93 protein-coding genes, 9 tRNA genes and 5 pseudogenes (1 of these 107 running past the window's edge) are annotated in these 114,602 nt (G+C 72.5%); 39 read left to right on the top strand and 68 right to left on the bottom strand.

Translation table 11 applies throughout. The features are described from left to right. A pseudogene (locus C4U44_RS10400) lies at positions 1-458 on the top strand (NAD(P)-dependent oxidoreductase); its annotated part reaches 76 nt to the left of the window's first position; the annotation flags it as partial. Positions 459-735: 277 nt separating this feature from the next. On the opposite strand, the gene C4U44_RS10395 reads toward C4U44_RS10400, so the two are convergent. The 5 genes from C4U44_RS10395 to C4U44_RS10375 form a co-directional block, all read right to left on the bottom strand. Beyond that, positions 736-808, bottom strand: a tRNA-Lys gene (locus C4U44_RS10395). Between the two features lie 91 nt (positions 809-899). Next, a complete protein-coding gene (locus C4U44_RS10390; protein WP_160145008.1) occupies positions 900-2,264 on the bottom strand; it encodes an MFS transporter in 1,365 nt (454 codons plus the stop codon). 180 nt (positions 2,265-2,444) lie between these two features. Next, positions 2,445-4,658, bottom strand: coding sequence for a DEAD/DEAH box helicase (locus C4U44_RS10385; RefSeq protein WP_103885412.1), 2,214 nt, complete (start codon positions 4,656-4,658; stop codon positions 2,445-2,447). Positions 4,659-4,841: 183 nt separating this feature from the next. Next, positions 4,842-5,534 carry a hypothetical protein gene (locus C4U44_RS41085; RefSeq protein ID WP_146088232.1) on the bottom strand — a complete coding sequence of 231 codons (693 nt, stop codon included), beginning with the start codon at positions 5,532-5,534 and terminating at the stop codon, positions 4,842-4,844. A 208-nt stretch (positions 5,535-5,742) separates the two neighbouring features. Further along, positions 5,743-6,093, bottom strand: coding sequence for a metallopeptidase family protein (locus C4U44_RS10375; RefSeq protein WP_103885410.1), 351 nt, complete (start codon positions 6,091-6,093; stop codon positions 5,743-5,745). Positions 6,094-6,261: 168 nt separating this feature from the next. Here C4U44_RS10375 and C4U44_RS10370 point away from each other — a divergent pair. Both C4U44_RS10370 and C4U44_RS43580 read left to right on the top strand, forming a co-directional pair. Further along, a tRNA-Glu gene (locus C4U44_RS10370) sits at positions 6,262-6,337 on the top strand. A gap of 90 nt (positions 6,338-6,427) precedes the next feature. After that, positions 6,428-6,844 (top strand): annotated as a pseudogene (locus C4U44_RS43580) (DUF2332 family protein); the annotation flags it as partial. Between the two features lie 93 nt (positions 6,845-6,937). On the opposite strand, the gene C4U44_RS10360 reads toward C4U44_RS43580, so the two are convergent. Further along, positions 6,938-8,422, bottom strand: coding sequence for an FG-GAP and VCBS repeat-containing protein (locus C4U44_RS10360; protein WP_103885409.1), 1,485 nt, complete (start codon positions 8,420-8,422; stop codon positions 6,938-6,940). 248 nt (positions 8,423-8,670) lie between these two features. Here C4U44_RS10360 and C4U44_RS10355 point away from each other — a divergent pair, with 248 nt between their 5' ends. Beyond that, positions 8,671-10,155, top strand: coding sequence for a glutamate synthase subunit beta (locus C4U44_RS10355; protein ID WP_103885408.1), 1,485 nt, complete (start codon positions 8,671-8,673; stop codon positions 10,153-10,155). A gap of 110 nt (positions 10,156-10,265) precedes the next feature. Here the strand turns inward: C4U44_RS10355 and C4U44_RS10350 are convergent, their stop codons facing one another. From C4U44_RS10350 to C4U44_RS10340, 3 genes are all read right to left on the bottom strand, one after another. Next, a complete protein-coding gene (locus tag C4U44_RS10350) occupies positions 10,266-10,589 on the bottom strand; it encodes a hypothetical protein (protein WP_146088231.1) in 324 nt (107 codons plus the stop codon). 254 nt (positions 10,590-10,843) lie between these two features. After that, positions 10,844-11,908 carry a dipeptidase gene (locus C4U44_RS10345; protein WP_103885406.1) on the bottom strand — a complete coding sequence of 355 codons (1,065 nt, stop codon included), beginning with the start codon at positions 11,906-11,908 and terminating at the stop codon, positions 10,844-10,846. Beyond that, positions 11,905-13,320 (bottom strand): amidohydrolase family protein, encoded by a 1,416-nt coding sequence (locus C4U44_RS10340; protein WP_103885405.1) that lies wholly within the window; start codon positions 13,318-13,320, stop codon positions 11,905-11,907. Before C4U44_RS10340 ends, C4U44_RS10345 begins: the two co-directional genes overlap by 4 nt. Positions 13,321-13,537: 217 nt before the next feature. Here C4U44_RS10340 and C4U44_RS10335 point away from each other — a divergent pair, with 217 nt between their 5' ends. Then, a complete protein-coding gene (locus C4U44_RS10335) occupies positions 13,538-14,293 on the top strand; it encodes an IclR family transcriptional regulator (RefSeq protein WP_235031966.1) in 756 nt (251 codons plus the stop codon). Then, positions 14,290-15,294 (top strand): hypothetical protein, encoded by a 1,005-nt coding sequence (locus tag C4U44_RS10330; protein WP_103885404.1) that lies wholly within the window; start codon positions 14,290-14,292, stop codon positions 15,292-15,294. Before C4U44_RS10335 ends, C4U44_RS10330 begins: the two co-directional genes overlap by 4 nt. Here the strand turns inward: C4U44_RS10330 and qcrB are convergent. Then, positions 15,291-16,895 carry a cytochrome bc1 complex cytochrome b subunit gene (gene qcrB, locus C4U44_RS10325; protein ID WP_103885795.1) on the bottom strand — a complete coding sequence of 535 codons (1,605 nt, stop codon included), beginning with the start codon at positions 16,893-16,895 and terminating at the stop codon, positions 15,291-15,293. The genes C4U44_RS10330 and qcrB overlap by 4 nt on opposite strands. A 311-nt stretch (positions 16,896-17,206) precedes the next feature. Here qcrB and C4U44_RS10320 point away from each other — a divergent pair, with 311 nt between their 5' ends. Further along, positions 17,207-18,541 (top strand): NAD(P)/FAD-dependent oxidoreductase, encoded by a 1,335-nt coding sequence (locus tag C4U44_RS10320; RefSeq protein WP_103885403.1) that lies wholly within the window; start codon positions 17,207-17,209, stop codon positions 18,539-18,541. A 14-nt stretch (positions 18,542-18,555) separates the two neighbouring features. Here C4U44_RS10320 and C4U44_RS10315 read toward each other — a convergent pair whose 3' ends face one another. Then, positions 18,556-19,473, bottom strand: a complete 918-nt coding sequence (locus C4U44_RS10315) for a helix-turn-helix transcriptional regulator (RefSeq protein ID WP_103885402.1) — start codon at positions 19,471-19,473, stop codon at positions 18,556-18,558. A 176-nt stretch (positions 19,474-19,649) separates the two neighbouring features. Here C4U44_RS10315 and C4U44_RS10310 point away from each other — a divergent pair, with 176 nt between their 5' ends. Further along, positions 19,650-20,597, top strand: a complete 948-nt coding sequence (locus C4U44_RS10310) for an alpha/beta hydrolase (RefSeq protein WP_103885401.1) — start codon at positions 19,650-19,652, stop codon at positions 20,595-20,597. Between the two features lie 75 nt (positions 20,598-20,672). Here C4U44_RS10310 and C4U44_RS10305 read toward each other — a convergent pair whose 3' ends face one another. Further along, positions 20,673-21,377 carry a G1 family glutamic endopeptidase gene (locus tag C4U44_RS10305; protein ID WP_200823205.1) on the bottom strand — a complete coding sequence of 235 codons (705 nt, stop codon included), beginning with the start codon at positions 21,375-21,377 and terminating at the stop codon, positions 20,673-20,675. 354 nt (positions 21,378-21,731) lie between these two features. Continuing rightward, entirely contained in the window at positions 21,732-22,514 is a 783-nt protein-coding gene (locus tag C4U44_RS10295; protein ID WP_103885399.1) for an AraC family transcriptional regulator, read from the bottom strand. Between the two features lie 54 nt (positions 22,515-22,568). Here C4U44_RS10295 and C4U44_RS10290 point away from each other — a divergent pair, with 54 nt between their 5' ends. Beyond that, complete coding sequence (locus C4U44_RS10290; RefSeq protein WP_200823204.1) at positions 22,569-24,017, top strand: MFS transporter; 1,449 nt, start codon at positions 22,569-22,571, stop codon at positions 24,015-24,017. A 43-nt stretch (positions 24,018-24,060) separates the two neighbouring features. On the opposite strand, the gene C4U44_RS10285 is transcribed toward C4U44_RS10290, so the two are convergent. From C4U44_RS10285 to C4U44_RS10215, 15 genes are all read right to left on the bottom strand, one after another. Then, positions 24,061-24,522: a hypothetical protein gene (locus C4U44_RS10285; protein WP_103885398.1), complete on the bottom strand. Its 462-nt coding sequence runs from the start codon at positions 24,520-24,522 to the stop codon at positions 24,061-24,063. Next, complete coding sequence (locus C4U44_RS10280) at positions 24,506-24,790, bottom strand: hypothetical protein (protein WP_103885397.1); 285 nt, start codon at positions 24,788-24,790, stop codon at positions 24,506-24,508. Before C4U44_RS10280 ends, C4U44_RS10285 begins: the two co-directional genes overlap by 17 nt. A gap of 4 nt (positions 24,791-24,794) precedes the next feature. Next, on the bottom strand, positions 24,795-26,216 hold the full coding sequence (locus tag C4U44_RS10275) for a C2 family cysteine protease (RefSeq protein ID WP_103885396.1): 1,422 nt from the start codon (positions 26,214-26,216) through the stop codon (positions 24,795-24,797). Next, a complete protein-coding gene (locus tag C4U44_RS10270; RefSeq protein WP_103885395.1) occupies positions 26,213-26,545 on the bottom strand; it encodes a hypothetical protein in 333 nt (110 codons plus the stop codon). Before C4U44_RS10270 ends, C4U44_RS10275 begins: the two co-directional genes overlap by 4 nt. Positions 26,546-26,726: 181 nt before the next feature. Beyond that, positions 26,727-27,023, bottom strand: a complete 297-nt coding sequence (locus tag C4U44_RS10265) for a DUF6191 domain-containing protein (protein ID WP_103885394.1) — start codon at positions 27,021-27,023, stop codon at positions 26,727-26,729. A gap of 188 nt (positions 27,024-27,211) precedes the next feature. Next, positions 27,212-27,571, bottom strand: coding sequence for a peptidase inhibitor family I36 protein (locus C4U44_RS10260; RefSeq protein WP_103885393.1), 360 nt, complete (start codon positions 27,569-27,571; stop codon positions 27,212-27,214). Positions 27,572-27,793: 222 nt separating this feature from the next. Next, entirely contained in the window at positions 27,794-28,810 is a 1,017-nt protein-coding gene (locus C4U44_RS10255; RefSeq protein WP_103885392.1) for a DUF5954 family protein, read from the bottom strand. A gap of 100 nt (positions 28,811-28,910) precedes the next feature. After that, the gene (locus C4U44_RS10250) at positions 28,911-29,606 is read right to left on the bottom strand and encodes an HAD-IA family hydrolase (RefSeq protein ID WP_103885391.1); all 696 of its coding nucleotides are present in this window, start codon (positions 29,604-29,606) and stop codon (positions 28,911-28,913) included. A 110-nt stretch (positions 29,607-29,716) separates the two neighbouring features. Further along, entirely contained in the window at positions 29,717-31,702 is a 1,986-nt protein-coding gene (gene acs / locus C4U44_RS10245) for an acetate--CoA ligase (protein WP_103885390.1), read from the bottom strand. After that, entirely contained in the window at positions 31,699-32,376 is a 678-nt protein-coding gene (locus C4U44_RS10240) for an acetate uptake transporter (protein WP_103885389.1), read from the bottom strand. The genes acs and C4U44_RS10240 overlap by 4 nt, the downstream gene beginning before the upstream one ends. Positions 32,377-32,681: 305 nt before the next feature. Beyond that, a complete protein-coding gene (locus C4U44_RS10235) occupies positions 32,682-34,559 on the bottom strand; it encodes a sodium/solute symporter (RefSeq protein WP_103885388.1) in 1,878 nt (625 codons plus the stop codon). Then, the gene (locus C4U44_RS41895; RefSeq protein ID WP_200823203.1) at positions 34,556-35,128 is read right to left on the bottom strand and encodes a hypothetical protein; all 573 of its coding nucleotides are present in this window, start codon (positions 35,126-35,128) and stop codon (positions 34,556-34,558) included. The genes C4U44_RS10235 and C4U44_RS41895 overlap by 4 nt, the downstream gene beginning before the upstream one ends. After that, on the bottom strand, positions 35,092-35,943 hold the full coding sequence (locus tag C4U44_RS10225; RefSeq protein WP_103885387.1) for a LytR/AlgR family response regulator transcription factor: 852 nt from the start codon (positions 35,941-35,943) through the stop codon (positions 35,092-35,094). The genes C4U44_RS41895 and C4U44_RS10225 overlap by 37 nt, the downstream gene beginning before the upstream one ends. Then, positions 35,940-37,130: a sensor histidine kinase gene (locus tag C4U44_RS10220; protein WP_200823202.1), complete on the bottom strand. Its 1,191-nt coding sequence runs from the start codon at positions 37,128-37,130 to the stop codon at positions 35,940-35,942. The genes C4U44_RS10225 and C4U44_RS10220 overlap by 4 nt, the downstream gene beginning before the upstream one ends. 124 nt (positions 37,131-37,254) lie before the next feature. Then, positions 37,255-39,591: an FUSC family protein gene (locus C4U44_RS10215; protein ID WP_103885385.1), complete on the bottom strand. Its 2,337-nt coding sequence runs from the start codon at positions 39,589-39,591 to the stop codon at positions 37,255-37,257. A gap of 246 nt (positions 39,592-39,837) precedes the next feature. Between C4U44_RS10215 and C4U44_RS10210 the strand changes: the two genes are divergently transcribed. Continuing rightward, positions 39,838-40,320, top strand: a complete 483-nt coding sequence (locus tag C4U44_RS10210) for a MarR family winged helix-turn-helix transcriptional regulator (RefSeq protein ID WP_103885384.1) — start codon at positions 39,838-39,840, stop codon at positions 40,318-40,320. Between the two features lie 100 nt (positions 40,321-40,420). Here the strand turns inward: C4U44_RS10210 and C4U44_RS10205 are convergent, their stop codons facing one another. The 6 genes from C4U44_RS10205 to C4U44_RS10180 form a co-directional block, all read right to left on the bottom strand. Beyond that, a complete protein-coding gene (locus C4U44_RS10205; protein WP_103885383.1) occupies positions 40,421-41,344 on the bottom strand; it encodes a hypothetical protein in 924 nt (307 codons plus the stop codon). Between the two features lie 162 nt (positions 41,345-41,506). Then, the gene (locus C4U44_RS10200; RefSeq protein WP_103885382.1) at positions 41,507-41,950 is read right to left on the bottom strand and encodes a hypothetical protein; all 444 of its coding nucleotides are present in this window, start codon (positions 41,948-41,950) and stop codon (positions 41,507-41,509) included. Between the two features lie 2 nt (positions 41,951-41,952). After that, positions 41,953-42,663, bottom strand: coding sequence for a vWA domain-containing protein (locus C4U44_RS10195; RefSeq protein WP_103885381.1), 711 nt, complete (start codon positions 42,661-42,663; stop codon positions 41,953-41,955). Then, entirely contained in the window at positions 42,660-43,862 is a 1,203-nt protein-coding gene (locus C4U44_RS10190; protein WP_235031965.1) for a protein kinase domain-containing protein, read from the bottom strand. The genes C4U44_RS10195 and C4U44_RS10190 overlap by 4 nt, the downstream gene beginning before the upstream one ends. After that, positions 43,859-44,986 carry a serine/threonine protein phosphatase gene (locus C4U44_RS10185; RefSeq protein ID WP_235031964.1) on the bottom strand — a complete coding sequence of 376 codons (1,128 nt, stop codon included), beginning with the start codon at positions 44,984-44,986 and terminating at the stop codon, positions 43,859-43,861. The genes C4U44_RS10190 and C4U44_RS10185 overlap by 4 nt, the downstream gene beginning before the upstream one ends. Next, entirely contained in the window at positions 44,983-45,633 is a 651-nt protein-coding gene (locus C4U44_RS10180) for a hypothetical protein (RefSeq protein ID WP_103885380.1), read from the bottom strand. The genes C4U44_RS10185 and C4U44_RS10180 overlap by 4 nt, the downstream gene beginning before the upstream one ends. A 292-nt stretch (positions 45,634-45,925) precedes the next feature. On the opposite strand from C4U44_RS10180, the gene C4U44_RS10175 reads away from it, so the two are divergent. The 3 genes from C4U44_RS10175 (at position 45,926) to C4U44_RS10165 (ending at position 50,935) form a co-directional block, all read left to right on the top strand. Beyond that, positions 45,926-47,977, top strand: a complete 2,052-nt coding sequence (locus C4U44_RS10175; RefSeq protein WP_235031963.1) for a serine/threonine-protein kinase — start codon at positions 45,926-45,928, stop codon at positions 47,975-47,977. 169 nt (positions 47,978-48,146) lie between these two features. Further along, positions 48,147-48,941 carry an FHA domain-containing protein gene (locus C4U44_RS10170; protein ID WP_103885378.1) on the top strand — a complete coding sequence of 265 codons (795 nt, stop codon included), beginning with the start codon at positions 48,147-48,149 and terminating at the stop codon, positions 48,939-48,941. 245 nt (positions 48,942-49,186) lie between these two features. After that, the gene (locus tag C4U44_RS10165; protein WP_103885377.1) at positions 49,187-50,935 is read left to right on the top strand and encodes a TIGR03767 family metallophosphoesterase; all 1,749 of its coding nucleotides are present in this window, start codon (positions 49,187-49,189) and stop codon (positions 50,933-50,935) included. Positions 50,936-50,968: 33 nt separating this feature from the next. On the opposite strand, the gene C4U44_RS10160 is transcribed toward C4U44_RS10165, so the two are convergent. Both C4U44_RS10160 and C4U44_RS10155 read right to left on the bottom strand, forming a co-directional pair. Beyond that, positions 50,969-51,484 carry a hypothetical protein gene (locus tag C4U44_RS10160; protein WP_103885376.1) on the bottom strand — a complete coding sequence of 172 codons (516 nt, stop codon included), beginning with the start codon at positions 51,482-51,484 and terminating at the stop codon, positions 50,969-50,971. 135 nt (positions 51,485-51,619) lie between these two features. After that, positions 51,620-52,462: a PhzF family phenazine biosynthesis protein gene (locus C4U44_RS10155; RefSeq protein ID WP_103885375.1), complete on the bottom strand. Its 843-nt coding sequence runs from the start codon at positions 52,460-52,462 to the stop codon at positions 51,620-51,622. 344 nt (positions 52,463-52,806) lie between these two features. Between C4U44_RS10155 and C4U44_RS10150 the strand changes: the two genes are divergently transcribed. The 4 genes from C4U44_RS10150 to C4U44_RS10135 all read left to right on the top strand — a co-directional run bounded on the left by C4U44_RS10150 (position 52,807) and on the right by C4U44_RS10135 (position 57,167). After that, positions 52,807-52,881, top strand: a tRNA-Asp gene (locus tag C4U44_RS10150). 4 nt (positions 52,882-52,885) lie between these two features. After that, positions 52,886-52,959, top strand: a tRNA-Phe gene (locus C4U44_RS10145). Between the two features lie 115 nt (positions 52,960-53,074). Then, the gene (hrpA, locus tag C4U44_RS10140) at positions 53,075-57,046 is read left to right on the top strand and encodes an ATP-dependent RNA helicase HrpA (protein WP_103885374.1); all 3,972 of its coding nucleotides are present in this window, start codon (positions 53,075-53,077) and stop codon (positions 57,044-57,046) included. 46 nt (positions 57,047-57,092) lie between these two features. Further along, positions 57,093-57,167 (top strand) — tRNA-Asp (locus tag C4U44_RS10135). 573 nt (positions 57,168-57,740) lie between these two features. Here the strand turns inward: C4U44_RS10135 and bldC are convergent. Both bldC and C4U44_RS10125 read right to left on the bottom strand, forming a co-directional pair. After that, positions 57,741-57,947 carry a developmental transcriptional regulator BldC gene (bldC, locus tag C4U44_RS10130; RefSeq protein ID WP_003949541.1) on the bottom strand — a complete coding sequence of 69 codons (207 nt, stop codon included), beginning with the start codon at positions 57,945-57,947 and terminating at the stop codon, positions 57,741-57,743. Between the two features lie 533 nt (positions 57,948-58,480). Continuing rightward, a complete protein-coding gene (locus C4U44_RS10125; protein ID WP_103885373.1) occupies positions 58,481-59,326 on the bottom strand; it encodes a hypothetical protein in 846 nt (281 codons plus the stop codon). A 188-nt stretch (positions 59,327-59,514) separates the two neighbouring features. On the opposite strand from C4U44_RS10125, the pseudogene C4U44_RS10120 reads away from it, so the two are divergent. Together C4U44_RS10120 and C4U44_RS10115 are read left to right on the top strand one after the other, a co-directional pair. After that, positions 59,515-60,670, top strand: a pseudogene (locus C4U44_RS10120) (Leu/Phe/Val dehydrogenase). Positions 60,671-60,964: 294 nt separating this feature from the next. Further along, complete coding sequence (locus C4U44_RS10115; RefSeq protein WP_103885372.1) at positions 60,965-61,234, top strand: DUF3073 domain-containing protein; 270 nt, start codon at positions 60,965-60,967, stop codon at positions 61,232-61,234. A gap of 88 nt (positions 61,235-61,322) precedes the next feature. Here the strand turns inward: C4U44_RS10115 and purM are convergent, their stop codons facing one another. The 9 genes from purM to purS all read right to left on the bottom strand — a co-directional run bounded on the left by purM (position 61,323) and on the right by purS (position 70,590). Further along, entirely contained in the window at positions 61,323-62,396 is a 1,074-nt protein-coding gene (gene purM, locus C4U44_RS10110) for a phosphoribosylformylglycinamidine cyclo-ligase (protein ID WP_103885371.1), read from the bottom strand. A gap of 126 nt (positions 62,397-62,522) precedes the next feature. Then, on the bottom strand, positions 62,523-64,040 hold the full coding sequence (purF, locus tag C4U44_RS10105) for an amidophosphoribosyltransferase (protein ID WP_103885370.1): 1,518 nt from the start codon (positions 64,038-64,040) through the stop codon (positions 62,523-62,525). A 197-nt stretch (positions 64,041-64,237) separates the two neighbouring features. Then, a complete protein-coding gene (locus C4U44_RS10100; protein WP_103885369.1) occupies positions 64,238-65,050 on the bottom strand; it encodes a sterol carrier family protein in 813 nt (270 codons plus the stop codon). Between the two features lie 147 nt (positions 65,051-65,197). Then, the gene (locus tag C4U44_RS10095; RefSeq protein ID WP_103885368.1) at positions 65,198-65,401 is read right to left on the bottom strand and encodes a DUF4177 domain-containing protein; all 204 of its coding nucleotides are present in this window, start codon (positions 65,399-65,401) and stop codon (positions 65,198-65,200) included. Positions 65,402-65,525: 124 nt separating this feature from the next. After that, entirely contained in the window at positions 65,526-66,212 is a 687-nt protein-coding gene (locus C4U44_RS10090) for an IMP cyclohydrolase (RefSeq protein ID WP_235031962.1), read from the bottom strand. A 61-nt stretch (positions 66,213-66,273) separates the two neighbouring features. Further along, positions 66,274-67,311, bottom strand: coding sequence for a hypothetical protein (locus C4U44_RS10085; protein WP_200823201.1), 1,038 nt, complete (start codon positions 67,309-67,311; stop codon positions 66,274-66,276). Between the two features lie 86 nt (positions 67,312-67,397). Further along, complete coding sequence (gene purL / locus C4U44_RS10080) at positions 67,398-69,647, bottom strand: phosphoribosylformylglycinamidine synthase subunit PurL (protein WP_103885367.1); 2,250 nt, start codon at positions 69,645-69,647, stop codon at positions 67,398-67,400. Beyond that, entirely contained in the window at positions 69,644-70,348 is a 705-nt protein-coding gene (gene purQ / locus C4U44_RS10075) for a phosphoribosylformylglycinamidine synthase subunit PurQ (protein ID WP_103885366.1), read from the bottom strand. Before purQ ends, purL begins: the two co-directional genes overlap by 4 nt. Then, positions 70,345-70,590 (bottom strand): phosphoribosylformylglycinamidine synthase subunit PurS, encoded by a 246-nt coding sequence (gene purS, locus C4U44_RS10070; RefSeq protein ID WP_103885365.1) that lies wholly within the window; start codon positions 70,588-70,590, stop codon positions 70,345-70,347. Before purS ends, purQ begins: the two co-directional genes overlap by 4 nt. A 331-nt stretch (positions 70,591-70,921) precedes the next feature. Between purS and C4U44_RS10065 the strand changes: the two genes are divergently transcribed. The 4 genes from C4U44_RS10065 (at position 70,922) to C4U44_RS10050 (ending at position 71,905) form a co-directional block, all read left to right on the top strand. Next, a complete protein-coding gene (locus tag C4U44_RS10065) occupies positions 70,922-71,239 on the top strand; it encodes a histone-like nucleoid-structuring protein Lsr2 (protein WP_103885364.1) in 318 nt (105 codons plus the stop codon). A gap of 207 nt (positions 71,240-71,446) precedes the next feature. Then, a tRNA-Gly gene (locus C4U44_RS10060) sits at positions 71,447-71,518 on the top strand. A gap of 65 nt (positions 71,519-71,583) precedes the next feature. Continuing rightward, positions 71,584-71,659, top strand: a tRNA-Gly gene (locus tag C4U44_RS10055). Between the two features lie 170 nt (positions 71,660-71,829). Continuing rightward, positions 71,830-71,905 (top strand) — tRNA-Gly (locus tag C4U44_RS10050). A 60-nt stretch (positions 71,906-71,965) separates the two neighbouring features. On the opposite strand, the gene C4U44_RS10045 is transcribed toward C4U44_RS10050, so the two are convergent. From C4U44_RS10045 to purD, 4 genes are all read right to left on the bottom strand, one after another. Then, positions 71,966-72,889, bottom strand: a complete 924-nt coding sequence (locus C4U44_RS10045; protein ID WP_103885363.1) for a phosphoribosylaminoimidazolesuccinocarboxamide synthase — start codon at positions 72,887-72,889, stop codon at positions 71,966-71,968. Between the two features lie 83 nt (positions 72,890-72,972). Beyond that, positions 72,973-74,478: a N,N-dimethylformamidase beta subunit family domain-containing protein gene (locus C4U44_RS10040; protein ID WP_103885788.1), complete on the bottom strand. Its 1,506-nt coding sequence runs from the start codon at positions 74,476-74,478 to the stop codon at positions 72,973-72,975. 188 nt (positions 74,479-74,666) lie between these two features. Then, positions 74,667-76,304 carry a M48 family metalloprotease gene (locus tag C4U44_RS10035; RefSeq protein WP_103885362.1) on the bottom strand — a complete coding sequence of 546 codons (1,638 nt, stop codon included), beginning with the start codon at positions 76,302-76,304 and terminating at the stop codon, positions 74,667-74,669. A gap of 340 nt (positions 76,305-76,644) precedes the next feature. Then, positions 76,645-77,904, bottom strand: a complete 1,260-nt coding sequence (gene purD, locus C4U44_RS10030; protein WP_103885361.1) for a phosphoribosylamine--glycine ligase — start codon at positions 77,902-77,904, stop codon at positions 76,645-76,647. 215 nt (positions 77,905-78,119) lie between these two features. On the opposite strand from purD, the gene C4U44_RS10025 reads away from it, so the two are divergent. Continuing rightward, positions 78,120-78,869 (top strand): SLATT domain-containing protein, encoded by a 750-nt coding sequence (locus tag C4U44_RS10025; protein WP_103885360.1) that lies wholly within the window; start codon positions 78,120-78,122, stop codon positions 78,867-78,869. 512 nt (positions 78,870-79,381) lie between these two features. Here C4U44_RS10025 and C4U44_RS10020 read toward each other — a convergent pair. Continuing rightward, a complete protein-coding gene (locus tag C4U44_RS10020; RefSeq protein WP_103885359.1) occupies positions 79,382-80,029 on the bottom strand; it encodes a hypothetical protein in 648 nt (215 codons plus the stop codon). A 55-nt stretch (positions 80,030-80,084) separates the two neighbouring features. After that, a complete protein-coding gene (locus tag C4U44_RS10015) occupies positions 80,085-80,771 on the bottom strand; it encodes a GntR family transcriptional regulator (RefSeq protein ID WP_103885358.1) in 687 nt (228 codons plus the stop codon). Positions 80,772-80,952: 181 nt separating this feature from the next. On the opposite strand from C4U44_RS10015, the gene C4U44_RS10010 reads away from it, so the two are divergent. Continuing rightward, entirely contained in the window at positions 80,953-82,809 is a 1,857-nt protein-coding gene (locus C4U44_RS10010; RefSeq protein ID WP_103885357.1) for a serine/threonine-protein kinase, read from the top strand. A gap of 134 nt (positions 82,810-82,943) precedes the next feature. Here C4U44_RS10010 and C4U44_RS10005 read toward each other — a convergent pair whose 3' ends face one another. Continuing rightward, the gene (locus C4U44_RS10005) at positions 82,944-84,227 is read right to left on the bottom strand and encodes an adenylosuccinate synthase (RefSeq protein ID WP_103885356.1); all 1,284 of its coding nucleotides are present in this window, start codon (positions 84,225-84,227) and stop codon (positions 82,944-82,946) included. A 134-nt stretch (positions 84,228-84,361) separates the two neighbouring features. Here C4U44_RS10005 and C4U44_RS10000 point away from each other — a divergent pair, with 134 nt between their 5' ends. Next, positions 84,362-85,189 (top strand): acylglycerol kinase family protein, encoded by an 828-nt coding sequence (locus C4U44_RS10000; RefSeq protein WP_235031961.1) that lies wholly within the window; start codon positions 84,362-84,364, stop codon positions 85,187-85,189. 69 nt (positions 85,190-85,258) lie between these two features. Continuing rightward, on the top strand, positions 85,259-85,651 hold the full coding sequence (locus tag C4U44_RS09995) for a hypothetical protein (RefSeq protein ID WP_146088229.1): 393 nt from the start codon (positions 85,259-85,261) through the stop codon (positions 85,649-85,651). A 35-nt stretch (positions 85,652-85,686) separates the two neighbouring features. Here C4U44_RS09995 and C4U44_RS09990 read toward each other — a convergent pair whose 3' ends face one another. The 6 genes from C4U44_RS09990 to C4U44_RS40995 form a co-directional block, all read right to left on the bottom strand. Continuing rightward, positions 85,687-86,925, bottom strand: coding sequence for a cytochrome P450 (locus C4U44_RS09990; RefSeq protein ID WP_235032010.1), 1,239 nt, complete (start codon positions 86,923-86,925; stop codon positions 85,687-85,689). Positions 86,926-87,056: 131 nt separating this feature from the next. Beyond that, the gene (locus tag C4U44_RS09985; protein ID WP_103885353.1) at positions 87,057-87,911 is read right to left on the bottom strand and encodes an MBL fold metallo-hydrolase; all 855 of its coding nucleotides are present in this window, start codon (positions 87,909-87,911) and stop codon (positions 87,057-87,059) included. Further along, a complete protein-coding gene (locus C4U44_RS09980; RefSeq protein WP_200823200.1) occupies positions 87,908-88,777 on the bottom strand; it encodes an NUDIX hydrolase in 870 nt (289 codons plus the stop codon). Before C4U44_RS09980 ends, C4U44_RS09985 begins: the two co-directional genes overlap by 4 nt. Positions 88,778-88,880: 103 nt before the next feature. After that, entirely contained in the window at positions 88,881-89,264 is a 384-nt protein-coding gene (locus C4U44_RS09975; protein WP_103885351.1) for a DUF952 domain-containing protein, read from the bottom strand. A 27-nt stretch (positions 89,265-89,291) separates the two neighbouring features. Beyond that, complete coding sequence (locus tag C4U44_RS09970; RefSeq protein ID WP_103885350.1) at positions 89,292-89,759, bottom strand: RidA family protein; 468 nt, start codon at positions 89,757-89,759, stop codon at positions 89,292-89,294. Next, complete coding sequence (locus C4U44_RS40995) at positions 89,756-89,914, bottom strand: DUF4177 domain-containing protein (RefSeq protein WP_107503983.1); 159 nt, start codon at positions 89,912-89,914, stop codon at positions 89,756-89,758. The genes C4U44_RS09970 and C4U44_RS40995 overlap by 4 nt, the downstream gene beginning before the upstream one ends. Before the next feature lie 91 nt (positions 89,915-90,005). Here C4U44_RS40995 and C4U44_RS09965 point away from each other — a divergent pair. Further along, positions 90,006-91,037: pseudogene (locus tag C4U44_RS09965) on the top strand (ArsA-related P-loop ATPase); the annotation flags it as partial. 220 nt (positions 91,038-91,257) lie between these two features. After that, positions 91,258-92,526 carry an ArsA family ATPase gene (locus C4U44_RS09960; protein ID WP_103885349.1) on the top strand — a complete coding sequence of 423 codons (1,269 nt, stop codon included), beginning with the start codon at positions 91,258-91,260 and terminating at the stop codon, positions 92,524-92,526. Between the two features lie 54 nt (positions 92,527-92,580). Here C4U44_RS09960 and C4U44_RS09955 read toward each other — a convergent pair whose 3' ends face one another. Next, the gene (locus C4U44_RS09955; RefSeq protein ID WP_103885348.1) at positions 92,581-92,913 is read right to left on the bottom strand and encodes a WhiB family transcriptional regulator; all 333 of its coding nucleotides are present in this window, start codon (positions 92,911-92,913) and stop codon (positions 92,581-92,583) included. Between the two features lie 600 nt (positions 92,914-93,513). On the opposite strand from C4U44_RS09955, the gene C4U44_RS09950 reads away from it, so the two are divergent. Continuing rightward, positions 93,514-95,862 (top strand): transglycosylase domain-containing protein, encoded by a 2,349-nt coding sequence (locus C4U44_RS09950; RefSeq protein ID WP_103885347.1) that lies wholly within the window; start codon positions 93,514-93,516, stop codon positions 95,860-95,862. A gap of 238 nt (positions 95,863-96,100) precedes the next feature. Here C4U44_RS09950 and C4U44_RS09945 read toward each other — a convergent pair whose 3' ends face one another. Next, the gene (locus C4U44_RS09945) at positions 96,101-96,559 is read right to left on the bottom strand and encodes a GatB/YqeY domain-containing protein (RefSeq protein WP_103885346.1); all 459 of its coding nucleotides are present in this window, start codon (positions 96,557-96,559) and stop codon (positions 96,101-96,103) included. A 123-nt stretch (positions 96,560-96,682) separates the two neighbouring features. Between C4U44_RS09945 and C4U44_RS09940 the strand changes: the two genes are divergently transcribed. The 3 genes from C4U44_RS09940 to C4U44_RS09930 all read left to right on the top strand — a co-directional run bounded on the left by C4U44_RS09940 (position 96,683) and on the right by C4U44_RS09930 (position 98,663). Beyond that, positions 96,683-97,606 (top strand): metallophosphoesterase, encoded by a 924-nt coding sequence (locus C4U44_RS09940; RefSeq protein WP_103885345.1) that lies wholly within the window; start codon positions 96,683-96,685, stop codon positions 97,604-97,606. A 73-nt stretch (positions 97,607-97,679) separates the two neighbouring features. Further along, positions 97,680-97,753, top strand: a tRNA-Pro gene (locus C4U44_RS09935). 193 nt (positions 97,754-97,946) lie between these two features. Continuing rightward, on the top strand, positions 97,947-98,663 hold the full coding sequence (locus C4U44_RS09930) for a hypothetical protein (RefSeq protein WP_146088228.1): 717 nt from the start codon (positions 97,947-97,949) through the stop codon (positions 98,661-98,663). 236 nt (positions 98,664-98,899) lie between these two features. Here the strand turns inward: C4U44_RS09930 and C4U44_RS43215 are convergent, their stop codons facing one another. Both C4U44_RS43215 and C4U44_RS09920 read right to left on the bottom strand, forming a co-directional pair. After that, positions 98,900-102,382, bottom strand: a complete 3,483-nt coding sequence (locus tag C4U44_RS43215; protein WP_146088227.1) for an NB-ARC domain-containing protein — start codon at positions 102,380-102,382, stop codon at positions 98,900-98,902. Between the two features lie 60 nt (positions 102,383-102,442). Continuing rightward, a complete protein-coding gene (locus tag C4U44_RS09920) occupies positions 102,443-103,078 on the bottom strand; it encodes a DUF262 domain-containing protein (RefSeq protein WP_103885342.1) in 636 nt (211 codons plus the stop codon). Between the two features lie 260 nt (positions 103,079-103,338). Here C4U44_RS09920 and C4U44_RS09915 point away from each other — a divergent pair, with 260 nt between their 5' ends. Next, positions 103,339-103,746, top strand: a complete 408-nt coding sequence (locus C4U44_RS09915; RefSeq protein ID WP_146088226.1) for a helix-turn-helix domain-containing protein — start codon at positions 103,339-103,341, stop codon at positions 103,744-103,746. Positions 103,747-103,759: 13 nt separating this feature from the next. Here the strand turns inward: C4U44_RS09915 and C4U44_RS09910 are convergent, their stop codons facing one another. After that, positions 103,760-107,035, bottom strand: a complete 3,276-nt coding sequence (locus C4U44_RS09910; protein ID WP_235031960.1) for a type ISP restriction/modification enzyme — start codon at positions 107,033-107,035, stop codon at positions 103,760-103,762. A gap of 192 nt (positions 107,036-107,227) precedes the next feature. On the opposite strand from C4U44_RS09910, the gene C4U44_RS09905 reads away from it, so the two are divergent. Together C4U44_RS09905 and C4U44_RS09900 are read left to right on the top strand one after the other, a co-directional pair. Further along, positions 107,228-107,710, top strand: coding sequence for a hypothetical protein (locus C4U44_RS09905; RefSeq protein WP_103885339.1), 483 nt, complete (start codon positions 107,228-107,230; stop codon positions 107,708-107,710). Between the two features lie 118 nt (positions 107,711-107,828). Beyond that, complete coding sequence (locus C4U44_RS09900) at positions 107,829-109,652, top strand: hypothetical protein (protein ID WP_235031959.1); 1,824 nt, start codon at positions 107,829-107,831, stop codon at positions 109,650-109,652. Positions 109,653-109,826: 174 nt separating this feature from the next. Here the strand turns inward: C4U44_RS09900 and C4U44_RS09895 are convergent, their stop codons facing one another. Next, on the bottom strand, positions 109,827-110,609 hold the full coding sequence (locus tag C4U44_RS09895) for a DUF6928 family protein (protein ID WP_235031958.1): 783 nt from the start codon (positions 110,607-110,609) through the stop codon (positions 109,827-109,829). Positions 110,610-110,709: 100 nt separating this feature from the next. Between C4U44_RS09895 and C4U44_RS09890 the strand changes: the two genes are divergently transcribed. After that, a complete protein-coding gene (locus C4U44_RS09890; RefSeq protein ID WP_103885337.1) occupies positions 110,710-111,252 on the top strand; it encodes an SMI1/KNR4 family protein in 543 nt (180 codons plus the stop codon). A 45-nt stretch (positions 111,253-111,297) separates the two neighbouring features. Here the strand turns inward: C4U44_RS09890 and C4U44_RS09885 are convergent, their stop codons facing one another. Both C4U44_RS09885 and C4U44_RS09880 read right to left on the bottom strand, forming a co-directional pair. After that, positions 111,298-111,735 (bottom strand): protein-tyrosine phosphatase family protein, encoded by a 438-nt coding sequence (locus tag C4U44_RS09885; RefSeq protein ID WP_322973581.1) that lies wholly within the window; start codon positions 111,733-111,735, stop codon positions 111,298-111,300. 558 nt (positions 111,736-112,293) lie between these two features. Further along, positions 112,294-112,884, bottom strand: coding sequence for a TetR/AcrR family transcriptional regulator (locus C4U44_RS09880; protein ID WP_103885786.1), 591 nt, complete (start codon positions 112,882-112,884; stop codon positions 112,294-112,296). 96 nt (positions 112,885-112,980) lie between these two features. Here C4U44_RS09880 and C4U44_RS09875 point away from each other — a divergent pair, with 96 nt between their 5' ends. Both C4U44_RS09875 and C4U44_RS09870 read left to right on the top strand, forming a co-directional pair. Continuing rightward, positions 112,981-113,706, top strand: a complete 726-nt coding sequence (locus C4U44_RS09875; protein ID WP_103885335.1) for an SDR family oxidoreductase — start codon at positions 112,981-112,983, stop codon at positions 113,704-113,706. 554 nt (positions 113,707-114,260) lie between these two features. Continuing rightward, a pseudogene (locus C4U44_RS09870) lies at positions 114,261-114,602 on the top strand (peptidoglycan recognition protein family protein); the annotation flags it as partial.

Below are 114,602 nucleotides of genomic sequence, written 5' to 3'. Positions count from 1 at the left end.
CGCTCAAGGACCCCGAGGACTTCCTCGTCGGCCAGTCCGTCGTGTTCTCCACCGAGGCCCTCATGCGCGGCCGCGGCGACATCATGCACGGCCGGCCCGCGCTCGTCATCGGGTTCGGGAAGCTCGGCTCCTCCATCGCCCGCCTGCTGCACGCCAAGGGGGTGCAGGTCACCGTGTACGACATCGACCCGATCCGCCGCACCCAAGCGCTCAGCCAGGGATTCACCGTCGCCCGCGATCGCGACGCCGCCCTCCACAACGCGGGCTTGGTGCTGTGCGCGACCGGCTCCGTCTCCCTGCGCAGCGAGGACTTCTCCGCGCTCCGTAACGGGGCCTACGTCGCCACCGTTACCAGCAGCGAGGACGAACTCGACCTCGCCGGGCTACCCGAGGTCTACAACCGCACCCGCGACAGAGACCACGTCACGCGGTACCAAACCACGGGCCACTACTTCTACTGCGGGCACTGGGTGCAGCGCTCCGGCATCCCCTCGCGGCCCGCCACTTCGGCATGCACGCCGGGGTGCTTGCAGCTCGCGCAGAACATGTGGTGCTCCTCACGTCATCGAGGGACGAACCCCCTCAACTGCTAGGTGGGCTCGCGGGCGATCCGACAGGAATTCGCGCACATGATCGTCTACCTCTCGGGCCGGCTATGGGCCAGCAAGCGATCCCTACGCCCCCGAAAACGCGAAGAACCCCGGTCGACTTGTTGTCTGACCAGGGCTTCAGCGGTAGGCCGTGTGGGACTCGAACCCACAACCAATGGATTAAAAGTCCACTGCTCTGCCAATTGAGCTAACGGCCCGCACCGACAGCATAACGGTGCGGTCGGGCGGGGTCTGCCGGGTTACCCCCAGGCGGCGGGACCGGGTTGCCCCCGGGTGGGACTGGGCGGGTCATCCCTGGGCGGGAGGCGCGGGGCGGAGGGTGCGGAGGGCGAGGAGGCCCGCGGCAACCATCAGGAGGGCGGCCACGCCGAAGACCGTGTCGATGGGCCCCAGGTGGACCCCGAGCACGCTCGCGTGAAAATGCAGGAGAACCGTGCTGGTGAGGACCGTGGCGAGCGCCATCGACAGGACGGAGGCGAGCTGGATGGCCGGGTTGATGAGAGCGATCACCCGGCCGAGGAGTTCCCGCGGGGTCGAGTCCATGATGAGCGGCCCCAGCACGGCGTTGATCGCGCTGATCGGCAGGCCGGCGAGGAAGAGGAGCGGCACCGCCCACGCGAGGGAGGACACGCGGGAGTAGGCGAGCATGAGGACGCCGGCGACGACGAGTCCGAGCCAGAAGACGTTGCGGACGCCGATCCGGCGCGCGACGGGGCCGTTGAGGAGCGCGCCGAGCACCGAGCCGAGGCCGAAAGCGGCACCGAGGAAGCCGAGCCACTTCGCCTGGGCGTGCAGGTTGTCGGAGACGAAGAAGACGTCGAGCACGTTCAGCGCGCCGACGCCGACCATGGCCACGGCGGTGGCCGAGCAGACCGCGACCAGTACCCGGCTGCCCGCGAAGGCCCGCACCCCCTCCCGGAAGTCGGTCATGACGCCCTGGAAGAGGGCGGCGGTACGGCGGTCGGCCACCTCCGGATCGAGGTCCCCCGCCCCCTGGACCCTGCGCACCGCGAGGAACGACACCGCGAACGACCCCGCGTTGGCGACCAGCGCCCACCGCACGCCCACCGTGTAGAGCAACGGCGCGGCCAGCGGCGGACCGATGACCGCCGCGAGGCTGCTGCTCGCCTGGGTGAGGCTCGACGCCTGCGCCCGGTCGGCGGGCGGCACGGTCCGGGCGATGAGCGCGAACCTGGCCGGGGAGAAGAACTGCGCTGCCGCCGCGTTGAGGGCCACCACCGTGTAGACGAAGGCGAGTTGGACCGCACGTGGCAGGGCGTCACCGGAGAGCGGAACGGTGAGCAGGGTCAGCGTGAGGACGGTACGGATCAGGTCGGTGCTGAGCATGGTGCGCCGGTGGTTCCAGCGGTCGGCGAACACGCCCGCGATCGGCCCCAGCAGGAGGACCGGCAGCATGGCCGCGATCAGGACGGCGCCGACCGCCACCGGAGCCCAACTCGCGCCCCTGGCGATGACGGTGCCGACCCACAGCACCACCGTGATGTCGAAGATGTTGTCCCCGAGCACCGACACGGCCTGCCCGAACCACAGCGCCCGCCAGTCGCGGTTCCGCCGCAGCCCGGTACCCGCCCCCGGCTGCTCCGGCCCCGCCCGCTCCGCCCCGGCCTCCGACTCCGAGGCCCGCAAAGGCACTTGCTCCGGCTCCTGTCCAGGCTGCCCCGCGCCGTCCCCCACCGCGTCCATTCGCAGCATTGTTCGGCCGACCGCAGGCCCTGTCCAGCCTCCCCGGCCCCCGCAACGCGGAACGGGCCCGGCCCCCGCGTGTGTACGCGGGGGCCGGGCCCGTACGAACGTCCCTACGGGAAGCGGCTGTCAGCCGTTCCGCTTCCAGCGCGGCTTGCGGTCGCCGTGCGACGTCGGCGCGCTGTCGCGGCTGTAGGACGACGACGGGCGGCTGTCGCGGTCGCCGCCGAAGGACGGACGGCGGTCGCGGTCACCGTAGGACGGACGGGAGTCACGACGGTCGCGGTTGAACGGCCGGTCGTCGCGCCGCTCGTAGGACGGCCGCCGGTCGTCGCGGTTGTACGCCGGGCGGGAGTCGCGACGGTCCCGGTCACCGTAGGACGGGCGGGAGTCACGACGGTCGTCACGGTTGTACGCCGGGCGGGAGTCGCGACGGTCCCGGTCACCGTACGAGGGGCGGGAGTCACGACGGTCGTCACGGTTGTACGCCGGACGCGCGTCACGACGGTCCCGGTCACCGTAGGACGGACGGGAGTCACGACGGTCGTCACGGTTGTAGGCCGGGCGGGAGTCGCGACGGTCGCCACCGCGGTCGTCACGGCGGTTCCGGTCACGGTCGCGGTCGCCGTACGAGGGACGCGCGTCACGACGGTCGTCACGACGGTCGTCGCGGCGCTCGAAGTTGCCGCGCTCGTCGCGCCGTTGGTAGGAGGACCGCTCCTCGCGGGGCTCGGGCACGGCGGCAGCCGCGGCCGCCGCGGCAGCGGCCTCGGCGGCGAGCTCGGCGGCCTTCGCGGCCACCGCCTCCTCCGGGTCCTCGCCGCGCTCGCGGGCGGAACGGGCGGTGAGCCGGTCCGCCTCCTCGCGCAGCTCGTTGGCACGCCGCTGCACCCGCTCCAACTGCTTGGTCAGCTCGGCGACTTCGCGCTCCGCCTGGGTGGCCGCGTTCTGCACCGCGTCCGCCTGCACATCGGTGAGCGAGCGGGCGCCGGTGATCCGGGCCACGTCGTCGTCGAACACGCCCGCGCCGCCGATGACATGGCGGGAGGCGTCGACGCCGGCGTCCTCCATCAGCCGGAAGATCTGCTTGCGCTGGTGCGGCAGGGCCAGCGAGACCACCGTGCCGGACTCGCCCGCGCGGGCGGTGCGGCCCGAACGGTGCAGGTAGTCCTTGTGGTCGCCGGCCGGGTCGACGTTCAGCACCAGGTCGATGCCGTCGACGTGGATGCCGCGAGCGGCGACGTCGGTGGCGACCAGCACGTTGACGTGCCCGCCCTTGAAGTCCTCCAGGGTGCGGGTACGCGCGCCCTGGGTCATGCCGCCGTGCAGCGCGTCGGCGCGGACGCCGGACTCGATCAGCTGCTCGGCGACGCGGTCGGCGCCCATCTGGGTGCGGACGAAGATGATGGTGCGGCCCTTGCGTGCGGCGATCGCCGCGGTGACCGGGGCCTTGTCCTTCGGCTTCACGACGAGCACGTGGTGGCTCATGGTGGTCACCGCGCCCTGGGCCGCGTCCACTTCGTGGGTGACCGGCTCGACCAGGTAGCGGCGCACGAGGGAGTCGATCTCGTTCTCCAGGGTGGCGGAGAACAGCAGCCGCTGGCCGCCGGCCGGGATCAGGTCCAGGATCTCGGTGACCTCGGGCAGGAAGCCCATGTCGGCCATCTGGTCGGCCTCGTCCAGGACCGCGATCTGCACCTGGTCGAGCGAGGCGGCGCCCCGGTTGATCAGGTCGCGCAGCCGGCCGGGGGTGGCGACCAGGACGTCCACGCCGCGTTCGAGGGCGTAGATCTGGTTCTGCATCGAGGTGCCGCCGCAGACGACCTTCATCTTCAGGCCGAGCACGTCGCCGTACGGCTGGAGGGCGTCGGCGACCTGCATCGCCAGCTCGCGGGTGGGGGTGAGGATCACGCCGCGCGGGCGCTTGCGCTCGGTGTGGCCACCGGAGAGCAGGGTGAGCAGCGGCAGACCGAAGGAGAGGGTCTTGCCCGAGCCGGTGCGGCCGCGCCCGAGGATGTCCCGGCCGGCCAACGCGTCCGGGATGGTCGCGGCCTGGATCGGGAAGGGGGTGACGACCTGGTTCTGGTTGAGCTTGCGGACGATGGCCTCGGGGAGGCCGAGGTCCGAGAAGGTGACGGTGGGCTCGGCGGGCTCGGTGGAGTCCGCGGCCTCGTCGGAGTCGGTGGGCTCGGTGGCCGCGTCGTCGTACGCGGGGGTGGCCGCGTCGTCCACGGCGACCGCGTCGTCGGCGCCCAGGAGGGCGTCCACGGTCACGGGGCCGGACTCGACGGCGTCGGCGTCGTTCTCGGGCATGGCGGAACGGTCGGCACTGACATTGGACATGCTGAAGCTAAACCTCTCGGAGACTTACGGCACGCGCCAGCTCCGCAGGTTGCTTACAACCGCCTCGATGCGGTCAGCCACAGGAGAAAAGGAACGCGCCACGGGGGCGCGTTTCGGATCAGGCGCCAGACAGGTGGGATCAAACGATCTACCAGCATACGCATCCGCTGCCGCTTTAGCGAATCACCTGCGTAGAGCGTGTGCGCGCCGGCTTCGCGCGGCGTGCCCGCTCCCGTCGGACCCGCCCGCGCCGCCCGCCCCGCCGGCCCCCGCGGAGTCGCCTCCCGTGCCGGTGGCCGGGTCGGACGCCGAGCCGGAGGGGGCCGCCGACGTGCTCGGCGAGGCGGAGTCGGACGGCTGGCCGGAGGGCGCGTCGCTGGTCGGAGCCGCGGTCGGCGAGCCCTGGGCGGTGGGGCGCGGCTTGCCCGTGGCCGGTGTGCCGCCGGTCACATGGGACGCCCCGTCCGAGGGGGTCGTACTGCCGCCGGGCGAGGTGGAGCCCTTGCCGCCGGAGTGCGGCGCCTTCCCGTCGGAGGCGCGGCCGTGCTCGGGTGCGTACGTTCCGGCGCCGGGCCGGGCATCCGTGCCGCCGGCGGCGCTGGCCGGGGCCCGGCTCGGGCCCTTCGAGTCGGGCGTGCCGCTGCCCGCGCTGACGCACGCCGCCACGGCCGCGGCCACCACCGCGACCATCGCGGCGGCGCGCACGCCCGAGCGGAGGGCCGCGCCGGGCTGGCGGGGGGTGCCTGCGGCGCGCGCGGCCTGGTCGGCGGGGGTGGCAGGAGCGGCCGGAGCGGCGGAGCCGGAGGTCAGCGGCGGGTCGACGGGCGCGGCCGGAGCGGGGGGCGGGGCCGTGGGGGTGGCAGGGGCTGGCAGCACGTCGGCACCTCGGGAGGGGGTCGGAGCGGGGCGCGCGCACGTCGTGCGCCGGCGCCGGCAGCCCTCCGCCGCGCGCGCCCGGGAGTCGCCCTGACCAACGCCGGGGCGGCCCGGCAGGACACGCCCACCCGCCCGTACGGCCGCTCCGCGGGTGTGTCCGGCCCCGCCTCGCGCCGTGCCCCGGCCCACCCGCGCGCGTGCCCCGCGGTCAGCCGTAGCCCAGGGCGTGCAGCCGCTCGTCGTCGATCCCGAAATGGTGGGCGATCTCGTGGACGACGGTCACCTCCGTCTCGGCGACGACGTCCTCGCGGGTGTCGCACATCCGCAGGGTCGGGCCGCGGTAGATCGTGATCCGGTCCGGCAGCACACCCGCGTACCACTCGCCGCGCTCGGTCAGCGGGGTCCCCTCGTAGAGCCCGAGCAGTTCGGGGCTGCCGGCTTCGGGCTCGTCCTCCACGAAGACGGCCACGTTGTCCATCAAACGGGTCAGCTCGGGAGGAACCCGGTCCAGCGCCTCGCCGACCAGTTCCTCGAAGTCCTCCCGGCTCATCTCCAGCACGCCCTCATTCTTTCCCGCCCCACCCCCGCGCGTCCCCTCCAACCCGCCCCGATCCCCGGCAAGCTCGCCCACGCCGCCCCGCGAAACCGTTTTGCCGTTCGCCCGACCCATCCCATATGCTTCCCGGGTCCCCGAAGTGCGCCGCGAGGCCACCACGGCAGGCCCTCAGCCCTCATCGTCTAGTGGCCCAGGACGCCGCCCTTTCAAGGCGGTAGCACGGGTTCGAATCCCGTTGGGGGCACCACCGGCATCCGCGCGACGACCGTCGGAAACCGGATCACCGGATCCTGCCGGCGGATACGACGCGGGTCCGGCGCCGGCGAGGGGGCACGCTGTGGCCGTGGCCCGGGACCAGTGGGCCGAGGAAATCGCCACCTTGCAGGCCGCGATCGCGCTCTCGCTCGCCGCGGGACCGCCGCACGTGGTCACGGGCGACGCAACCACGGACACCGCCCGGATCCTCGGCGAACTGCCGGGCGGCGAGCCGGTGGTCGTGTTCACCGCCTCGCTGCTCAGCCACCTCACCGGCCCGGCGCGTCACGCCTTCACCGCCCGACTCGAAGAGGCCGCCCGCCGGCGCCCGGTGGCGTGGGTCTTCGCGGAGGCCCCCGGCCTGCTGGCGACCACCGCACTCGACCTCCCCGCGCTGCGCGGCCCCCTCGCCCAGCGCAACTCCCGTTACCTGGTGGGAGCCGCCCTCCGCGATGCCGGCCGGCACCACGACCAGGTGCTCGGCCCGGCCGACCCGTATCTGCGCTGGTTCGCCCCGGCCCGTGACGCCGCGGACGACCTGGGGTGGGTCCCGACGGACCGACGAGGGGACGGAGACCGCGTCACCCCGCTCCTACTCGGCGTTCGGGCTGGTGAAGCTCGTGCCGAATCCCCACTGCCCTGCGTCGAGGGAGGGCACGCCGGCCGTCGCACCGCCGAGGTTGAGCGAGCCGCTGATCGCCGGGGAGGTGGAGGTGCCGCGGGCGATCCAGATGCAGCCGCTGGCGTCCTCCCCGGGGATGCCGACGAACGCGTCCGCCTTGCCGTCCTTGTTGACGTCCGCCAGGTGCACTGCGGCACCGAAGAAGTCGTCGGTCTCGGCGGCGCCCGGCACGCCCGTGACGTTCTGCTGGTACCCGACGGACCCGGCGCCGGTCAGCCCCGCGGCGGAACCGAGCAGCAAGGTGGCCTGCCCGGCATTCCTGATGCTGCCGACCGCCTCACCGGGCGAGCCGACCAGCACGTCGTCGTAGCCGTCACCGTTGGTGTCGCCGACGCTCAGCCCGTAGCCGAACCCGTCGCCCTGCTCACCGGCTCCCGGAACACCCGCGGTGTCCTGGTCGTAGACGTGCGGCGCCTGATCGGGGGCGATGCCGTTCGGGCCGCCGTACAGGACCTCGATCTCGCCGCCGAGGTGCGGGCCCGAGGGATCGGCGGGCTCCGAGAAGTCGGAGATCCCGGTCACCAGGTCGCCGTAGCCGTCGCCGTTCACGTCACCGACCTGGCCAAGGAATCCGTGGGCGAGGGTGAACCGGACCGCCCGGTTGGCGTTCCCCGACAGCCCGTTGTCGAGGTACACCGGTCCCCGGATGTTGCCGTCCTCAGGGCCGGACAGCCAGAAGAGCTCCGCCTTGCCGTCGCCGTTGACATCGCCCATCACCACGCCACGCGACATGCCGGTGGAGAACTGGCTCCGGACGGCTGCGGCCTTCCCGTCGCGGCCGAACGGACCGGTGTAGACGGCACCCTCGCAGTTCGAACCGACCGCGAGGTCCGGGTGGCCGTCGCCGTTGATGTCACCCACCGCCAGCGACCCGCCGAAGCCGCAGTCGTTGTCTCCCGCCACGCTGTAGCCCGACGGCACCGAGATGGTCGCGCCGCCCTTGAGGCCCGACGGCCCACCCCAGACGACGGTGACAGTGCCCCGGCCGGCCTCGGCGCCGACGGCCTCGTCCGGGATGCCGACGATCAGGTCCGCGTAGCCGTCCCCGTCGAGGTCCCCGGTCGCGACGGTCCGGCCGAACCTGTCCCAGGGCTCGGGGTCGCCCGGGATACCCGCGGTCGCCTGCGTGATGACGGTCCGCTGGGACGACGCGGTCACGCCGGTCGCCGAGCCGTAGAGCACGACGACGCCGCCCGCGCTCTCCACCTGGCCGTTCGCCGCGCTGGGCGCGCCCACCGCGACATCGCGGTACCCGTCGCCGTTGAAGTCGTCCTGTACGGCAGCGGTGTTGGCGCCTTTGTACGGGACGGCCGAGTCGGCCGACGCCGAGGCGGGCACCGCCAGCGCGGCGGCAAGCACGCCGAGTACCGCCGCGGCCGTGAATGATCTGTGCACGAGTTCTCCCGATCCCCCCCGGAGCAGCCCCACCGCTCCTGAAGATCAGATCCTAGATCCGCCTGCCGACAGCCCGGCCCCCGGCCTCGAACACCGCGCCCACCCCCAGCACCCCCGCCACCGCATCGCCGACCGTCTGACGTCCCCGAGGGGGCAAATCATCGGCGACGGGCAAAAACAACAGCAAAACGGTCCTAAACTAGTGGGAACGGTCCATGACTCCGCGAGTGGGCGACGGAGGCGTCGCAATGACCGATATCCGCGGCTTCATGAAGTACCCCCGCCGGGCGGTTCCGGCGCGGCCCGTCGAGGAGCGGCTGGGCGACTGGGACGAGGTGTACGCCGGCCAGGCGCTGCTCCCGGTCGTGTCGGAGCAGGCCACGCGCTGCATGGACTGCGGCATCCCGTTCTGCCACAGCGGCTGCCCGCTCGGGAACCTCATTCCGGAGTGGAACACCTACGCCGAGCACGGCGACTGGCGAGCCGCCTCCGAGCGGCTGCACGCGACGAACAACTTCCCCGAGTTCACCGGGCGGCTGTGCCCGGCGCCGTGCGAGGACGCCTGCGTGCTGGCGATCAACACCGATCCGGTGACGATCAAGAACGTCGAGCAGGCGATCGCCGACCAGAGCTGGGAGCGGGGGTACACCCGGCCGCAGCCCCCGGAGCGGCTCAGCGAGAAGAGCGTCGCCGTCGTCGGCTCCGGGCCGGCCGGTCTGGCGGCCGCGCAGCAACTCACCCGCAGCGGCCACACCGTCGTCGTCTACGAGCGCGCCGACCGGGTGGGCGGGCTGCTCCGCTACGGCATCCCGGCGTTCAAGATGGAGAAGCGGTACCTGGACCGCCGGACCGAGCAGATGCGCGCGGAGGGGACCACCTTCCGTACCGGCGTGGACGTGGGCGGTGAACTCGACGCCGCGGAACTCATGACGCGGCACGACGTGCTGGTCGTCGCCGTCGGCGCCCGGGAGCAGCGCGAGCTGCCCGTTCCCGGCCGGAACCTGCTCGGCATCCACCAGGCCATGGAGTACCTGACCTTCGCCAACCGGACCGTGCAGGGCGACTACGCCGTCTCGCCGATCACCGCCGAGGGCAAGCACGTGGTGATCGTCGGCGGCGGGGACACCGGTTCGGACTGCCTGGGTACGGTGCTGCGCCAGGGCGCCGCCTCCGTACTGCAGCTGGACATCAACCCGGAGCCCGAGCAGGGCCGGCCGGCCGGCGAGCCCTGGCCGACCTACCCGAAGGTCTACCGGATCTCGCACGCCCACGAGGAGGCCCGCGGCCGGGCGGGCACGGACCCGAGGGTCTTCTCCGCCGCCACCCTGCGCTTCGAGGGGAGCGCGACCGGCCGGGTGCGCGCCCTGCACCTGACGGAGGTGGAGCCCCGGGAGCGGCGGCCGCGGCCGGGCACCGAGCGGGTGATCCCGGCGGAGCTGGTGCTGCTCGCCCTGGGGTTCTCCGGCCCGGAGCGCGGCACCGGCCTGACGGAGCAGCTCGGGCTGGCGTGGGACGGCCGCGGCAATTTCGCCCGGGACGCGGGTTTCGCGGCGGAGACCGCGCACGGGACGGACGGGATCTTCATCGCGGGCGACGCGGGGCGTGGCCAGTCCCTCGTGGTGTGGGCCATCGCGGAGGGGCGCTCGGCCGCGGCCGCCGCCGACCGCTACCTGACCGGCTCCACGGCCCTCCCGGCCCCCATCACTCCCGACGACGGACCGCTCACCGTGTGACACCGCTGGAGAGTCGCCGGGTGAGGGCCACCATGCCCGACCGCCTGTTCGGCGGACGGACCGGCGGCTGCGGCATCGCCAGGGCTCCGAGGCACCCGGATCAGGGAATCTCAGGGGGTGATGCAGACCACGAAGGCGTTGACGGTCCGCGTCACGCTGTCCGTGTTCTTCACGCCGATGTTCCAGTTGTCAGGGCCTCCGTAGGAACCGGTGAAGAACGGATCGCCGCCGTTCTGGCTGCCGCCGCCGATGGCTCCTCCGCCGCCGGTGCTCACCATCCCTGCCGGACAGGACACGCTCGCCGTCGCGTACTGGCCCGGCCCGACCGGGATGTCGGTGCCCCAGTAGCGCCCGACGGACGCTCGCGCCGCCCGGGCCGACCGCTGCTTTCCGCTGCCATCGTCCTGCGCGGCGGCGAGAGTGGCCCCGCTCACGGCAAGGGCCGTCGCGGTCACCAGGACGGAAATTCCCCAACGCTTCATCTCGACCTCGCGTGTTCCGGTAAACGTCGTGTCCGCCGTATTCCCTGGTCATCGGCAAGGTCTCGCGGTGTCACCGGGCCGGCCCAAGCAGAACCGATTCGCCGTCGAGCGAAGGAGTGAGGCGGGCGCGGGGAGAGCCGGAACAGCCCGGCTGACCGTGGTGCGCATCAGGGGGGCCTCCCCGGCCCGGCCCGCGGGGCGGGAGCTCAGTTCCCCCAGATCCGCTCGGCGTACCGGACGAAGTTCCCGCCCATCACCCGGGCGATGCGCTCCTCGGACCAGCCGCGCCGCTCCAGCAGCCGGATGAGCGTGCGGAACTGGTCGACGCCGCGCAGGTCCACCACGAAGGGGAAGGTGTCGGCGCGCTCGCCGGCGGCGCCGACCCCGGCCCGCCGCCGCTCCGCCACGTGCTCGGCCAGCGCGGACCGGTACACGTCCAGGTCGTCGATGGCGGTGACCGGGCCGTCGGTGCCGATGCCGACCGCGTCCTCGCCGCACACGTTCACCGCGTGCACCAGGTGCTCCACCACGTCGTCGGCGGTGGGGTGGCCGGAGGCGGTGAGGAACGGCATGAAGTAGATCCCGACGAAGCCGCCCCGCTCGGCGACCAGGCGCAGTTCCTCGTCGGTCTTGTTGCGCGGCAGGTCGCACAGCGCCCGGCATCCCGTGTGGTTGATCGAGACGGGTGCGGTGGCCGAACGGGCCGCCTCCAGGCAGGTGTTCTCGCCGCTGTGCGAGAGGTCGACCATCAAGTGGTGCTCGCCCAGGCGCTCGACGAGCTCGCGCCCGAAGGGGGTGAGCCCGCGGTTCCCGGCGGCCATGGAGCCGTCGCCGATGTGGTTGGCCTGGTTGTAGGTGAGTTGTACGACGCGGACGCCGAGCCGGGCGAACTCCCCCACCCGGTCGAGGTCCTGGCCGACGGCCACGGCGTTCTGGAACCCGTAGACCACACCGATCCGGCCCTCTTCGCGGGCGCGGAGGATGTCCCCGGCGGTGCGGACCTGGCGCAGGTCCGCCCGGTGTTCCTGGAGGATGCGGTCCCAGACCCCGATCTCGGCGAGGGTGTGCGGGTAGGGCTCCATGTCGCCGAGGGTGTAGCCGAGGGTGATGGTGACGGCGGTCAGCCCGGAAGCGCGGGCGTCGGCGATGGTGCGCGCGTCGACCCGGATGTCGCTGCTGCTCTGGACCAGCGAACCGGCCGTCTCGGAGGAGGCGTTGGGGTTCTGCAGCTCGCCGAGGGCGTTGACGATCAGCGGGGTGGGCGTGCTCACTTCGGGTCCTCCGTCTTCGGGTCCTCCGTCTTCGGAGCCTCCACCGTCCCGGCGATCGCCGTCGCGGTGTCCGCCGTACCTGCCCGGCCGCTGGTGGCGCCGGACCGCTCGAAGTCCGAACGGTTGTGTCTGCACCCGCGCTTGACGACCGTACGAACGCTGCGCAGTGCCGCTGCCAGGTCGGCCGCCGGGTCGGCGTCGAGCACGACCAGGTCGGCGAGCTTCCCCTCCTCCACGGTGCCGCGCTCGTCCGCCCCGCCCAGGCTGCGCGCGCCGATCAGGGTGGCGCTGCGGAGGACCTGCAACGGCGTCATGCCGCAGCGTTCGTGCAGGTACACCAACTCGTCATGCAGGGGCGGCCAGTCGAGGGTGAGGTCCGGGTCGCTGTCGGTGCCGGTGGAGATCTCCACCCCGGCACGGTGCGCCTGGGCGGTGAGCGCGGCGGAGACGGTGTCCTGGGCGAGGGCGCGTTGCCGCGCGTCCTCGGCGTCCCCGCCGGCGGCGGCGATCCGGCCCCACATCGAGGCGGTGGCGTCCAGGATGGTGCCGCGCTCGCGCATCGCCCCGAACAGGGCCTCGATCGCGGGGTCGTCACCGCCGGCGAACCGGGCCTCGTCGAGCGGGGGCTTGGTCCTGTAGCGGACCAGCGGGCCCTCGGTGGCCTCGTGGACGAGCAACGTGACGTGCGAGACGCTGTCGGCACCGGCGGCGACCACCTCTCCCGGGCGGGCCGGGAAGACGGTGGCGTGCGCCCAGACCAGCAGGCCCTGCCGGTGCGCCTCCGCGGCGATGGCGGCGACGCGGTCGGCCGGCAGGTCGGCGTAGATCTTGACGGCGGTGGCGGAGGTGCCGCGGGCCATGGCGACGGCGAGCGGGAGGTCGGTGCCCTCGTCCACCGCCTGCATCCAGGGGTTCCTCCCCGGTACCGCGCCCTGGGAGACCTGCCACGTCCGCGGGTCGTCGAAGAAGGTCGGACCGGCCATCAGCGCGGCGTAGTACAGGTCGGGCGCGGCGATCTCGCCGACCCGCGCGGCGCGTGCGAGGTCGCCGACCTGGCGCAGGTCGTCGGCCATGTCGCGGGCGGTGGTGACGCCGCCGAACAAGTCGCGGCGCAACACGGCCTCGGCGACCGGGCGGTTGGGCGGGGTCGCCAGGTGCTGGTGCGAGTCGATCAGCCCGGGGATGAGGAACGCGCCGGCGAGGTCCACGAGTTCGGCGCCCGCGTAGTCGGCGGGGTCGACCTCGGCGTCGGCGGCGACCTCGACGATCCGCTCGCCGTCGACGACGACCGTGGTCCCGGGTCGGCCCGGGGCGCCGGTGCCGTCGATGACGGTCGCGCCGCGGTAGAGGACCACGGCGCCGGCGGGTGCCGGGGCGAACGGCGTCGGGGCCGGGACGGGCTCGTCACTCATGGGTGGGTTCTCCCTCCAGACCCGGGCTGTTACATTGCTTGCAACAGGGAGTCCGCTGTACGGAACAGCGCTCACCCTACCCGCCCCCGGAGCGGGCCGGGTAGGCCCGACCTCGCGCCCCGCGCCCTGACCGGACGGACCGGACCCGACCCCGACCCCGCGCATACGCACCCGCACCCGCACCCGAGAACCGCGCGACAACGAGAGGACCCGCTCCATGCCCGCGTCCGGCAACTCCGCCGTGGACAAGGCCCTGGACCTGGTGGAGGCCGTCGCCCGGTCCGACCGGCCGCTGCGGCTCAGCGAGGTCGCCGATCCCCTGGGCCTGCAACGGCCGACCGCCCACCGGGTGCTGGCCGACCTGGTCCGGCGCGGCTGGATCATGCGCATCGGCGACCGCTACCTGCCGGGCACCGTCGTGCTCCAACTCTCCCGGGCCACCGCGGCGCACTCCCTGGTCGGCATCGCCCGCCCGGTGCTGGAACGCCTGTCCGCGGCCACGTCGATGATGGTCAATCTCCAGGTCCCCGAGGAGGACCGGTCCCGCGTGGTCGACGTGGTCCGGCCCGAACGGCTGGAGATGATCAGCGACCTCCGCGACGGGCTGCTGCCGGTGCACCGCTTCGCCGGTCCGCTGGCCCTGGTCGCCGCGATGGACGAGCGGGCCCGCGCCCCCTACCTGGCGGCGGCGGTCGCCGCGGGCCATCCCCTGGAGGGCCCCGACGGACTCCTCGCCGACCTGGACCGCGCGGCCCGCACCGGCTGGGGCGTCCAGATCGGCCGTACCCAGCGGATGGTGGCCTCCCTCAGCCGCGCCGTCCACGCACCGGACGGCCGGCCGCCCTGCGCGCTGACCCTGGTCGGCCCGGCACCCGAGTTCGAGGAGCCGAACCTGCTCCGGCTGCAGGGCGAACTGCGTTCGGCCAGCGACGAGTTGGCCGCCGCCCTGGGCATGCCGGGCGGTGCGCGGTGACCGCGCGGGGGCCCGCCCACGCGCCGGCCGTCCTCGACCACGACGCCACGGTGGCCGCGCTCGACCCGCTGCGGCTGCTCGACGCGGTCGGCACCGCGCTGACGGCCGTCGCCGCCGGGACCGTCTCCGCGCCGCCACGCATCGCCGCCTTCGGGCCGTACGGCCTGCTCGGGACGATGCCCGCCTACGTGCCCGGCCTCGGCCTGGCCGCCAAACTGGTCAGCGTCTTCGACGATCCGGCCCGCCCGGGGCGCACCGCGCACCAGGGCGTCGTCGCCCTGTTCGACGAGACGGACGGGCGGCTGCTCACCCTGGTCGACGCCGAGCCGCTGACCGCCCTGCGGACCGCCGCGACCGCGACCGCCGCCCTGCTGGCGCTGGCCCGCCCGGACACCGCCCGCATCACGGTGATCGGCACCGGCGCCCAGGCCGACGCCCAACTCACGCTGCTGTCAGCCGTCTTCGGCGCACCCGAGGACGGTCTCCCGGGGCGCCGGCGCCCCTGGGCCGCCGGCGCGACCCCGTCCGTCACGCTCGCCGGCCGCGACCCGGACCGTACCCGCGAGCTGGCCGGGCGGCACGGGGTCGCCGCCGCGGCCTCCGTCGAGTCGGCGGTCCGCGCGGCCGACGCCGTGCTGTGCTGCACCGCGGCGCGCGCACCCGTACTCGACCGCGCGTGGCTGCGTCCGGGCGCCCACGTCGGGTCCGTCGGCGGCTCGGGCGGGTGGGAGGTCGACGCGGCCACCGTCCGCGACGCGCGGCTCTTCGCCGAGTGGGACGGCGCCGTCACCTCACCCCCGCCGGCCGGCGCCCACGAACTGCAGGGCGCCGACCCCGCCCGGCTCACCCTCGTCGGTTCCGTGCTGGCCGGCACCCGGCCGGGTCGCCGGGACCCCGCCGAGCTGACCCTGTTCAAGTCCACCGGCCACGCCGCCCTCGACGTCGCCGCGGCCCGCGTGGCCCACGCCGCCCACCAGGAACAACTCGGCGCCACCCCCTAGCCGCGGTCCTGCTGCTCCTCCCCCTCCTCCGGACTCTCCCTCCGTACCGGGTGGTGCGCCCGGTACTCCTCCGGCGTCGCCTTCGCGATGCGGCTGCCCTCCCCGTACATCGCCCGCGACAGCCTCACCTGCAGGCGTACGAGGCGGGACGGGCGGGGGGCGGACGGCTCCTCCTCGCCGGGGGCGGCCTGCGGGATGCTCAGGGGCGGGGGCTGGTCGTGGGCGGTCAGCTTGTGCAGCCGCTCCTGCGACAGCAGGGAGTGCATCTCCAGGTACTCGCCGCTCGGCAGGCGCCTGATGATGCCGGTCTCCCTGCCGTGGAGCACCGCGTTGCGGTCCCGCCGCTGGAGGCCGAGGGCGACCCTCTTGGCGAGCAGGAAGACCGCCGGTGGCAGGACGAGGATGCCCACCCGGACCGCCCAGGTGACCGCGTTGACCGAGAGGTGGAAGTGCGTGGCGATGACGTCGTTCCCGCCGGCCGTGAGGAGCAGCAGGTAGAGGGTGATCCACGCCGCTCCGAGCCCGGTCCGCACCGGCTGGTTGCGCGGCCGGTCGAGGAGGTGCTGCTCGGAGCGGTCGGCGCTGATCCACGACTCGAACAGCGGGTACCCGCCGATGATCGCCAGCACGCCGCCGAACACCACCAGCGGCACGAGCACGCCGAGCACCAGCGTGTGCCCCCACAGCCGGATCTCCCAGCCCGGCATGATGCGCGTCAGGCCGTCCGCGAACCCCATGTACCAGTCGGGCTGCGACCCGGCGGATCCCTGGTCGGGGCGGAACGGGCCGTACGCCCAGATCGGGTTGATCTGGGTGAGCGCGGCGACCAGCGCGATCACGCCGGAGACGAGGAAGAAGAAACCCCCGGACTTCGCCGCGCGCAGCCACAGGAACGGCAGGCCGACGGTGTTCCCGGCCGTCCGCCCGGGCCCGGCGTACTGCGTGTGCCGGTGCTGGAAGAGCAGCAGGAGGTGCACCGTCACCAGCGCCGCCATCAGCCCCGGGATCACCAGCACGTGCAGGGAGTTGAAGCGCGGCACGTAGGCGGTGCCGGGGAACTCCCCGCCGAACAGGAACATCGAGAGGTACGTGCCGATCAGCGGGGTCGACAGCAGCCCTCCCTCGACGACGTGGGTCCCGGTTCCGGACAGCAGGTCGTCCGGGAGGTCGTACCCGGTCAGCCCTTCGAAGAGGGTCAGCGGGAGGAGCGCGAACCCCACCAGCCAGATGATCTCGCGGGGATTGCGGAACGATCCGCCGAAGAAGTGCCGCATCATGTGGACGAGGATCCCGGCGACCAGGATCAGGGCCGCCCAGTGGTGCATCTGCCGGATCAGCAGACCGCCGCGCACGTCGAAGCTGATGTGCAGCGCCGACTGGTACGCCTCGGACATCCGGATGCCCTGCAGCGGGACGTAGCTCCCGTGGTAGACGACCGTGTGCATCGACGGCTGGAAGAAGAACGTGAGGTAGACGCCGGTCACCACGAGCAGCACGAAGCTGTAGAGGCAGATCTCCCCGAGCATGAACGACCAGTGGTCCGGGAACGTCCTGCGCATCGTGCCCCTGAACCGCTGGTACATGCCGGTCCGGGAGTTCATCCAGTCGGCGATCCGCTCGCCCGCGACGGGAGCGGGCGCGGCAGCGGGAGCGGGCGGCTTCACGGCAGGGTGCGCGGCGGGATCGGGCACGGTCGGCTCCCGATGGATCAATCGGCGACGGACGCGGCGGCCCGAGGGTTCCGCGACGGCGGGCGGCCGTTCATTATGTCCGTTTTGCCGCCGGGCCGGGCTCAGGGGCGGCGGCGCCACGCCGACCTCGTCCCCCGTCTTCCGCCCCGGCCCGTTTTCTCCCGCACATTTCCGGGCACGTGCGACATAAGGGCACCTGGGGGACAAGGAAGGGAGCATCCATGTCCCGATCCCGTGTTCTCGTCGTCGGCGCCGGATTCGCCGGGTACGACGCGGCCAGGGCGCTGCTGCGCCACCGCGGTCTCCGCGAGGAGATCGAGGTCGTGCTGATCAACCCCACGGACTACTTCCTCTACCTGCCGCTGCTGCCGCAGGTGTCGTCCGGCGTGCTGGAGCCCCGCCGCGTCACGGTGTCGCTCCCGGGCACGCTGCGGCGGGCCCGGCTGGTGCTCGGCGAGGTCGACCGGGTGGACCTGGACCGGCGCGAGGTGTCGTACGTCGGGCCGGAGGGCGACCGGGGCAGCATGTCCTACGACCGGCTGGTGCTCACCGTGGGGAGCGTCAACCGGCTGCTGCCCATCCCGGGCATCACCGAGCACGCGCACGGCTACCGGGGCATGCCGGAGGCCCTCTACCTGCGCGACCACATCACCCGCCAGATAGAACTGGCCGGCGGCACCGACGACCCCGAGGAGTGCGCGGACCGCTGCACCTTCGTGGTGGTCGGCGCGGGCTACACCGGCACCGAGGTGGCCGCCCAGGGCAAGCTCTACACCGACGCGATGGTCCGCCGGCACCGGGTGCTGCGCTACCGGGACCCGCCGCGCTGGCTGCTGCTCGACATCGCCGACCGGGTGCTGCCGGAACTCGACCCGCGGCTGTCGCGGACCGCCGACCGGGTGCTGCGCCGCCGCGGCGTGGAGGTGCGCACCGGGCAGACGGTGAAGGAGGCCACCGCACGCGGGGTGCTGCTCAGTACCGGGGAGACCGTCGCGACCCGCAGCCTCATCTGGTGCGTCGGGGTGCGCCCCGACCCGCTGGTCGACGACGTCGGGCTGTCCACCGTGAAGGGCCGGCTGGTGGTCGGCCCGGACCTGCGGGTCCCCGGCCACCCGGAGGTGTACGCCGCGGGCGACGCCGCGGCCGTGCCGGACGCGACCCGGCCCGGGTCGTACACGCCGATGACCGCCCAGCACGCCGGACGCCAGGGCAAGGTGCTCGCCCGCAACATCGCGGCCTCCTACGGGCACGGCGAGGCGCGCGCCTACCGGCACCACGACCTCGGCTTCGTCGTCGACCTCGGGGGCGTCCAAGCCGCGGCCAACCCGCTCGGCGTCCCGCTGTCCGGCATCGCGGCCGGCGCCGTGACCCGCGGCTACCACCTGTGGGCCATGCCGGGGAACCGGGTCAGGGTGGCCGCGGACTGGCTGCTCGACGCGATCCTGCCCCGGCAGGCGGTGCAGCTCGGCCTGGTGCGGTCCGCCTCGGTCCCGCTGGGCAGCGACACACCGGAACTGCCGCATCTGCAGACGGCAGGACACCACCCCGCGCGGTAGGGCGCCGGCAGCGGCTACGGCATCCCATTGCGGGCGCCGCCCGGGTGGCCGGCGCCTTCGCCGTCCCGGCCGGTGCCGCGGGCGTCGGACCACTGGAGGAGGAAGCGCAGCGCCTCGGCGGAGGGGGAGTCGGGCTCCGCGGTGTAGGCGACCAGGAGCTGGTCGGGGTGGGTGTCGACGGAGAACTGCTGCACGTCGAGGGTGAGGGTGCCGACGACCGGATGCCGGTAGGTCTTGGTCAGCTGCCGCGGTCCGCGCACCTGGTGGCCCGCCCACCAGGTGCGGAAGTCCTGGTCGCGGAGGCTGAGTTCGCCGACCAGCGCGGCCAGTGCCGGATCGTGGGGCGTGCGGCCGGCCTCCATGCGCAGGACCGCGACGCACTCGCGGGCGGCGCGCGGCCAGTCCGCGTACAGGGCCCGGAAGGACTCGTCGAGGAAGGTCAGCCGGATCAGGTTGCGCTCGGCCGGGGGCAGGGCGCCGAAGTCGGTCAGCAGGGCGGCGGCCGCACGGTTCCAGGCGAGGACGTCCATGCCCCGGTGCAGCACCATGGCCGGGACGTCCGGCATGGTCGACAGCAGCCGGCGCAGCCGGGTGGCGACCTCGGACCGGCCCGGTCCGCGCGCGGGCGCGGCCGGGGAGACGTCGGCGAGCGTGTAGAGGTACGCGCGCTCGTCGGCCGCGAGTCGGAGCGCGTCGGCGAGCGCGTCCAGGACGGGGCGGGAGACCCGGCGGGTGCGCCCCTGCTCCAGCCGGACCACGTAGTCGATGCTGACGTGGGCGAGCTGGGCCAGTTCCTCCCTGCGCAGCCCGGGCACCCGTCGCGGCCGGCCGTCGTCGGGCAGACCCGCCTGCCGGGGGTCGAGCGCGGCGCGGCGCGAGCGCAGGAACGCGCCCAGCTCGCTGCTGTGGGACGGGGTGCCGGAAGGTGCCATGCCTCCAGTGTCCGCGAGGCCGGCGCGGGGTGCCTGGTACGGGAATGCATAGGCAGGACCGTCCCTGGCACCCCCCGCCCGGCGGCGCGACGGTGAAGGGGTGGCCGGCGAACCGGCGGCCACCGGCGGCGGCCTTCCGGGCCTGCGCCGACGCAGCACGACAGGAGCGCCCACTCATGCGGACCGACGTCACCTTCCCCAGTGCCGGCCTGAACCTCGCCGGCCACCTCTACGCCCCCGAGGGCGGCGGCGCCGGACCGCACCCCGCGATCGTCGTGGGCCACCCCGGCACCGGCGTGAAGGAGCAGGCCGCCGGTCTGTACGCGCGGCGGCTCGCCGAGCAGGGGTTCCTCGCTCTCGCCTTCGACGCCGCCTACCAGGGCGAGAGCGAGGGCGCGCCGCGCGGCCTGGAGGACCCCGCCCAGCGGGTGGAGGACCTGAAGGCCGCCGTGTCCTACCTCACCACCCGCGACGACGTGGACCCGGTCCGTGTCGGGATGCTGGGCATCTGCGCCTCCGGCGGGTACGCGCTCGCCGCCGCCTCGACCGACCACCGCGTGAAGGCCGTCGGCACCGTCAGTGCCGTCGACATCGCCCGCCAGTTCCGGCTGGGCGCCGACGGGACCCAGGACCCCGCCGTCCTCGGGGCGATGCTCGACCAGGCCGCGGCGGCACGCACCGCCGAGGCCGGCGGCGAGGGCACCGGCCGCTTCCCGCTCTTCCCCGGGACCGAGGAGGAGGCGCGCCAGGGCGGCCCGCACGTCCACGAGGGCTGGGAGTACTACTGCACCTCCCGCGCCCGGCACCCGCGCTCGGCCCGGACCCTGACCTGGTCCAGCGTCGACCGCATCGCCGCGTTCGACGCCTTCCACGCCGTCGGCCTGCTCGCCCCGCGCCCGCTGCTCATGATCGCCGGCCGTGAGGCGGTGACGTCGTGGATGAGCGTGGAGGCGCTGGGCAGGGCGGGCGGCCCGAAGGAACTGCACTGGATCGAGGGGGCCTCGCACGTCGACCTCTACGACAAGGACGCGTACGTCACGCCCGCGGTCGCACGGCTGACCGGCTTCTTCGGGGAGCACCTGGCGGTCGCCGCCGGGAGCCCGTCCCGCCCCACGGCCGCCTGACGGTGGCCGTTCCGGAACGGCCGCGGGGCCGGACGCGCGCGAACGCGTCCGGCCCCGGCGGCATGTGACGGACGGTCAGCCCGGGATGATGTCGAACGCGCCGTTGCTGAGCGCGGTCTCGGTGTACTGGCCGCTGTCGATGGCCTGCGGGCCGTAGGTGTCGAAGACCTGGCCGTCGACGGTGATGCCGCTGAAGTGCTGGTCGTTGAAGGACGGGTAGCTGCCCGTCGGCGACTCGATCACGGCCTCGGCGCTGGCGTCCTCGCCGTTCAGCGACTTCGTCGCGGTCTGCGTCCAGCCCTTGGTGGTGTCGGACAGCTTGAGGGTGTACGAGCTGCCGCTGCCGACCACGCTGGCGGTGAAGGTGTCGCCCGCGGCCACGGAGTTGTTGAAGTACACCGGCGCGGCCGGGTACATCTCGTACCAACCGGAGTACTCCGGGCGGCCGCTGGAGCAGTCCACCTGGACGCCCGTCTGCTCGACCGTCTGCGAGCCGTAGCCGTCGATGCCGATCCACGGCGCGTAGAGGTCGTTCGAGGAGTTGCAGGTCACGGTGGGCATGGTCCACGAGCCGGAGATGCTCGTGAAGGAGCCCTGGGCTATGTAGCCGCCCCAGTTGCTGTCTCCGGAGAAGCCGTGCATCGGCTGGGCGTAGTGGGCGGCGCCGAACTCGATGCCCGGGGCGGCGGCTCCGGCGGGTCCGGCCAGGCAGGCGCAGGACAGCGCGAGCAGCGTGGCGGCGGCGGCCCGCGTCGGGGCGGCGGTGCGGAAGGTGTGCATCCGGTGAACTCCAATGGTGTGGGAGTTGCGAGGGTGGTGGGGGGACTCGGCCTGCCGTTCGTGACCCACGTGGTGGGTGGGGAGGCTGGGCCGACCAGGCCGGTGCACCGATGCTGTCGTCCGCCGACGGGGACGGGGAAGGCGCACGCTGCTACCGGTTGGCGCAATGGCGTGAACATGACAACAAGCACCACTCAGCGTGGTGGCAGTTCGTCAACGGCGGGACCGGGATGGCGCGGTCGGCGGGCGCGGCAGGAAGCCGCTGGTGGGAGCGGGTCGGAGGCGTGGCCGGGGGCGAACGCGGGGCCGGACCGGGCGCGGGACCCGGGGCCGTGAACGGCCGTCCGGATCAGCTCAGTTGCGGCGCTGGTCCGTCGTGTCCGGCGCGGGCAGGCTCGCCGCGGCCCGGTAGGCACCGGGGGTCTGGCCCATCGTGCGCGCGAACGTGTCGATGAACGCGCTCGTCGTGGCCCAGCCGCAGCGGCGCGCCGTGGCGGTCACCGACGCACCCTCGGCCAGCTGGATCATCGCGTGGAAGACGCGGGTGTTGGTGCGCCACTGCGGGTAGGTCATGCCGAACTCGGCCCGGAAGAGCCGGGTCAGGGTCCGCTCGCCGACGCCGACCCGGCGGGCCAGCGAGGTCATGGTGCGGGGGACCCCCAGGTCGTCCAGGACCAGCCGGCAGGCGTGGGCGAGCCGGGGGTCGCGCGCGGTGGGCAGCGTGAGCGGCTGGGTGTGCGCCCGCCGCAGCCGGTCCCCCAGCACCGCCCGCAGCCGCCCCGACTCGTCGGCCGGGAGGTCGGGTCCGGTGCAGGCGATGAGGAGTTCGCGAAGCAGGCCGTCGACGGCCAGGATCGCCGGCGAGCCGGTCGGCAGCGGTGCGTCGTCCACCGGGAAGCCGACGGTGTGCACCGAACTGTGGCCGTAGACGCGGTGCTCGTGCCAGATGTGCGCGGGCGTCCACACGGCGCGGTCCCCGGAGGCGACCCAGGCGCCGCCCTCGGTCTGGACCGCCAGGACGCCGGTGCTGGCGTAGATGAGCTGGTGGTAGTCGTGCCGGTGGCGGTCGATGACCTCGCCCGGGGCATGGTCATGGGCGTTGGTGGGAGGAAGCGGGTGGCGGCTGTTATGCGACACAACTAGGCAGAATATGGGAAGTATGACAGCGGGTGGGCGTGACAGCGTGACGTCATGGACACAGCGCACCTGGACTCGGGACACGGCGACGGCGAAGCCGCGGACGGCCGAGCCCTGAACGGGGTGGCCGGAGAGACCCTCGCCGGGCCGGCCCTCGCCGCAGGCGCCGACCCGGGGATCGGCGCCGGCACCGCCCCTGTGCTGGGAGAAACCGCCGCGCCCGGGGAGCCCGCCGTCCGGCCGAAGGCCCCCGGCAGGGGCATCGGGGACCGTCTGCGCCGCGCCGCCGTCGACACCCGCCCGCTCGCCGTTCCCGCCTTCCGGCGCGTCCTCGTCGGCCAGGGGGCCTCGCTCGTCGGCACGATGGTCACCGAGGTCGCCATCCCGGTACAGGTCTACGCCCTGTCGCACTCGTCGCTGTACGTGGGCCTGGCCGGGCTCACCGGCTTCGTGCCGATCGTCGTGTTCGGCCTGTACGGCGGCGCCGTCGCGGACGCGGTCGACCGCCGCCTGCTGTCCCTGTGGTCGTCACTGGTGACGTGGGCGGTGACGCTCGCGCTGCTCGTCCAGACGCTCCTCGGCCTCGGCTCGGTGGCCCTGATCCTCGTCCTCGTCGCCGTCCAGGGCGCCGGCTCCGCCATATCGTCCTCGACCCGCGGCGCCATCGTCCCCCGCATCGTGCCGCCCGACCTGGTGCCCGCCGCCAACACGCTGAACTTCACGGTCGGGAACGTCGCCCAGGTGCTCGGCCCGCTCGCGGCCGGCGTCCTCGTCGCGCTCCCGCACGGCTTCGACTACGCCTACGGCCTGGACGCCGTCCTGTTCAGCATGTCGCTGTACGCGACGGTCCGGCTGCCGTCGATCAAACCGGCCGGCGCCCTGGCCCGGTCGGGGGTGCTCGCGGTCATCGACGGACTGCGCTTCATCAGCGGCAACCCGGTGCTGCTGATGTCGTTCGGGGCGGACATCGCCGCCATGGTGTTCGCCATGCCCAGCGCCCTCTTCCCGCAGGCGGCCTCGGCCCGCTTCCACGGCGGCATCGGGCTGCTGTACGCGTCGGTGGCCATCGGGTCCGTCCTGGCCGGCCTGTGCAGCGGGTGGATCGGACGCGTCCGGCGGCAGGGCGTGGCCCTCACCCTGGCGGTGGTCGGCTGGGCGACGGCGATCGCGCTGGCCGGGTTCGCCCGCACCCTGTGGCTCGCCGTCCTCCTCCTCGTCCTCGCCGGCGCCGCCGACCTGGTCAGCGCGGTCTACCGGCAGACGATCCTGCAGACCTACGCACCGGACGAGATGCGCGGCCGGATGCAGGGCGTCTTCACCGTGGTGGTGTCCGGCGGGCCCCGGCTCGGCGACCTGCGGGCCGGCGCCATGGCTGCCACCACCACGCTCACCTTCGCCTGGTCGGGCAGCGCGTTCCTCTGCATCGTGCTCGTGGTCGTCGCGGCCCTGGCGGTACGGCCGTTCTGGCAGTACGACGCGCATCAGGCGGAGCCGGCGGAGTGAGCGGGCGGGCCGCCCCGGTGCCGCCCGCCCCGCCGGAGCTCCGTCAGGAAGCCACCGGGTCCACCTGGATGTCGATCGCGTTGTGGTCCGGGTCGGACATCTGCCAGATCCGGAGCACCCTCACCCTGACGCCGAGCGCCGTGACGGTCTGCCCGGGCCGGACGACCTGGACCTTCGCCGGGGCGGAGGTGTCGCGGTCGTCACGGATCATGAGGATCGCCCGCTGCGGCGTGGGCTTGCTGCCGGTGTTCTGGACGCCGAGGGCCACGCTGGTGCCGTCGGCCCGCCGGGCGTAGCCGGTGGGGCGGGACGGGTTGCCGTCCGGGACCACCCGCAGCCGCTGGATGTCGGCGGCGTGCGCGCCGAGCGGGGGCGGGGTGCCGCCGCCCGCGTCACCGTCGCCTGGCCGGGAGTGGACGACGACCGCGACGACGACCGCGACGACGCACACCGCGACCAGGCCGGCGACGGCCGCGATCAGCCCGCGCCTACTCGGCCGACGCATCGTCCTCCCCTCCCGGCCAGGCGACGGTGAAGGAGACATGGCCGTCCCGGGTGCCGGGGACGACCTCGACCAGGGTCAGGACGTGCCGTCCGACGGCGACCTCGTCGCCGGCGCGGACGTCGACGACGTCGCCCGCCCGCGCGCCCTCGTCGATCAGGTTGAGGCGCGCCCAGGGGTCGTCGGGGTCGGCGCTGGTCTGCACGATGCCGACGGTGAGGTCACCCCGCCGGAACTGGGCCCGGCGGCCGAGGCGGTAGACGTGGGGCATCGGGTCACACTCCTGACGGCGTGAACGAGACTTCGTCCAGGTTCGCGCGGTACTGGTCCTCGGTCAGTGTTACCTCCTGGGGCATCACGTTGGTGCCTTCGTACTGGCCCGAGCCCCATGGGTTGAGGATCGTGATGGTCGGCGGGTGGGCGTTCATGTCGACCCGCTCCACGGAGTACTCGTGGCCGGAGACCAGCCGGCCGTCGTGCACGTCACCGTCGCCGTTGGTGCCGATGGTCACGGCCTCACCCTTGCCGATCCGGTCGCTGATGTCGGCGAAGGACACGTCGCCGGGGCTGTGCCGTGTCGCGGACTGGCCGGTCAGATCGGACATCCCGACGTCGCCCCAGCCGCCGTCGATCCTGCCGTAGCCGCCGGAGTACTGGGCGAACGCCTTCTCGTAGATCGCCACCCACGTGGCGCCGCTCCGGGTGTCGGCGTAGACGGGGTGGCCGTTCGAGTCGACCGGGAGCTGGTTGTCGACGGTGACCTGGACCGGCGTCGGCGGCATGCCCGGCAGCAGGCCCTTCCGGTAGAAGGTGACGGTGCAGGTCCCGTTCGGGTTCTGCTTGATGTGCTCCTGCGGCCAGTTCGGGTCGCGCTCGGTGATCGCGGCCAGGGAGGACAGGAACCAGCAGTCGCCGTCCTGCCCCTGGCGGAGGTCGTTCATCAGGTCGGGTCCGGTCGTTCCGAACAGCGGCCCGTCCACCGGCTGGTAGTGCGCGCCGTCGACGGTGGTGTCCGGCTGCCACTTCAGGTTGCCGAGCTCCGGCCGGATCCGGGCCAGCGTGGCCGGGCCGCACTCCGACTGGAGCATGTTCTGCCAGCGGGCCTTGACGGCGGCGTCGGAGTCGCCGGCGCCCCACCACGAAGAGCCCTCGCCCAGCTGGTCGTTGAGCTTCTTCAGCCGGCTGCCGGACATCCGCGACATCACAGCGTCCAGCTCGGCCGGCGACAGCTTGGCGAAGTCGTCGAGGACCTCCTTGGCGCCCTGGGCCGAGTTGGACCACAGGAATCCGCCGGAGTCGCCGATGTGGTCGTCGAAGTACGCGAGCGCGTCCTTGATCTTCTTCTCGTCCAGGGGCGGCTCGTCGTCGAAGTACAGGCCCGGGTCGACGGTGTAGCCCTGCTTCTCCAGGGCCTGTACCGAGTCCAGTTGGGCGCAGCGGCGGCCGATCGACGCCGAGGTGTCGTCGAGTTCGCCCTGCAAGGAGCCCGGCAGCCCCGTGGAGAACATCGGGAGCACCTGGCCGACCAGCGGTTCCAGCAGCGGGCTGGTGGTGGCCGGCTTGCCGTCCATCAGCCCCTGCACTTCCAGCAGCAGGCCGGCGACGTCGCCGTGCACGGTGCGGGCGGTGGGGCTGACGCTCTTCATGTGCGCGGCCATCGCGCGTATGCGGGCGGTGTCGAAGCCGTGGAAGCTCATCCGTGGCCGCCGGCGGTCTTCTTGGCGCCGGCCTTCGCGGCCTCGTCCTCCAGCCGCCCCGCCTCCGTCTGCCAGCGGGCCGCGTCCCTGAGCAGGTCGTCGGCCATCGTGTGCAGGCTGGACCGGCGCTCGGCGAGCGTCTTGGTGGTGGTCTGGGCGTAAGGCCCGGCCCAGATCGGCGGGTTGGCGGCGGCCTGGGTCACCGTCGTGTCGAGCAGCGACCCGAGTGCCTTGGCCATCGTCTGCGCCCGCCGCGCGCAGTCCCTGAGGTCGTCGGCGCGCGCCTTCTTCTGCGCGGGCGTCTCCGCCTGCGCGTCCCCGTTGCCCATGCGTCCCCGTTCGTACGGCAAAGGTGATGTCGGGGTGGGACCTTACGGGATCGTGTGCATGTCGGGAACGGGTGTCGCCCGCCGCGGGACCCTCTTCACCTCTTCGTCGCGAGCTGCCCGCGGGGAGCCGGCGCCGGAGTGGCGGGTGTGACGAAAGACACGGGCGGGGGCCCGCGCCGGCTCAGGCGGCGGGGTGGGATCCGCTCTCCGCGGGGCCGTCGGGATCGGCGGGAACGTCGGGATCGGCGGAGCCGGCAGGCGCGTCCGGCGGATCGGGCTCGCCGGGCTCGTCCGGGGGATCGGTGTCCGCGACGGGGCGGCGCGGCGGGCGGACGGTGACCGTGCCGGAGGCGAGGTCTATCGGGCCCCGGGCGGGGTCGCTGCTGCCCTCGTCCTCGCGGGTGAGCTCCAGGCGGTTGCGCTCGTCCTCGGTGTGATTGCGGCCCGGAGCGAACAACTCGTCGAAGAGGTTGAACATCGCGGCCTCCCGAGCGCATCGGCGTCAAGCCAAGGCTACGCCGTGGTCCGCGAAGACGGCGGGGTGACGAACATCGCAGGTGGGAGGGCCCGGGCGGAGCCCGTCCCGGCGCTTCCGGCGCGGAGCGCGGTGTGCGCGGGACCCCGGCGCCCGCCCGGGGACCCGCGCACCGGCGGTCGGCCGGTCGCTCAGCAGGAGCCGGGGCCCACACCGTCGATCCGGCCGCCGAAGTCCTCCAGGTAGGTCGCCCGCCAGTCACCGTTGAGCACCTGGCGCCTCTGGACCGGGTCCCAGTTGATGAAGCAGGCGTTCACGCCGGACACGAAGGACCCGACGTGGTCGTGGAACTGCGGCGGCATGTCGCGGTAGCCGCTGGCCGCGCTCCACTCCCAGGTGGCCCCGGAGAAGCCGTCCTCGCTCCAGAAGCAGACCGAGCCCCCGTTGCAGGGCGGCGGGGTCACCGCCGAGGCCGACTGCGCGGGCACCGCGGAGAGCAGTGCTGCGCCCATGACGAGCGCGAGCAGGCCGGCGCGCTTGCGGATCTGCATGAGGGGTCCTCCACGGGGATCGTCGTGACCGGTAGGTCGCGCCGCCACGGCGTCGTGCCGGCGGCGGCGCTGGTTTCCATGATCACGAACCCGGCGCCGGGGTTGGGGACCTCTGCACCGTTTTCACCCGATGAGCGCAGCAACTTCCGCCCGAGGCGTCGGGCGGCTTGTGTGAGGGGGCGTCAACTTCACCGTGCGCGAGGCGCCTTGGCGGGTCGGCGGTCAGCCGTCGCCGTAACTGATGTTGCCGTACTCGTCCATCGTCGGCCGGATCTTCGACGGGCCGTACGGGTCGACGTCGGAGGGGCGCGGCGGCTCCGGGCCGTCCCGGCCGATCCGGACCATGCGGCCGATCCGGGCGATGCAGAAGCGCCGGTCGCGGACGGCCATCTCGTTGGCGCGGCCGGCCGCGCGGAACCGGGCGGCGGCCCGGTCGTAGTCCGCCTTCTCCTGGGTCGTCAACTGGTGCACGCGCGGCCACACTTCGGTGAGAGCGGTGACCAGGGTGCGGCGGGCCGCGTGCGGGGTGGCCATGATGGTGGAGAACGGCTCCCAGCCGTCCTCGGTGCGCTCCACCACGCGGAAGGCGGCCGGCAGCACGACGGTGCCGGGGTGGGTCTCCAGCGCGCGGCGCGAGTCGGCCCGCACGGCCGCCGGATAGCGCTCGCTGCGGTAGCGCAGCTCGCGCAGCGCCAGCCGCTCGGAGCCGGCCGCCACCCCGGTGACCGCGGAGTGGTCGATCACGAAGCCCTCGTCCACCTCGGGATCGGCCGACGAGCGGCACCAGTCGGGCACCACGGCGTCCCGGTCTGCGGGCCGGGGCGGCTCCAGGCCGTTCTCGTTGGTGTAGACGTACTCCTCGGCACGCACCACCCGGTAGCGCACCCCGTCCACGGTCAGCCCGTTGACCGTGTCGTGCTCCAACCGGTCGACGGCGTCGAGCAGTTCTCGGCGCAGCACCCGGTCATCGGTGTCGTCCTTGGCCTTCAGCCACAGATAGGAGTTGAGCGCGTCGCGGGCGGCCTGCGGGAACCCCTCCACGGCCGGCGCCACCATCCGCCAGCCGGCCTCCCCCTTGGGGCGCGCCGCCAGGCCGAACACCGGGCCGCGGATGATGTAGTGCGCGTAGCGGCGGGCGGCGTCGACGGCGTCGGCCTCCTCGGCGGCGGCGACCGGGTGGTCGACGGGCTGCACCCGCATGACCAGACCGTCCGGCTCGACCTGCTCATCGCTACTCATATGAACATTGTGCTCACACAGGGTGCATGATTGTCAGCCGCTTTCACCGACAACTTCGCTTACACCAACACACCTACACAATAGGCAGGTTGGCGTTGCATCAGGCATGTGCCGGGGAGTCGTGCGGGTGTTCGCCGGAGCCGTTCCTCCCCGCCAGGGCCGCGCGCAACCCCCCCGCGTGCGTGTAGTGCAGGCCGGTGAGCCCCGCCGCGCGGGCGGCGGCGACATGACCGGCGGTGTCGTCGACGAACAGGCAGCGGGCGGGGTCGGCGCCGACCAGCGCGGCAGCGGCGGCGAAGACCCGGGGGTCGGGCTTGGCGAGGCCGAACCGGGAGGTGTTGAGCACCGCGTCGAAGGCGCCGGCGACCCCGATGGCCGCCATGTACGACTCGAGCCGGGTGGTCGCGTTGGAGACCAGCACGACCGGCGCGTGGCGGCGTACGTCCGCGAGCAGGGCCAGCACCTCCGGGTCGAGGCGTCCGGTGCGGGCGGTCCACTCGGCGACCAGCCCGGCGGCGGCCTCGGCGGAGCCGCAGACCGCGGCCAGGTCCGCGGCGGTGCGGGCCCGCCACTCCTCGTCGGTGATCGCGCCGGTGACCGCGAGGTCCAGCAGCTCGGGCCGGAACGCGGCGGCGGCCAGGGTCCCTTCGGGCAGGCCGCGGGCGAGGTCGAGCGAGGACATGGAGTCGGGGGGCCACAGATGGACGACGCCGTCGAAGTCGCAGAGCACCGCGTCGTACCCGAACGGCGGTGCGCCGGGCCCCGGTTCGCCTGCCGCGGCCCGCTCTTCACCCATGGCGCCACCGTACCGCCGACGGCGCGCGGGCGGAACGCGGCGGCGGCGCGGTACGCCCCGGCAGGGCCGTACCGCGCCGCGGTGCGCCGGTGCGACCGGCTCGCGCCGCACTACTCCTCGTCGCCACCGCCCGAGGCGCCGCTGGGCAGGCCCTCCCGGATCGCGTCCATCACGGTGGAGTCGGTGAGCGTCGTGACGTCGCCCAGCGCGCGGTTCTCCGCGATGTCCCGCAGCAGGCGGCGCATGATCTTGCCCGAGCGGGTCTTGGGCAGTTCGGCCACCACCAGGAGCTGCCGGGGCCGGGCGATCGGCCCGATCTCCTTGGCCACGTGCGACCGCAACTCCTTGGCCAGATCGTCCCCTTGGGCCGTCGCGGCGGCCCGCTCGCCCGCACCGCGCAGGATCACGAACGCCACGATGCCCTGCCCGGTGGTCGGATCGGCGGCGCCGACGACGGCCGCCTCGGCGACGTACGGGTGCGAGACGAGCGCGGACTCCACCTCCGTGGTGGAGATCCGGTGCCCGGAGACGTTCATGACGTCGTCCACCCGGCCCAGCAGCCAGATGTCGCCGTCCTCGTCCTTCTTCGCGCCGTCGCCCGCGAAGTAGTACCCGGGGAAGCGGGACCAGTACGTGTCGATGTACCGCTGCTCGTCGCCCCAGATGGTGCGCAGCATCGACGGCCAGGGCTGGGTCAGCACCAGGTAGCCGCCCGAGCCGTTGGGCACCGGGTTCCCGGCGTCGTCGACGACCTCCGCGGAGATCCCGGGCAGCGGCCGCAGCGCCGAGCCGGGCTTGCAGGTGCTCACCCCCGGCAGCGGGCTGATCATCTGCGCGCCGGTCTCCGTCTGCCACCAGGTGTCCACCACGGGGCACCGGTCGCCGCCGATGGCCTGCCGGTACCACACCCACGCCTCGGGGTTGATCGGCTCGCCGACCGAGCCGAGCAGCCGCAGCGAGGACAGGTCGAAGCGTTCCGGGATCTCCTCGCCCCACTTCATGAAGGTGCGGATCGCGGTGGGCGCGCAGTACAGGATCGTCACGCCGTACTTCTGCACGATCTCCCACCAGCGGCCCTGGTGCGGGGTGTCCGGGGTGCCCTCGTACAGCACCGAGGTCACGCCGTTGGCGAGCGGGCCGTAGACGATGTAGGAGTGTCCGGTGACCCAGCCGATGTCGGCGGCGGTCCAGTACACGTCCCGGTCGGGCTTGACATCGAAGACCGCCCAGTGCGACCAGGCGGCCTGGGTGAGGTAGCCGCCGGTGGTGTGCAGGATGCCCTTGGGGCGGGCCGTGGTGCCCGAGGTGTACATGATGTACAGGGGGTGCTCGGCGTCGAACGCCTCCGGCTCGTGCTCGGCGTACTGCGCGGCGACCAGTTCGTGCCACCACACGTCGCGGCCCTCGGTCCAGGCGACGTCCTGCCCGGTCCTGCGCACCACGAGCACGCTGCGGACGTCCGGGCACTGCGCGACGGCCTCGTCCACCGCGGGCTTGAGCGCCGAGGCCGCGCCCTTGCGGTAGCCGCCGTCCGCGGTGATCACCACGTGGGCGTCGCAGTCGAGGATCCGGCCGCGCAGCGCGTCGGCGGAGAAGCCGCCGAAGACCACGGTGTGCGGCGCGCCGATCCGGGCGCAGGCGAGCATCGCCACGACCGTCTCCGGGATCATCGGCATGTAGATCGCGATCCGGTCGCCGGCCTGGACACCCAGCGCCAGAAGGGCGTTGGCGGCCCGGCTGACCTCGTCCTTCAGGTCCGCGTAGGTCAGGGTGCGGGTGTCGCCCGGTTCACCCTCCCAATGGAAGGCGACCCGCTCGCCGTTGCCCGCCTCGACGTGCCGGTCCACGCAGTTGTAGGCCGCGTTGAGCCGGCCGCCGACGAACCAGCGGGCGAACGGCGGGTCGCTCCAGTCGCGCACCTGCGTCCACGGCGCGGCCCAGTCCAGCCGGTCGGCCGCCGCGGCCCAGAACGCCTCGCCGTCGGCGGCGGCCCGCTCGTAGGCCTCGGCCGTGACGTTGGCCTCGGCCGCGAGGGCCGCCGGCGGGGGAAACCGGCGGCCCTCGGACAGGAGGTTGGAGAGTGTCTCCCCACTCATGCGTGCGGCTCCTCGACCGGTCCGCCGCGCTGGCCGAGGGCGGCGCCGGTGAGCGGGCCGAGCGGGATCACCGGGCGCTTCCAGGTCGAGTTGGTGACGACCGCGAACGACGCGTACCAGGCGAGCACCGCGGTGACCAGGCCGATCCAGCCGCCGACCTTGGTGACGCCGACCGAGGTCGCGAACTCCCCGATGGCCAGCACGACGAAGGTCGCGGACAGTGCGGTGAACACCGCGAGCAGCGCCTTGTTGGTGCGCAGCGCGGCGACCGTCATGTAGACCGTGAAGATCGCCCAGACCAGCAGGTACAGCCCGGTGGCCTGGTTCGCGGTGTCCGGCGGCAGGGTGCCGACGACGAACTTCACGTAGGCCGCGTACGACAGCCAGAACGCGCCGTAGGACGCGAAGGCGGTCGCGCCGAAGGTGTTGCCCTTCCTGAACTCCCACATTCCAGCAAGGAGTTGGATCAGGCCGCCGTAGAACAGCGCCAGCGGCAGCACCACCGTGAGGAGGTTCTGGTCGATCAGGTGGGCGTTGAAGGAGCTGAGGACGAACGTGGTCGACGCGAATCCGGCCAGGCCGAGCGGTCCCGGGTCGGCGATCGTGTCCGGGGCCGCGGGGGCGGCCTCGGGCGCGGGCGCGGCGGGGGCCGAGGTGGGGGCGGGGATGCTCATCTGCGGGGTTCCTCCTCTTTGAGGAAGGCAGCGGGAGACGGCAGCGCGGCGCCGGGCGGCAGTGCGCGGCCAGGGGACGTTTCCGGCCCCCGGTCCACGCTAGGGCGGCACCCGCCGGCCGGCCCCGCGGCCGGCCTCGCCATTCGCCCAGCGGTCCCCGCCACTCGGTGGACGGTCCCCCGGGCGCGGTGAGCGGACGAGCGGTCGGCCGGATCCAGGGGGGAACGGGAGTGAGCCGCGGCGAATCGGGGCGAGTTGCGGCGAGCCGCTCAGCCGGTGCCCGGGTGGTCGCGGCGGGTGGACGCTCAGCCGGGCGGCGCGCCCGCGTCCGGCGCGGGGACGTCGGCGCGGCTGCCCGCCGGGGGCCCCTGCTGGGGCGGTACGGCCGGCGGGCCCTCCGCCCCGGTGACCTCCTCCGGCAGGTGCATCCGCAGCATGACCCGGTCGACGGCGGCGGGCGAGAGCCGGCCGCGGGTGAACAGCGATCCGGCCACCATGACCGCGAAGGCGACCGGGACCGTCCACGCGGCCGGCTCCTCCAGCAGCGCGGCCGCCCAGCCGTGGCCGGGGCCGCGCACGCTGGTGACCACGACGGCCACCGCGGCCAGTCCGCCGCCCGCCACCAGCCCGGCCAGCGCGCCGCGGTCGGTCAGCCCGCGCCACCAGATCCCGAGCACCAGCAGCGGGCAGAAGGACGACGCGGCGACCGCGAAGGCCAGCCCGATCGCGTCGGCGACCGGCAGCCCGGTGGTCATGGTCGCCATCACCAGCGGCGGCACGCCTGCTACCAGCGACGCCCACCGGAAGCCGCGGGCCGACCCGCGCAGCAGGTCCTGGGAGACGACCGCGGCGACCGAGACGGTGAGCCCCGATGCCGTGGACACGAACGCGGCGAAGGCGCCTGCGGTGGCCAGCGCGGCCAGCAGCCGCCCGGCCTCGCCGCCCTGCACGATCTGCGGCAGCACCAGGACGGCGGTGTCCGTCTGCCCGGTGAGCAGGAGTTGGGGCGCGAAGACCCGGCCGAGCGCCCCGTACACCGGCGGCAGCAGGTAGAAGACGCTCAGCAGCACCAGGACCAGCAGGGTGGTCCGGCGCGCGGCCCGCCCGTCGGGGTTGGTGTAGAAGCGGACGAGGACGTGCGGCAGTCCCATGGTGCCGAGGAACGTGGCGAGCAGGATCGAGTAGACGGCGTAGAGCGGGTGCGCGCGGCCGCCCGCGCCGGACAGCGGGCGGGCCCAGTCGGCGCCGGTCGCGGGTTTCAGGCCGACCTGGTGCGGCACCGGCACCCCGCCGGGAAAGGTGAGCCGGGCCCCGGCGGCGGCGGAGTGCTCGCCGACCGCCAGCCGCACCGGCGACGTGCCCTCCCCCGCGCCGGTGTTGCGGTGAGCGGCCTTGCCCGCACCGCCGTCGCTCCCGATCCCGGCCGCCGTGCCGTAGGTCCTGCCGTCCAGGCCGCCGCTGACCGCGACCGTCACCGGTGCGCGGACGTCGAAGCGGACCGGGTCCTGGATGCGGACCACCGTGGTGTGCCGGAAGTGCGGCACGTCGGGGCCGGTCAGCGCCGGCGACCCGGCGGTCCGCCAGGCCATCACCAGGAACAGCGCGGGGACCGCGATCGCGATCAGCTTCAGCCAGAAGTGCAGGCCCTGCACGAGGGTGACGCTCCGCATGCCGCCCGCGGCGGACACCACGACCACCGCGCCCGCGACCACCACCGCGCCGGCCCACCTGGGCGTCCCCGTCACCGTCTGGAGGGTCAACCCCGCGCCCTGGAGCTGCGGTACCAGGTAGAGCCAGGCGATCACCGCGACCAGCACGCTCGCCACCCGGCGCACCGCGGTGGAGCCGAGCCGCTCCTCGGCGAAGTCCGGCAGCGTGTACGCGCCCGAGCGCCGCAGCGGGGCGGCCACCAGCAGCAGGAGGACCAGGTACCCGGCCGCATAACCGACCGGGTAGGCCAGCATGTCCACGCCGTACGCCATCACCAGGCCCGCGACGCCGAGGAAGGACGCCGCCGACAGGTACTCCCCGCTGATCGCCGAGGCGTTCCACAGCGGCGACACCTCGCGGGAGGCCACGTAGAAGTCGGAGGTGGCCCGCGACAGCCGCAGCCCGTAGACGCCGACGGCGACCGTCGCCACGAGGACGGCGGCGAGCGCGACGAGGCCGAGCGTGGGGTTCACCGGTCGTCCGGTCCGGGGGCGGCGGACCGGAGTTCGGCCGCGGTACCGGATGCGGATGCGGGATCGGGTGCGGGTTCAGCTGCGGGGTGGGGCGCCGCCTCTCCGGAGGCCGGCGTGGGGTCCGGGTCGGGCGCCGACGGGTCCGGGCCGTTGAGCAGTTCGGTGAAGTCCCGCTCCACGCGCTCCGCGTGCCGCACGTGGAACCAGGCCATCCCGACCAGCACCGGGTACGCCACCACCCCCAGCAGCAGCCAGGCCAGCCGGAAGCCGAACACCTCGGCCGTCCGCAGCCCGGGGATCAGCGCGAGCGCGGCCGGCACCCCGCCCAGCACCACACCGAGGACCGCCAGCACCCCGAGGGCGAGCCGGAGTTGGTCGCGCACGAGGGAGCGTACGTAGACCTGGCCGAGCCGCGGCTGCGCGTGCAGGTCGGCCGGCCGGGTGCGCGCCGACCAGCCGCCGGCCCGGTGCCTGCGCGGGCCGGACACCGCGGTCCTGCGCGGCGGTGGCGGTGACGGCAGATGGCCGCCGATCACGGGCGGCCGCCCGGTCCCGGCGACGGCGCCCACCGGGTCAGCAGGTCCCGCAGCTCGCGCGAGTGCCGTCGGCTGACCGGGAGTTCACCGCCGGCGACCCGTACCGTCCAGTGCCCGGCGTCCGAGCGCAGCTCCTCCACGTGGCCGAGGGACACCAGGAACCGCCGGTGGATCCGCAGGAAGCCGTGCGGGCCCCAGCGCTCCTCCAGCACGGACAGCGGGATCCGCAGCAGGGGCGCGCCGCCGCGCGTGTGCAGGCGGACGTAGTCGCCCTGGGCCTCGACGTAGGACACCTCGTCGCGGGAGACGAACCGGGTGACCCCGCCGACGTCGACCGGGATGCGCTCGCCCGAGCGCACCGGCGGCACGGGCGGGTCGGTGGCCGAACGGCCCTGCGCCGGAAGGCCGCCGGGCACCGGCGGGCCGGGCGCGAGGGGCGTGCCGGTCGCCGGGGCGGAACCGGGCGCGGCGCCGCCGCCCTCGATCAGCGCGGCCACCCGCCGGACCGCCTCGGCCAGGCGTTGCGGGCCGACCGGCTTGAGCAGGTAGTCGCAGGCATTGAGGGCGAACGCCGACACCGCGAAGTCCTCGTAGGCGGTGACGAACACCACCGCCGGCGGGTGCGCGAACCGGCCGAGCACCCGCATCAGTTCCAGGCCGTCGAGCCCGGGCATGCGGATGTCCAGGAACACCGCGTCGGTACTGCCGTCCTCCAGCAGCCGCAGCGCCTCCTCGCTGCCGCCCGCCGCCAGCACCCGCCCCACCCGGCGGTCCCCGCGCAGCAGATACGTCAACTCCTCGAGCGCGGGCGGCTCGTCGTCGACGGCGAGGACCTGCAGCGGTCTCACGAAGCGTGCACCCCGTTCCGGTACTTGGGCACCCTGACGTTGATCTTCGTCCCCGCACCCTGCGCGGTCTCCACCACCAGGCCGTACTCGTCGCCGAACACCGCGCGCAGCCGCTCGTCGACATTGCCCAGGCCCAGCGAGTCGCCGCCGGCCTTCCCGGCCAGTTGCGCACGCACCTGCTCAGGGTCCATGCCCACCCCGTCGTCCTCCACACTGATCCGGCACTCCGCGCCGGCGTCCTCGGCCCGGATCGTGATCCGGCCCGAACTGGCCTTCGGGCCGAGCCCGTGCCGGACCGCGTTCTCCACCAACGGCTGCAGGCACAGGAACGGTACGGCCACCGGCAGCACTTCGGGGGCGATCAGCAGGTCCACCCGGAGCCGCGCGCCGAACCGGGCCCGCTCCAGGCGCAGATAGCGGTCGACGGAGTGCAACTCCTCGGCGAGGGTGCTGAACTCGCCGTGCCGGCGCAGGCTGTACCGGGTCAGCTCGGCGAATTCGAGGAGCAGTTCGCGGGCCTGGTCCGGGTCGGTGCGGACGAACGACGCGATCGCGGTGAGCGAGTTGTAGACGAAGTGCGGGGAGATCTGGGCCCGCAGCGCGCGCAGCTCCGCCTCGATCACCCGGGTCCTGGACCGGTCCAGCTCGGCGAGTTCGAGCTGCGAGATCATCCAGTGCGCGACCTCCCCGGCGGCCCGCACCAGTCCCGCCGACACCTGCCGCGCGTACACCGACAGCGCGCCCACCACCAGGCCGTCGACCACCAGCGGCACCACGACGGCGCTGCGCACCGGGCAGTCCAGGTCCTCGCACGCGATCGCCTCGGCGGGCACCACCCAGGGGCGGCCGGCGTCCATCGCGTCCTTCGCGTGCGCGACCGCCTGCGCGGCGTGCTTGCGGCCCGGGCCCTCCCACGCGAGGAGGGTCTCCTCCCCCACCACGGCCAGCGCCGGGGTTCCCAGCAGTTCCCTCAGGTGCCGCGCGGCCCGCTTCGCGGAGTCTGCGTTCAGCCCGTCCCGGAGCGGCGGCGCCGCCAGAGAGGCCTGGTGCAGCGTCGCGAAGGCGGCCCGATGGGCCGGCGTGCCGAACCCCCGCCGGCCCCTCACCAGCCAGAACAGCGCCACGGCGACGCCAGCGATCACCAACGCGACCGACACCACGGTGATCACCGAGCCCATAGTGCGCATTATGGCCACGCGGGTCCGGCCGAAACAGGGGCGTGCAGCACCTTCCGGGGGCGCACGGAGCGCCCGGCGACCGATCGGCGCCGGGCGCGACCCGCACCGCGGTGGCGGGGTGCCGCGGACCCGGCTACCGGGGAGTGGTCCTCGGGCCGACCGGACGCGGCGCGGTGGAGCGGCGGGCGGCGCCGCCCGCGGCCACCACCCGGGACGCGCCGCCCGCGCCGCCCGGGGGTTCGGGCACGACTCCCTCCACCGCGAGATCCCGCAGCAGTTGCCGCAGGCGCAGGAGCGGGCGGGTCACCGCGGGCAGGACGGTCCCGGCTGCGGGCCGGGCCGCGAGCAGGGCCGCGTCGGCGGTGCGCAGCGCGCGTTCGACCTCCGCCGCGGGCCGGCTCTTCGGGGCGGGCGCGAGGGCGAGCGCCGTCGCCGCGTCGGCCAGGGCCCGTGCCGCGGCGGCGAGATGGGGCGCGGGCGGCGATCCGGGGGCGCGCCGCGGCCCGCTCGCCAGGGCCCGGATCTGCCGGGTGACGGCGGCGTAGAGCGTGAGCCGGTGCCGTACCAGCCGGTGGTCGTTGCCCCAGACCAGCGGGCGGGTCAACGGCCTTGCCACCAGCGCGAGTTGCTGGAGGCGGTGGTCGACCACCCGCACCTGCGCGTCCAGTCCCGGCCGGTCGCCCGCGACGGGCTCGCCGCCGAGGCGGGCCGCGCTGGACCGAAGCAGCTCCCCGAGCGCCGTGTAGTAGCCGGACCGGGCGCTGTTGACCGTGTCCCGCGTGCTGGTGGGGAGGACGAACAGCGCGACGCCGATGCCGATCGCCGCCCCGATCGCCGTCTCCTCCAGCCGCAGCATGAGCAACGACGCGGTGAACTCGTGCAGTTCGCTGTAGAGCTGGGACACCATGATCGTGACGAAGAAGATCATGGCCGCGTAGGAGATGCTGACCAGGTAGAACCCGCAGGACATGCTGAGGATGATGACGGTGATGATCCAGTAGGTGTGCCCGGCGGTGAGGTGGGCGAGGCCGATGCCCGCGCCGAGGCCGACCAGCGTGCCGGCCACGCGGTTGCTCGCCTTGATGAACGTCTCGGAGCGGGTGGCGGTACCGGTGAAGGCGATGAACGTCGCGATCACCGCCCAGTAGTAGCGGGCCTGCGACAGCTCGCGCCCGACCAGGATCGCCAGCGTGCCGGCGACCGCGACCTGCACGGCCTGCCGGGTGGTGAGCGAGAGCCTGCCCAGCGGGTTCCACCGGCTGCGCGCCGAGACCCCGAAGGCCACGGCCGCGGAGCCCGGCAGCACGCCCATCGCGAGGGTGACCGCGGGCTCGAAGCCCTCCGTGCCGTCCTCGTCGGTGCCGGGCGCGCCCGCCTGCCGGGTGAGGGTGGTGAACTCCCAGGCGGCGGTGGCCAGATGGTGGGCGAGGCAGTCCACGTCGCGCAGCGCCGCCGGGTGTGCCCGGTCCGGCACACCCGAAGGGTCCGCCGCCGGGTCCGCCACCGCCGCCCCGTCCCCCGCCTCGTACCGGTCGAGCAGCCGCCGCGCGGACCGTTCGGCACCGGCGTAGTCACTGCCGGCCAGCTGCCCGGCGATCCTCGCCGCTTCCGCGGTGTGCCGGGCGCCGGTGCCGGCCATCGCGTCGGCCGCGGTGGCGAGCGCGTCGATCGCCAGATGGGCGTCGAGCACCCGGCGGCGTACGGTCGCGCCCGTCAGCCCCTCCGGTATCGCGCCCGGCGTGCCCGACCAGCCCTCGATCACCAGCGCGGTCTCCGCCAGCCGCAACTGCCGCGAGTGCAGCTTGCGGCGCAGCCGGACCAGGCGCCGGGTGTCCTGCGGGCCGGTCTCCAGCAGGTCGGCGCAGACCCGCGCGACCGAGCGGGCCCGGGCGCCGAAGGCCCGCCGGACCCGGGCCAGGGTGCGCTGCGGGGAGGTGCGCAGCACCGTCGTCATCAGCAGCAGCACCCACACGGCGGAGAGGGCCACCGCGACCAGCAGGGAGGGGAGCTGGCCGAAGGTCGCGCCGAGGAAGGACGCGAAGAAGTAGCCCATCCAGATCATGAAGCCGTAGAAGAAGAACGGCAGGCCGAACCTGCGGATGAACACGGCCACGAACATCACGGCGACGAACACCGCGAGCTTCGTGTCGGTGTGCCCGGCCACGCAGACGCCGACGGTCATGCCGGCGCCGATCGCGACCGGGAAGAACACCGCGGTGCCCGCCTTCCGCCGGGCCGTGGCGGCGTCGCCGAGCGCCATCGAGCCCATCATCGCCATCACGGTGCCGAGCAGCATCACCACGAGGGTGCCCTGCGGGCCGCGGTCGGTGGTCCGGCCGTACACGTACTCCAGCCCGAGGGTCGTGCTCATCGCGACCGCGGCGGACAGCGCGCTGCGCAGCCGCTGAAGCCCCGGGTCGGAGCCGACCACCCGGTCCCATGTCTCGGATATCCAGCCGGTTGCGGCCATACGCGTCCTGTGCCCCTCTCGCCGTGCTTCCCGTGTCCCGTCGCGCCGCCACTGCCGCGACCCTCCCGGCGGGACTCCCCGCCGTACTCCCGCCGCGGGCCCTCGGCCCGTGCCTGTCCCGGCACTCGTGCCCGCCCGGGGCGCGCGGCGGCCGGCAGGGCGGCCGCAGACAGGACGGCCGACATTCATCGGTATAATGCCGATATTAACATGCATGGTACCGGTATTGGAGCGAGCCCCGTGGGCATGGACGGCAGCCTTGAGGCCCTTGACGTGATCGAGCGCCAGACCGCGGTGCTGGTGCGCCACTTCGAGATGTTCTACCGGCGCACCGACATCCACGACGATCTGGACCGCGCGGAGTACCTGCTGCTGCGCACCCTCTCCGAGGTCGGGCCGCAGGACATCAACACGCTGGCCGCCGCGCTCGGCCTCGATCCGTCCACCGCCGGGCGGCAGGTCTCCGCCCTGGACCGGCAGGGCCTGGTCGCGCGGGCGCCCGCGGCCAACGACCGCAGGCGCAGCATCATCACGCCGACCGCGGCGGGGTTGCGCCGCATGGAGGCGGTCCGCACGGCGCGCGCGGAGAGCCTGGCCGACCTGCTCGGCGGCTGGACCGAGGAGGAACTCCACACGCTGGGCGCGATGTTCACCAAGTACAACGGTGCGGTGGCCCGCAAGTTCCTCGCCGGGGCGGCGGAGGAGCCCGTCACCGCGGCGACGCGCTGAGCCCGCGGAGAACTCCGGGACCCGGCGACCTGGGCGCGCCCCAGCTACCCGGCCCACCCGGGCCCCGGCGCCGGACGGCGGGCCGGCCGCGGCCCGGCGCTCACCGTGCCGGGGTCGCGGCATACGGGGTGGCCCGCGGCACCCCGCCGTCCCCGTAGGCGTCCCCGTACCCTCCCGGCCTCCCCGGCACGGAGCGGACGCCGGCGGTGATCGCCGGAACCGGCGCCACCCTGGAACCGGGTGGTCCCGCGGCGTCGAAGATCGCGTCGCCGTGCAGGATCAGCATGACGATGCCGAACACCAGACCCCCGACCAGGACCAGCAGGCAGCCGCAACCGGCGATCTGCTGGGGCACGGTCGCCTTCGGCACCGGCTTGCCGTCGGGCCCCACCCGCGGCGTGCGGGAGGGCGGCGGCCGCCTGCGGGCCGACCCGGACCGGGGGGAACCGGACCGGGGAGAGCCGGACCGTGGTACGGATGCGGCCCGCCCGCGCGGTGCGGAGGTGGCCGGTGGGGGGACCGCGAACGGAATGCCGGATTCCGTGTCGGCCCTGGGGGTGCCGTCCGGATGGAAGAGATCCGGGAAGAGGAGGACCAGGTCGGAGGTGGCCCGCAACCCCGGCGGCCAGCCGAGGCCGCGCAGCCGCTCCGCCCCGCCGACCCCCTCCTCGTACCCGGTCGTGAGGATCCGGGACAGCGCGCTCAGCGCGTCGGGCGGCATGCTCTCGATGCCGCTCCTGTCGGGCGCCGCCCGCTTGCCCGCCGCCGGGCCGGTCCTGGACCCGGGCTTTGCCCCCGCCGCCTTGGACCCGGGCTTGGATGGGGTCGCCTTGGACCCGGCGCCCTCCTTCGAGCCGGCCCCGGTCGTCGACCCCGTCCGGGAGGTGGCCGCGCTTCCGGATCCGGCCGTGGGCGCCGGGGCGGCCGGGGACTCGCTGCGCGCGGTGCCGCAGATGTCGCAGGCGGCCGCCACCGCGCCGTTGTACGTGTCGCACGCGGCGCACCGCCAGGTGGGCCCGGTCATGCGGGACCCCTTCCGCGCGGGCAGCGGCGGGCCGCCGGGAACGGCGCGCGGGCAGGGCGGACCCGACCCGGTCCCGGCCACCGGTGGCCCGCGGTCCGGCCGGACCGCACCGGACGCACCCACCGCCTCCGCCCGCCGCACCCTCCCGGGCGGGTGGGCCGTTCACCGCGCGGCATCTCGCCCGTCCGCGTCGGCGAGGTTCCGGGTCACCCAGGAGAGCAGTTCCTCGGTACGCGGGGAGGCGGGCGCGGCCAGCCAGTCCTGGCTGTCCTGCGGTATCCGGACCGGCCGGTCGGCCGCCACCGCGTGCCCGTCGGTCCAGGCCACGTCCTCGATGCCGTGGACGCCCACCAGGTTCTGGACGAACTGCCAAGCGTCCTGGGCGTGTTCGGGCGCGACCGGCACGGAGACCGTGACGTGCCCGGCGCCGTTCGGCTCCGCGTCGCCGGGCCGGAACCGGAACACCAGCCGCAGGGCGCCCTCCTGGCCGAAGGAGTGCCCGTAGACCGCCACGCACGCCTCGGGCGCCATCGACAGGAGGTTCCCGTCGGCCCACCGGAAGTCCAGCCGCTGCCCGGCGGTGACGAGCGTGTCCAGGCCGCGCAACCTCACAGGCTGTTCGCGATCGTCTCGATGATCTCGTCCATCTCGAACTCCTCCAGCCCCTCGCCCGCCTTCGACGGGAAGTGCAGGGTGAGGTCCCACTCCTCGCCGATGGCCTCCTTCCACGGCTCCTCCTCGGGCGCGAAGAGCACCAGCCGCTTCGCCGACTGCTCCATCACCGCCATCTGGCTGCGTGCGTAGCCCCAGCGCTCGTGCAACTCGTCGAGGTCGGCCGGCATGTTCGGCGGGTACGTCTGCGCGGTGGCGCCGGCGGTGCGCAGCGGATGGGCCGGCGCGTCGGTGAACACGACGATGACGTGCCGCCGCCGGTCCAGGCCCCTCTCCCAGGGCGAGTCGACCGCCAGGGCGAGGGCCTCCAGGCCGGACTCGGGGTAGTCGCCGCCCCCGATGGCCCGCAGCCCGCGGACGAACCGCTCGAACTCGGCGGACTGCTCGGGCAGCCGGAGGAAGCCGGTCTGCTCGACCGCGTCGTCCGGGTTGTCCCCGAAGTCGCGGAACGCCACGATCCGCAGGCGCAGTTGGCTGATCTCCTTGCCCTTGGCCGCCATCATCCCGTGCAGCCGCTGGTGGAAGCGGAGGGCGCTGTCCTTCACGGCGTCGAGCACCGGGTTCATGCTGCCGGTGATGTCGATGCACATGACGATGTCGACCGCGTACCTGAGGTTGCCGCGGTACTTCTCGATGTCCGTGCTCATGGGCTCTTCCTCGGCTCTGGGGTGGTGGGGCGGCGACCGGTGCGGCCGCCGAGGTTGATCCGGACCCGGGACGCGGCGGGCGTACCGGAGGAGGAGGTGTCCGGTGCCGGGGCGGCGTCCGGCGTAGCGGCATCCGGTGTTTCGGCGACCCGCGATGGGGTGGCGGTGCCCGGGTCCGGCGGGGCCGGCGCGTCGGGTGCCTGGGCCGGAACCGGATCCGCGGCCGCGCCCTTGCCCCCGTCCGGCACCGAACCGCCTTTCCGGCCGGCCAGGTTGACCCGCAGCCGGCTCTCGCGCCGCGGCTCGCCCAGCGCGCACACCGCGGGGTCCTTCAGGGCGGCGACGAACTCCTCGGCGCTGGGCCGGTCCCCCGGGTCGCGCGCGGCCATCGCCTTGACCAGCCGGCGCGTCGCGGGGCCGAGCCGCGGGTCGACGGCGAGCGGCTCCCCCGCGTTGACGGCGTCCGCGGGCGAGCCGAACCGCCCGTCGTGGCCGGGAAGTTCACCGGTCAGCCAGAGATGCGTGATCAGGCCGAGCGCGAAGACGTCGACCGCCGTGGTGAGGTCGGCGCCGTCGACCGCCGCGGAACCCCGCACGTAGCGCCGCCATTCGGGAGCGCCGTAGACCGAGTCGCCGGCGATCTCGTCGCGGCCGGGCGGTTCCCGCGCGACGTACGCGTCGTCGAAGTCGATCAGCTTGGCGGTGTGGAAGGCACCCTCGATGCGCTGCCGCACCAGGATGTTGGCGGGTTTGAGGTCGCCGTGCACCACGTCGATGCGGTGCAGCATGCGCAGGCTGGTGCCGAGCGTCCGCAGCAGCACGGCGAGTTGGGGAGGCGCCAGGGTGTGCGGACGGTCCAGGCCGCTGGTGTCGATCCGCTCGGTGACCTTGTAGTAGGTGCTGCCCTCGAAGAAGAAGTCGGTGGCGAGCACCAGGTTGCCCGCGCCCGGGACGTCCGGCCGCAGCAGGTCCATCACGGTCCGGTGCCGCTCCTCGAACCGCCGGCAGTTCTCGGTCCGGATCCGGCGGCTCTCCGCGCTGCCGCCCCCGCCCTCGCGCGGCCGTTTCGGCTCCAGGAAGCGCTTGAGGAAGTACTGCTCGCCGTCCTTCTCGGCGAACGCCCACACGCATTTGCCGCCGCCCGCGTTGGTGGGCTCGGTCACCACCCGGTAGCCGCCGATCACGTCGCCCTTCTTCACGCGTCCACCTCCGGTGCGGCCGGCGACTCCCGCCGCCGGACGGTCGGGAGCGGCGGCATGTACCGCTCGTAGCCGGGCCGGTACGCCTGCCAGGTCTCCTCCTGCCAGTGCCGCAGCGCGTCGAACCCGCCCGCCCCGCCGCCCGGTTGCCCGGACCCGGCCGCGTCCTGCCCGTGGTGCTCGGGGAAGGTGGCGACGTACGCGGCCGCCACCGCCCGGTAGCGGGCGCGGAACGCCTCGCGCAGCGCGCGGAAGTCCTGGAAGCCCAGGGCCGCCAGGCACAGCGACGCGTCGTCGGCGGTGTACGCCTGCACCGCCGCCCGCAACCGCGCCGCCCAGTCGGCCATGTCCCCGGCCCGTCCGAGGGTGCGCAGCAGCAGGTACTCGAAGAGCGCGGGGGTGTGCACGTACCCGAAGTAGCCGTCCGTCGCGCACAGCAGCACGCACGGTCGGTCGAACTCCCCGCTTCCCGAGCCGGGTTGGCCGTCGACGACGAAGTCCCGGTCGGCGCAGACCACGTTGGTCATCGGCGGGTCCTGGCGGAGCTGGTCGAGGGCGTCGTCCTCGGTGGTGTGGTCGCGGGTCAGCGCGTGCAGCCCGCTGCCGGGCAGCAGGGCGTACGACCGGGAGTCGCCGGCCCACAGGGCACGCCACCGCACCCGGTCGGCGTCCAGGCCGTAGGTCAGGGCGGCCAGGGTGGTCGGAAGCGATCGCCGCATGGAGCCGGTGATCTTGCTGCGGGCGACGGGTGCCGCGGCGCGCAGGGTACGGCGCAGGTGGTCGGCCAGCCGGTCGGCGGTGTCGGGTTCGCCGTGCTCGACCAGGCCCTGGAACCAGCGTTCGGTGCCGAGCCGGGCCGCCCGGGCGCCCACCCACGCCCCGGAGTACGTCCGGGCGTCCGGTCCCTGCCAGGCCGGAGCCGCGCCGGAGCCGCCCGACCCGTCGAACACGGCGAGCAGGCCGGACCCGGTGGGTACGTGGTGCAGCGCGAGCGGTTCCGCGTCCTCCCCGCGGCCCGGCCGCCGCTCGGTCCACACGCTGAGCACGCGGACACCGTCGGCCCGTCCGGCCCAGGCGAGTTCGCCCGGCCGCGGTCCCACCGCGAGGTGCTGGGGCGCGCTCATCCCGGGGTCTCCTCTCCCTTGTGGCCGTCCGTCCGGGGGGCGCGGGCGGCCGATCCGCGCACGCGGCTGGTCCGGGTGGACGGCGCGGCGCCGCGCACCCGGCTGGCCCGGGGCGGCGGGGGCGCCGGCCTCCCCCGCGCCACCACCTCTCCCCGCACCACGCGCGACTCCACCGCCAACTCCGCGTGGGCGTCCCGCAGTCGCACCACCGGGTCCGCCGTGAAGCCGCGCAGCGCCGCGTTCATCGCGGACTGGGCGTCCGCGCGGCGGTCCGGGCGGAACTCTGCCGAGACCGCCGCGAGAAGGTCGCGCACCGGCCCGTACACCGTCGATCCGACGTCCCGGATGCCGCGTAACGCCACCGCGGCCGGGTCCGCCACCGCGCACACCACGGTGACGCGGCAGCCGAACGCGAAGTCGGCGTCCCGCGTGGGGAGTCGGAGGGGCAGCACGAGGTGGTGGGCGGTCACGTCGACGAGGACCGCTCGGCGCGGGGTTCGCCGTTCCCCCGGGACCGCCGCCGCATCCGGGCGGACCACCTCGGTACGGCCGTCCGCGCCGACCAGCACGTATACGGTCCCCTGTGGGGGCGGGCCCGACAGCGCGGCTGCCTCCACCACGGGGTCGTACGTCAGCTCCTCCGCCATTCCTGCCCTCCGATTCGCCTCCCCCTTGGCTACCGCGCCCCACTCGGGACCCCTCCCGTCCCGGGCTGCCCCTGGGCGCCCCTGACCCCCCGGGCTGCCCCATCCCGCCGGTCGAGGGACCACCTCACGGTGGTGGGTTGTTCGCGCGGTTCCCCGCGCTCCTTCGTGGTGCACCTCTTCCGCGGCGCGCAGCCATGAACAAGGGCGCGAGAACCCCCGCCCACAGGTGGTTCCTGAACCGGGAAGGACCGGGCACCCGGGGGGGTCAGGGGCCATACTGAATGTGGCACGGGTGACGGGTGAGGGAGGCACGGTGCGCCGGGGTGGGAAGGTCGGTGCGCGCTACCGGCTGACGAAAGGCCCGATCCGGGGCGGCTCCGGCGAAGTCTGGCTCGCCCACGACGAGGAACTGGGCCGTGACGTCGTCCTGAAAAGAGTCCTCGGGGGCGAGACCCCCACCGGCTTCGACCGCTTGCGCGCCGAAGCCCGCGTCCTCGCCCGCTTCAGCCACGCCCACGTGGTGACGCTGCACGACGCGGTCCGCGTCGGCAGACGCACCCGCGCCACCACCTACCTGGTGATGGAGTACGCCCCGGGCGGCAGCCTGGACCACCGCCCGTGCCTGCCCCCGCGGCTCGCCGCCCACCTCGGCGCCCAGATCGCGGACGCGCTCACCGCACTGCACGCCGAAGGCATCGTGCACGGCGACATCAAGCCGGGCAACGTCGTGGCGACCGGCGCCCGTACCGTCAAACTCGCCGACTTCGGCGCCGCCTACCGGGTCGGCGGCAAGGAGACGATCACCCCGAACAGCGCGATCGGCTACACCCCCGACTACGCGGCCCCCGAGGTGATCCGCGGGCAGCCCGAACCCGCCTCGGACGTCTTCTCGCTGGCCGCCATGGTGTACGCCCTGATCGCCGGTGCCCCGCCCCGGCCGCCGGGCGGCGACGGCGCGGGGGCGTACCGGATCGGTCCCGAGGCCCGCCGAACCGTCGAACTGGCCGCGGACGTCGGTGCGTTGCGGGAGCCGCTGATGGCGATGCTGCGCCGCGACCCGGGCGCGCGGCCCACCGCCGAGCAGGCGCGGGAGTTACTGCGTGCCGCAGCCGGGCCGCCGGCGGAACTGCCCGCGCTGCCCGACCCGTTGGCGGAACCCGCCCCCGACGAGGGCGCCCCGGACGGCGGTTCCGGCCCGGCCGGCTTCCTCACCCTCGGCCACGGGAACCGTGCCCCGCACGGAGCCGGCCGGTTCGTCCGGGACCACGGACGGACGGTGGTCGTGCTCTCCACCGCCGTGGTCGTCCTCGCGGCGGCCGCCGGGGTGTGGGCGCTCGCCGGCGGCCCGGGCGGGGCCTCGGCCGAACCCGGCCCCTCGGGCCGCCCGGCACCGGGGTCGCCCGCGGTGTCGCCGGCCGCGCCGGCACCCGCCGGCTCCGGCTCCGCGGCCCTCTTCGGCGACGAGCGCACCGCCGACCCCTGCGCGCTCGCGAAGCCCTCGGCGATGAGCCGGTACGGCGACGCCGAACTCGACGCGGCGTACGGCAACTTCGACCGGTGCGACGTCATCGTGGACACCACGTCCGGACCGCGGATCGACATCGAGGTGGAGTTCGTCGACGGCTCGGCGCAGCCCACCGGCAGCGTGCACACCACCGGCAGGGTGCGCGTCGTCGACGAGCCCGCGGACGGCGGGGAGTGCGACCGTACGCTGCTGCTCGACGGCGACAGCAACAGCGCCGGCGGCACCGGCCACGGCGCCGGCGGCGTCCACGCGGTCGTCACCGCGAAGCCCGCCGACGACTCCGCGCCCTCCTCCGCCGTGCTGTGCGGCATGGCCGACACCGCCACCGCGGCGGCCGTCGATGCCCTCAACGCCGTCCCGGCGGACGGCCGGTTGCCCCGCCGCGACCCCCCGCTGCCCCCGGCGTCGCTGGTGAACACCGACGCCTGCACGCTGCTGACCCCGGCGGCGCTGGAGGTCGTCCCCGGCATCGACGCCGGCGACCCGGACGTGACGTACGGCAACTGGGACTGCTCCTGGGAGAGCACCACCAGCGACCTCGACGTCGACCTCGCCTTCGACCGCGGCGAGCCCCCCACCGCGGACGACGGCTCCTCCACCCGCCTCGGCGGCCACCGCGCCTTCGTGGCCCCGCCCGGCGAGGACGGCGACCACACCGCGGTGGTCGAGGTGGTCTACCGCACCTACACCGGCAGCCAGGGCGACCGGCTGGCCGAGACCCTGGAGCTGGAGGTGAGCGGCTCGGCCGGAGACGCCCGGCTGCGGAGCATGGCGACCGAGCTCGCCGCCTCGGCCGCCGCCCAGCTTCCCGCCCGGTGAACGGCCCGCCGGCCAGGCGCGCGAGCCGTTCTGCGGAGGGGTCCCGTGGCGCCGGTGGCACAGTCGGGCCCGAGGTGCGACGAGAGCGACAGGCGCACGGGGGACACCGCGGGCCGCGCGCCGGAGGGGAGCGCGCGTCCCGCCCCCGACGCCGACGAGGAGGCAGACAGTGAACAGCCCGGACAGCCTCGCGCGGGGCACCGCGCCCGCCGGCCCCGGCACGCTCCACGCGCGCACCGTGACCGGCGGCATCAAGGTGGCGCCGCGCAACGGAGCGGTGATCAGGTTCGGCCGCGGCGAGCGCCCGGACGACGTGGACCTGCCGGTGGGCGAGGACGACCTGCGAGTCAGCCGCCGGCACGGCGAACTCACCTACCGCAAGCGCCAGTGGTGGCTGCGCAACACCGGCCAGCAGCTCGTCCGGCTGCCGCACGGCCGCCTGATGCACACCACCACCGACCCGATCCCCCTCGTCCCCGGCTACACCCCGGTCTTCGTCAAGGGCTCCGGCTTCCGCGAGCACCTGGTCGAGTTGTACGTCACCGGGCACGAGGAGCGCGGCGCGGTCCCGCGCCGCCGCGCCGACACCCTGCCGCCCAGGATCTGGCCGCTGGCCGACGACGAGCGCCTGCTGCTGGTCGTGATGGGCCAGCACTACCTGCTCTACGAGGACGGCCCGCGCCCGCTGGCGTACCGGCAGACCGCCGAGCAGCTCGCGTACCTGCGACCCGGCGACAACTGGAGCGTGCGCCGGATCGAGTACAAACTCGCCGCCGTGCGGCGGCGGTTGCACGACGGCGGCTTCCCGTACCCGCTGATGCACGACGGCGACGCGGGCACGCCGTGGGACAACAACCTCCTGCACAACCTGCTCAGGGGCCTGGTCGAGTCGACCACCCTGGTGCCGCCGGACCTGGACCTGATGGAGACCGGGCCCGAGGGCGACGAAGACGGGACGGGCTGATACCGGGCGGGGACGCTGCGCCACGGACGGCCGCCCGCGCTTCACGGCGGGTTCACGCGACGGCCGACCGGCTGCGGGAATGCGGCGGGACCCTGGCGAGGGGCCGTTACCGGCTGGTAATACGGAGTCGCGCGGCACCCCCGCGCCGCCCGGCCGCACCGGAAGGACCCGCACCGGACGGACCGGCCGGCAGCCGAGCACCACCCGACGAGCGCCAACCCCGCCCACCGTCAGGAGACTTGTCCATGCGCGCACCCAGTAGACGCCAGTTCCTCTCCGGCGCCTCCGCCGCAGCGGCCGCCGCGGCGCTGACCATGATGGACAGCCCGTTCGCCTCGGCTGCGGCACGCGACCGGGCGCTGGCGGCGACCGCCGCGCGCGCCGTGGCCGTGGCGGGCACCACCCTCGCGCAGGCCGCGACCGCGACCGGCACCGGTACGTACAAGAGGCTGGCCGCCGGGCCCGGTTGGCCGCTGGTGGTGCGCGGCGAGCTGGCGGCGGGCGGCTCCGGGCGCGACACCACCCGCACCGGGCTGGCCTCCTTCGTGCAGTTCACCGACCTGCACCTGGCCGACACCGAGTCGCCGGTGCGCTTCGAGTACCTGGCGCAGTACATCGACTCGGCCTACCGCCCGCACGAGGCGCTGACCGTCCGCGGCGCGGCCTCGCTGGTGGACCGCGTCAACTCCCTGTCCGGAGGCCCCTACACGGGCCTGCCGTTCTCCCTGGTGATGGCCACCGGCGACAACACCGACAACCACGAGCAGGTCGAACTCGACTGGTACCTCACGGTGATGAGCGGCGGCGCGGTCACCCCGAACACCGGCGACACCTCGGCGTACGAGGGCGTGCAGAACTCCGGCTCCGCGCTGTACTGGAACCCCGAGTCGTCCTATCAGGACCACTACAAGGCGGCCGGCTTCCCCCAGGTGCCGGGCTTCCTGGCGGCGGCCGGGCGGCCGTTCACCGCGACCGGCCTGCGCACCCCCTGGTACACGACGGTCGGCAACCACGACGACAGCATCGAGGGCACCCTGCCCGACCTCGGCCTGCTGAACTCCCTGTACACCGGCGGCGGCAAGATCGAGGGGGTCGACGACGCGACGGCGGCCAAGCTGGCGGACGCGATCCAGCACGACCCGGCCACCGCGGTCGCGATCCTGCTCCGGTTGCTCGAAGGCGGCGGCCCGGTCCGCTCCGTCACCCCCGACGCCCGCCGCGCCCCCTTCACCCCGAAGCAGTTCGCGCAGGCGCACCTCGACTCCGCCCGCACCGGCCCCGGCCCGTACGGCCACGGCTTCACGCAGGCGGCGGCCGACAGCGGCAAGCTCTACTACACGTTCCCGATCGCCGACGGCGTCCTGGGCATCAGCCTCGACACCACCAACCGCGCCGGCTGGGCGGACGGGTCCATCGGCTCGGCCCAGTTGAAGTGGCTGGAGTCCGTGCTGCAGTCCGTCAGCACCCACTGGTACGACACGGACGGCAACGTGGTGCGGCGCGGCTCCCAGGACCAGCTCGTCGTCCTGTTCAGCCACCACACCAGCACCACCATGGGCAACACCCTGCCCGACCCCTACAACCTCCTCGACGGCCGCCACACCGGGACCGACCTCGTCACCCTCCTGCAGCGCTACCCCAACGTCGTGGCCTGGGTGAACGGCCACACCCACGCCAACCTCATCACCCCGCACGGCCACGCCGTCCCCGAGCGCGCCTTCTGGGAGATCAACACCGCCTCCCACGTCGACTACCCCCAGCACGCCCGCCTCATCGAGATCGCCGACAACCACGACGGCACGCTCTCCCTCTTCACCACCCTCATCGAGTCCGCGGCCCCCTACGCCACCGACTTCGGCGGCACCGGCGAGCCCAACCTCGCCGCGCTCTACCGCGAGCTGTCCTTCAACGACCCCTACGCCACCCCGGCGGCCAAGCTCGGCGCCTCCACCGACCACAACACCGAGCTGCTCCTGGCCAGGCCGGGCGCCTGACCCGCACCGCACCAGGACCGGGCGGCCCGGGACTCAGCCGTGCGAGACCGACAGCTCGGCGGTGTTCCCGTGCACGGCCCGGACGCGTACCGAGATGCCGTTCAGCGCGGCGGTACCGCCAGGACCGACCCCGGACTCCAGGTGGGTACCGCCGCCGTTCGCCTCGATGGTGACGCCGTCGGCCCCGACGTGGGTGACCTCGACCGCCGGGAAGCCGAACCGGTCGGCCACGGGGATGGTGACCGGCCCCGTCACCGTGATCTCGCAGCTGCCGTCGTAGCAGGAGCGGAGACCGGCGTCCGCGCCGGCGCTCGTCGTCCTCGGGGGCACGGAGGAGGGTACGGCGGGCGGGACGGACGAGCGCCGGGGCGCGGCGGCGGTCGATCCGGCCGCCCCGTGCCCCGGTCCCGCCGGGCCGTCGCCGTGCCCCGACCCGTTGCCACCGGAACCGGAGCCCGCGCCGCAGCCCGCGAGTACCACCGCCGCGGCCATCACCCCTGCCGCGGCCGCGGCGCCTCCGCCGCGCCGCCACCGGACGCACCCGTCCATCCGTTCAACTCCCCGCTCGCGCCACCCGGTTCGCCCGGGTCCACCCGTTCCGGCGGCTCTCCCAGGTCTACCCCGTGGGGCACGGGACCCGTCCCGAGCGGCGCACACCACCCCCGTACGGGTGACGCGGGCGGTTCAGTCCGGGATCGGCACCGCGGCGCCGCGCACCCTGATGCCCTCCGCCGGGTCCGCGGACACCCCGACGGTGAGTAGGCTCGGCCGGCCCATGTCGTCACCCTGGTGAAGGGTCAGCGTGGCCGGCAGCGGGACGAGCCCCAGCTCCCTCAGGTAGCCGCCGAACGCCCCCGCGGCCGCCCCCGTCGCGGGGTCCTCGACCACGCCGCCGGGCGGGAAGGGGTTGCGGGCGTGGAAGACCGTCTCCGACTCCCGCCACACCAGGTCGACCGTGGTCCACCCGCGACGCCCCATGAGGTCGCCGAGCGCGGCCATGTCGTAGTCGAGCGCGGCCAGCCGCTGCCGGGTCGACACGGCGATCACCGGGTGCCAGGCACCCGCGTACGCGACGCGCGGCGGCAGCGCCGGGTCCAGGTCCGCCGCGGCCCAGCCGAGCGCGGAGAGCACCGCGGCCAGGTCCTCGGGGGAGAGCGGCTCCGACGTCGGCGGCACGCTCACCAGCTCGGCGCTGAAGGTCCCGTCGTCCGCGGCGAAGGACGCCACCCGGACCAGACCCGCCGGGGTGTGGAGCTCCAGCTCGCCCGGACCGTGCGCGTGCGCGTGGGCGACGGCGGCCGCGATGGTCGCGTGCCCGCAGAAGGACACCTCGGCCAGCGGGCTGAAGTAGCGGACGTCCAGGCCGCCGTCGGCCCGCGGCACGGCGAACGCCGTCTCCGAGTAGCCGACTTCGGCGGCGACGGCCAGCATCGCGGCGTCGTCCGCGCCGGTCGCGTCCAGCACCACTCCGGCGCGGTTCCCGCCGGCGGGGTCGGTCGAGAAGGCCACGTATCTCAGCACGTCCATGGGGCAGAAGCTATCCAGCCCGTCATGGCACCGTCAAAGGTCTTTGCCCCCGGCCGCACCCCGCCCCACCCGCCCGTCGCGCCGTCCGTCCGGCGCCGCCCGCGGCCCCCTCCGCCGTGGCTTCACACCCGCCCGCATCCCGCCCCCCGCCTGCTCGCGCGTACGGGACGGCCTGCGGGTTCTGCTACGCTGATCCAGCGACATCGGCCCGCCGAAATGTCCGAACGGTCCACAGGAGATCCCCCGGGGTTTCCGGGTCCGGCCGGGCGGCACGGCGCGGAGGTCGCGGAAAACAGTGCGGGAGCACGGCACATCATGTGTCAGACTTGTCCCGCACGAAGCAAGGTCCTGTGGAGCAGTTTGGAGTGCTCGCCACCCTGTCAAGGTGGAGGCCGCGGGTTCAAATCCCGTCAGGACCGCTGCGGCTGGGTAGCTCAGTTGGTACGAGCGACCGCCTGAAAAGCGGTAGGTCGCCGGTTCGACCCCGGCCCCAGCCACCGCACGACGCAGGGCCCGACTCCATCGGAGTCGGGCCCTGCGTCGTTGTTCGAGGCCCGCGCGCCCGAAATGCGTTCGCCGCTCCTCCCCCCCAGGTGGGATGCTGGATCGCGTATGTCTACGCAACCCTCCTCCCCTGCCGAGTTCTCCGAGCTCGCCGCGCGGCTGCCCGCGCTCTCCTCCCGTGACGAGCAGCGGCTCGGCCGGCGGCTCGAGGGTGCCCGGCGCATCCGCAAGCCGGAGGCCCGCGCCGCGGTGCTCGCCGAGATCGACACGGAGATCGCGAGGGCCGAGGCCCGGATAACCGCCCGCCGGGCGGCCGTGCCGCGGATCAGCTACCCCGAGGCGCTCCCGGTCAGCCAGAAGAAGGACGACATCCTGGCCGCGATCCGCGACCACCAGGTGGTGATCGTCGCGGGCGAGACCGGGTCGGGCAAGACCACCCAGATCCCGAAGATCTGCCTGGAGCTGGGCCGGGGCGTGCGCGGTCTGATCGGCCACACCCAGCCCCGCCGGATCGCCGCCCGCACGGTCGCCGAGCGCGTCGCGGAGGAGCTGGACACCCCGCTGGGCGAGGCGGTCGGCTGGAAGGTCCGCTTCACCGATCAGGTCAGCGACTCCACCCTGGTCAAGCTGATGACCGACGGCATCATGCTCGCCGAGATCCAGACCGACCGCGAGCTGCGCGGGTACGACACGATCATCATCGACGAGGCCCACGAGCGCAGCCTCAACATCGACTTCATCCTGGGCTACCTCGCCCAGCTGCTGCCCCGCCGCCCCGACCTCAAGGTCGTCATCACCTCGGCCACCATCGACCCGGAGCGCTTCTCCCGGCACTTCGGCGACGCCCCGATCGTCGAGGTCAGCGGGCGCACGTATCCGGTCGAGGTGCGCTACCGGCCACAACTCGACGAGAGCGCGGAGAAGGGCGCCGAGGCCGACCGGGACCAGATCACCGCGATCAGCGACGCGGTCGACGAGCTGCAGGCCGAGGGCCCCGGCGACATCCTGGTCTTCCTCTCCGGCGAGCGGGAGATCCGCGACACCGCCGACGCCCTCACCAAGCGGCAGTTGCGCGGCACCGAGGTGCTGCCGCTGTACGCGCGGCTGTCGTCCGCGGAGCAGCACCGGGTCTTCCAGCAGCACAGCGGCCGCCGCATCGTGCTGGCCACCAACGTGGCGGAGACCTCGCTGACCGTCCCGGGCATCCGCTACGTGATCGACCCGGGCACCGCGCGCATCTCCCGGTACAGCCACCGCACCAAGGTGCAGCGGCTGCCGATCGAGCCGATCAGCCAGGCCAGCGCCAACCAGCGCAAGGGCCGCTGCGGCCGTACCTCGGACGGCATCTGCATCCGGCTCTACGACGAGGACGATTTCCTGTCCCGTCCGGAGTTCACCGACGCGGAGATCCTGCGCACCAACCTCGCCTCGGTGATCCTGCAGATGACGGCCGCCGGGCTGGGCGACATCGCGAAGTTCCCGTTCATCGACCCGCCGGACAGCCGCAACATCAAGGACGGCGTCCAGCTCCTGGAGGAGCTCGGCGCGCTCGACCCGCAGCAGAAGGACCCGCGCCAGCGGCTCACCCAGACCGGCCGCAAGCTCGCCCAGCTCCCGGTCGACCCGCGGCTGGCCCGCATGGTGCTGGAGGCGGACCGCAACGGCTGCGTGCGCGAGGTGATGGTGATCGCCGCCGCGCTGTCCCTCCAGGACCCGCGCGAGCGCCCCGCCGACAAGCAGGCGCAGGCCGACCAGCAGCACGCCCGGTTCAAGGACGAGAGCAGCGACTTCCTCTCCTTCCTGCACCTGTGGACCTACCTGCGCGACCGGCAGAAGGAGCTGTCCTCCTCCGCGTTCCGCCGGATGTGCCGCTCGGAGTTCCTGAACTACCTGCGCATCCGCGAGTGGCAGGACATCTACAGCCAGCTCCGCACGGTCACCAGGTCCCTCGGCCTCACCCTGGGCCCGGAGTCGGCGAGCGAGGACGCGGTCGACCCGCAGCGGGTGCACGCCTCCCTGCTGGCCGGCCTCCTCTCCCACATCGGGCTCAAGGAAACCGAGAAGAACGAGTATCTGGGCGCGCGCAGCGCGAAGTTCGCGGTCTTCCCCGGCTCCGCCCTGTTCAAGAAGCCGCCGCGGTGGATCATGTCGGCCGAACTCGTGGAGACCTCCCGGCTGTGGGCGCGGGTGAACGCGAAGATCGAGCCGGAGTGGGTCGAGCCCCTCGCCGAGCACCTGGTCAAGCGCAGCTACAGCGAGCCGCACTGGGAGAAGGACCAGGCCGCGGTGATGGCGTACGAGAAGGTGACGCTCTACGGTGTCCCGCTGGTCGCCCAGCGCAAGGTGAACTACGGGCGGATCGACCCGGAGACCTCGCGCGAGCTGTTCATCCGCAACGCCCTGGTCGAGGGCGACTGGCGCACCCACCACCAGTTCTTCCACGACAACCGCAAACTCCTCGGCGAGGTCGAGGAGTTGGAGCACCGCGCCCGCCGCCGCGACATCCTCGTCGACGACGAGACGCTGTACGACTTCTACGACGGCAAGCTGCCCGAACACGTCGTCTCCGGCGCCCACTTCGACTCCTGGTGGAAGCACAAGCGGCGCGAGGAGCCGGAGTTGCTCAACTTCGAGCACTCCATGCTGATCAACGAGAACGCGGAGGCGGTCACCAAGGCCGACTACCCCGACTCCTGGCGGCAGGGCGGGCTGAAGTTCCGGGTGACCTACCAGTTCGAGCCGGGCGGGGACGCCGACGGCGTGACGGTGCACATCCCGCTCCAAGTGCTCAACCAGGTGGTGCCCGACGGCTTCGACTGGCAGATCCCGGGCCTGCGCGAGCAGGTCGTCACCGAGCTGATCCGCTCGCTCCCCAAGCCGATCCGCCGCCACTACGTACCGGCGCCGAACTACGCGCGGGCCTTCCTGGACCGGGTGGCGGCCGGCCCCGACCCGCTTCCCGTGGTGCTGGCCCGCGAGCTGCAGCGGATGGTCGGGGTGCCGGTCGTCCCGGAGGACTTCGATCTGGCGAAGGTGCCCGACCACCTGAAGATCACCTTCCGGGTGGTGGACGAGCGCCGCCGCAAGGTCGCCGGGCACGCGGAGGACAAGGACCTCGACGCGCTCAAGCAGCGGCTGCGGCCCAAGACGCGCGAGGCGATCACCAGGGCCTTCGAGCGGTCCTCCGATCCGGCGCTGGCCACCATGGAGCAGCGCACCGGGCTGACCGACTGGACCGTCGGGACCCTGCCGCGCACCTTCGAGACTCGGCGGTCCGGCCAGCCGGTCAAGGCGTACCCCGCGCTGGTGGACGAGGGCGCCACGGTCGCGGTGCGGCTGTTCGACACCGAGCCGGAGCAGGCCGAGGCGATGTGGCGCGGCACCCGGCGGCTGATCCTGCTGAACGTGCCGGTGAACCCGGCGAAGTTCGCCGCCGACCGGCTCTCCAACCAGCAGAAGCTCGCCCTGTCCCGCAACCCGCACGGCAGCGTGCAGGGCCTCTTCGAGGACTGCGCCACCGCGGCCGCGGACCGGCTGGTCACCGACCACGGCGGCCCCGCCTGGGACGAGGAGGGCTACCGCAAGCTGTTCGACGCGGTACGGGCCGACCTGGTCGAGCTGACCGGCCGCGCCGTCCAGCAGGTGCAGCAGGTGCTGGCCGCCTGGCACTCCTGCGAGCGGCGGCTGAAGGACACCTCCAGCCCCGTGCTCCTGGCGAACGTCCAGGACGTCAGGCAGCAGCTCGACGCGCTGGTGCACCCCGGTTTCGTCACCGCCGCGGGCCTGCGGCGGCTGCCCGACCTGATGCGCTACCTCGTGGCCGCCGACCGCCGCCTGCAGCAGATGCCGACGGGCGTCCAGCGGGACACCACGCGGATGGAGAAGGTCCGGGAGATCCAGGCGGAGTACGCCGAGCTGCTGGCCGCACAGCCCGCCGGACGGCCCGTTCCCGCCGCTGTGCGGGAGATCCGCTGGATGATCGAGGAGCTGCGGGTCAGCTACTTCGCGCACGCCCTCGGCACGGCCTTCCCCGTCTCCGACAAGCGCGTCTTCAAGGCTCTCGACGCCGCCTGGTCCTGAGTTCGACCCCACCCCCTGACCTGCTGTACAGTCTGACTCGCAGCAAGGTCCTGTGGAGCAGTTTGGAGTGCTCGCCACCCTGTCAAGGTGGAGGCCGCGGGTTCAAATCCCGTCAGGACCGCAGCAGATGGCCGTCAGCCCGCCCCCGGAGTCTCCGGGGGCGGGCTTTTCGGTGTTTCCAGGGCCATTTCGGCGTTCCCCCGGCAGCGCACCGTGCAGCGCCCGGCAGCAGCCTGCCGCGGATCGGGTAGATCAAGTCAGTCCGGGGGTAAGGGAGTTGAACACCACGCCTGCCGGCCGCCCGGCGGGCGGGCCCCACTCCAGGGACAGGAGGGGCAAGGGTGCTACCAACGGGCCGGTGGGGCGCGGCGGTTCACTACCGCATGGACGCCGCATCTCTCAAGCTCCCCACATGTGACGGGAGTCACGCCACATCGGCCGGGGAACGAGGAACTGAAGGCCCTGCGCAAGGCTCTCGATTTAATATGTGCAATGGTACCGGCCCGTAGACGTGTGACCGGGGGCACAAAAAAGAGGATCGCACCGGACCCGGCGGAGTCCGATGCGATCCTCTTACGGCTGTGCGGTGGTACGTCCTGCTGTCCGTCCTCCCCTCGGGCCTCCTGATGGGGGCAGGTGACCCTCGGACGGCGACGTATGGGGTAGGGGCCCCGTAAGCCGCCCAAAAGGACTGTCAGGCCTCGCTGCGCTGCTGCGGAATGCCCGCAAGCAGTGCACGGACCTCCGCCTCGCGGTAGCGGCGGTGCCCGCCGAGCGTGCGGATCGACGTGAGCTTGCCAGCCTTGGCCCAGCGCGTGACCGTCTTCGGGTCGACGCGGAACATGGTGGCGACCTCAGCAGGTGTTAGCAACGGCTCGGCATCAGGGGTGCGAGCGGTCATGAGCGGCCTCCTCGAGAGAACCGAACCAACGCGGTTCTTTCCTCTTAAATTCTGCACCTTGACCCACGTTGCCCGATATGGGCGGACGCGGGCCGAGTCGGTAATAGGACGAACGGCTTGTCCTCGGCACTACAACTACACCATCCGTCCAGCCGCGTCGGCCAAACCGATGGATTTGCCCTCTCAGGTGTTCAAGCTCGACGGAAGCCGATGGACCGGGCCATAGCGGACAGTCACCCCAACGTGACGATCAGTCACAGCGCGATCATCTGCCACATCCCCACCTTCGATGAGAGTCCGAGGTGGACCCGATGTCCCATTTTGGCATGACAGATGGTGATGCAGGCAAGAGTCCGGTTACGTGCTCTGCGTCACGCTTGGGCCAATAGCACCATCACCAGGGGCAGAAGGGTGCTCGGGGCAGGACCGGAGACAACACCCGACCCACGCGGAGACAACAGTCCGTCAGATCCCGGCCGCACCGCGGTCCGCGGCGGCGTGTCCGAGCCCGTCCCGGCCCGTCCCAGCGCGTCTCAGTTCGCGAACTGCAGCTCGCGTACCGCCCGCCAGCGGTCGGTCAGCCGCTCGTAGGCGGTGCCGGCCGCCTCGGAGTCGCCCTCGCGCAGCGCCGCCAACCCCTCGGCCGCGTCCGCCGCCGAGTGGTCGGCCGCCAGGGCCTCCGGGCCGATCACGTGCACCAGCCCGCCGTAGTCCAGCTCGACCAGGGAGCGCGGGTGGAACTCCTCCAGCCAGCGCCCCACGTCGACCAGCCCGTCGACCAACGGGCTCTCGTCCAAAGCCTCCTTGAGCACCCGCAGGCCCCGCGCCACCCGGCGCCGCGCCTGCACCATCGGGGTGCGGTAGCGCATCAGCGGCTGCTTGGACTCGCCCGCGCCCGCCGGTTCGTACTCCCGCTCGTCGTCGCCGACGAGGATGAACCAGCGCACCGGCACGTGCCAGGTCGCCGAACGGATCCAGGGGCGCGCGTCGGGGTTCGCCTCGCGCCACGCCTCGTGGTCGGCCGCGGCCTGCCGCCTGACCACCGGCGGCACCATCGCGTCGAGCACCGGGGCGGGCAGCTGGCCCTCCAGCTGCTCCAGCGCCATCCAGCCGCGCAGGCGGGTCCGCCACGGGCAGACGTGGGTGACCCCGCCCACTTCGGCGACGAACGCCTCGCGGCTCTCGTGCACCGGGACCACGATCGGCGGCACCGGCACCAGCCCGGCCAGGGACTGCCTCAGCTCGTCCTGCGCGCCGCGCCCGCGGCCCGCGGCCGCGTACCGGTACCAGTGGGTGCGCTCGGGCTCGGGAAAGGCCGCCAGCGGCTCGTACACCCGCAGATACGACGCGTACGGGACCTGCACCGCCGAACCGACCACACCCGCTCCCTCACCGCCGCGCCGACCGTTCGCCGGGGCGGCTCGGCCACGGCCATCGGCTTCCCGGCCCTCCGATCGTCCCACGGGACCGACCCGGCCGGAGGTGATCCCGGCCACTGCGCCCAGGGCCTACGCTGAGGCCGACGAACCCTCCGCCACCCGCGCGGGGGGCGAGACACCCGAACCCAATGGGACCACGAGCACCAAAGGACTGGGGAGTCACCACCGTGACCGACGTACGACAGACCGACACCGGCAACGGCGCCGACGTGATCGCCAAGCTGTTCCGATCGGAGCAGGGCGGACACGAGCAGGTCGTTCTGTGCCAGGACCGCCCGACCGGATTGCGGGCGGTGATCGCACTGCACTCCACCGCCCTGGGCCCCGCCCTCGGCGGCACCCGCTTCCACTCCTACGCCTCCGACGAGGAGGCCGTGGACGACGCGCTGAACCTCGCCCGCGGCATGTCCTACAAGAACGCCCTGGCCGGCCTGGACCACGGCGGCGGCAAGGCGGTCATCATCGGTGACCCCGACCTCCTCAAGACCGACGAACTGCTGCTCGCCTACGGCCGCTGCGTGGCCTCGCTGGGTGGCCGCTACGTCACCGCGTGCGACGTCGGCACGTACGTCGCCGACATGGACGTGGTCGCCCGCGAGAACCGCTGGACGACCGGCCGCTCCCCCGAGAACGGCGGCGCCGGCGACTCCTCGGTACTCACCGCCTTCGGCGTGTTCCAAGGCATGCGCGCGGCCGCCAAGGCGCAGTGGGGCGAGCCGACGCTGCGCGGGCGTCGCGGGCGTCGGCAAGGTCGGCCACCACCTCGTGGACCACCTCGTCGACGACGGCGCCGAGGTCGTGGTCACCGATGTCCGCCAGGATGCCGTCCGGCGGATCACCGCACGACACCCGGGCGTCACCTCAGCGGCCGACGCTGACGCTCTGGTGCGCCTCCCGCTGGACGTCTACGCCCCCTGCGCGCTGGGCCGCGCGCTTGACGACACGACCGTCGCCGTGCTGACCGCCACCGTGGTCTGCGGCGCCGCCAACAACCAGCTCGCCCACCCGGGTGTCGAGAAGGACCTCGCCGACCGCGGCATCCTCTACGCCCCGGACTACGTGGTCAACGCGGGCGGCGTCATCCAGGTCGCCGACGAGCTGAACGGTTTCGACTTCGACCGGGCCAAGGCGAAGGCCGCGAAGATCCACGACACCACGCTGGCCATCTTCGACCGGGCCGCCGCCGACGGGGTGCCGCCCGCGGTGGCCGCCGACCGGCTCGCCGAACAGCGGATGGCCGACCGCACCCCCGCCTCCGACTGGCTGCGCCCGAGCGTGGGTTGAGCGCCGCGGGGACCCCTCGGGCGGACCCGCCCGAGGGGTCCGGCGTGACCGATAGCACGGCCCGATAGCAAGTTCGCGCTAGAAGACGGTAAAATCGGTTCTGACCAGGAAGGACAGGGCCGCAAATGTCCCCTGTTCCGACGCGCGTCGTGCGGGCGACGTACCGTGCGGCGTCGGAAGCAGGTACCGTTGAGGCTCTACGGACCGGATCTCTCCTCGGGGGGACCGCTCCGGATTCATGAACGCGTGTCAAGACTCGGGGCCATCGAGCCCCGCCGTTGAGGGGGTCGAGCCATGGGGCGCGGCCGGGCCAAGGCCAAGCAGACGAAGGTCGCCCGCCAGCTGAAGTACAACAGCGGCGGCACGGATCTCTCACGTCTGGCCGAAGAGCTGGGCGCATCGCCGTCGATGCCGGTTAATCCGGAGCCGGTCGAGGACGATGACGACGAGTTGGACGACGATCCGTATGCGCAGTACGCGGATCTGTACAACGACGAAGACGAGGACGATGACGACGACGAACAGTCGGAGCCGTCCCCTTCGTCTCAGCGCCGTCGCGCTTGACGCCGCCGACACTCAGGCCCGGCCCGGGGTCCGCCCCGGGCCGGGTTTCGTCGTCGGCGTGATGCCTCACAGCGCGTAGCCGTCCGACTCAGGCGCCGTCGCCGTGGTCACCGACCAGTTCCACGGCCGGGGCGTCGCTTTCGCGTGCCCGGATCTCGCCGGCCACCCAGGCGTCCACGTCACGGTCGGCCAGCACCGACAGCGCCACGTCGACCGACTCCTGCGGCACCACGGCGACCATGCCGACGCCCATGTTGAGCGTCTTCTCCAGCTCGTGCCGCGGCACCCCGCCGAGCTCGCCGACCAGCCCGAACACCGGGGCCGGGGTCCAGGTGGCGCGGTCCACGGTGGCGTGCAGGTGGTCCGGGATGACCCGGGCCAGGTTGTTGGCCAGGCCGCCGCCGGTGACGTGCGAGAAGGCGTGCACCTCGGTGGTCCGGGCGAGCGCCAGGCAGTCCAGCGAGTAGATCCTGGTGGGCTCCAGCAGTTCCTCGCCGAGGGTGCGGCCGAACTCCGGCACATTCCGGTCCAGCGCCCAGCCGGCCCGGTCGAAGAGCACGTGCCGCACCAGGCTGTACCCGTTGGAGTGAAGCCCGGACGACTCGATCGCGATCACCACGTCACCCGATCGGATACGGTCCGCGCCCAGCAGCCCGTCGGCCTCGACCACGCCGGTGCCCGCGCCCGCCACGTCGAAGTCGTCGGCGGCCAGCAGCCCCGGGTGCTCGGCGGTCTCGCCGCCGACCAGCGCGCAGCCGGCCAGCACGCAGCCCTCCGCGATGCCCTTGACGATCGCCGCCACCCGTTCCGGGTGGACCTTGCCGACACAGATGTAGTCGGTCATGAACAGCGGTTCGGCGCCGCACACCACCAGGTCGTCCACGACCATGCCGACCAGGTCGTGGCCGATCGTGTCGTAGACGCCCATCCGGCGGGCGATGTCCACCTTCGTGCCGACGCCGTCGGTGGCCGAGGCGAGCAGCGGGCGCGCGTAGCGCTTGAGGGCCGAGGCGTCGAACAGCCCGGCGAAGCCACCGATCCCGCCGACCACCTCGGGGCGGGACGCCTTGCGCACCCACTCCTTCATCAGCGTGACGGCGCGGTCGCCCGCCTCGATGTCGACGCCCGCGGCTGCGTAGCTGGCACCGGTTGTCTCAGACATGGCTGGGGGAACCTTCGTGTCGGTCGTACGGTCGCCGCGGTCGGCCCGGGCCGGGACGGCCGGGGCGCGTACGCGGGTGGGGACCGCGGCGCGGGCCGTCGGCCCGCGCGGCGGAGGGGTGCGCTCTCACGGCCTGCGCAGCGCGTCGGCGGCGTCCGCACCGCCGGCCAGCTCGACCTCCAGGAGCTGCTTGCCCAGCAGTTCCGGGTCGGGCAGGTCCATCGGGTACTCGCCGTCGAAGCAGGCCCGGCACAGGTTGGGCTTGGCGATCGTGGTCGCCTCGACCATCGCGTCGAGCGAGATGTACGCCAGCGAGTCCGCGCCGAGGGACTGGCCGATCTCCTCGACGGTCATGCCGTTGGCGATCAGCTCGGCGCGGGTGGCGAAGTCGATGCCGAAGAAGCACGGCCACTTCACCGGCGGCGAGGAGATCCGCACGTGCACCTCGGCGGCGCCTGCCTCGCGGAGCATCCGCACCAGCGCGCGCTGCGTGTTGCCGCGGACGATGGAGTCGTCCACCACGACCAGCCGCTTGCCGCGGATGACCTCCTTCAGCGGGTTGAGCTTGAGCCGGATGCCCAACTGCCGGATGGTCTGGGACGGCTGGATGAAGGTCCGGCCGACGTAGGAGTTCTTCACCAGGCCCGAGCCGTAGGGGATGCCGCTGGCCTCGGCGTAGCCGACCGCGGCCGGCGTGCCGGACTCCGGGGTCGGTATCACCAGATCGGCCTCGACCGGGGCCTCCTTGGCCAGCCGGCGGCCCATCTCCACCCGGGACAGGTAGACGTTGCGGCCCGCGATGTCGGTGTCGGGGCGGGCGAGGTAGACGTACTCGAAGACGCAGCCCTTGGGGCGCGCGTCGGCGAAGCGGGAGGAGCGCAGGCCCTGCTCGTCGATCGCGATCAGCTCGCCGGGCTCGATCTCACGGACGAAGCTGGCGCCGCAGATGTCCAGCGCCGCGCTCTCCGAGGCGACCACCCAGCCGCGCTCCAGCCGGCCCAGCACCAGCGGGCGGATGCCCTGCGGGTCGCGGGCGGCGTAGAGCGTGTGCTCGTCCATATAGACGAGGCTGAAAGCACCCTTGACCTTCGGCAGCACCTGTGGTGCCGCGTCCTCGACCGAGAGCGGGGTTCCGTCAGGTCCGACCTGGCCGGCCAGCAGCGCCGTGATGAGGTCGGTGTCGTTGGTGGCGGCCACCTTCGTGGCCCGGCCGGGGCCCTGCGGCAGCGCGGCGACCATCTCGGCCAGTTCCGCGGTGTTCACGAGGTTGCCGTTGTGGCCGAGCGCGATGGAGCCGTGCGCGGTGGCGCGGAAGGTGGGCTGGGCGTTCTCCCACACGGAGGCGCCGGTGGTCGAGTACCTGGCATGGCCGACGGCGATGTGGCCGGTCAGCGAGCCGAGGGAGGTCTCGTCGAAGACCTGGGAGACCAGACCCATGTCCTTGAAGACCAGGATCTGGGAGCCGTTGCTCACTGCGATGCCCGCGGACTCCTGTCCGCGGTGCTGCAGGGCGTACAGCCCGAAGTAGGTGAGTTTGGCGACCTCTTCACCCGGGGCCCAGACACCGAAGACGCCGCAAGCGTCCTGGGGGCCCTTCTCACCGGGGAGCAGGTCGTGGCTGAGTCGTCCGTCACCACGAGGCACGTTGTCGAGTCTAGGGCAGGAATGCTGATGGACCGAACGGGCGAACACCCCTGGGACGGGTTCTACGCGCGTCGCCCCTTGTCCTGTAAGCGATGTGACGTTGCCCTTACCCGCGGGGGGCAGCGGGCGGCCGTGGTCGTTTTCCGGCCATCGCGGCGCCGGCGGTCACCGACCGTGAGCGCCGCACGCCCGCAGGGTCACCCGAGCACCGGGAGATACGGGGTGAGGTCGGCGCGCTCGCCGGAGGCCGAGACGCGGGCCGCGTCCACCTCGTCGGCGAACGTCGTGCGGCCGGTGGACAGGCGCAGCCACGTCCTGGGGTCGGTTTCGACGACGTTCGGCGGGGTGCCGCGGGTGTGGCGCGGCCCGGCCACGCACTGCACGGCCGCGTACGGGGGCACCCGCACCTCGACGGAGTTCCCGGGCGCCTTCGCGGCGAGCGCGTCGGCCAGGACGCGTACGGCGCCGGCGAGGGCGTGCCGGTCGAAGCCGACGTCCAGTCCGGTCGCCCGGGCGAGGTCGTCGCTGTGGACGACGAGTTCCACCAGCCGGGTCACCAGGAAGTCGCTCGCCCGCATCGGCCCGAACGGGCTCGGCACCAGCCGGTCGCCGCGGGTCGCCTCGGCCTCGCGGGTGGCCAGCTGCCGGGCGGCCTCGTCGAGGGCGGTCAGCGGATCGGCGGTGCGCGCCTCCTCCGCCCGGGTCGAGGCGTCCAGCTGCTCGGCGATCCCGGCGGTGGACAGCGCCCAGGTGTCCAGCCCCACCGCCTTCGCCCCGGCGGGCGGCTGCTCGGCGTCCAGCGCCGCCCCCATCGCCTCGACCTGCCGCTCGATGTGCACCACCAGCAGCCGCACATCCCAACCCGGCAGCCCCGAGGGCCACTTCCACTGCTCCCCGGTCAACCCCCGCGCGGCCACCCGCACGTGCCCCACCTGCGCGCTCAGGGCGCCCCACGTCCGCGTGGGCTCGTACGTCCGGACACGGCGGCGGCTCTCCGACGAGGTCGACATGCCCCGAGCCTAACCGCCACCCCCGCCCCACCCCACGAACCGCAGCTCAGCTCTCCGACTGCCGAACGTGCCCACGCGGCCACGCTCACCGATGCCTGGTCACCAGGACAAGGAGCGTAGCCGCGTGGGCGCGGGTCGGGCGGGAGGTCAGCCCTGGCGGGGGCGTTCGAAGGTGATCAGGAGGCCGTCGACGGCGCCGGGGCCTATCCGGCCCTTCACGTCGCCGGAGGTGATGTCCTTCAGCGCCCAGCCGTCCTCGGCGTGCTTGTTGAGGACCTTCTCCAGCTTGTCGCTGTCGAGGGCGTCCCCGATCAGCGCTTCGCGGAAGGTGATGACCTTGTACTCGTACATGCCCGAGCCTTTCGGTGGTGAGGAACGACGTGCCACGTCGTAGCTGCTGACGCGCACCGCGCGCTCCGAGGTTGCGGCGGAGGACAGCCAACCACGGCGGAGGCGGCCCCGTCAGCGGCCGCGGCTACCGGTGCCGAAGCAGCGCGCCTCCCAGCGCCCCGGGCTCGAACACCGCGACCGCCACCCGCAGTCCGGGGTCCAGCGCGTCCCAGATCTCGGCGACCAGGCCGTCCGGGCCCCCGGGAGCCGCAGCGCGCGTCACGGTCTCGACGTACGGCTCGGCGCCGGCGACCGTGCGGCCGTCGGAACGGTACGTGGTCATCAGCACCGCGTCCCCGGGAGCGAGGGCGCCGACCGCCAGGGTGAGCACGTCGGCCTCCTCCCGGCCGCGGGCACTGCGCCGGGCGGCCCCGAACCAGGCGCGCCCGGTGGGGTGGTGGACGACCGCGGTGATCCGGGGGGTGAAGATCGGCGGGTCCGGCTCGTAGGACAGCCCCGACAGCGCCGAACCCGGCCCCGCCCCGAGATCCAGCCGAGCGCCGACCTCGGCGACCTGCTCCCCGTTGCCGTACACCAGCCACTCCCCGCGCTCCCGCGCGCCCACGTAGTGCCGCAACGGGTCGCCGCCGGGGCCCTCCGTCGCGGCGACCACCAACTCGCCCTCGGCACGCCGGAGTTCGCGCGCCTGCGAGGCGCGGGTGCGGCCGGTGAGGACGTACGCGCCGCAGCACCGGCCGTCCCCGGTCCGCGCCCACACCACCCCGCGCCCCGGATAGCGGTTTCCCGCCAGAACCTCGCCCAGTGCCTGCACGCGCCCGCCCTCCTCCGGGTCCGGCGGTCAGCACCCGCCGGGATGCCCTCATCCTCCACGATCACCGCTCTCCGGGGGACCCGACCATCGCCTCGGCGGTGCGCCACACCCGGGGGACGAAGGCGCCGACCTCCGCGACCCGCCCGGGCAGGCTCCCGGCCGCGTCGACGCCCGCCAACTCCCGTGCGGCCGAACGGAAATCGGGCTCCAGCTCCGCGCCGAGCCCGGGTGCGTCGGCGGCCAGGACCGCATGGCAGCGGGCGAAGGTGGCGAGGATCCAGAACACGGCCTCGCGGTGCTCGCCGCCGTCGACCAGCGCGCGGCTGCCGTCGATCGCGACCGGCCGCGCCTCCGGCGTGAGATCGCCGCTGAAGGGGAAGCGGGTGCGCGCCACGGCCGCCGTCGCGTCGAACGTCGCGGCCAGTGCGTCGAGATGGCGCCCCACCCGCTCCGCGGAGACCTCCGCGCAGCCGAGCAGCCCCAGCAACTCCGGGTAGAGGCCGGCGTGGCCGTACTCCTCCAGCGCGACCCGCGCCGCCCGGTAGCGCAGCCGGACCGTGGGATTGCGCAGCGCCGCCACCAGGATCACGTGCGTGGTGACGGCGGCCGGGAAGAGCCAGGCGGTCAGCGCCTGGTGGAAGGGCGCCGCCGGGTCGAAGGCCTCCAGGCCCGACTCGATCCGCGTCCGCGCGTCGGCGCACCGCCTCAGCACCCACCGCGGCCGGGCGAACCGCGGCTCCACGTACGCCCGCAGCTGCGCCAGCCGGCCGGTCGGATCGTCGAGCAGCGTGTCCGTGCGGAACGACCCCGCCAGGTGGTAGGACTCCAGCACCCTCGCGGGCGGATCGAGCGCGGACCACGGCAGGGTCGTGACCTCCAGCAGCGCGCCCTCGTGGCGGATCTTCCCGAGCTTCGGCGGCGGCTGGGCCGACCCGCTCACCACCACCACGTCGATGTCCGACGTCGCGGGCAGCTCCGCGTCGTCCGGCATCCCGACCGTCGACCCGCTGACGTACGCCCCGAGGTACCCCTCCGAGCCGCGCCCGTACCGGCCCACCCACCGCGCCGCCGCACGCCGCGCCTGTCCCACCCGCACCATGACGAAGAACACTAGGGCCTCGGAAAAGGAGGGCGCCCCGGCAGCGTGGCCGGGGCGCCCTCCTTCCGTACGGGGTCAGGACCTTCTCAGGCCAGCAGCCCCGGGATCGCCGACTCGTGGGCCTCACCCAGCTCCGTCAGCGGGATGCTGAACTCGCCCTGCACCTCCAGCGCGTCGCCGTCGACCACGCCGACCCGCACCGCCGGCAGGCCGCGCGCACCGCACATGTCGGTGAAGCGCAGCTCCTCCGAGCGCGGCACGGCGACGAGCGCCCGCCCGGCCGACTCGGACAGCAGGAAGGTGAAGGCGGACAGGCCGTCGGGGACGACCAGCCGGGCACCGTGTCCGCCGCGCAGGCAGGACTCGGTGACCGCGGCGAGCAGACCGCCGTCGGACAGGTCGTGCGCGGCGTCGACCATGCCGTCGCGCGACGCGCTGATCAGGATCTCGCCGAGCAGCCGCTCCCGCTCCAGGTCCACGGCCGGCGGCAGCCCGCCGAGGTGGTCGTGCACCACCTGCGACCAGACCGACCCGCCGAACTCCTCCCGGGTCTCCCCGAGCAGGTACAGCAGGTGGCCCTCGTCACCGAAGGCCATCGGGGTGCGGCGCGCCACGTCGTCGATCACGCCGAGCACGGCGACCACCGGCGTGGGGTGGATGGCCGCCTCACCGGTCTGGTTGTAGAGGGAGACGTTGCCACCGGTCACCGGCGTACCGAGCTGCAGGCAGCCGTCGGCCAGACCGCGGACCGCCTCCACGAACTGCCACATGACGTCCGGGTCCTCGGGCGAGCCGAAGTTCAGGCAGTCCGAGATCGCCAGCGGCTTCGCGCCGGTCGCCGCCACGTTCCGGTACGCCTCCGCGAGCGCGAGCTGCGCCCCGGTGTACGGGTCGAGCTTCGTGTAGCGGCCGTTGCCGTCGGTGGCGATGGCGACCCCGAGGCCGGTCTCCTCGTTGACCCGGATCATGCCCGCGTCCTCGGGCTGGGCCAGCACGGTGTTGCCCTGCACGAACCGGTCGTACTGGTCGGTGACCCACGCCTTCGACGCGACGTTCGGCGAGGAGAGCACCCGCAGCGCCTGCGCGCGCAGCTCGTCGCCGGTGTCGGGGCGCGGCAACCGGTTGGCGTCGTCGGCCTGGAGCGCGTCCTGCCAGGAGGGACGGGCGTACGGGCGGTCGTACGTCGGGCCCTCGTGCGCGACGGTGCGCGGGTCGACGTCGACGATCTTCTCGCCGTGCCAGAAGATCTCCAGCCGGTTCCCGTCGGTGACCTCACCGACGACGGTGGCGATGACGTCCCACTTCTCGCAGATCGCGAGGAACCGCTCCACCTTCGCGGGCTCCACCACCGCGCACATCCGCTCCTGCGACTCGCTCATGAGGATCTCCTCGGGCGAGAGCGTGGAGTCGCGCAGCGGTACGTCGTCCAGCTCGACGCGCATGCCGCCAGAGCCGTTGGAGGCCAGCTCGCTGGTAGCGCAGGACAGACCCGCCGCCCCCAGGTCCTGGATGCCGACCACCAGCTTCTCGGCGAACGCCTCCAGCGTGCACTCGATCAGCAGCTTCTCCTGGAACGGGTCGCCGACCTGCACGGCGGGCCGCTTGCTCGGCTTCGTCGCGTCGAAGGTCTCCGAGGCGAGGATCGAGGCGCCGCCGATGCCGTCGCCGCCGGTCCTGGCGCCGTAGAGGATGACCTTGTTGCCGGCGCCGGACGCCTTGGCGAGGTGGATGTCCTCGTGCCGCATCACGCCGATCGCACCGGCGTTGACCAGCGGGTTGCCCTGGTAGCAGGCGTCGAAGACCAGCTCGCCGCCGATGTTCGGCAGGCCAAGGCAGTTGCCGTAGCCGCCGATGCCCGCGACCACGCCGGGCAGCACCCGCTTCGTGTCCGGGTGGTCGGCCGCGCCCATCCGCAGCGGGTCCACCACGGCGACCGGCCGCGCGCCCATCGCGATGATGTCGCGCACGATGCCGCCGACGCCGGTGGCCGCGCCCTGGTAGGGCTCGACGTACGACGGGTGGTTGTGCGACTCGACCTTGAAGGTGACCGCGTAGCCCTCGCCGACGTCGACCACGCCGGCGTTCTCACCGATGCCGACGAGCAGGGCGTCGGTCTGCGGCGCCTTCGCGCCGAACTGCTTCAGGTGCACCTTGCTCGACTTGTACGAGCAGTGCTCCGACCACATCACCGAGTACATCGCCAGCTCGGCCCCGGTCGGACGGCGGCCCAGGATCTCCCTGACCCGCTGGTACTCGTCCTCCTTGAGCCCCAGCGCCTTCCAGGGCAGCTCCACGTCCGGGGTCTGCTCGGCGTGCCCGACCGTATCCAGCGTCATGCGTCGACCAACTTCTTGAGTACTGACGTGAAGAAGCCGAGCCCGTCGGTGCGGCCGGTGCCGATCAGCGACTCGACGGCGTGCTCGGGGTGCGGCATGAGGCCCACCACGTTTCCGGCCGCGTTGGTGATCCCGGCGATGTCGCGCAGCGAGCCGTTCGGGTTGCCGTAGCCGTCCGCGGCCTCGCCCTCGACGGCGTAGCGGAAGACCACCCGGCCCTCCGCCTCCAGCTCGTCCAGGACGTGCTCGTCGGCGGTGTAGCGGCCGTCGATGTTCTTCAGCGGGATGGAGATCTCCTGGCCCGCCGCGTAGTCCGCGGTCCACGCGGTGCCGCTGGTCTCGACCCTGAGCTTCTGGTCGCGGCAGACGAAGTGGAGGTCGGTGTTGCGCAGCATCGCACCGGGCAGCAGATGCGCCTCGGTGAGCACCTGGAATCCGTTGCAGATCCCCAGCACCGGCATTCCGGCCCGGGCCTGCTCGATGATCGACCCCATCACGGGCGAGAAACGGGAGATCGCACCGGCCCGCAGATAGTCGCCGTAACTGAAGCCGCCGGGCAGAACCACCGCGTCGACCTGCTTCAGGTCCTTGTCCCGGTGCCACAGCGGGACCGCTTCCGCGCCCGCCACCCGGACCGCGCGCTGAGTGTCGCGGTCGTCGAGTGTTCCCGGAAATGTGACGACACCAATGCGTGCAGTCACGACTCCACCTTTACATTGAAGTCCTCGATCACGGTGTTGGCGAGAAAGGTTTCCGCCAACTCCCGAATACGGGCCAGCGCAGCGTCGTCGACGGGGCCGTCGACCTCCAGCTCAAAGCGCTTTCCTTGGCGGACGTCGGAGATCCCGTCGAAGCCGAGCCGGGGCAGCGCTCGCTGTACCGCCTGGCCCTGGGGGTCGAGGATCTCCGGCTTGAGCATGACGTCGACTACGACGCGTGCCACTGCTACTCCCGATGGTGTGGTGCGTGAGGTTCTCTCAGCGTACCGGGTGAGGAGATCTACGCGAGTAGATATACCCGCAACGCCACATCCGCCGCAGATCGCCGATCACGTTTGGATATCGGCTGACGAAATGCCTGGGGAACGCCCGGCGGAAAACATAGGGTCCCCGGAAGCGACGAGGCTTGCGGAGTGGATGCAGCGGGAATTAACAGCGGTAACGACTCTCTCCACCGCCACTCCATTCCCCCTTCTCGGGCGCCGGGTCGCGGCCCCGGGCAGGACCCGCCCCGTCGCGAGCCCAGGCAGCCGGCACAAGAAAGGACCGATCCCTATGGCGCAGCGCGTGCTGGTCACCCTTGCCGACGATCTCGACGGCGGCGACGCCGAGGAGACGATCGCATTCGGCGTCGACGGCCAGTGGTACGAGATCGACCTCTCGTCGAGGAACGCGGACAGGTTGCGCAAGGAACTCGCGCCCTACGTCGAGGCCGGCCGCCGCCGGACCCTCTCCGGCCACGCCTACAAGCGCACCCCGATCGCGCCCACCCCGGCCACCGTTCGCGCCTGGGCCCAGTCCAACGGCTTCGAGGTGCCCGCGCGCGGCCGCATCCCGAAGAAGGTCTACGAGGCGTTCAACAAGGCGGGTTGAGCCGTCGGGGCGCGGCGCGGCGCGACCGGCCGGGTCCGGGCGGACCGGTCGCGAGCAGTCGGGGACGGGGCGGATGTCCCGTCCGCCGGCTCTCCAACACCCGCCCGCTGACCGGCCGGTGTCGATTGGACAGCCACCCCGGGTCTTCCGCTAGTCTGAGGGCACACCGCAGGACGGGGCCGAAAAGCCCAGGTCAGCGGAGGTCAAGCGGGTGTAGCTCAGTAGTAGAGCGCCCCCCTTCCAGGGGGGAGGCGCAGTGTGCGATTCCTGTCACCCGCTCTGGTCACCTGCCACGTTCGGTCGCTGTCGGCCGATCGGGTAGAGTGGTCGAAGCAGCACCGCCTGCGGACGTGGCTCAGTTGGTAGAGCATCACCTTGCCAAGGTGAGGGTCGCGAGTTCGAATCTCGTCGTCCGCTCCAGGAGAAGGAAGGCCCCGGTCGAATCGACCGGGGCCTTCGCCGTACCCGGGTTCCTGCCTCGGGCGGCCCGGGCGGCGGCACGGGGGTCGAGGCACGGTGGCGCCACACGGCGTCGCGGCAGAACCCTTTTCCCTCTCTCCGACGCGTCGGGTAGAGTGTCTGCACGCCCTGCGGACGTGGCTCAGTTGGTAGAGCATCACCTTGCCAAGGTGAGGGTCGCGAGTTCGAATCTCGTCGTCCGCTCCAGCAGGAGGAAGGCCCCGGTCGAATCGACCGGGGCCTTCGCCGTACCCGACGCCGTCGGCGCTACGACCAGGGCAGGCCGGTCAGCCGCTCGTACGCCTCGAAGTAGCGGGCCCGGGACTGGTCGACGATCTCCTGGGGAAGCTCCGGCGGGGGCAGTTCGCCGTGCCGGTCCCACCCGGAGGCCGGCGAGGTGAGCCAGTCGCGGATGAACTGCTTGTCGTACGCGGGCTGTGCGTGGCCGGGCTCCCACGCGTCGGCGGGCCAGTAGCGGGAGGAGTCCGGGGTGAGCACCTCGTCGGCGAGCACGAGGGGCGCGCCGCCGCCGTCGGTGACGGCACCGTCGTCGTAGCCGAACTCGAACTTCGTGTCCGCCAGGATCAGGCCGCGCCCGGCGGCGATGTCGCGGGCGCGGCTGTACACCGCGAGGGTGCTCTGCCGCAGCGCCGCCGCGGTCTCGGCGCCCACCTGGTGGGCCACCTCCTCGTACGCGACGTTCTCGTCGTGCTCGCCGACCGCGGCCTTGGTCGCCGGGGTGAAGATCGGGGCGGGCAGCTCCGAGCCGTCGACCAGGCCCTCCGGCAGCGCGATCCCGCACACGGTGCGGCTGTGCTCGTACTCGACCAGGCCGGAGCCGGCGAGGTAGCCGCGGGCCACCGCCTCGACCGGCACCATCCGCAGCGAACGGCAGACCATGGTCCGGCCGGCCCAGTCCGCGGGGGCGCCCGCGGGCACGTCGGTGGAGATCACGTGGTTCGGCACCAGGTCGCTGAGCTGGTCGAACCACCACAGGGACAGCCGGGTCAGCACCTTGCCCTTGTCCGGGATCAGGGTGGGCAGCACCCAGTCGTACGCGGAGGTGCGGTCGCTGGCCACCATCACCAGCTCACCGGCGTCGTTCCGGTACAGGTCCCGCACCTTCCCGGTGTGCAGGTGGGTCAGGCCGGGCACCTGGACGGGCTCGGGCTTGTCGACGAATCCGGGCATGGGCGGGTCCTCCCCAATCGGTGGTTCGGCTCCGATTCTCGCCTACCGGGGAGGCGACGGCGCGCAAGGGCCCGCGCGGACGCTCAGTCGCGCTTGCAGATGCGGTCCAGCAGGTTCGCCGTCGCCCGCTGCACCCGCGGGTCGACGTGGCCGGGCCGGTCCAGCGCCGGCGACCAGGCGAAGGTGCCGGACGCGAAGACGTACGCCCCGCTGGGCGCGCGGTACAGCGACGTCTCCTGGTGGCACCTGCGGCCGTCGCTGCCCTCGTACGGGGAGTGCGCGAGCAGGATGCGCTCGGTCGAGTCCGGCAGCGCGACGCGCGGGAAGTAGCGGTCCGCCTCGCCCGCGACCAGCCCGGGGATCTCGGTGCCCTCGGTCGCGCCGGTGGCCTCCCACAGCCAGTGGTCGGCGTTGCGCACCACCAACGGCGCGGGCTGCGGGACCCGCCCGGCGTACTGCACCCCGAGCAGCAGCTGTTCGGGTTCGCCCTGGTCGCGCCAGAGCGCGCTGCGCCCCTTCGCCGCCTCGCCCTGGCCGCCCTCCCCCCGCCGCTTGCGGCAGGTCAGCAGCCGGTCGGCGCCACCGTCCGCGGCCGGCGCGAGGTCCACCTGCCAGTACATGGTGTTGGCGGACAGGAAGACCAGCGAGGTGCCGCCGGCCCGGGCGGCCTCGGCGGCCCTGCGCATCGGGCGGGACCAGTACTCGTCGTGCCCGGGGAAGATCAGGCCCCGGTAGCGGCTCGGGTCGATCCGGCCCGCGTGCAGGTCGCGGGCATCGGCGTAGGCGAGGTCGTAGCCGTACCGCTCGGCGAAGCGGACGAAGTCGTAGGCGTGCCCGATGTGCAGGGGCAGGCCCGCGCCCGCGTAGGGGCGGTCGAAGGCGACGGTGGTGGCCGCCTCCTCCTCGCCGAGCAGCCGTCCGTCGGAGTCCCACGCGTGGTACAGGCTGGCGCCGGTCCGGCCGTCCTCCGGGTAGAGGTTGTACGCCTGCCAGGTGATGTCGGGCAGCAGGAGCAGCAGGTCGGCGGGTTCGGCGAGGTCCCGGACGGTGAACGGCACGTGGCTGCGGTAGCCGTCGGCGGTGGTGAGCACCGCGACGTAGGCGCCGGTCTTCCAGTACGGCGGGATCTGCAACCGCCAGGACTGCCACCAGTGGTGGCAGGAGATGGTGCGGCCGGCGGCGAGCGGGGCGGGCTGCGCGATGCCGGACAGCCGGGGGCTCGCGGTGACCTGGGCGGCGCCGTCACCGCCGTAGTGGCCGATCCGGTAGACGTCGACCGTGAACTCCTGCGGCGGGTCGACGGTGATCCTGAAGTCGATCGCCTGGCCGGGCGCGGCGGCGGCCTCGGCGGCGAAGCCCTTGATCTGGCGGCGCACGTCGTCCGCGGTGCGCGGGCCCGGCAGGTGCGGCTTGCGCGGCGCCCTGCCGTTGCTGGCGGCCAGGTCGACGTACCACGGCACCACCTGGCCGTCGTCGGCCGGATACTGCGGCTCACCGCGCAGCCAGGGCAGCGGCCCCTGTCCGAAGGGGTCCGACACCCCGTGCGCGAGTGCTCCGGACTCCCACCGCCGTACTTCCCCCATGCCCATCGCCTCCGCGCGCTCCACGCTCCCGCTCCGCCTGGTGCAACGATGCGGTCTGCTCGTGCCCAGCAGATCACACAATGCACCCCGGTAGTCACGTTTCGTACGGTTTCCCTCTTCTCGGGTTGTACGGCGTCCGAGCTTCGGCGCGGCGGCTCCGTGAAGCCCCTGAACGGGAGGGGAACCCGGGGTGGTTACGGCAGCCGCAGGGGCTTGTCGGGGCGGATGGGGGTGCCCGCGAGCCAGCCGCGCACGGGCGCCGGGTCCCCGCTCTCCACCAGCTGGAGCACCGCCGCGCTCAGCTCCGAGCGGCGGAACCCGGGCATGCGGAGCGCCGGACCGTCGAGCCAGTCGAGCCCGGTGCCGGCGCCCGCGGTGTCGACGGCGGCGCAGCAGATCAGCGCCATCAGGTGGTCGGCCAGCAACTCGCGGCCCGTGCGCTCGGGCACGAGCTGGTACGCGGCGGCCGCCTGGGCGTACGGCCCGGAGGGCGCCGCGGCCGCCAGCCGCGCGGCGACGACTTCGTTCTCGCTGCCGCCGGCCACGGCGAGCCGGTCGACGACCCGCTCCAGCGTCACCCCGCCGAACTCCGTGTCGCGCTCGCCGCCGACCAGCAGCGCCCGCCCGACAGAGGTGGCCGAGGAGACGGCGGCCGCGGGCTCGGCGAAGGGCCGCAGCTCCTCGATCGCACGTATCAGCCGGCTCGCCTCCTCCCGCCAGAGCCGGTCCACGACGTCCTCGGGGTAGCGGGCCCAGCTCACCGGCTCCCAGCCGGGCCGCGGCCGGTCCGGGCCGCCGTGGAAGATCCGCCCGGCCAGCAGGGAGACCGCCTCGTCGACGGCACCGGGCTCTTCCAGCAGGTCGCAGGCCGGGCGCTCGCCCAGCCGGGTCTCGAAGCCGTCGGCGAGCCGATCGCGCCGGGACAGCTCGGTGAGCGCGGCGACCACGCCCGCGTGCAGCCGGGACGGCCAGCGCCCCATCCGCCAGCCGGGCAGTGCGACGCGCGTGAGCAGCCGGTCCCAGCCCGCGTAGGCGAGCCCGACCTGCTCCTGGGCGACGACCCGCAGCCCGTAGTCGACCGCCTGCGCGCGCTCGGAGGCGGACGCGGCGACGCCGCGCTCCATCTCGGCGGCGTGGACGCTGCAGGCGCGCAGCAGCAGCCGGGTGGTCCAGCCGAGGAAGGCGAACACCGGGCGGCCGGTCAGGCCGCGCCCGCCGGGCCGGGTGCCGCCGTGCGCCGCGACGCCGGCGGCGGCGTCGAGGCCGCTGAGGAAGCGGCGCGCCGCGGATATCTCGGGGTCGGCCGCGGCCGCGGTGCCCGCGATGACGGGGGCGAGCAGGGCGCGCAGCTCCGCGACGCGCATCCACCACAGGAAGGGCGAGCCGACCACGAGGACCGGCCCGGGGCGCCGCTCGGTGCCACGGGTGCCGGCCGCGGGCCTGCGCTCCTCCAGCCAGCTGTCGCAGTCGGGGGTCAGCTCGACCGCCGAGGGCGGTGGCACCTGGAGGCGGTCGGCGACGTCCCGGACCATCAGGTACAGGTCGGGGGCGGTCGACTCGGCGACCGGGACGGTGGGACTGACCGCGGGCTGGGCGCGGACGATCACCGCGGCGACGGCGCCCGCGACGGCGAGGACGAGCAGGGCGACGCCGGTCACGCCCCAGCGCACGCCGTCCCAGACCGGGCCGTCGACCTGGCCGGCGGCCCGGGCGACCTGCAGCACCACCGCGGCGGCGGCCGGCAGCAGGGCCAGGGAGAGCGCCGAGCCGCGCAGCCTCAGGATCGCGGTCGCACGTGCCCGCGCAGCGGCCTCACCCGCTTCTCCGGCCATCGGCTGGCACCCCCTGCGCTGGCGGTGGCCGCCACGGTGACGGCCTCTCCCCACTGTCGCACCGCCTACGGACATCGCAATGCCGTACGGCCGATTGCCGCAATACCCCCGCGGTGCGCCTTCGGGGCACCATAGTTGGGCGTCGGGGAGGAGTCAGCCGTATGGCCCGCGCATCACTCCTTGGAGTGGCTTTCGGGCAGACGTCGCACTTTCACGCAAGGGTGTCGGAGAGCAGCCCGCATGCCGTGGGCCTGCCGGCCCGCTGCATGCGGGCTGCCGTACCGGGGGCGCCGGGCGGGGCCGGGGCGGGCCGCCGGGGCACGGCCGGCCCGATCCGGGCTCAGTCCTGGGCGGCCTGCGCCGCCTTCGCGGCGATGTCCCCGCGGTGGTGGCCGCCGTCGAGCCCGATCCGCCCGAGGGCGCGGTAGGCGCGGTCCCGGGCCTTGGTCAGGGTCGAACCGGTGGCCGTCACCGACAGCACCCGGCCGCCCGCCGAGACGATCCGCCCGTCGTCGTCCGTACGGGTGCCCGCGTGCAGGACGTAGGCGTGCTCGTCCTTCTCCGCGACGTCGTCGAGTCCGGTGATCGGGTCGCCGGTCCTCGGGGTGCCGGGATAGTTGTGGGACGCGATGACCACGGTCACGGCGGCGCCGTCGCTCCAGCGCAGTTCCGGGTAGGCGGCGAGCTGGCCGGTGGCGGCCGCCCGCAGCAGCCCCGCCAGCGGGGTGCGCAGCCGGGCCAGCACCACCTGCGTCTCGGGGTCGCCGAAGCGCGCGTTGAACTCGATCACCCGCACCCCGCGGGAGGTGATCGCCAGACCCGCGTAGAGCAGCCCCGCGAAGGGGGTGCCGCGCCGCCGCAACTCGTCGACGGTCGGCTGGAGCACGGTCCGCTCCACCTCCTCGACCAGCTTCGGGTCGGCCCACGGCAGCGGCGAGTAGGCGCCCATGCCGCCGGTGTTGGGGCCCTCGTCGGCGTCCAGGGCGCGCTTGAAGTCCTGGGCCGGCTGGAGCGGCAGCACCGTCTCGCCGTCGGTCACCGCGAACAGCGACACCTCGGGGCCGTCCAGGAACTCCTCGATCACCACCCGGTCGCAGGCGAGCGCGTGCGCCCGGGCCGCGGCCAGGTCGTCGGTGACGACGACGCCCTTGCCCGCGGCGAGCCCGTCGTCCTTGACGACGTAGGGCGCGCCGAAGGCGTCCAGGGCGGCGTCGACCTCCTCGGGCGTGATGCACACGTACGAGCGGGCGGTCGGCACCCCGGCGGTGGCCATCACGTCCTTGGCGAACGCCTTCGATCCCTCCAGCGCCGCGGCCTCCCGCGACGGGCCGAAGCAGTCGACGCCCCGCTCCCGCACCGCGTCGGCGACCCCGGCGACCAGCGGCGCCTCGGGGCCGACGATCACGAAGTCCGCGCCGAGCGACACGGCGAGGTCGGCGACCGCGGCACCGTCCATGATGTCGACCGGGTGCAGCTCGGCGACCTCCGCGATGCCGGCGTTGCCGGGCGCGCAGTGCAGCGAGGAGACGTCGGGGTCGAGGGACAGGGAGCGGCACAGGGCGTGTTCGCGGGCGCCGCCGCCGATGACAAGGACCTTCACGCGCACCAGGGTAGTGGGCCCGCGCGCACCCGGCCGCCGTCACTCTTTCGAGTGACGGCAACAATCGTCGTATACCTGATCACACGGCCCTTCCTGGGCGAATTCCTGACATCGGTGCTTCCGGCTCAGCCGTTCGGCGGTAAGAAGGGAACTTCAGCCGGGTGGGTGCCGGGTCCGTCGGGTACGCCCGCGCAGCAGTCGAGGGAGCGTTCGCAGTGAGCCAGCCGGACATGTTCCCCGAGGGGGCACCTCGGGACGAGCCTCCACGGCGGGCACTGCACCATCGGCAGGAGGACCTGCGGGCGCTGCCCTTCCCGCTCGGCGACTGGGGCGAGCCGGCCGAACGCCTCGAAGAGCTGTACCGCTGGGCCGAGGACGGCGCCCTGCGCACCGTGGACTGGTACCTCCACGGCCGCCTCACCAAGCGGCGCGCCGCCCGCGCACTACGGGTCTGCGCCACCGTCTGCGGCGCGACCGCCGCCGCGCTCCCGCTGGTCGAACTCGCCCACGGCACCGGGTCGGTGGCCCGCTGGAGCTACCTCGCCCTGCTGCTGGCCGCCGCCTGCGTCGCCGCCGACCGGCTGCTCGGCCTCACCACCGGCTGGATGCGGGACGTCGCGACCGCCCAGGCCGTGCAGCGCCGGGTCGAGGCACTCCGCTTCGACTGGGCCACCGAGAGCGTCCGCGAGGTCCTCGGCCCCACCGAGGGGACCGCCGCCGAGGCCGCCGAGCGCTGCCTCACCGTCCTGCGCGGCTTCTGCGAGGACGTCGCCGACCTGGTCCGCGTCGAGACCGCCCACTGGATGGTCGACTTCGGCGCGCACTCCGCCGCGGCCGCCCTCCGCACCCAGTCCCCCGCCTTCACCCCGCCCCTCCGCCCGACCCAGCCCCCACCCCCGCGCCTCCCCCACCCCGGCACCCGCCCCACCATGCCCCGCCAACGCCCCCCGGAGAAGCCGCGGTAGGAGGGTGGAGTGAGAAGGGGGCGCCGGGGGGCTCGGGCGGGGGAAGGGCGTTCACGGGCGGGGGTTCTCGGGCAGGGGAAGGGCGTTCACGGGCGGGGCGGTGGACGTAGGGGCACCGTCACGTGGGAGCCGCTCGTACATGTTGGGTACCCGCTCAAGCCCCTTTTTTGCCGCCGGCTCGCCTCCGGTCGCTTAGATCCGGTGTCGACAGTCGACCGTGCTCGATCCTTCGTTCCTCAGGATCTCCGCGCGCTCTCCTTTTCGACACCGGCGCGACCTTTGGCTCCCCGGCTACGACGGGGACCGTTCGTCCGCATGCGGACCCACAACAACCGCTTTCCTGGCGGAACACGATCACCCGCCGTCCTTTCGACGCCGACGCGCCCGTTCCGGGTCCGGGCACGCACGCGTTTCGAGGGCTCGCCGTGGTAGCCGGCGAGCCGAACGGCGCCCAAGCCCCCGTCCCCAGCCAGGCGAACCCGTCCCCGCCCCTACCTCCGCCCCCAACTCCCTCAGCTGAACACGATCATCGAGCCCTGGCCGAGCGAACGCGTCGCGGCGGCGCGGAGGCCGAGCCAGACGTGGTGCTCGCGGGCGAAGGGGCCGGTGGCGGTGGGGGTGAGGGCGGGCTCTTCGAGGGTGGTGTGGCGGGCCGGGGGTTCCGGGGGGGCCGGGGGTTTGGCCGGGTCGATCCCGATCGCGGGGGCGACGAAGTCGAGTTCGCGCAGCAGGCCGTGGCTGGAGCCGAGCGGGCCGCCACCCTCGAGCAGTTCGTCGTTGACGACCGGGTGCGGGAAGTCGAGGGGGACGTACGCGCCCGCGTGGTCGTAGTGCCACACCAGATGCGAGGTCTGGGCCGTGGTCTCGAACATCTCCAGCAGTTCTTCGTAGTCGCCGCCCAGCGCGTCGACCGGGGTGACCTCCAGCCCGTGGAGCGCGAGCAGGTAGGCGCGGCGCAGGAAGTGCAGCGCGTCGTAGTCGAAGCACGCCACCGGGGCGACGTCGCCGGACAGGCCGGGCATGTAGCCGTAGACGGGGACGGGCGGCTGGCCCGCGTCGGCCAGCGCCTTGTCGTAGCGGGCGAGTTCCTCGGAGAAGGGGTTTTCCGGGCTGTGGCACAGCACATCCACGAGAGGCACGAGCCACAGGTCGCAGGCCACGTAGCAACTCCATCCGGTCGGGGGCGTACAGCCTAAGGCGGCGGGCCCGGTCGCGTCAGGAGCGTGTCAGGGCGAGCTTCTCCACCAGCGCGAGGGTGTGCGCGCCGTAGTCGTGGATGAGGTGCAGCGCGGCGACCGTGTCACGTTCGGCGACGGCGTCGACCAGGGCGACGTGGCGGGCCCAGCAGACGCCCGCGAGGTCGTCCAGCGACCTGAGATACGGCACCGCGTAGATCCACGACTGGGTGCGCAGCCGGTCCAGGAACTCGCTCAGGTGCGGGTTGCCCCCGATGGCCGCCAGCTCGCGCCAGAAGCGCAGGTCGCAGCCGATCAGCACGTCCAGGACGCCCGCCTGCGCGGCGCGTGCGGCGGCCTCGGCGCGGCGCCGTACGGACGCGACGGCGTCGGGGGCCGGCTCGCCGGTGCCGTACTCGGCCATCCAGCGGAAGGCCGCGTCGACGGCGAAGGTGCGGGCCTCGATGAGCGATCGGAAGTCGGCGGCCGTGAACCGCCGGACCTGGAAGCCGCGGTGCTGCTCGACCTCCAGCAGCCCTTGCGCGGCGAGGTCGACCAGGGCCTCGCGGACCGGCGTGGCGGACACGCCGTAGGTCTCGGCGATCTCCTTGACGCTGAAGTGGCGCCCGGCCTGGAGGCGGCCGGTGAGGATCTCGTCGCGCAGGGCGTCGGCGATCTGCTGGCGCAGGCTGCTGCGCCGCACCTGCGGCCCACCGCCGTCGTGCATACCTCCTCCTTGCCGTCCGTGCCGTCCTTGGCGTCCTGGTCGGCCTGGCCGTCCCTGCCGATCCTGGGCGTCCGGTCGTCCGTATGTGCGCCCGCCGCGCCCTCGCACACCTTAGGCGACTGGCGTTCGTACGCTTATTCTTCGCCCTAATGGGTGGGCGGAAGCGGGGGCGGGACGGGCGATGGACGAGCTGAGGGCCGACGACCCGCGGTGGATCGGTGCGTACCGGCTGCTGGGGAGGCTCGGCGTCGGCGGTATGGGCCGGGTCTACCTGGCCAGGTCGGAGCGGGGCCGTACGGTCGCGGTGAAGCTGGTGCGGCCCGATCTGGCGGAGCGGGAGGAGTTCCGCAGCCGGTTCCGGCGCGAGGTGCGTGCCGCGCGGCGGGTCGGCGGACGCTGGACGGCACCCGTCCTCGACGCCGACACCGAGGCGGCGGTCCCGTGGGTGGCGACCGGTTACGTGCCCGGGCCGTCGCTGCGGCAGGTCGTCGCCAAGGAGTACGGGCCGCTCCCGGAGCGCTCGGTCCGCGTCCTGGCGGCGGGGCTGGCGCACGCCCTCTCCGACATCCATGCGGCCGGTCTGGTGCACCGCGACCTCAAACCGTCGAACGTGATGATCACGATCGACGGTCCCCGGGTGATCGACTTCGGCATCGCCCGCGCCCTGGAGACGGTCACGGACGCCTCGCTGACCAGCACCGGGGCGATGGTCGGATCGCCGGGATTCATGTCGCCCGAGCAGGTGAGGGGCGACCGCGTCACCCCGGCCTGCGACATCTTCTGCCTCGGCTCGGTGCTCGCCTACGCCGCCACCGGGCTCCAGCCCTTCGGGGCCGCGGCGAGCGGGGTGCACGCGCAGATGTACCGCATCGTGCAGGAGCCGCCGGACCTGGACGCCCTGCCGGACGCGCTGCGCGACCTGGTGGCCGCCTGCCTGGCCAAGGAACCGGAGGCGCGGCCGTCCCTCACGGAGGTGCGGCGGATGCTGGGCGAGGTCGGGGAGGACGCTGCCGGTCTCCCGGAGGAGGGCGGCGGCGAACGGGACGGCGAGCCGTGGCTGCCCGCGGCGATCGTCGCGCGGCTGGGGCGGCACGCCGTACGGCTGCTGGAGCTGGAGGCCGAAGCGGAGGAGCCGCCGCGGGCACCGTCAGAGGCGCCTGCGGAGGCATCGTCCGAGCCGCCGTCGGAGGCGCTCACGGAGGCCGGGCCCGAAGCGGCGATCTCGGCCGGAGCCGCCGAGGCCGCCGACACGTCCGGGGCCGTCGGGACCACCGGATCCGACGACACGAGTGCGGGCCGGACGCCCGCGTCCCACGAACCCGCGGGCGCCGCCCCGGCCGCCGCGAGCAGGCCGCTGCCGCCCACGGCGTACTCCCCCATGTACACCGCGCCGCACACGTCCCCGCCGTTCCCGGCCCCGGACGAGGCCCACCCGCAGGGAACGGTCGCCACTCCCGCACCGCCCCTCGGCGGGCCCGTGCTCCACGCACCCGTGCCGCCGTCCCCGCCGGCTCCGCAGCAGCGCCGGCGGGGCGGGCTGGTGGCGGCCGCCGTCGCCCTCGTGGTCGTCGCGGGCGCGGCCACGGCGTACGTCGCCATGCGGGACGGGAAGGACGACAGCGCCGGGCCGCCGGCGTCCCCCTCGGGCAGCGCGCACCCGCCGGGACCGACCGGAACCGGAACCCTTCAGCAGGTGCCGGCCGGCAGCAGCGTGCCGGCGGGCATGGTCGGCACCTGGCGCACCTCGTTCACCAGTGACGACCAGGGCGACAACACGCGGACGCTGGTGGTGCACGCCGACGGCACGGTGGACCTGGCCGGCGACAGCGCGTCGTACTCCTGCTCCTGGGAGATGCGGGTGACCTCGCCCGGACCGCCGGTGACGCTGAGCGCGTCGAAGGTGGTCAGCGGCGAACCCGCCTCCTCCTGCAGTGCGGGCGACGCCGCCACGCTGACCCTGCTCGACCCCACCCACCTGCGCCGCCAGGACATCGACGACGGCAAGGCGCCGCTGACGTACACGAAGGTCGCCCGCTGAGCGGCCGGTGCCGACGATCGGGCGGGCCACCGCCGGGAGAGCGGCAGCCGGGCGGGAGGCGGCGCAGCGCGCGGGCATGGGTAAGCCCCGCCCATCAGGGTGAGCGGGGCTTACCTGAGCGCCTGGGTGCGGGCTCAGAGGAAGGAGTTGATCTCGATCGTCTCGTCCCGGCCGGGGCCGACCCCGATCGCGGAGATCGGCGCGCCCGACATCTCCTCCAGCGCCTTGACGTAGCTCTGCGCGTTCTTGGGCAGGTCGTCGAAGGACTTGGCGCCGGTGATGTCCTCCGACCAGCCGGGCAGGTACTCGTAGATCGGCTTCGCGTGGTGGAAGTCGCTCTGGCTGTAGGGGAGTTCGTCCACCCGACGGCCGTCGACCTCGTAGGCCACGCAGACCGGGATGCGCTCCCAGCCGGTGAGGATGTCCAGCTTGGTGAGGAAGAAGTCCGTCAGGCCGTTGACCCGGGTGGCGTAACGTGCGATCACCGCGTCGAACCAGCCGCAGCGCCGGTCGCGGCCGGTGGTGACACCGAACTCGCGGCCCACCGTGCGCAGTTTGTCGCCGTCCGCGTCCAGCAGCTCGGTGGGGAACGGTCCGGAGCCCACACGCGTTGTGTACGCCTTGAGGATACCGATCACCCGAGTGATCTTGGTGGGGCCGACACCGCTGCCGGTGCAGGCGCCTCCGGACGTCGGGTTCGACGAGGTGACGAAGGGGTAAGTGCCGTGGTCGACGTCGAGGAGTGTGCCCTGCCCGCCTTCCATGAGCACGACCTTGCCGTCGTCCAGCGCGTTGTTCAGCACCAGCGCGGTGTCGGTGACGAAGTCCTTGATCTGCGCCGCGTAGTCGAGGTACTCCTCGACGACCTGCTCGGTGGTGATGGCCCGCCGGTTGAAGATCTTGACCAGGATCTGGTTCTTGTCCTGGAGCGCCGCCTCGACCTTCTGCAGAAGGATCGATTCGTCGAAGAGGTCCTGCACCCGGATGCCGACGCGGTTGATCTTGTCCGCGTAGGCCGGGCCGATGCCGCGCCCTGTGGTGCCGATCTTCCGGTTGCCCAGGAAGCGCTCGGTCACCTTGTCGATCGTCTGGTGGTAGGGCGTGATCAGATGGGCGTTGCCGCTGATCAGGAGTTTGGATGTGTCGACGCCGCGCTCGTTCAGTCCGCTCAGCTCGGAGAGAAGGACCTTCGGGTCGACGACGACGCCGTTGCCGATCACCGGGACACAGTCCGGTGACAGGATTCCGGAGGGGAGGAGATGCAATGCGTACTTCTGGTCGCCGACGACGACCGTGTGACCGGCGTTGTTACCGCCCTGGTAGCGCACCACGTAGTCCACTGAGCCGCCGAGTAGGTCGGTGGCCTTCCCCTTGCCCTCGTCACCCCACTGAGCACCGAGCAGCACAAGTGCGGGCACAGGCGTACACCCCTTCCGGGCGGGGCATGTCCAACGTGCAGAGAGCCGTCGAACCTGCCCCGGAATAGACGAAGCCCCTGACGCAACGGCGCAAGGGGCTCTTGCACCAAGACTTTACCTGAGGAAGGACCAAGGTGTCGGCTCACGTCCCGGCCGGGCATCCCCTGCTGGTGGTCATCGACCCCGCCGCACGTGCCACAGACGGCGAATCCGTCCGGATCGCCAAGGACGTGCTGTGTGCTGGCGCGGCCTCCGTGAAGATGGCGTTCCCCGAATCCGCCGAGGAGGCGGAGCGGGCCCTCGCCCACCGCGGCCGGCGCCACCTGGTGGTGCTGGGCGACGACGCCGCCCTGCTGCGCACGGTCAACGCGCTGCGGCGCACCCGCACCCTGCACGACTCCCCGGTGGCCGTGGTGCCGATCGGGCCGCGCTCGACGCTGGTGCGGGCGCTGGGCGTGCCCGAGCAGGTGCCCGCGGCGGCCCGCGCGGTGCTCGACGGCGTGGAGCGCGAGCTGGACCTGCTGGTCGACGAGAGCGGCGGCATCGTGCTCGGCACGCTCAGCCTCCCCTACGGCACGCCGGCCGCGCACACCGCGGCGCACTGGTGGACGCCGGTGGAGAAGACGGCCCGCTCCCTGGTGCGCACCCTCACCTCGCCGATCCCGGTCAACGGCAATCCGCCGGCCCGCCGCCAGCGGCTGCGGGTCGAGGCCGACGGGGTGCTGCTCGCCGATCTGGACGAGCCGGTGCACGAGGTGTCGGTACGGCCCGCGCCCACCGGCCTCGCCGAGATCTTCGTCCGCCGCACCCCTGGCTCGACGCAGGTCCGCGCCCGGGCGCGCACCATCACCGTCTCCGGCCGGGACTTCCGCTACCGGGCCGACTCCGCGATCACCGGCCCGGTCCGGACCCGCACCTGGACCGTGGAGCCGTCCGCCTGGCGGCTGACCGTCCCCCGCTAGGAGCCCCCGGACCGGGCAAGGGACGGGCGCGAGCTGTTTCCCGGCGCGCGCGGCTGCGATCGTGGGTCCATGAGTGATCCCAGGGCGCCGGAGCCCGCGCCCCCGGCCCCGCCCGGCCGCGAGGAAGTGACCGCTCAGTGGCGGGCGCTCGTCGCGGGCCACGCGACCCGGGACGCGGTCCATGCCTGGGCCGCCCGCTGGGTCGAGGACGAGGCGGACCCCCGTGTTCCGCCGTTGATCCTCGGAGCCCTGCAGCATCTGCACGGATTCGACCTGCGCCGTGATCCCCGTCGCCCGGGGGTCGTCCGGCACGGCACGGCGGGCGACGGCGAGGGCGAGTGGATCCACTCGGCCGACGACATCGCGGCCGCGCTCGCCCGCTGGGAGGCGAGGTGCGAGCGCGACGACGCGGAGCGGGCGCCGCGCCCGCAGGCCGGGGGCGAGGGCGAGGGCGAGGGCTGACGGTCCGCCTCCGCCGGGCCCCAGCGGCGCGGCGCTCACCAGGCGACGAGCAGCTGCTCCAGGCCGCGGATCACGTACCCGGGGCGCCAGACCGGCTCCTCGACCAGCCGCATGCCGGGGGCGTCGCGCAGGAAGGCGCCGAAGGACGCGGTGAGTTCGAGCCGGGCCAGCGGGGCGCCCAGGCAGTAGTGGATGCCGGCGCCGAAGGTGAGGTGCTTGTTGGCGGCCGCGGGACGGGTGATGTCGAAGCGGTCGGGGTCGGGGAAGCGGGCCGGGTCGCGGTTGGCCGAGCCGAACAGCAGCGCCACTTCCGAGCCGCGCGGTATCGCCGTGCCGCCGACCTCGATGTCGTCCAGCACCCAGCGTTCGAACATCTGGAGCGGGGTGTCGTGGCGCAGCATCTCCTCGACGGCGTCGCGCAGCAGCTCGGGACCGGACCCGGCCGCCGCGGTGCCGGCCGCCGCGACGGCATCGCCGACCAGTCGCAGCTGGTCGGGGTGACGGAAGAGCTGGAGCCAGCCGAGAGTGGTGGTGTTGACGGTGGCCTCGTGGCCGGCGTTGAGCAGCAGCACGCAGGTGGACACCATCTCCTGCTCGCTGAGCACGTCGCCGTCGTCGTGCGCGGCGATCAGGGCGCTGATCAGGTCGTCGCCGGGGGCACGTCGGCGGGCCGCGATCAGCTCGCGCAGGTAGCCGGAGAACTCCTCGCTGGCGCGCACCGCGAGCCGGGCGGTGTCCTCGGTCGGGTTCAACTCGAACATGCCGGTGATCGCCGCCGACCAGGGGCGCAGCAGTCCGCGGTCGGCGGGCGGCACCCCCAGCATCTCGGCGATGACCGCGACCGGCAGCGGCTCGGCGACCCGGGCCAGCAGGTCGCCGCCGCCATCCGCGTGCAGCGCGTGGATCAGCTCGGCGGCGAGCCGGTGCACGGTCGGCGCGAGGTCGTCCACCATCCGCGGGGTGAACGCCTTGGCGACCAGGCGCCGGATGCGGGAGTGCACGGGGGCTTCGAGGTCGAGCATCCCATTGCCGTTGAGCGTGGTGAAGGGTTCGTGCTCGGGCGGCGGCGCCTGGCGGCCGAACTCCTCGTGGCTGAAGCGGTGCAGGTAGGTGCGGCCGAGCCGGCGGTCCCGCAGCAGCGCGCTGACGTCGTCGTAGTGCGGGACGAGCCACTGCCCGGTGGGCTCGAACCAGTGCGCGCGGCCGGCGGCCCGCAGGGCGGCGTAGGCGGGATACGGGTCCCGCACGAAGGACGGCGACCAGGGCGCGAACAGCGCGGTGGGGTCGGCGGCCGTCGCGTCCGGGACGCCGGCCGGGACGGGCGAAGCGGTCGACGGCGCGGCCGGGACCGGGGCCGGGTCCTGGGTCGAGGCCGGGTCCTGGGTCGAGGGCGAGGAGGAAGAGGTCATGAGAGTTCGATGAGTCCGTGTTCGCGCAGGTAGTCGAGTTGGGCGCGGACCGAGAGCTCCGCGGCGGGCCAGAGGCTTCGGTCGACGTCGGCGTAGACGTGGGCGACGACGTCGGGGACGGTGCGCAGGCCGGACTCGACGGCGGTCTCGACCTGGGCGAGGCGGTGCGCGCGGTGTGCGAGGTAGAACTCGACGGCGCCGCGGGCGTCGTCGAGGACCGGGCCATGGCCGGGCAGCACTGTGTTGACGTCGGCATCCACGGTGAGGCCGTGCAGGCGGCGCAACGAGTCCAGGTAGTCGCCGAGCCGGCCGTCGGGATGGGCGACCACGGTGGTGCCCCGCCCCAGCACGGTGTCGCCGGTCAGCACCGCCCGGTCGGCGGGCAGGTGGAAGGTGAGCGAGTCGGCGGTGTGGCCGGGAGTGGGGATCACCCGCAGCTCCAGGCCGCCGGTGGTCACGGCGTCGCCCGCGGCCAGGCCCTCGTCGCCGAGCCGCAGCGCCGGGTCGAGGGCGCGGACCGGGGTGCGGGTGAGTTCGGCGAAGCGGGCCGCGCCCTCCGCGTGATCGGGGTGGCCGTGGGTGAGCAGGGTGAGCGCGACCCGTTTGCCGTGCTGCTCGGCGGTCGCGATCACGCGGGCCAGATGCTCCTCGTCCAGCGGGCCCGGGTCGATGACGACCGCCAGCGGGGAGTCGGGTTCGGCGACGATCCAGGTGTTCGTGCCGTCGAGCGTCATCGGCGACGGGTTGGGCGCCAGGACGCACAGCGCGCGGGCGGTGGCGCGCCCGCCGACGCCGGGCTGCGGGCGGCCCGGGATCTGCGGGGTGCCCGGAGTGGGGCCGGGGACGGTCATGACGGCTCTCCACTGAACTCGTCGTGTCCCGGCCAGGTCAGCACGACCCGTCCCTCCTCGTCCAGGGACGCGTGGGCGATCACCGGGGTCAGGTCCCGGTCGGCGGCGGCGGCCAGCGCGGCGGCCGCACGGTCGTACGGCAGCAGGGAGCGCAGGGTGGCCAGGGTCGGCGGGAGCATCGCCATCTCGCCGCTCGCGTGGCCGTCGACGGCCTCGGCCGGGCGCAGCCACACGGTGCGGTCGGCCTCGCCGGAGACGTCGCGGGTGCGCTGGCCCGGTGGCAGGAGGGCGAGGAAGAACCAGGTGTCGTACCGCCGCTGCTCGAACTCCGGGGTGATCCAGCGCGCCCACGGAGCGAGCAGGTCGGAGCGCAGCACCAGGTCACGGGCGGCGAGGAAGTCGGCGAAGGCGAGGTCGTGGGCGACCAGGGCGACGCGGTCGGCCTCCCAGTCCGCGCCCGTGGTGTCGGCGACCACGCTCGATCCGTCGGGCCCGGCCAGCAGCACCCCCGACTCCTCGAAGGTCTCCCGGACCGCCGCGCAGACCACCGCCTGCGCCTGTCCCGCCGGCACCCCCAGCGCGCCCGCCCACCACTCCAGCGGTGGCCCGGCCCAGCGCACCGGCCGCTCGTCGCGCGGATCGACCCCGCCGCCGGGGTAGGCGTAGGCACCCGCCGCGAAGGCCATGGAGGCGCGGCGGCGCAGCATGTGCACGGCAGGGCCGGCGGCCTCCCCCGCTCCTGGGTCGCGCAGCAGCAGCACGGTCGCGGCCGGCCGCGGGTCGACCGGGACCAGCTCGCCGCGGGCCAGGGCGCGGACGCGGTCGGCCCAGTCCGCGGTGAAGGGTGCACCGTTCATGCTGCTCATGGCCGGAGCCTACGTGCCCGCGCCGATTTGTTCGAGGGTCACCCGAACGGCTGTGGAGAACCCCGCTCCGACCGGTGCCGTGAGCCCCGCCGTACGCCCCGCGCTACGCCCCCGGCCAGGTCTCCACGCCGACCACCGCGGCGACCGGCAGCGGGCCGTAGATGTGCGGGAACTCCTCGCCGCCCGGGACCGGCGGTTCGTAGCGGACCGGCACGTCGAGCCGGGCGACGTCGATCACCAGGACGACCAGGTCGGTGCGGGCCGGCTCCGCGCCGTAGAGGAGCGCGGCGACGGCGGGGAGCTGGTGGCGCAGCGAGCAGTGGATGAAGCCGACGTCGCCGAGGGTGCGGTCGCGGGTGGACATCTCGTAGCTGCCCGACGCGCGGGCCTCGTCCCACAGGGCGCGCTCGGTGAGGTGCAGGATCCGGTCGGACCGCGCCGCCCCGTCCCCCGCCGCACCCGCACCCGCACCCGCACCCGCACCCATCGTGCCGTCCTCCCGTCGCAGCCGTGCTCAGTCGGCGAGTTCGACCTGGATCTCGACCTCGACCGGCGCGTCCAGCGGCAGCACCGCGACGCCGACGGCGCTGCGCGCGTGCACGCCCTTGTCACCCAGCACCTGGCCGAGCAGCTCGCTCGCGCCGTTGATCACCGTCGGCTGCCCGGTGAAGTCCGGGGCGGAGGCGACGAAGCCGACCACCTTGACCACGCGGGCGATCCGGTCCAGGTCGCCGACGAGCGAGCGGACCGCCGCCAGGGCGTTCAGCGCGCAGGTCGCGGCGAGCTCCTTGGCCGCCTCCGGGGTCACCTCGGCGCCGACCTTGCCGGTCGCCGGCAGCTTGCCGTCCACCATCGGCAGCTGCCCGGAGGTGAAGACGTAGGCACCCGAGCGGACCGCGGGCTGGTAGGCGGCCAGCGGCGGCACCACGTCGGGCAGCGTCAGTCCCAGCTCGGCGAGACGGGACGCGACGACGCCGCTCATTCCTTCTCCCGCTTCATGTACGCCACCAACTGCTCGGTGTTCGGGCCCGGGACGACCTGGACCAGCTCCCAGCCGTCCTCGCCCCAGTTGTCCAGGATCTGCTTCGTCGCGTGCACCAGCAGCGGTACGGTCGCGTACTCCCACTTCTTCGCCATACCGCGACTTTAGTGCCTCCCCGTCGCCGCCCCGTACGGCGAACCGGCGGCCGGAGGGGTGTGCGGGCCTGCGAGTGGTTAGGCTCGCAAGGTGAGCCCTCAACAGTCATCAGCCGTCAGGCTCCACATCGTGACCGGCAAGGGCGGTACGGGCAAGACCACGGTCGCCGCCGCACTTGCGCTCGCCCTCGCGGCCGAGGGCCGCCGCGTGCTGCTGTGCGAGGTCGAGGAGCGGCAGGGCGTCGCCCAGCTCTTCGAGACCGAGGCACTGCCGTACGAGGAGCGCAAAATCGCTTCCGCATCGGGAGGCGGCGAGGTGCACGCCCTGGCGATCGACGCCGAGCTGGCGATGCTCGACTACCTCGACATGTTCTACAAGCTCGGCCGGGCGGGTCGGGCCCTGAAGAAGCTCGGCGCGATCGACTTCGCCACCACCGTCGCCCCCGGGCTGCGCGACGTCCTGCTCACCGGCAAGGTGTGCGAGGCGGTCCGCCGCAAGGACAAGGCGGGCTGGCCGGTGTACGACTCGGTGGTGCTCGACGCCCCGCCGACCGGCCGCATCACCCGCTTCCTCAACGTCAACGACGAGGTGGCGGGTCTGGCCAGGGTCGGGCCGATACACAACCAGGCCCAGGCCGTCATGCGGGTGCTGAAGTCCCCGCAGACCGCGATCCACCTCGTGACGCTGCTGGAGGAGATGCCGGTCCAGGAGACCATGGACGGCGTGAGCGAACTGCGCGCGGCCGGGCTGCCGGTGGGCGCCGTGATCGTCAACATGGTGCGTCCCGTGCTGCTCGCCGACGCCGAACTCGCGGAGGTCGCCGGTACCGAGAACAGCGCGGGCGGCGCGGCGGGCAACGGCAAGCGCAGGACCGCCGTCGCCAAGGCGCTCTCCCAGGCCGGTCTCGGTGGCGCCCGCCGCGGCGGCGTGGCCGAGCGCCTCGTCGACCCGCTGCTCGCCCAGGCGCACGAGCACGCCCAACGGGTGGTGCTGGAGCGCGATCAGCGCGCGGAGATCGCCGGACTCGGGCTGCCGGTACGGGAGTTGGAACTGCTCGGCGACGGGGTGGACCTCGGCGGTCTCTACCGGCTCGCCGAGAGCCTGCGGCGCCAGGCAGTGGCGCCCATCCGCGAGGACGCCGACGCACCGGTCGCCCCGGACGGCGACGACGCGTACGCCGGAGACGCCGGGGACGCCGACGAGGAAGCCGTCGACGAGGTCTTCGCCGGCGCGGCGACAGCCACCCGCGCCAGCACGGACGCCGAAGCCGATGCCGACGCTGCAGATACCGAAGCTGAAGCCGACGCCGCGAACAACGAGCCCGAGGTCTGAGGTCGCACGGATGAGTCTGGAAAGTCCCCTGCTGGAGATCGACCCGCTGCTCGACGACCCCAAGGCCCGCATCATCGTGTGCTGCGGCTCCGGCGGTGTCGGCAAGACCACGACCGCCGCCGCGCTGGGCGTGCGCGCCGCCGAGCGCGGGCGCACCGCGGTGGTACTCACCATCGACCCCGCGCGCCGTCTGGCGCAGTCGATGGGACTGACCGAACTCGACAACACGCCCCGCGAGGTGGCCGGAATCGATCGGTCGGCCGGCGGTTCGCTGCACGCGATGATGCTGGACATGAAACGGACGTTCGACGAGGTCGTGGCGCAGCACTCCGACCCCGAGCGGGCCCGGGCGATCCTGGAGAACCCCTTCTACCAGTCGCTGTCGGCCGGTTTCGCCGGCACCCAGGAGTACATGGCGATGGAGAAGCTGGGCCAGCTGCGGGCCCAGGACGCCTGGGACCTGATCATCGTCGACACCCCGCCGAGCCGCAGCGCGCTGGACTTCCTGGACGCGCCCAAGCGGCTCGGCTCGTTCCTCGACGGGCGCTTCATCAAGCTGCTGATGGCTCCGGCGAAGGTGGGCGGCCGGGCCGGGGTGAAGTTCCTCAACATGGGCATGTCGATGATGACCGGCACCCTGAGCAAGGTGATGGGGGCGGGCCTGCTGCGCGACGTGCAGACCTTCGTCGCCGCCATGGACACCATGTTCGGCGGGTTCCGTACCCGCGCCGACGCGACGTACCGGCTGCTCCAGGCGCCCGGCACCGCGTTCCTGGTGGTCGCCGCCCCCGAGCGCGACGCGCTGCGCGAGGCGGCCTACTTCGTGGACCGGCTGGCCGCCGAGGACATGCCGCTGGCCGGGCTGGTGCTCAACCGCGTGCACGGCAGCGGCGCGGACCAGCTCACCGCGGAGCGCGCCGTGGCCGCCGCCGAGGCGCTGGAGGACGCGGTCGCGGAAAATCTTGCCGACCCCGGCATTGTCGATCTACCCGCCGGGAAAGCTGACCCCGATGCCTCCGATGTCCCTGACGAGACCCGGGATCGCGGCGGGAAAGACCCCCAGGACCGCACGGAACTCCTCGCCGCAGGGCTGCTGCGGCTGCACGCCGAGCGGATGCAGGTGGTCGCCCGTGAGCGGCGCACCCGCGACCGCTTCGTGTCGGTGCACCCCGAGGTCCCCGTGGTGGAGGTCACGGCGCTGCCCGGCGACGTGCACGACCTGGAGGGTCTGCGGGCGATCGGCCTCCGCCTGGGCGGCGGTCGGCCGGCTGCGGCGTAGCCGTCCCCGGCCGGGTTCTTCGGCAGGTTTCTGCGCGGGTCCCTGCGCGAGCGGTCAGCCCGCTGCCGCGTAGTCGGCCTCGTCGCCGATCGGCAGCAGTCCGGTGCTGCGCTCGTACTCCGTGCGCGCGGTCTCCAGCAGCCGGCGCCAGGACGTCACGGTCGGACGGCGGCGCAGCAGAGCGCGGCGTTCACGCTCGGTCATCCCCCCCCACACACCGAACTCGACCCGGTTGTCGAGTGCGTCCGCCAGGCACTCGGTCCGCACCGGGCAGCCGGTGCACACCGCCTTCGCCCGGTTCTGGGCCGCACCCTGGACGAACAACTCGTCCGGATCAGTGGTCTTGCACGCGGCCTGCGTGCTCCAGTCGGTTACCCAGCTGCTCATGCTGGCGCCGTCCTCTCCCGAATCGAGGCTCCCCCACGGCGGCAAGCGGCATATTCACCGTTGCCAGTTGAGGACGTTACGGAAGGTAGGCGCGGCGCAACAGCCCTTTCAGGCCCAATCTTGCATGGCCCGAATGGACTATGCGTGCGCGACAGATCACCCAACGGAGTGAGCTGCGACGAAAGCGCATCTAACGGGCGAAAAGCGACACTTCGCCCGACCGGGAAAGCCAATTCCCCAGTCATATGCCGAAATTCGGGCAGTTCTCATCACTCACAAGAGTGATGAAGGGAGGCAGAGGCCCACGATGCCTTCGTGCCTCGCCTGTTACAGGGTAGGCGACCACCCCGCCGCGCGTCCGGGGAATCGCAACCTCCGTACCCCATCAGTCGCGTGAGGAGTCCGGCGCCGCCCCCGCCACGGGTGTACGCCGGCGCACCCCGCGCGACGCGCCTTCCGCTCCGGCTCCGTTCCCGCTCGCCCGTAACCCGCTCCCGTCACGAACGTCACAGCCGCGTAATGTCACGGTCTCGTACGCGTACGCCCAGAAAGCCACCAACCCCTCGGGAACTGCTGGGATGACGGTTTAGGCTGCTCTGCATGGCTCACAAGCGTTCCGGTGGGGGACTGTCGACGGCCCAGCAGGTCGCCAAGTTCCTCGGTGTCAGCGTGTTGGCCGGTGTCGTGCTCGCGGGAATCGCGCTGCCGGCCGCCGGCGCCCTCGGGTTGTCCGCGAAGGGCACCGTCAAGGGTTTCGACGACCTGCCGGGAGAGCTGAAGCAGCCACCACTCAGCCAGGCGTCCAAGATCCTCGACGCCAACGGCGGGCTGATCGCCACCGTCTACTCGCGTGACCGCACCGTGGTGCCGATCACACAGATGAGCCCCAACATCCTCAGCGCGCTCGTCGACATCGAGGACGACCGCTTCTACCAGCACGGCGCGATCGACCTCAAGGGCATCCTGCGCGCGCTGAGCCACAACGCCTCCGACGGCGGGACCCAGGGCGCGTCGACCCTCACGCAGCAGTACGTGAAGAACGTCTTCGTGGAGGAGGCCGGCGACGACCAGAGCAAGGTCGCCGAGGCCACCCAGCAGACGGTCGGCCGCAAGATCAAGGAAATGAAGTACGCGATCCAGGTCGAGAAGGAACTCGGCAAGAAGAAGATCCTGGAGAACTACCTCAACATCACCTTCTTCGGCGAGCAGGCGTACGGCATCGAGGCCGCCTCCGAGCGGTACTTCAGCACCCACGCCAAGGACCTCACCCTGCCGCAGGCCGCGATGCTGGCCGGCCTGGTCCAGTCGCCGACCGCGTACGACCCGATCAGCGCGCCCAACGCCGCGACCGAGCGCCGCAACACCGTGCTCGCGCGGATGGCACAGCTGAAGGACATCACCCCGGCGCAGGCCGCCGCCGCGGAGAAGGCCCCGCTCGGCCTCAAGGTCAGCACCCCGAAGAACGGCTGCATCACCGCCGTCAACGGGGCGGGCTTCTTCTGCGACTACGTCCGCGAGACCTTCCTGCAGAACGCGGCCTTCGGCAAGACCAAGGAGGACCGCGCCAAGGTCTGGAACACCGGCGGTCTGACGATCAAGACCACGCTCGACCCGAAGGCGCAGAAGTCGCTGCTCAACGGGATCAGCCAGCACGTCTACCAGAGCAACACCATCGCGGCCGCGATGACCATGGTCCAGCCGGGCACCGGCAAGGTCATCGCGATGGGCCAGAGCAAGCCGTACGGCCTCGGCAAGAACGAGACCCAGATCAACTACTCGGTCAACGAGGACATGGACGGCGGCGTCGGCTTCCAGAACGGTTCGACGTTCAAGCCGATCACCGCGGCGGCGGCCCTGGAGGCGGGCTACAAGCCCTCGCAGACCTACCCCGCGCCGAACAAGATCCAGTACCCCGACGTGACCAACTGCGACGGCCAGGTCATCCACAGCGACAAGACCACGCAGAACGAGTTGCCCTCGGAGGTCGGGCCGTTCGCGATGCCGGACGCGCTGAAGCAGTCGATCAACACCTACTTCGTGGCGCTCGAAGCCGACGTCGGCCTCTGCCCGATCGTGAAGATGGCCGACAAGCTCGGCGTGGGCCGGGCCGACGGCAAGCCCCTGGTGCAGGGCGCGTCCCTCACCCTGGGTACCAACGAGGTGTCGCCGCTCACCGTGGCCTCCGCGTACGCCGCCTTCGCCAACCGCGGCGTCTACTGCACACCGATCGTGATCAACTCGGTGACCAACGCGCAGGGCAAGCACCTGACGGTGCCCAAGTCGCTCTGCTCGCAGGCGATGTCCCAGCAGACGGCCGACACCCTGAACACCATGCTCAAGGGCGTCGTCGACGACGGTACGGGCACCGCGGCCAACCTGCCCGGTCGGGAGACCGCCGGTAAGACCGGTACCACCGACAACCGCTACGCCGCCTGGTTCGCGGGTTACACCCCGCAGCTCGCCTCCGCGGTGTGGATGGGCGACCCGGCGCACAAGCGGCAGATGGAAGGCATCACCATCGGCCCGCGGTACTACGACAAGGTCCAGGGTGCGGACGGGCCCGCGCCGATCTGGAAGGACGCCATGAGCGGCGCCCTGGACGGCACACCCTCGACGAACTTCGTCACCGTGCCGCTCAACGTGCCGAACCCGAAGCAGTCCCAGCAGCCGCCGAACGGCGGCAACGCCGGGGACACCCAGGGCAACGGCAAGCACCACGGCAACGGTGGGAACGGCCCCGGCGGCTTCACCGTCATGGGCGCGACGACGGGCGCGATCACCGGCGGCGACACAGGTACGGCCGGGGGCACGACGGGCGGAACGGACGCCGGGACGACCGGCGGGACCACGAACCAGGGCAGCACGAACGGGACGACGACCGATGGCGGCGGTGGAGCAGGCGGGGTCCTGCTGCCATCGGGCGGGGGCACGATCGGCGGGAGAACCTAGCGGCCTCCGCGGAGGTCGCGGTCCGAACGGGTAAGGGGCACTCACCAGTGGTGGGTGCCCCTTACGTTTTGTGCTGGGCCGAGCCGTTTCGTAGGGTGCCGGGCGGTCGTAAGGCGCGGGTGGTCGTAAGGCGCCGGGAGCAGGTTCGTACGGCGCCGGGTGGTCGTACGGCAGCGTCGAGCCGGTTCGTACGGTGCCGGGCGGGCCCGTAGGACGGTGCGGCAGTGGGGGCCCGCGCTCAGCCCGCGAGCTGGCGCTTGACCTCGGCGGCGACGCGGCCACCCTCGGCGAGCCCGGCCACCTTCGGGTTCACGACCTTCATCACGGCGCCCATCGCCTTCGGCCCGGACGCCCCGGACTCCTCGATCGCGGACCGTACGATCTCCGCGAGCTCCTGGTCGTCCAGCTGCTTCGGCAGGTACTCCGCGAGCACCTCGCCCTCCTCGCGCTCCCGCTGCGCGGACTCGGCCCGACCACCCTGCGCGAACGCCTCCGCCGCCTCGCGCCGCTTCTTCGCCTCGCGGGCGATGACCTTCAGCACCTCGTCGTCGGAGAGCTGCCGGGCGGTCTCGCCCGCCACCTCCTCCTTGGTGATGGCGCTGAGGGTCAGCCGGATGGTGGCGGAGCGCAGCTCGTCGCGGCTCTTCATCGCAGTGGTCAGGTCGTCGTGCAGGCGCTGCTTGAGGGTCGTGGTCATACGCCGATTTTCGCACCACCGCGCGGCGGGTGCGTCGCATTAACCGCGCACTGCCGTCCGGGGACGGGTCACCGCCGCCCGCCCGCGGCACACGGTGTGGCCGGACTCTGACACGATGGAGGCATGCGCGCGCTCTACGGAATCCCCCTCGGTGTGACGGCAGCCGGCGCGGCCTGCGTGGCCTACGCGGCCGGTTTCGAGGCGCGGTCCTTCCGCCTGCGCCGGGTCCAGGTACCGGTGCTGCCCGAGGGCATGCGGCCGATCCGCATCCTCCAGCTCTCCGACATCCACATGGTCTCCGGCCAGACCAAGAAGCGGCGCTGGCTGCAGTCCCTGGCCGGACTGCGCCCCGACCTCGTGGTGAACACCGGGGACAACCTCTCCGACCCCACCGCCGTCCCCGAAGTACTCGACGCCCTGGGCCCGTTGCTCCGCTTCCCGGGTGCGTACGTCTTCGGTTCGAACGACTACTACGGCCCCAAGTTCCGCAATCCCGGCCGCTACCTGGTCGAGAAGGCCCGCGGCCAGCACGGACTCAACGGCAAGAACACCAGCACCCACGGCGGGATCCGCAACCCCTGGGGCGACCTGCGCGACGCCTTCGACGCGGCCGGGTGGGTCGGCCTGAGCAACACCCGCGGCCAGGTCAAGCTCGACGGCGGCCCGCTGCTCGGCCTCACCGGCCTGGACGACCCGCACATCAAGCGCGACCGCTACACGGAGGTCGCGGGCGGCCCCGACCCGGACGCGGACTTCAACCTGGCCCTGGTCCACGCGCCCTACCTCCGGGTCCTGGACGCCTTCACCGCGGACCGCTATCCCCTGATCCTGGCCGGCCACACGCACGGCGGCCAGGTGTGCGTGCCCTTCTACGGCGCCCTGGTCACGAACTGCGACCTGGACACGGACCGCGTGAAGGGACTCTCCACCCACACGGCCACGGGGTCCACCTCCTACCTCCACGTCTCGGCCGGCTGCGGCACCAACCGCTTCACCCCGGTCCGCTTCGCCTGCCCCCCGGAGGCCACCCTCCTCACCCTCACCTGACCCCCGCCCCCACCTCCCCCGAAACCGGATTTCGCCTCCGGCTCCGGGTCCGCTAAAGTAATCCTCGTTGCACCGGGGTGTGGCGCAGCTTGGTAGCGCGCTTCGTTCGGGACGAAGAGGCCGTGGGTTCAAATCCCGCCACCCCGACGGTATAGCAGCAGGTCAGGGCCCTGATCCTTCCGAGGATCGGGGCCCTGATTCGTTCCCGGGGACGTCTTGGGAGCCAACCTGTAGATCCGGCTCCCGGGCGGGAGTGGCCCGGCTCGGCGGAACTCCTGAGACGGGCCTCACGACGGCGCTACGGTCGCCTCCACGGATTGCCGACCCGGGGGGACGCCACATGCAGGAAAGATCAGCGGAACAGGGCTTGGGGGCCGTGACGACGTCCGGACCTCTCCTCGCCGGCGAAGTCTCGCTGCCGGAGGTCATGGCCCGGCTCCAGAAGAGCCGCCCGGTCTTCCACTCCGAGCGGGACCTGCAACACAGCTTCGCGCGCGTGCTGTGGGAGCTGGCCCCCGATATCCGGTCCAGGCTGGAGGTGCGCCAGAACGCCCCGGACGCCACCGGCGCCGAGTACCTCGACCTACTTTGCATCGGCCCCACGGCCCGCACGGCCATCGAGTTCAAGTACCGCACAGCGAAGTGGACGGGTACAGCCGGACCTGACCAGGAGCAGTACACGCTGAGGTCTCACTCGGCCACCGACCTGGCCCGCCTGGGCTTCGTATCCGACATCGCCCGCCTGGAGCGCTTCGGCAATCGCCCGGATCAGAACGGCCTGGCCCTCCTCATCACCAACGAGGCCGGCCTGTGGCTGCCGCCAAGGAGCAGCAAGCCAACCCGCGACAGCGGCTTCCGGATCCACCAGGGCCGCACCCTCACAGGCCAACTCGTCTGGGCCAGCGGCGACTACACAGACAACACTCGAACCCTCCGCGGCACCTACCCCCTCAACTGGCAGCCGTACTCAATGCAAGACGGCCCCCGGGGCGAGTTCCGCTACCTCGCTGTCTTCACCGAGCCGCACCCCGCATCAGCTCCGATAACGCAGTCGTAGGTCATAACCGAGAGTTCGGGAAGGGCCTGCGAGCTACGTAAGCAGACGAGTCTGAGCAGTCCCACAAGCGCTTCGGTCCCCTCCCCGCACGAAGTCAGCCCAGCCCTGCCCACCTCACCTGCGGTCATATCGAGAGGCGACATCCACAGGTGTACAGGTCGGGCCACCCTGGCCGGACTGAGCGTCGCGAGCATCTTCCTCTGGTCCGCCTTGTGATCCGAACGAAGCAGCCAAGGTCAGCCGGGATCGAACGTGTACCCATACAGCCCCCGTCCACCCCCGACGGCCAGGCCGCGGCCGTCGGGCAGGAAACAGCAGGAGCGGGGGGAAGCTTCGGTCCGCATGAGTGCCAGCGGGGTTCCGGAACCCAGCTCCCAGACCCGCACGGTCCAATCGGCGGCGCCGACGGTGACCAACCACCTGCCGTTCGGAGAGATCGCCACTGCGTCCACTGGGCCGGCGTGACCGGTAAGGGTGTGCCGGATCCGCCCGGTGGCCGCATCCCAGACCCGCACGATCCCATCAAAGCTGCCCGTCACCAGCCACGTGCTGTCAGGAGAAACCGCCACCCCACCCACCGGGCTCGTGCGTTCGTTCAGGGTGCGCAAGTTACGGCCGGTGGCCGCGTCCCAGACCCGCACGATCCCATCATCGCCACTAGTCACCAGCCACGCACCATCAGGAGAAACCGCCAGCCCACGCACCCGAGCAGCGAAGGCGTGTCGCACGTGGCCGGTGGCCGCGTCCCAGACCCGCACGATCCCATCATCGCCACTAGTCACCAGCCACGCACCATCAGGAGAAACCGCCACCCCACCCACCCGAGCAGCGAAGGCGTGTCGCACGTGGCCGGTGGCCGCGTCCCAGACCCGCACGATCCCATCATCGCCACTAGTCACCAGCCACGCACCATCAGGAGAAACCGCCACCCCACCCACCGGGCCCGTGCGTCCATTCAGGGTGCGCAGGATGCGGCCCGTGTCAGCGTCTCTAATTTGCACTGCCCCGTCCTCGCCAGCGGTGGCGAGCCGCCCACCGTCCGGGGAGGAGGTGGCCAGCGCATGTACTGAGCGGATGCGATCGGTACGCTCGGGTGAGGTGCGGTTGGTGACTGCATCCCATACCCGCACCGCCCCGAAGACGCCGCCGGTGGCAAGCCAAGTGCCGTCCGGAGAAACAACCACCGAATACACCGGGCCTGTCTGGTTGGTGACAGTGCGCCGAATCCTGCCGGTTGCCACGTCCCACAGCCGTACCGCCCCCAAGATGCCGCTGGTGGCAAGCCAAGTACCGTCCGGAGAGATCGCCACCGAACACATTTGGTCGGTCGGGTCGGTGAGAGTGTGTCGCACGTGGCCAGTGGCCGCGTCCCAGATCCGCACGATCCCTTCATCGTCGACCGTGGCAAGCCAAGTACCGTCCGGAGAAACAACCACCGAATGCACCAGGCCGGTGTGGCCGGTGAGAGTGCGCCGGATCCGCCCGGTGGCCGCGTCCCAGACCTGCACGATCCCGTCAAAGCCGCCCGTCACCAGCCACGTGCTGTCGGGGGAAACAGCAACCGTGTTTACCGGGCCGGCGAGGGTGCGCAGGATGCGGCCGGAGACAGCGTCCTGCACGCTCCCGTCAGTGCCGTCGGTCGCTAGCCACATGGCGTCGGGGGAAACAGCCACCGCCCTTACCGGGTCGGTGAAATCGCTTAAAGTATGCTGGATCAGGCCGGTGGCGGCGTCTGAGACCCGTACGCACCTGTCATCACCAGCGGTAGCAAGCCACGTGCTGTCAAAGGAAAATGCCACCGCCCGTACCGGGCCGGCATGGCTGGTGAGGTTACGCAGCATGCAGCCGATGGCGACGTCCCATACCTGCACGCTCCCATTGAGGCAGCCGATCGTGAACCACCTGCCGTTCGGGGAAACCGCCATTGCGCTCACCTCACCCACATGCACGGGCAAGAGGAGCCGTTGTGCCGGATCAGGTAGATCGGGCAGCGGCCATCGGTTGTACAGCGCAGCGTTCGAATCGCGCCAGTTGGCGGACTGCACGCGCCAGGTGCCGTAGTCGGCGAGGCGGCTGCGGAGGATAGCTGCGCGGGCGTGCGGCGGGTTGGTGGGGGCGAGGAGGTGGGTGGTGCGGGCGAGTTCGCGGGCGGCCTGGCGGGCGGTGGGGGTGGGGACGAGGGTGAGGTCGGCGACAGGGGTGGCCGCGGCGCGCTGATCGAGGCGCCAGGCGATCCAGCGCAGGTCGGTGGCGAGGACCTCGGCATCGGTGGTGCGGCCGGCGGCCAGTAGGTGGGAGACGAGGTGGTCGGCGAGGTAGCCGTCGGGCATCCGCCACCACGCGCGGTTCGGCCCGGTGCGGCCGCCGGGCTGCGGTTCGGCCTCCGGAACGTCGAGCGCGGCGGCGTTGACCAGCGCCTCGTGCGCGGCGCGCAGACGGTCTCTGCCGAGGCGGGAGCGCAGGAAGTCGCGGAAGACGTCGTGCAGTTGAACCCGTCCGCCTCCCGCCGGGTCGAGGGTGATCAGGGACAGACCGGCGAGGGTGGCGCACAGGTCGCGGGCCCGCTCCTCCCCCAGTCCCGCGGTTGCCCGCCACAGTGCGACGATCAATGGCACGGGGAAGGACTCGTCCTCTGCGAAGACGCCCAGTTCGGTGAAGCGGTCGAAGCCGCCGGGGGGCAGCAGCGGCGCGGCGCCGGCCTCCACAGCGGCCCGAACCGCAGTCTGCCGTGCCCGCGGATCGTTCAAGTCGACGCTGTGTTCCGGGTCCAGCCCGGTCGGGCCCTGCCGCCGCAGTTGTTCCAGGACGGTGGTCCCGGCAGCCGCTAAGTCGGCTCCGGTGGCGATCCGCCGGTGGACTAGTCGGTTGGCCAGGCGCAGCAAAAGCGGCCATCGGCCAGTGGAACGCAGCAGGCCGTCGAGGGTGGTGCGGGGCAGTTGGCCGGGCAACCCGAAGGTGAGAACCTGCTGAGCCTGCGCGCCGGACATCTCGCTAATCAGCACGCTACGTGCGTCAGGGGGCAGCAACTCCGGGAGCCTGGTGGTGATCAGGCGCCGGCAGCGGGCGCCGCCGGCCAGGAACGGCTGGAGCTGCTCGACGGTCCACACGTCGTCGAGGATGAGCAGTAGGTCCGGGCGGACGTCGAGCAGTCGGCCCAGGTGTTCGCCAGCGAGTTCCGGGTCGTCGAAGATGGTGGTGTCGCCGGTGATGAACCGGGTCGCCTCGGCCACCTTCGCCGCGACTGCCGCCCTTCCACGCACCTCCAGGCCCAGTGTGACCCGGTAGATCCGCCCTCGGAACCGGCGCTGAACCAGCGGGTCGGCCCACACCGTCTCCGCCAGCGTCGTCTTCCCGAAACCCCCGGCACCGTGCAGTCCAGCGGTGGTTGTGATCCCGACTGAACGCGACGAATCGCAGCGGCACAGTTCGTCCGCCACTTCGCGGGCCTGCGCGCGGTCGACCACCCACCGCGGCCGCTGCGGAGGCGCGGGTGGCGGCGGATCACCGCCGCCTGCCGCCTCACCGCGCTGGTCGCGCACGACGGCAAGCACCCCGAGCACCAGGGCAAGCATCAGGCCAATGCCGAGCACCCACCAGGCGTGCTCCCGAATCAGGTCCAACGGGCCCGGCCAACGCGCTTGTCCCGTCGCGGCGTTCTCCGCCAGCGACGCCACCGCCTCGGCCACCGCGCCTATGGCCACCAGCACGGCAGCGGCCAACGCCGGCCGATCCACGCCCCTCACACGCCGCCCCGTCCGCCTCGTTCCCGGCAAGCGAGGTTACCCCCGCAGTCGGCCACGCTGGCCTTGACCAAGGCGATCTGCCGAAACCCGGTGACTGCAAAGGGCGTCAGATGATCCGAACGAGACGGCCTGGGTCCTCGCGGAGTGGCGCACTCCCAGCATGGTGATCGGCCACACCCCCAACACGTACTCCGCGTTAGTGGGCCAGACCTTGTACCGATGATCCGGGTGCTGACCGATGTCGAACAGGTCCTCATCGTTCTCGAGGAACTTGCTCAGCAGACGTACGGAGCGCTCGTGGTCCATCCCCGCAGCGGACAACCGGGCGGCGTACAAGAAGAGCTGCAGGGTCGTGAGCCGCTGCTGCTCGTCGATGACCTGCCGGGTCTCCAGATTCGATGACAGGTACGGCGTCTTGTCGAACACCACCGCACCCAGGAAGTGCGGCGCAACGGTATCCCCGCTGCCGCCCGCCCGCTCCGTCCGCTCGATCACCCGACGGATGTCCTCCCACAGTGCCGTCCAGTTCTCGTCCCTGTTCCAGACATACGGTCGCTGGAACAGCGGCACTGTGTACCGCACGTCCTTGCCGAAGATCCCCGCAAGTCGACCGTATCCGCCTTCACGGAACGCCCCTTTCGTCCACGATTCGCTACCTACGGTATCGACCAACTAACTGCCGGCGTTGCCAGTTGGCGAACTCGTCGTCCACGTTCGTAGATGAGGAAGACCAAGTCGCTCTTCCCCTGGAAGTTCTGGAACCTGCATGGGAGCCGATCCTCTCGGGTTTGCGAGGCGAGCCTGGCCCCAGCATGCAGCCCCGCCCCGGGGAGACCGGCCCATCTCTCCCACCACTTCTCAGGACTTCCGACTGCCCGCCCGGCGGAGTGGAGTCGCCGCTGCTGTCCGTGCGGCGTGCTAGGCATGGCTTCATGCACTCTGCCGCACCCCTGCCTCACCTGGATCTCACGGAAGCGCAGTGGAGACTCCTGGCACGGCTGGCCGAAGGATCGGTTCCGGACCCGAGCGATCGGACGGCCTTCGTCGAGGCATTGGCCTTGGACGGGCTGGATGCGGATCTGGCCCGGGACGATCTGCCGACGCTCCGTTGGATGAAGCTGGTCGACCTGGCCGGCGGTTCGCTGGCGCTCACGGATCTGGGTGCTGCAGTGCACTTCCGGGCGCTGTACGAGTCCTCGCAGGAGCGGCTGGCCGAGATCGCCCGCCTGGCCGACATGCGCGAGTCGGTGGCCCCACAATTCGCACGGGCGGTGCGAAGTGTGGCTGATGGCTCCTGCTCGCTGCCAGAGGCACTGGAGGGTATGGACGAAACCCTGTGATTTGCCGTTGGGGTTACGGCACCTCGTGCCCCTCGAAGAGGACATCGACCGCAGCGTGGCGCGCCTTCCGGGCAGCCGCGGCAACAGGCCACACTCCAGTTGCAGTCAGCTCCGCCTCCGTGATCACGGGGCCGGCGAGAATCTCCCCCAACAGATCGCTCTGGCGCGGTTCGAGGTCGGTGAGACGGCGGAGTACGGAGAGCAACTCGATGAGTTCCGTCGTCCATTCGTGCGGCCAGCGCTCCGCGTGTATGTCGTCCAAGGGGCTCGTCCGCTTGCTGGTCGGCGCGGCCTTCCGGTATCCGAACCACTTGCTGACGATCTTCATGCCGCCGACGTCATCCGCCCACACGACGTCGGGAACGGGAGCGAATGACCCGTCCCCGAGGTGGAGCGTTCTTGTCGCTGGGTCGTACTCCAGTCGATCAGGCATGCGGCTGCCGATCTGCGTCAGGTAGCGGACCTGCCGCTCGTCCCCCAGGGGGAACTGCACTTCACCGGCGGGCCGCCCGAGCGCGGGATCAGGGCACCGGTCGCCGTAGGTCGAGGCCCACAGGATTTCCCGGCCGAGTCCGACGGCGCGTTCCCACAACCCTCCGTCTCGGGTGAGAGGTATGCGTACACCCGGCGTCAGCAGTTCCTCGGCGAACCTCTGAGTGAAGGCGTCGTGGCCGGCAACGGCCACGACATAGGCGGCGAGGTCGGTGGCCGTGACCCGGTCCTGGTTCGTTGCGCGAGCCAGGAACGCGAGCAGTCCAGGCGGCAAGTTCGGAGACCCGTCTGGGTGCAGGAGTGGCAGAATCCGTCCTCCGCGGCCGTTGAAGTGGTGCGTATCCGGGACGAGGTGTGTGGCCACGACCGCAGAGCCGGAGTCGATCTCATGGGAGGACTGCTGGTTGAGGAATATCTGCCCTGCCTGGAGGGACGCCCACAGGTCGGGTCGCGGGTAGTCGAGTACGCGGTTGTCGCCGATCAGCCACTGGCGGTCGAAGCTGCGGAGCGAGGTGCGTATGAGGTTCGGGCGGACGTCGGTCTCTTGCGCCAACGAATGCAGGTGGGCGGGCTGGCCCGGTAACGGCTCCCTTCTGGTGTTCAGATCGCTGTCTCGCGTCTCCTTGAACTGAGTGGCCTTGAGGACCGGGTCGTCACCTCGGATCAACGTGGTCCACCGTCGGCGAAGTACGTCGTCCGATGGGTCGCTCACCCACGAGCGGTTGGACTTTGCACCGGGGCTGCCCCACGGGAACAGGTCGTCCAGCGCTGGGAAGTCCTCCCATCCGGACTGAGTGAGGGGCGTGAACGGCCGCGGACTCCGGGAGTGCGCGTCACGCCAGCCGTCATCATCGATCTGCACCGCGTGCAACTGGTGGAACTTGTCCGCCCGGCGGCCGGCAAGCGCCCGGTAGTGCACCCTCGCCCGGTGGCCCTCGCCCCGCTCTGCTCCCGCCTTGCGAACGAATATGGAGATCGCCAGTGGCTGCGCGACGCCCGGGAAGGGCCGCGTGGCAACGTCGGAGCGGTGTCCCTCCGGTGACAGGTTGATGATCCAGCCCTCGTCGCAGGTGCGGCGCAGATACTCCCGCATGCCGCGACCGCCAGGACCAGTGGCCCAGCCTGAAGGCGTGATGAAGCAGACCACGCCGTGGCGTTCACCGTCGTCCGCGTCGAAGACCTTCCAGGTGGCCCAACGCCAGAAGTAGACGTACATGTTCTTGAGCACGTGCTCATAACGCCCGTTGCCTGGGTAGCGGAAGGCGTCGAGCAAGGGCACCTCGGCGCGGTCGGTGCGCTTCTCCACCCAGCCGCCGCGGTCTTCGGCCTTGTCGTCGTACGGCGGGTTGGCGATCACAACGGTCACGGGAACGTTGGCCTTGACGTTGTTCGCTCGCCGGCGGGACTCGGACAGGGCGCCGTATGTGGAGGCCAGGTATTCGTCCTCGACGAACGGGTTGTCCAGCGTGTCGGTGACGAAGAGGTTGAGCCCGCCCTCAGGTAGCGGAGTGTTGTAGCGCTTGAGCAGCTCGGAGGCGCGCAACTCCGCAACGGCGAACGGTCCCATCTGCATCTCGAACCCGTACAGCCGCGGGGCTAGGCGCGAGATGGCGTCGGCGGACATTGCCCGTCCGGAGCCCTCGGCGGCCTGCTCGGCGACCCGCTCGATGATCGTATGGAGAAAGGTTCCGGTGCCCATGGCGGGATCGACGATCCGAACGCCGTCGCTGCGGAAGCCGTCAGACTGGCCGAGCCGCGTACGGAGCACGTCCTCGGTCAGACGCACCATCTCCTGAACGACCTCGTGCGGGGTGTAGTACGAGCCGCTCCGCTGGCGCAGCACAGGGTCGTAGATCGTAAGGAAGTGCTCGTAGAGGTGGAGGTAGGCGTCACGGTTGCCGGTGCGGATGGCCGGCCAGTCCACCTGGGCAATGGTTCGGCGCAGCAGTTCCAACGTGACGGTGAACCGCTCGTTGACGTTGTCGGTGAGGAGCTGGAGGGCCTTCCCCATGAGGGCGTGGTCGGCATCGAGGCGGCGTCCGATGTCATGGAGGCCGATTCCGTCCTGCAGCACGTCCTCGGAGCGAGCGAGCAGCAGGGCGAACGTGACCGCCTGCGCGTAGCCGTCGGCGAAGGTCGCATCGTCTGCGGACGGAAACAGCATCCGCCGCCAGTCGTTCTTGAGCTCCGTGAACGGCCGAGCGCGGACATCGTCGTCCCTCTTGGACGATCGGGCCTCGGCTGACAACTGCTCCAGGACGGCAGCGCGCAGCAATCGGCAGAGCGGGGCGACGTGCTGTACGAGCCGCGCGACGCGCTTGATGGGTGGAGGCGTCCACACCAGGAACTGCTTCAGCAGTGCATCCAGCGCGCCCGGGTCCACCGGCGCCAGGCTCTCGCCCGCAGAGCGAAGCGATCCTGTGAAGTAGACCGTCTCGCCGAGCTGCCTGCCGTCGCGGAACAGTCGCCACTCGGTGCCGTTGGAGTACAGCAAGTTCGGCAGGTTCCGGAGCTTTTCCCACTGCTCGCGGTTGCTCTTGCCAAAGGTGTCGGGGTCAACCGACAACCCCGGCCTCTTGAGCTCGATATAGCCCGCCAGCTCACCGCTTGAGCGGATGGCGTAGTCGGGTCGGACGCCGAGGTCGGGGACGCGGAACTCGTCGTGCCAGGAGACCTCGTGCTGCTCGTGGTGCTCGCCGACGGCCTGGAGCAGCGCCTCAAGGGGTGCGCGGATGGAGGCTTCCGGACTGCCGCCGCCCGACAGTTTGACCTTGCAGGCACGTCCGAACTCCGACACGGCAGCGAACAGCCAGCTGTCTAAGCCCCCTGACATCTTCCCCCCAAGGATCGAGTCAGGGCGCCGATGTTATCTACGTACGGTCATCGGGGGAAGACAGATGGTCAATATGCGGTCGAGCCGTCGGGGCACTGTGGGGGCGCACTCACCCCGATCGGCGTAGCCGCACCGCACCGGCGCCATAATCGGCTCGTGGCCCTCTCACGCCAAGTCCTTGAGGAGCGCGGATTCCGAGGATTCGTACCCTTCTCCCTTCTGGCGACCCAGCTGCTCCCCCTCGACGGCGGGATCTACGTAGTGATCAGGACCTCCGACGCCGCACCGACCTTCCTGGCTGCCAGCACGGCGGGGTGGCGCAAGGGCAACAATCCCGCGGTGAGTACATCGCGGCTTGCGGCGAAGTGGGTCGAAGGCGCTGAGATCCTGTACATCGGCAAGGCAGACGCGGGCACTGCTGCCGACCACGGCCTGCGTGGTCGGCTCAGGCAGTACGCCCGCCATGGTGCCGGTGGAACCAGTCACCACGGCGGGCGGTACATCTGGCAGCTACAAGACTCCGCCGCCTTGCTGGTCGCCTGGAAGCCGGCACCTGACCCCCGTGGCGAGGAGGACGGTCTGCTGGCCGAGTTCGAGACGCTGCACCACGCCCTTCCCTTCGCCAACCTCAGACACTGAAGCTCCCTGGCCCAGCCGCCCGCGGCGAAAACTGTGACTCGGCCTCGATGGAATCTGCGAGCGATGCCCGTCGGCGAATCCGTGCTCACCGCCGGGCGGCCTCCCGTACTCTGCGGCAGTGAACGCCGACGCCGTCGGGCCGTTTCACGCCTCTGGGGGAGGACGTCGCATGCAGGATTCTTCGGACTCGATGGAGGCCGCCGAGCCCGAGGAGAACGGCCGGAGCGATACCGCCGACGCACTTGCTGCGGACAGTCCGCCGTCCCCCTCTGGTAGCGACTCGGCCGCGGCATCGACGGTCCTGGTGGAGGTACGGCCAGGGGTTGCTGTCGCTTTCGGGGAGGTCTCGGCAGAGCTCATTGCGGAACTCAAGCTCGATCCGCTGGACATGGGGCTCGTATCGGTCGACGACCGCACGCGACTCTCGGCAGCAGCCCTCGCCTCGATCGGCAACGCGGCGACAGTAGGCGGGAACCTCGCCAACGCGTTCGCCGGTGTGGAAGGGATCTACAGACTCGGCGACACGACGAGGGCGTTTTTGAGCGCCGGCGGAGCGCTCGCGGCCAAGGACGGCGCGAAGCTCGGCGCTGTGTTCGCCAACGGCCGGATAGTCCATCAAGCCCGCTTGATCCCTGTGACCGGGGTGAGCGCAGCCGAGTTCGCGGCCGCGACCGGGCCCGCGCTGGCCATGGTCGCGCTTCAGGCGATGCTGGGCGAAGTCACCGGCCTCGTGAGGACGAACATCGCGCTGACAAGCGAGGTCCTCACGTCCTTGCGCAACGAACAGTGGGCCGAACTGACGTCGCTCGTCGACACCGTCGACCGCGCGGTCAGTCGCGCGCGTGAGCTCGAATCGGTCACGACGACCGAGTGGGAGAAGGTCGCAGCCAAAGAGGACGCTCTGCGTAAGCAGCGCGAGACATACCGACTGAACGTCGGCGAACATGTTCGGCAGCTCGGTCGGCTGGACACGCCCAGCCGACGTGAATACCTCGAGACGAACGCCAGGGCAATCGTCTTCGACGCCCACGCTCTCCTGTCTTCACTCAAGGCATGGACCGGCTACCAGACGCTCCACGCCGCGCGCGCCAGGGCCGCCGGCCGCGAAGAGGCCGACGAGGCACGGCTCGTCGAGATCATTGAGCGCGAGACCAGCGAGGAGATCAACTCCGCCCTGGCACACACGACGAGCCTCGTCGACTCGCTGACGCGGGAGCTACGCATCATCGCCGAGCTCCCCGGACGCACAACAGTGCCGCTGATAGGGAAGCGGAAGGACGCGAAGAAGGCCCGCCTCACCAGTACGCAACTTCTGGAAGCGATCCAGCCGCTTGCCGACGCCCTCCACCCGCCGGCCCCTCCGCTCGAGATTCCCGAAGTCGTCTGCGCGCCCACGTCGCTGGATCTCGAACGGTATCTCCGCATTCTGCGCTGGCGCATCGAGGACGGTGAGACCCTCCGCGCCCTCGGCCTCGATGCCCCCGCACGGATCGGTGCGATCCTCGATGGGGCAAAGGAGAAGGTAGCGCCGGCGATGGACAAGGCGGCGGCGAGGAATCTGGTCGCCGTTACGGATCGCCGCATCATCACGGCCAAGGCGAACGCCTTCCTCGGGCAGGGCGAGATCGGTCAGGACATTCCGATCGATCGTGTGCGATACGTCCGGGCACCGGCGGCACGGGACGGGAACGGGCGCTCGGTGATCGACCTCATCACGTCCGAGGACAACCTCCGGTGGCTCTTCGATTCCGACATCGACAGCACTCATGTGTCCGCGCTCGCCGCCGTACTGGCCGAGTCGATGAACATCCCGGACGAGGAACGGGCGCAGCTCCAGCGGCCGAAACTCGCCTTGCTGGAGACGGGCACAGAGGGCGAGAGCGTCGGTACGGAGTTCGGGGAACCGTCCGCGTCCAATGCCACGGCCGCCGATGCCGAGTAACTCTCAGCCAAGCTGGACCGCAGCCGACCACACGACCAATCCCAGTTACGTGCCGTGGCGCTATTTGCTCGGTCCCAGGCGTAGGTGTCGGGCCGACTGGAGTTCCGCGATATCAACTTGCCGACGGCTCCCCGGCTGAGGCGGCTGGCTTCCTGCGGTCCCTCGAGCTGGCTGTTACACCGCAGTGATGGTGCCGTCCGCCTCGAACCGCAGCACCCGATGCCGATGCATGGCCGCCGCTCGCTGTTGCATCTCCGCTCTGAGCTCGGCCGGGTCGGGGCCGTTCGGGTCGGTGACCCGGTAGCCGTTGAGCGGGACTTCGTCCGGGTCCGCATCGGCGGGCGATGGGTAGCCCTCCAGCACGAATCCGGCGAACGCGCGAAGCGCCTCCTCGCCCAGTTCGAGGGGGTGGAAGTCCAGTGGGTACGGCGGCTGGTCATCGCCCCACTCCGGAACCGGCTCGACCGGGTGCTCTCCCGCCCAGTACGGCGCCTCGAAGTCGTACGGGGCACCGATGTCCTCGACGATCCCACTGTCCGGCGAGAGGCTGAGGGAGCGCACCAGCCGGCCGTTCTCCCAGACAGCGAAGGTGAGGGCATCCGAGACGCTGTGCATCGCGTGGAAGAAGACTCGACCCCTGCCGCTCGCCTCCAGCAGATACTCGGGCATGGACGACGGGCGGAGGCTCATCAGACGCCGATCGCAGACGACGTCCACACCCGAGAAGCTGGCCGCATAGCAAACGCCGTCGGGCGGATACGTCGCCTCCACCAGGGTCGTGCCATCGTCGGGCTCCAGAACCCAGCCCGGGTAAAGGCGCTGGAGCAGCTCGGCCGTCGCCGAGCCGTCAACGACGCGGGCACCCCGTAGCGCGGACGGCGTCTCCCCGTCCGAAAAGATCAGCAAACTTGTCTTGGCACCCATGACGCCGTCCCACTCCCCCTGCTTTCGTTCCAACGCACGGACGGTATCCGAGAGTTCTGACACAGCTACGTCTCCCATCGCGGAAGCCCCGCGGTTGATCCTGATCCGCCCGACAACTGGCCCCGGAGGCTGCGTGACCGACCTGACACGGCTCTTCGAGCGCGTACGTGCGCGCGCCGAGCAGCAGACAGCTGACCTTCCGCCATGCATCGGCGAAAAGGAGATCACGCAGGCTGAATCCGTTCTCGGCTTCACGCTTCCACCCATACTGAACGGGCTGTACCGCCATGTCGCCAACGGCGGCTTCGGTCCCGAGTACTACCTGCTGCCGTTGACCGGGCAGGGGCGGACAGCTGTCGCCGAGTACGGAACGCTGCGCACAGCCTCCGGCGCGTACTGGCCCCACGGCGTCCTGTCGATCCTGGACTGGGGCTGCGGGATGTACGCCGCCGTCGACTGCTTGCACCCCGACGCACCCGTCCTCCTCTTCGAACCCAACGCCGGCCCCGCCGACTGGGCCGATGCCTGGTTCCTGGACTCCCCGTCACTCGCCCAGTGGCTGTCCTCCTGGCTGGACGGAACCGGTTGGTGGGAGGAGGACAGCATGATGGCCGACGATGCTGCAGAACCAACCCCCTGGACCGACGCCGCGGCTCGCATCGCGGCGACGGGCTGAGACGCCGCCGAGGGGCTGCGGAAGGCGATGGTGGGGGTTCGCCTCTCAGTGGAGCGGTTCCAGTCCGGTCAAGAGATAGGCGACGTCGAGGCCCGCGGTGAGGTACTGCTCGAACACCTCGTTGTTCAGAGCCCAGGGCGACCGCTTCCGCCGGACCAGGTCCACGGCGTCACCCGGGTCGCTCCCCAGTTCGATCAGCGCCTGGCCGACGACCAGACCCGAGCGGTTGTAGCCGGAGTGGCAGCGTACGAGGACGGAACGCCCCGCCCGAGTGGCGGCGGAGACACGTATGGCGAGTTGCTGGACCGCACCGATCTGATCCGGCATCAACGGGCCGTCGGGGAGCTCTACGACCACATGCTCGACGGCGGCGGACGGGCCGTGCCCGGGGAGGGTGAAGAGGCTCACCACGAGGTCGAACTCACCGCCCACAACTGCCGGCTGCAACTCGCCGGCTCTGTTGGTCCAGTAGTGTCCGCCCATCCACAGGCCGGGACATATCTCACTCCACGGCTCATCGGGCCCAGGGACCTCCCGATCCTTCTGGCGCGTCTTCATCGGCGCTCCCCTCCGACGAGACGAACGACTGCCCGCTGTACCGACGTTCCCGCTGCCGTGACTCGCTGGGTGTCACCTCCTCCGCCGCACGCCGAGACACGACAAAGGAGCACGTCAGCCGGGGAATTCCTGGGAGCCATATGGGAGCCGAACCGCTCCCCGAGCCCCCGCGAAGCCGCCCCAGGCCCACCCAGCCCAACCCTCTGACCTGCGGCAACGCCAAATGCCCGGGCAGCGAGCTGGGTTCGACGGCATTCGGGACGAAGAGGCCGTGGGTTCGAATCCCGCTACCCGCCGCGCCTCTCGGCCGCCGTCGCCGTCACCTCGTCCAAGTCGGCCTCGTCCAGGTCGGCCGCGTCCACGCCACGCGACACCGGGCAACCTGCTCGGCCGGGCCGTCATGCACTTACTGTTCAACCAGCTCGTCGGCGTTGAGCGCCGAGCCATCCGCAAACACCACTCACCGAGTACGGTCCCGGCGTCTCAGGGATGCGGCGGCGCGCTGAGGTCCACCGCGCCCAGGCTGGTGGCGAGTTCGGCCGCCGCCTCCCGGATCCGGGCCGGCAAGGGAGCAACGTCCGGTCGGTCGGTCCAGCGCTCGAACGCGCTGCGGAAGACGGCGACGCCGACCTCCGCGAGCAGCGTCGCCTGCGGCTCGGCGGTACCTCGGTCCCGCAACGCGTCGGCCACCGCCTCGGTCGCGGCGGCGAACTTGGTCCGCCCCCGCTCCTGCAACTCCGGGCTGGCCTGGACGACCGCGCGCCGTTGTGCGGCAAGGGGCGCCTGGTCGGCCATCCCGGCGGCGATGTCCACGAGAGCGGCCAGGAGGGCCTCGAACGGGGCGAGGGCGGTGTCGGCACGGCGGACGGCGCCGGCGAGGGCGGCCGGGAGTTGATCGGAACCGGCGAACAGCACGTCCCGCTTGTCCGCGAAGTAACGGGAGAACGAGCGCCGGGTCAGCCCCGCCCGCTCGGTGATCTCGGCGACGGTGACGTTCTCGTATCCACGCTCGAGGAACAACTCCAGCGCTGCGTCGCGGAGCCGGTCTTCGGCGCACGGATCCCATCGTGGCATGGCCACCATCCTAGCAGTGATGACGCAGTGAGTCGTCATCGCTGCTACGCTGACGACGCAATGAGTCATCACCTTCGGGACAGAGGAGTTGGCACGATGGCCCTTTCACGTCAGCGCATTGTCATCATCGGCGGCAGTTCAGGGATGGGACTGGCCACAGCCCGCGCCGCGGCGGCGGCCGGGGCGACCGTCACGATCGCATCGAGCAACCAGGAGCGCCTGAAGGCCGCCCTCACGGACCTGCCGGACACGTGCGACGGACACGTCGTCGACACCCGCGACGAAGCATCCGTTGCCGCCCTTTTCGACCACGTCGGCGAGCTCGACCACCTGGTGTACACCGCCGGTGACGCGGTACGTCCGCAGCCGCTGGCCGACGTATCGCTCGACGCCGCCCGGCAGTTGCTCGAGGTCCGCTTCTGGGGAACGGTCGCCGCGGTGAAGCACGCCGCGCCGCGTGTCCGGCCGGGCGGATCGATCGTGCTGTCGTCCGGGACGGTCGCGGTCCGCCCCGCACCCGGTACGGCACTCGCGGCCGCCGCCGCGTCCGCCACCGAAGGTCTGACACGGGGGTTGGCCGCCGAACTCGCCCCGATCCGGGTCAACGCGGTCCGCTCGGGGGCGATTCGCACGCCGCTGTGGGACCCGGTTCCGGAGCCGCAGCGCGCCGCGCTGTTCTCGGCCCTCGCCGATCGGACGCTCACCAAGTCGATCGGGGAAGCGGAACAGATCGCCGCGGCGCACCTGTACTTGATGGAGAACAGCTTCGTCACCGGAACCGTGCTCACCGTCGACGGGGGCGCGCTCCTCGCCGGGAGCTAGTACGGGAGATCCGCTCCGCGCACGCGCCCGGCCTCCTTCAAGCGCACCTGCATCGGGCGCCCGATCAGCGGCGAGCCCAGCGTCAGCAACAGCACCGAGGCGTCGCCTGGGCAGACCCTCGCGACCACGACCAGCACGACATGCCCAGGCTTACCAACACGCCCCGACGGCTCCCCACTTCCCTGCTCCGCTTGCCGAATGACCTGCCATGACCGTCGGTCGCCGTTGCCGTCCTCGGCCATGAGGAGCAGGTCTCCAACCGGGGTTCCCGGTTCAGGTGGTCCCGACAGGAGCGGGACACGAGGGCGGGGCCTTCTGAACAGCCGGTCGGTGACGAATTACCGAGCGGCGTCAGGAGGCCCCGGTTGTGACGTGTGCGGACGGTACCGGCGCGGCCGCCTCTGGTAGCGCTCGCGAAACGCCGCGCCCGCGTACACGGCAAGCCCGAGCAGCAATCCCGCGACTGCCTCTGGCCCTCCGTCAGTTCGCGGAAATATCCTCCAACTGCCCAGTGGCGGCTGGAGGAAGCTGCCACGCGTTCCCGCGGAGCCTGTATGCCCATGCACGAGCACGAGGTCGATCGCCGCACCCTGTTCAAGGTGGGTCTGGGAGGGGCGGTGGCCGCGGTCGTCGGCACCGAACTGGCCTTCCCCGGTGCCGCGCGGGCGGCGGGCGCCACGCCCTCGACGCCGTCCGCCGAGTTCCCCTGGATCATCGACTGCGACACCTGGGGCGCCCGGCCCCCGTCCAGCCCGATCCAGATCACCGGCAACCAGACCAACAAGATCATCCTGCACCACATGGCGTTCCCGAACGTGACCGACTACTCGCGCGACCACGCGATCCAGTTGGCCAAGGACTGCCAGAACCTGCACATGGACACCAACGGGTGGGCG

It is taken from the genome of Actinacidiphila yanglinensis, from assembly GCF_900107965.1.
GTDB lineage: Bacteria > Actinomycetota > Actinomycetes > Streptomycetales > Streptomycetaceae > Actinacidiphila > Actinacidiphila yanglinensis.
The sequence above is the reverse complement of the archived record's forward strand: the minus strand, read 5'-3'. Positions and strand labels throughout refer to the sequence as shown.

What these genes read in the sequence shown, in the direction of transcription:
- C4U44_RS10115 (WP_103885372.1), top strand. Translation starts at nt 60,965, where the DNA reads ATGGGGCGCGGCCGGGCCAAGGCCAAGCAGACGAAGGTCGCCCGCCAG.
- C4U44_RS09875 (WP_103885335.1), top strand. Translation starts at nt 112,981, where the DNA reads ATGGCCCTTTCACGTCAGCGCATTGTCATCATCGGCGGCAGTTCAGGG.
- C4U44_RS10155 (WP_103885375.1), bottom strand. Translation starts at nt 52,462, where the DNA reads ATGGACGTGCTGAGATACGTGGCCTTCTCGACCGACCCCGCCGGCGGG.
- C4U44_RS10220 (WP_200823202.1), bottom strand. Translation starts at nt 37,130, where the DNA reads ATGCGCACTATGGGCTCGGTGATCACCGTGGTGTCGGTCGCGTTGGTG.
- C4U44_RS10035 (WP_103885362.1), bottom strand. Translation starts at nt 76,304, where the DNA reads ATGGCCGGAGAAGCGGGTGAGGCCGCTGCGCGGGCACGTGCGACCGCG.
- C4U44_RS10065 (WP_103885364.1), top strand. Translation starts at nt 70,922, where the DNA reads ATGGCGCAGCGCGTGCTGGTCACCCTTGCCGACGATCTCGACGGCGGC.
- purM (WP_103885371.1), bottom strand. Translation starts at nt 62,396, where the DNA reads ATGTCTGAGACAACCGGTGCCAGCTACGCAGCCGCGGGCGTCGACATC.
- C4U44_RS10205 (WP_103885383.1), bottom strand. Translation starts at nt 41,344, where the DNA reads ATGACCGGGCCCACCTGGCGGTGCGCCGCGTGCGACACGTACAACGGC.
- C4U44_RS10310 (WP_103885401.1), top strand. Translation starts at nt 19,650, where the DNA reads ATGCGGACCGACGTCACCTTCCCCAGTGCCGGCCTGAACCTCGCCGGC.
- C4U44_RS10100 (WP_103885369.1), bottom strand. Translation starts at nt 65,050, where the DNA reads ATGTCGACCTCGTCGGAGAGCCGCCGCCGTGTCCGGACGTACGAGCCC.
- C4U44_RS10270 (WP_103885395.1), bottom strand. Translation starts at nt 26,545, where the DNA reads ATGGGCAACGGGGACGCGCAGGCGGAGACGCCCGCGCAGAAGAAGGCG.
- C4U44_RS10285 (WP_103885398.1), bottom strand. Translation starts at nt 24,522, where the DNA reads ATGCGTCGGCCGAGTAGGCGCGGGCTGATCGCGGCCGTCGCCGGCCTG.
- C4U44_RS10180 (WP_103885380.1), bottom strand. Translation starts at nt 45,633, where the DNA reads ATGGCGGAGGAGCTGACGTACGACCCCGTGGTGGAGGCAGCCGCGCTG.
- C4U44_RS10085 (WP_200823201.1), bottom strand. Translation starts at nt 67,311, where the DNA reads ATGGTGCGGGTGGGACAGGCGCGGCGTGCGGCGGCGCGGTGGGTGGGC.
- C4U44_RS10275 (WP_103885396.1), bottom strand. Translation starts at nt 26,216, where the DNA reads ATGAGCTTCCACGGCTTCGACACCGCCCGCATACGCGCGATGGCCGCG.
- C4U44_RS09975 (WP_103885351.1), bottom strand. Translation starts at nt 89,264, where the DNA reads ATGGGTGCGGGTGCGGGTGCGGGTGCGGGTGCGGCGGGGGACGGGGCG.
- C4U44_RS09945 (WP_103885346.1), bottom strand. Translation starts at nt 96,559, where the DNA reads ATGACCACGACCCTCAAGCAGCGCCTGCACGACGACCTGACCACTGCG.
- C4U44_RS10040 (WP_103885788.1), bottom strand. Translation starts at nt 74,478, where the DNA reads ATGGGCATGGGGGAAGTACGGCGGTGGGAGTCCGGAGCACTCGCGCAC.
- C4U44_RS10215 (WP_103885385.1), bottom strand. Translation starts at nt 39,591, where the DNA reads ATGGCCGCAACCGGCTGGATATCCGAGACATGGGACCGGGTGGTCGGC.
- C4U44_RS10385 (WP_103885412.1), bottom strand. Translation starts at nt 4,658, where the DNA reads ATGTCCAATGTCAGTGCCGACCGTTCCGCCATGCCCGAGAACGACGCC.
- C4U44_RS10255 (WP_103885392.1), bottom strand. Translation starts at nt 28,810, where the DNA reads ATGAGTAGCGATGAGCAGGTCGAGCCGGACGGTCTGGTCATGCGGGTG.
- C4U44_RS09955 (WP_103885348.1), bottom strand. Translation starts at nt 92,913, where the DNA reads ATGAGCAGCTGGGTAACCGACTGGAGCACGCAGGCCGCGTGCAAGACC.
- C4U44_RS09940 (WP_103885345.1), top strand. Translation starts at nt 96,683, where the DNA reads ATGCGCGCGCTCTACGGAATCCCCCTCGGTGTGACGGCAGCCGGCGCG.
- C4U44_RS10260 (WP_103885393.1), bottom strand. Translation starts at nt 27,571, where the DNA reads ATGCAGATCCGCAAGCGCGCCGGCCTGCTCGCGCTCGTCATGGGCGCA.
- C4U44_RS10195 (WP_103885381.1), bottom strand. Translation starts at nt 42,663, where the DNA reads ATGAGCACGGACATCGAGAAGTACCGCGGCAACCTCAGGTACGCGGTC.
- C4U44_RS10315 (WP_103885402.1), bottom strand. Translation starts at nt 19,473, where the DNA reads ATGGCACCTTCCGGCACCCCGTCCCACAGCAGCGAGCTGGGCGCGTTC.
- C4U44_RS10165 (WP_103885377.1), top strand. Translation starts at nt 49,187, where the DNA reads ATGCGCGCACCCAGTAGACGCCAGTTCCTCTCCGGCGCCTCCGCCGCA.
- C4U44_RS09915 (WP_146088226.1), top strand. Translation starts at nt 103,339, where the DNA reads ATGCACTCTGCCGCACCCCTGCCTCACCTGGATCTCACGGAAGCGCAG.
- C4U44_RS09970 (WP_103885350.1), bottom strand. Translation starts at nt 89,759, where the DNA reads ATGAGCGGCGTCGTCGCGTCCCGTCTCGCCGAGCTGGGACTGACGCTG.
- C4U44_RS09985 (WP_103885353.1), bottom strand. Translation starts at nt 87,911, where the DNA reads ATGACCGTCCCCGGCCCCACTCCGGGCACCCCGCAGATCCCGGGCCGC.
- C4U44_RS10280 (WP_103885397.1), bottom strand. Translation starts at nt 24,790, where the DNA reads ATGCCCCACGTCTACCGCCTCGGCCGCCGGGCCCAGTTCCGGCGGGGT.
- C4U44_RS10305 (WP_200823205.1), bottom strand. Translation starts at nt 21,377, where the DNA reads ATGCACACCTTCCGCACCGCCGCCCCGACGCGGGCCGCCGCCGCCACG.
- C4U44_RS10015 (WP_103885358.1), bottom strand. Translation starts at nt 80,771, where the DNA reads ATGCACGACGGCGGTGGGCCGCAGGTGCGGCGCAGCAGCCTGCGCCAG.
- C4U44_RS10210 (WP_103885384.1), top strand. Translation starts at nt 39,838, where the DNA reads ATGGACGGCAGCCTTGAGGCCCTTGACGTGATCGAGCGCCAGACCGCG.
- acs (WP_103885390.1), bottom strand. Translation starts at nt 31,702, where the DNA reads ATGAGTGGGGAGACACTCTCCAACCTCCTGTCCGAGGGCCGCCGGTTT.
- qcrB (WP_103885795.1), bottom strand. Translation starts at nt 16,895, where the DNA reads ATGAACTCCCGGACCGGCATGTACCAGCGGTTCAGGGGCACGATGCGC.
- hrpA (WP_103885374.1), top strand. Translation starts at nt 53,075, where the DNA reads ATGTCTACGCAACCCTCCTCCCCTGCCGAGTTCTCCGAGCTCGCCGCG.
- purL (WP_103885367.1), bottom strand. Translation starts at nt 69,647, where the DNA reads ATGACGCTGGATACGGTCGGGCACGCCGAGCAGACCCCGGACGTGGAG.
- C4U44_RS09980 (WP_200823200.1), bottom strand. Translation starts at nt 88,777, where the DNA reads ATGAGCAGCATGAACGGTGCACCCTTCACCGCGGACTGGGCCGACCGC.
- C4U44_RS10240 (WP_103885389.1), bottom strand. Translation starts at nt 32,376, where the DNA reads ATGAGCATCCCCGCCCCCACCTCGGCCCCCGCCGCGCCCGCGCCCGAG.
- C4U44_RS10010 (WP_103885357.1), top strand. Translation starts at nt 80,953, where the DNA reads ATGGACGAGCTGAGGGCCGACGACCCGCGGTGGATCGGTGCGTACCGG.
- C4U44_RS09950 (WP_103885347.1), top strand. Translation starts at nt 93,514, where the DNA reads ATGGCTCACAAGCGTTCCGGTGGGGGACTGTCGACGGCCCAGCAGGTC.
- C4U44_RS10095 (WP_103885368.1), bottom strand. Translation starts at nt 65,401, where the DNA reads ATGTACGAGTACAAGGTCATCACCTTCCGCGAAGCGCTGATCGGGGAC.
- C4U44_RS10340 (WP_103885405.1), bottom strand. Translation starts at nt 13,320, where the DNA reads ATGAGTGACGAGCCCGTCCCGGCCCCGACGCCGTTCGCCCCGGCACCC.
- C4U44_RS10355 (WP_103885408.1), top strand. Translation starts at nt 8,671, where the DNA reads ATGACCGATATCCGCGGCTTCATGAAGTACCCCCGCCGGGCGGTTCCG.
- C4U44_RS09885 (WP_322973581.1), bottom strand. Translation starts at nt 111,735, where the DNA reads ATGGGCGGACACTACTGGACCAACAGAGCCGGCGAGTTGCAGCCGGCA.
- C4U44_RS10045 (WP_103885363.1), bottom strand. Translation starts at nt 72,889, where the DNA reads ATGCCCGGATTCGTCGACAAGCCCGAGCCCGTCCAGGTGCCCGGCCTG.
- C4U44_RS10185 (WP_235031964.1), bottom strand. Translation starts at nt 44,986, where the DNA reads ATGAGCGCGCCCCAGCACCTCGCGGTGGGACCGCGGCCGGGCGAACTC.
- C4U44_RS09880 (WP_103885786.1), bottom strand. Translation starts at nt 112,884, where the DNA reads ATGCCACGATGGGATCCGTGCGCCGAAGACCGGCTCCGCGACGCAGCG.
- C4U44_RS40995 (WP_107503983.1), bottom strand. Translation starts at nt 89,914, where the DNA reads ATGGCGAAGAAGTGGGAGTACGCGACCGTACCGCTGCTGGTGCACGCG.
- C4U44_RS10335 (WP_235031966.1), top strand. Translation starts at nt 13,538, where the DNA reads ATGCCCGCGTCCGGCAACTCCGCCGTGGACAAGGCCCTGGACCTGGTG.
- C4U44_RS10320 (WP_103885403.1), top strand. Translation starts at nt 17,207, where the DNA reads ATGTCCCGATCCCGTGTTCTCGTCGTCGGCGCCGGATTCGCCGGGTAC.
- C4U44_RS09960 (WP_103885349.1), top strand. Translation starts at nt 91,258, where the DNA reads ATGAGTCTGGAAAGTCCCCTGCTGGAGATCGACCCGCTGCTCGACGAC.
- C4U44_RS09930 (WP_146088228.1), top strand. Translation starts at nt 97,947, where the DNA reads ATGCAGGAAAGATCAGCGGAACAGGGCTTGGGGGCCGTGACGACGTCC.
- C4U44_RS10250 (WP_103885391.1), bottom strand. Translation starts at nt 29,606, where the DNA reads ATGGGTGAAGAGCGGGCCGCGGCAGGCGAACCGGGGCCCGGCGCACCG.
- C4U44_RS10160 (WP_103885376.1), bottom strand. Translation starts at nt 51,484, where the DNA reads ATGGACGGGTGCGTCCGGTGGCGGCGCGGCGGAGGCGCCGCGGCCGCG.
- C4U44_RS10290 (WP_200823204.1), top strand. Translation starts at nt 22,569, where the DNA reads ATGGACACAGCGCACCTGGACTCGGGACACGGCGACGGCGAAGCCGCG.
- bldC (WP_003949541.1), bottom strand. Translation starts at nt 57,947, where the DNA reads ATGACCGCTCGCACCCCTGATGCCGAGCCGTTGCTAACACCTGCTGAG.
- C4U44_RS10265 (WP_103885394.1), bottom strand. Translation starts at nt 27,023, where the DNA reads ATGTTCAACCTCTTCGACGAGTTGTTCGCTCCGGGCCGCAATCACACC.
- C4U44_RS09995 (WP_146088229.1), top strand. Translation starts at nt 85,259, where the DNA reads ATGAGTGATCCCAGGGCGCCGGAGCCCGCGCCCCCGGCCCCGCCCGGC.